The organism is Paenibacillus sp. GSMTC-2017 (genome assembly GCF_016019935.1).
Taxonomy (GTDB): Bacteria; Bacillota; Bacilli; order Paenibacillales; family Paenibacillaceae; genus Pristimantibacillus.
On record NZ_JAECMT010000002.1, the window covers coordinates 634137 to 749479 of the forward strand.

The following is a 115343-nucleotide window of genomic DNA, read 5'->3' on the forward strand; positions in this document are numbered from 1 at the left end:
CACTGGAAGATGCGGCAGCTAATTTCCGATTGTGCTGCATCCCCTTTATTAAACTGCCGAACTTCCGCTCGGACTCAGCAAATTGAGGAAAAGTCGCTTTTAAGCTCAGCTTCTTCAAGTCTCCTGCATAAATGCCTGCAAGTAGAGGTTCAGCAATTCTCCTCATAACTTCTGTGCCAACTCTGCGTTCAAGAAAACCACCTAATGATTCATCGTCCTGGGTGGATTTAGATGGCAGTACTAGATCAAGCAACGCTCGTAGCTTCCCACCCCAAGTAAGTAAGCCTGTCATTGCGAAAGGACCAATTTCTGTAGGAATACCAAGGACAAGCCCCGGAGGCATCGCAAATAACTTTCTTTTATGCATAATATATGTTTTTTTGGCTGCTGGATTTGTTGCTGTAAGTTCAGCCTCTAGACCAAGTTCCTTGGCGAGTTCGATTATAGCTAGCTTTCGAGCTAAGAATGAATCTGGACCTTTCTCAATAACAAAGCCATCACGCTTAAGTGTATTGATCTTTCCACCTAGTGTTGGTGCGCCATCTACAATTGTAAGATGCACCTTCCGGCCTAGTCGCTCCGCTTCTCGTTGCAAATAAAAAGCGGAGCTCAGTCCGCTGATCCCCCCGCCAATAATGACAATTCGATCAATCGTTTCTGTACTCCGCATCGTATTCATTCCTCTCCAGTCACGATCAACGCATCTATGATCGATTCAGCCAATGTTTCCATATATAGTGGATCTTTGTTAAGCATAGCAATACGCTCAAGTGTCATACCTAGCTTCTGCGCTTCTGCCTTCGCTTCGATATCAAGATCATAAAGGACTTCCAAATGATCAGATACAAAACCTACAGGTGCTACCAATACAGCTTTTACACCTTCTTGCTGAAGTACTGCTAACGTTTCCAAAATATCTGGACCTAGCCAAGGTTCTTTCGTCCGCCCAGCACTTTGCCAAGTAAATTGCCAATCCGTTACGCCAGCTGCTTTCGCTATCGCTGCAGATGTTTCCATCAATTGTTTTTCGTAAGGATCTCCAATTTCTCTAATACGTTCCGGTAAACTATGAGCACTGAACAGAACTTTTACTTGTTGTTCTCCTTCAGTTGCTTCCGCAAGTACCTTTATCCCATTCTGCACTCGCTCAGTCAATGCTTTAAGCAACTTTGGATGTAGATGATAACTTTCTACAAACGACATTTCAATGCCAAGCTCACTTGCCTTTTCCTTAGCTCTCTTGATGTAACTGCCAACACTCATCGACGAGTAATGTGGTGCAAGTACGATGCCAACTGCACGGATAATGCCATCTTGCGCCATCGTTTCTACGCCTTCTTCGATATAAGGTTTAGCATGTTTGAGCCCTTGATAACACACGTATTGTCCAGGTGCCAATTGTTCTAGCTTGTCTTGTAAACCTGCTACTTGCCCGTTTGTATTTTCCCTTAGAGGAAATACACCTCCAACAATAGCGTCATAACGATCCGTTAGTTCTGTAAGTTGCTCTGTAGTTGGCGGATGACCACGTCTAATATGTGTATAGTAAGTTTCAACATCGGACATGGATTCAGGTGTGCCATATGACATCACCAACACGCCAATTTTACTTGTACGATCAGACATTACTAGTCGCTCCCTTACTTTGTGCTTTAATTGCTTTCTCCGAGTACGTATGGACAAAGGCTGTTAGTTCTGCCAACTTCTCTAATGAAGCTTCTGGGAATAGACCATGCCCTAAATTAAAGATAAAACCTGGCTCTGTTATGCCTTGATCAATAATCTCAGCAGCATAAGATTCAATAACGCTCATAGGTGCTGTTAAAATAGTAGGATCAAGATTACCTTGAACCGCAAATTTGTGATTTAATCTTCTGCGACCTTCTGGAATCGATACACGCCAATCTAAGCCAATAACATCTGCTTTCAGAGAATGAAGCTCAGGCAACAATTCGCCAGAACTTACCCCAGGGAAATAAATTTTCGGCTGTTGTAAGTCAGACAGTTCATCGAATATTCTTTCGATCGTTGGAAGTACAAATTGTTTGAAGTCAGCAGGTGCGAGCGCGCCAACCCAACTATCGAACAATTGGAAAGCCTTCCCTCCATTCGCTACATGTGCACGCAAATAAGTGATAACCATATCACCAAGCTTGCGCATAAGCTCATGCCATACTTTCGGCTCACTATACATAAGTGCTTTTGTGCGCAAATAATTTTTGGAAGGTCTTCCTTCAATCAAATAACTAGCGATTGTAAATGGTGCACCAGCAAACGTTATAAGCGGTACTTCAAGCTCGCGGTCCAATATACGAATCGTTTCCAAAACATGTCCCAAATCGCCTTCAACATCGATTGGCTTCAATCTCTCAACATCTGCCGCTGTTCGAATTGGATTATGAATAACAGGTCCTACGTTAGCTACAATATCAAAGTCGATACCAATTGAAGCTACCGGGTTCATTATATCGGAATATAGAATTGCAGCATCTACGCCAAGCTTACGCACAGGCATTAACGTTACTTCTGCTGCTAATTCTGGTTGCTTGCAAATTTCAAGTAAAGAATATTTTTCTTTTATTTTACGATAATCAGGATCATAACGTCCTGCTTGCCGCATATACCATACTGGCACACGATCTACCTGTTCCTTTTGGCTTGCGCGTATGAAACGATCGTTATAAGACATTCCATTTCCCCATCTCTATGTAATATCATCTGCTACCATTATGCCCCTTTTCTTGCACCCTAACAACTGCTCTAAACCTGTCTCCTATGACAATAGTATGACAATACCAATCACGTTGCATGAAGATCAAATTAAATAGACAGGAACAATGTCCTGTCTGCTCGTTAATGTTAATTACTCTACTTTTCATCCTTAGATTTAAACAATTGTTCATATTGAGCAAAAACATATGTACGCACCTCGATATCAACTACGTATATAGGCTTATTTGCATTAATGTTTTCTTCCTTTAACAGGTCAGGATATTCAGATTCGACTTGCTCTTTTGTCTTATGAACAACTACCCATTTTAAATTTTGATACAGTCTATTAAATTCATGTAATTCATGGACATAAGATAATACTTCATCTCGGTTCCCAACAATTTTTACATTAAATACGGGTTCTAACATTTTTTCCGCTGGTGGCGATGCGTTAGCATCAGCTTGAGGCTCTACTGTATTTCCAGTGGCCTCGATTCCAATTTGACTTACATAACCGATGTAAACCTTCGATATTTCAGCAATTTCAAAAAAATCGAGTAGTATGTCCGAATCTTTTCGTTCGAAAGGAACTCTAGCTTGTAATTTCCCAATATCGAGATCTGACAATGTTTCCAAAGTACGAGTTTCCTTTAATTTGTTGAGCTCCTCAGTATTGGTTGTAAACAATAATTGATTTTCTGCAAGAGCACGTTTCTGCGGTAAAGTAATGATGAGCAACATAGCTACATTAAAAATAATGAATAAAGCAACAAGGACGATCAATATCGTTTGCTTCGTACTTAACTCTGCTCCAGCTAGAAGGTTTTTTCGTTCAAACTTTATCACGATTGTTTACCTCCAGCTGGCTCTAAACTAATGACGAGCTTTAATTTATGAATCTCTTTTTTCGTATTTGGTTTGCCTGCTGATTCTCCATTTACGCTCGTATAAGCTGTTTCAAGCTTGATATTTTTAAGTCTATTGTCATCTTCCAATTTTTTCATATAAAGAACTAAACTGGTATACTCCTGAAAATCAAGCTCTATCGTTATTTCCCTTCCTTCATCAGCGGTTATTTGTTTAATCAAATCATTTGATCCGAGTGGCCCAACAACAGCAGATATGTAAGGTAACCAATTCGTCCGATTATTTTCAATCCGTTCTACAAATGCATTTGCTTCATTGTAAGCATTAATTTTCGCTAATAAAGTGCCGTTCACTTTTAAATCAATAATTTGTTTATCCATTTCTTTTAGGGATCGGCTTAAAACTGCTGACTCGCCTCTCCAATTCGAACCTAGAACCCATTGTGCAACTATTAAAACAACTGTAAGTAGTAGTACAAGAATCAATATAAATCCTTTAGATTCACGAACTACTTTTCTCTTAGGTGGCAATAAATTAATGCTTTGAATAGTTCCCATCACTTAACACCCCTTAATGCTAGGCCAAGCGCTACCGTGTATGCTGAGATGTCCCATCGACTTTTATCCCCATCGACCGGAAGATCGTCCCATTGTACTTTATTTACTTGAGGGGTTAATCCATCTTGCATCATATTTGCTAGGTGATCCATACTTACTTTTGGAAGATCACCACATAACATGATGTTCTGAAATGTTTGTTCGCTCTTACCAAGTGAATAATAATAAAAGTTCATTAGTCTATCGATCTCTTCAATTAAATCTTGAGCAGCATTAGTAAATAGTTGCTTTGGCTCTATGTAATTATCTAGCCAATCATTACCTTGTTTAACTTCGTTGCTTAACATTAATTGAAAAGGTACCTCAACTGTTCTTGCTAATCGTATACCGCCATTATCAACAATCGTTACTTCACTACTTAACTGACTTACATAAACGATAAGGAAACAATTAGGTAACTGCTCCCCATAACTTTGGGTTAATAATCGTAATAACGAAAACGGTTTAATTTCAAAGCTGATAGGTTTAAGCTTTATATTCTCGAACATATCCGCATATTCACGCAAAATAGTAGTGGATGCTGCTACTACGAGTACTTCAGATAGATTTTCATTTTCATTTTCTTTGTTGGGTTCCTCTACTGCCTTCGAGATTGTACCAGGAAGCTTAACGAAGTCATAATAAGGATCTTCAAATGCTAATCGAAGATTGTTTTTCATTTCGAAATGTACGAGCTTCTTCAGCTCCACATGGGATAGATCAGGGAGCTTTAACGTACGAACCATTACATTGGGACTTGGTATAGAGAAATGAATGTGATTCGTCAGAAATTTATTTTCTTTCAATAACTTATCTATTGTGCTCCCAAGCTCTTGTGAATCGACTAATCGTCCATCCGAAATTGTTCCTTCTTTAATCGGACAACTAGCGTATCGGACCACATTATTGCTGCCTTTTCCATCAGTAAGCAACTCACAAGCTTTAACTTCTTTTTCTGTCAATTCAATCCCGATACTGAGTTGTTTACCTGCTAAACTACGCAACAATGATTTTAACAATGAGATCCCCCTTACGAAATTGTTGATCCGTGTATATTACTAAGCACCACTTTTACCGGTAATACACACTTGCTTTTCATTTGTATAATTTTTAAATGTTGTTATTCCACCAACCATAAATCTCAACATCGTATTATTTGTGTTTGCATTTCTAAGTTCGGCGATTGTGGCATTGTTAAATACCATAAAATTTCCATTCATCGTGAACTTTTCCATACCAGCTACTCTGATTTCAAAATTTTTGTAAGCTACTATATCGTTGCCAACTGAGAAGTTAATTGGAGTGTTTTCAAAAAGAATATCAGCTCCAGCAATTAAAGAACCACCTACCTGTAAGTTCTTAACAACGTTTTGGAAGGTCATATTACTTTTAGTAATAAAGTCCTGCCCAATAGATAGCGTACCGATCGAGTTAACTACTTTCATTTCTCCTTTAATTAATAATGATTTGTTTATAATCATTTTTTCAATTGTACTTGCCTGTGTAGCATTCATGTTTCCTCCGATTATAAGATCACCTTCAACTTGAAGTTCAAATGCTGTAGATGGCATATCTAGATTTCCACCTATAACAAGATCGCCTTTAACGACGAGGATGTTGACTGGCCCTACTTTTCCAATGTTAGCACTCCCTCTTACATGTACATTACCTTCAAATATTAATTTTTCATTTTGCGTATATGTTGGGATAGCAGCATCGCTTTGAACGTTTTGAACTGTTAAATTTCCACCTATATTTGTATTCCCTTTAACGGTTGTAATCTTTGAAATATTTTCAGCAAATAATAGATTTCCAGCTGCTTCTATCCCACCAGTTAATGTTACATTTGAGCTTGTTCCTTTAATCGTTATATCTCCTGCATAAGCCCCAACAGGGCCTGAGCCATTAATTACTTTTTCAGTTGTTGCTGTTTTTTGGTTGTTAATTTTGGAAGCTGTTGCAAGTTTTTCGGATGTTTTTAATTCAAAAATCGTTGTTAAATAATGATCAGCATAACTCCCGAAACTAGTTTTGAACTTCGTAGGATTATAGCTGTGATCCACCTGTATATTACCCGGGTGCGGACATGTTTCGTAATATTTGTCATATGCGACATTGTTCTGAATAACAGGTCTGAAGCCTGTTAATGGAGGAGCTGTTGGCACTGGTGTTGGCGATGGAGTCGGCGTTACTACTACTGATGATGAAGTTGGTGTTGGTGTCGGTGTCGGAACATCAGGTATAACCGGCAATTCATCTAGTGGAAATTTCAACACACTTACACGCTTTTGATTGTCAACTCCACTTTCTGATTTAAAAATAACTGTTAAACCTCTGTTTGCCTTTTCTTCTAAGCTGACAACTACATTATCGAATTCTTGCATATTATCAATAGCTTTTATGATCTCTTGTATATCTTTTTTTGAATATTTTTCAGAGTAAGTTTTCGTTTCATCCTGTAAATTTTCATATAGTCGGCCAAAAACAGTATAAGCGGAGTGGGCTTGTGTGAATGCTTGCTCAGAGTTTCCCCCCGTTCTAGCTTGAAGTAATCCGTTATTCGCTTGCAAAGCAAGCGGAGCAATTATAAATGCAAGAATTACTATAAAACCGAACACGAGCATTAGGGTGCCACCCTTTTCAGATCGCAAATATTTACGCATTGCCATCCCTCCCAAGTTCCTATATTCTATTAGTAAACCTATAGGTTTACTATAAATTTATTGGAGGTTCATGATGAACAACCAAAAAGGATTATCGTTAATTGAGGTGCTAGGTTCTATCGTTTTATTAGGAGTAGCTATTCTTTCTATTACGTTTGTTTTACAGCAATCCACTGTACATACGAAAGACAATCAAAAACAAGATCAATCCGTTCAAATAACTAGAACAGTTATGGAAGAAATCAAGCACAACTTACGTACTTCTTATACTGCTTCAATCTATGAACAAGTAGTAAACTTCAAATTAGCTACGAATAAGATTCAATATCCTAAAGTTAATCCGGAATATAACATTACGATTGATTTATCTGTCCCTACACTGAATACAGTAACTATTCCAAAAAAGAGTGGCGATCTTAAATACGATTTAAAAAACATTTTTAAGCATGTAAAAGTAACGTGCACTAACTCGATAACTGGCAAACAATTTGTATTAGAAGCTTTTGTAGAATATAAATACATATAACTGAGGGGTGTCCTTATGTGGTCGATTCGTAATGAAAAAGGATTAACCCTTGTTGAAGTAACCGGTGTACTTGTACTGACACTTATTATTATTAGCTCACTTATTTATTTGCTTAACCAAACGCACGCAGGAGTTAGCGATGTAAAGTCAAAAGAACAAATAATGGGACAATCACGCACCATTACGAACCATATCGTGTCCACAGTTCGCAAAGGGTTCGTAATGGCTGATGGCGACTATATAGACCTTCTGCCTCTCACTGGGACAGGTGGACAATTTGTTAAATACCACTTTGATAACATCAACAATACTATCGAAGTCGAACATCGTATTGCTAACGAAGCCGATATTGTTCCAACTACCTCAACGAAATATATTTTATCGAATCAAGTAGACTCTATACGCTTTAAAGCGCTTAATGGTGAGATGGAGATATCGCTAACGATGTTAATGCCAAACAATTCAACTTATACAACTTCTACGACTGTCAAATCGATTATACGGAAATAAAGATTTTGCTAGCTTAATAGCCCTATGTACCACTCCACCAAGCCATCTCCCCACCAATAGGCACATAAAGCACCGATTGCGATGTAAGGACCAAACGGAATCGTTGTACCACTTGTGCGTTTGCCTGCGACGATCAGTGCTATTCCGCCAACCAAACCAATTACACTGGATAGAAACAAACTTAGCAAAGTCAGCTTCGTCCCGAGTATGAGTCCGATAAACAAATATAACTTAATATCTCCCCCACCCATTGCTTCCTTCTTCACTAACCAACCAGCGAGTAGTCCAATTGCTAATAAAGCTCCACTCCCCGCAAATGCAGCAATCAAATAATCCCATATCGGCAAGGGATGAATGAAGAGCCGTATGATGACGGCTCCCCCAATCCCCCAAGCAACTACTACATTTGGAATAATCATATCTGTCAAATCTGTTTGTACGATGATGACTAAAATTGATATCAAGAACAATGAAGCAATTAATTCTGGCTGCATACCAACATGGTAGGCAGAGTAAGCGAACAATAGAGCAGTGATTGGTTCTGCGATTGCGTAACGCCACCAAGTGCGGTTGCCGCAGGTGGAACATCTATTTTTCTTACTTAAAATCGCTAGCATCGGAATTATCGATCCGCGATGTCGATGCGAGCCAGCGCTTTGTACACAATAGGAAGGGGGGTAATAGGTTAGTAATCTAGTATCCCATCTACTCGCCACAGCGTTTAGTACACCTCCAAGCAATAATCCAGTCATAAAAAACGCGAGGAGATATAAAATCGTCATGTTTTCACTTCCTCATGATAAAGATGAATAAATAATTATTAAGCAATTAGTTGTATAGACCATGCACCACCACTTAAAGTAGCCTTAAATTGTGTTTTTTTATTCGCAACAGTATTCCATGTTGGGGTAATATTAAGATAACCTTTGTTTACAAGTTCTGTAGTAATGGACAAAGCAGCTGTATCTGCAATTATATCCTCATCTACCAAATACCGAAGTGCTGCTTCTTTGATTAGTGCTTCAGTTGCAATATCAGCCTTCGCTTTCGATTTAGTAATCGTTCCCCCAATCGCCGGAATCGCGATTGCCGCAATAATTCCTACAATAACTAAAACCGCCAAAAGCTCAATCAATGTCAAACCTTTTTCATTTCTTTTTAGTGCTGTCAACATATACATTTCTCCTCTCAATTTGAAAAGCTTATCTATTTGGTAATGCAGTGAAACCGTTATAGGTAACCTTCCATCATCTTAAATGTTGGCATCATAACTGCCATGACAATTACACCAACAACACCAGTTAGTAGCAATATCATCAGCGGTTCTATTAACACTTTTAATCGATCTGCCATCTGGTCGACGTCAGCTTCGTAGAAGTCAGCGACCTTCTCAAGCATCTCTTCGATAGCTCCTGATCGTTCGCCAATCGCCATCATCTGAACGACCATCGGCGGGAACAATTTAGACTCTTTGAACGTTTCCGCCATTGAGTTACCGCTCATAACCTGATCTTTTACATCATTGATGACTTTACTTATCGCTGCATTATTAACGACGTTCGCTACGATAGACAAACCTTGCATTAGCGGAATAGCTGCAACAAGCAAAGAACTGAACGTACGCGAAAATCTCGCAACAGCTTGTTTATGCCAAAGCGTTCCGAACACAGGAAGCTTAAGCAGGAAGTAATCGGTACGTTGTCGCCCCTCTTCAGTACGTCTAATCAACTTCCAAATCAAAGTTGGAACGAACATCGACAAAATAACGATGTACCAATAACTTTGCGTAAATTCACTCACCGCCATTACGATCCTTGTTGGCAGTGGAAGTTCCATTCCCATCCCTTCAAAACTTGTTGCATATTGCGGGATAACGAACAGCATCATGAAGATGACGACAAACACCATCATAATGAGCATGATGGCAGGATAGATCATTGCAGACTTGACCTTCTCCCTCGTATTTCTTTCCTTTTCGAAAAAAATAGCTAATCGCTCCAACATAATATCGAGATTACCCGCAACCTCACCAGCATGTACCATCGATACAAATACTGGGCTAAATACAGTTGGGTAAGACGCAACTGCATCTGAGAGTTGCTGACCGCCTCGCATCTTCTCTGCGATCTCATCCAGCAACTTAGCGAGCGTCTTGCTTGCCGTTTGATCTCTAAGAATTTGTATGGCTTCGACGATACTGACACCTGCACGATACATCGTTGCGAGCTGCCTGCAAAATATGGTGAACTGGTCCGTCTTTACTTTCGGTCCACCAAGAGAAATTTCTTTATACAACGTTGTTTCACTGGCGTCGATAATATCTGTAACCCATAAGCCCTTTTCGCTTATAACTTCTCTAGCTTTTTGAATGGAGACTGCTTCAAGCATGCCAACTGACTTTTTCCCTGCCGATGTGACAGCCTTATACCGATACTTTGGCATCCTTACTCCACCTCCATGTTTCTGTGTTCAATTGCTATACTCATCACTCGCCCAATCCAGGTAACGTTTCACGCGCGGCTTCAAGTGAGATTAGTCGTTTCTGAATAAGATCTCGAAGTGAATTTTCCATCGTCAACATCCCAATCGACCGATTGGTCTGCATAACTGAACGTACTTGATACACCTTTTCGGAACGAATCAAGTTCGATACAGCAGGACTATTAATTAATATCTCAAATGCAGCTACACGACCTCTGCGATCTACCCGTGGAACGAGTCTTTGAGACATAATACCTAACAATACAGAAGCGAGCTGTATTCTTATTTGTGCCTGCATATTTGATGGGAATACATCAATAATGCGATCAATCGTTTGTGGAGCATCCGTTGTATGTAATGTCCCTAATACAAGATGTCCTGTTTCAGCTGCAGTGATGGCCGTACTAATCGTATCAAGATCACGTAGTTCCCCAACCAATATGACGTCTGGATCTTGTCTAAGTGCAGCTCGGAGGCCTGATGAAAAGGATGCCGTGTCTAAACCTACCTCACGTTGATTGACCATTGATTTCTTATGGTCGTGAATAAACTCGATCGGATCTTCAAGTGTAATGACGTGAGCATTATCCGTCCGATTGAGATGATCAATCATCGAAGCAAGTGTTGTTGACTTCCCACTTCCAGTAGGACCCGTTACAAGTACTAATCCTTGTGGTTTACTGATCCAATCTCTTGCAATAAGCGGCAATTGTAATTGCTCCATAGTAGGTATTACACTCGGCACTATTCGAATAGCTAGTCCAACACTTCCACGCTGTTTATAAGCATTAACCCTAAATCGCGATAACTTCGGAATTCCATAAGAGAAATCAACTTCACCCTGTTCCATCAAACTGTCATACTGCAAATCTGTCATTAGTTCCTTAGCCAAATTATGAGTATGCTGAGGATTGAGCAAAGCTGAATTCAACGGAATCAAGCTACCATGTATTCGAAGTAAAACGGGAGAGTTTACTGTAATATGAATGTCTGATGCTCCCATGTCATATGCAATTTGAAGGATTTCAGCTACACTCATCGTCCTATTTTCAATCTCTTTTCCTATCAATGTTGGTCATCCCCTTGCCCAAGAACACGGAATACTTCGGAGAGTGTCGTAAAACCCGAAATGGCTTTATTTATTGCATCGTGCATGATAGGAATCATTCCTTGTTTCATAGCATGTGCATCGTATTCATGATCAGATGCTTTCGCCATTACTAAAGATCTCAGTTTTGAATCAAGGTTCAATACTTCATGAACAGCAATTCTTCCTTTGTAGCCTGTCCGACCACAATTTGCACAGCCGGTTCCACGGTGCAGTCGTTCTGCTCCAAATCCATTAGATTTTAGAATAGTGACCTCTTCATCATTAGGCTCATACGAGCTGGAACATTCTGTACATATTCGTCTTAAGAGACGCTGTGCGATAATGCAATTTACCGACGAAGAAATAAGAAATGGCTCTACTCCCATATCAATAAGTCGGCTAATAGAGCTTACTGCACTGTTCGTATGTAATGTACTTAGAACTAGATGGCCTGTCATTGCTGCTCTGACTGCAATTTCTGCGGTCTCAGAGTCTCGAATTTCCCCTAGCATAATAATGTTCGGATCTTGTCTCAAAATAGAGCGAAGCCCTCTAGCAAATGTTAATCCTGAATTCACATTCACTTGAACTTGATTAACACCTTCCAATTGAAACTCGACGGGATCTTCTACTGTTATAATGTTGACGTCATCACGATTCAAATGTGCTAGAGCAGAATAAAGAGTAGTTGACTTCCCGCTTCCCGTTGGACCTGTAATTAGAACAACACCATGAGCACTCTCAATACAGCTTCGGAATACTCGTTCATTTCGTTCAGAGAAAGCTAACTTCTTAATATCCGCAAGTGAATGTCCCAAATCCAATATACGAATAACGACCTTCTCACCATGAATTGTAGGCAGTGTCGCCACCCGAATATCAATTTTCCGTCGATCAACTTCAAGCTCAACCCTGCCATCTTGCGGTAGCCTTCGCTCAGCCACATTCATATTCGCCATAATCTTAATGCGAGCAGCCATAATAGCGTGCATGCCAGGAGGGAGCGTTCGCTCTGTACGTATAACGCCATCCACCCGATATCGAACACGGAAACCACTGTCTTGTGGGTCGAGATGAATATCACTTGCTCCAAGTTGTACAGCCTGTGTAATAATACCGTTTACCGTCTTGACGACCGGAGAGTCTTCATCCTTGATCGCTGTATCTTCGTCTAAATCTCGTAGCTGTAGATTTTGAGTAATTTGTTCAATTGTGTCTTGTAGGCCGTAGTAACGATTAATAGCATTCACAAGCTCATTTTTGGATGCAATGACGGGTTCAATCCGCAATCCAGTCGCGATACGAATCTCATCAATTGCGAAATAGTCAAGTGGGTCCGCCATCGCGAGCACTAGCTTATTACCTTCGATCCGAAGTGGAATAACACAATGCTGGTCAGCTAGTTTCTGAGAAATAAGTGCTACTATCTTAGGGTCAATCTTATATCGATATAATTGCACATGTGGTATGCCAAGTTGAAATTCCAGCGCCTCAATAAATTGTTGCTGTGTAATAAACTCCATCGTAATGAGCGTATCACCGAGCCTCATCTTCGTATTGCGTTGCTTCTCCAGAGCTAACTTCAATTGCTCTTCCGTTATAACGCCGGACTCTAGCAACAAATCTCCGATTCTCTTGCGGGCAGCCGACATCTTCATCACCAACCAATAGGTATTTTAACCTAACAATAAGCCAAAATAGAATAAGTTTACTACTAATTTTAAACAATATCAGCGCTCGGTGTCAATGACTATAGTCCTAAAAGTAGGTGGAACGGTCTATTATTCTAAATTATTTCGATAAACCTGCTCGGATATATAAAAGAATAGAAAAAAAGGCTTGAGAATAACTCCTCAAGCCTTCTTTTACCAAATATTTCACATGCCTCACTTCATTATTTTAGTTAAGGATGTTTTGAAGATTTTTTATATCAACTACGATATGGATCCTAATATAGAAGATTGCATCTTCTGCAAGCTCAAAGATTTCTTCTGCATCTTTAGGAACTTGAAGTGCGTGTTCCATAAATGTTCATACCGGTACAAAAATCCAAATATTACGCTCCTAGCTATTAACTGAAGCAATAAGCTCGGCTTCCACTTTCGTCCGCATCATTCAATTAATTTTACCAAGTGACAACTAGACATACAGTCAAAAACACGGCAATGTACTTGTTTAACTTCCCTTTGTACATCATTCATAACCTCCATTCAAATTTTCCTCTCCGCCCGCTCCTAACCAGACTCCTGTCGAACTAGACCTATTTGAACCGATATTAATCGGCCAAAAGTCACTTTTCAATCGACATTAATCATTTAGATTAGACATATTTCATCTTGTGACCAACATACCACTACTCTTTGAACAAACACTTAACATAAATGACTAGGATTTAGGACCTACAAATTGGGCGAGATTTTGCATAAATAAAAATGGAAATATGGTATACTAACGCTATGGAACAGTGGAAAAAAAATCTAATCGTTTTGTGGTTTGGGCAGTTTCTTGTGATGGCTGGAATGACAATGATCATTCCTTTTCTGACGCTTTATTTACAATTTGAACTCGGGCTTTCTGATCCCCATGAGATTGGAGTATGGGCAGGCGTTATTTTTGCTGGGAACTTCGTTACCGCTTTTATATTTCAACCGATATGGGGTAAGTTATCTGATCGATATGGTCGTAAAATGATGCTTCTCCGTTCCGGATTCGGCATGGCGATCGTAATGGTGCTGATGGGGTTTGCTACTAGTCCGTGGCATCTCCTTTTTCTACGAATGTTGAACGGAACGATCTCGGGCTTCAATCCAGCTTCGATTGCACTCATTTCTGCAACGACGCCAAAGGAACGAATGGGGTTTGCGATGGGCTCTATACAATCAGGGGCTATGGCAGGCACAATATTGGGGCCTTTTATGGGAGGTTTGCTTGCAGATGCGGTCGGTTTTAGGCCGATTTTCTATATTACAGGGGCACTATTATTTATCGCCTCATTGCTTGCTTTGTTTGTTGTGAAGGAATCGTTTGATCTTGCCAAAGCTGCGTCTCGCGTACAAACGTCCGTTATTGCAGGCTTTAAACGGATTAGTCGCATTCCACAGTTGATGGCTCTATTTGGCGTAACTTTTCTTATTCAATTCGCGAGTATGAGTCCGATGACTTTATTGCCACTTTATGTACAAGAGCTCCATGGAAGTGTACTTAATATCGCTTTCCTTGCTGGTTTTGTCGGCTCGGCAGCTGGCTTATCGAATATGATTGCTTCACCATTGCTCGGCAAGCTAAGTGATCGAATCGGAGCTGAGCGAGTGCTTGCCGTATCATTGGTTGGCGCCGCATTAGCTTTTATTCCACAAGCATTAGCTGAATCTGTATGGCAACTTTTTTGGGCTCGTTTCGGACTAGGGTTATTTTTAGGTGGACTCATCCCAGCTGTTAATGCGTTGATTCGTACTTACACGCCTGATGGTATGGAAAGCCGAGCATATAGCTTTAATACAAGCACATTAAGTTTAGGTAATATGATTGGACCTATTACGGGGGGAGCATTATCTGGCTACATCGGCATCCAAGGTTTATTTCTCGTTTCGGGTGCCTTGATGCTGCTGAACGGACTTTGGGTATGGCAAACACTGCTGAGGCACAAGTGAAACCTTCCGTTTGAGCCTTGTTTCTTCCTGGGTCGCTCGGTTTCGCTCTGCAAAGGTGGTTTTGACCCTTACAGTTGCAAAAGTCACATAAAATCGAGCTTTACTAAAGAACACTTATCTACAATTGAAAGAAGGACCTCCGAACGCAGTCAAAATGACCTGCTCGTAGGGTCCTTCTTTCTTTCTTCTTTCTTCTTTCTTCTTTCTTCTTTCTTCTTTCTTCTTTCTTCTTTCTTCTTTCTTCTTTCTTCTTTTTTTCTTTCTTCTTTCTTCTATCCCTTCACCCTTGCAATAGCTAGTCCATCGTAACCTGGCAAAATCGTACTTTCCAAACGTTCATCTGTCGCTATCTTTTCATTAAATGAACGAACTGCTTTTACTGCTGGGCCTTGTTTCGCCTCATCTGTTGTTCTTCCACGCAATAATATATTATCACCTACGATAATAGCTCCCGGTTCAGCAAGCTCTATCGCATATTCTAGATATACAGGATATCCTTCCTTATCTGCATCAATAAAGAAGAAATCAAATTTACGTCCTTCCTCTTTCAGTTTTGCCAAACTTTCTTTAGCATCACCTATTAAGTAGTCTACTTTATCGCCGAGACCCGCCTCTACCATATGTTTTTTCGCCACTTCTGCATACGCTGGCAATAACTCCAGTGAAACAAGCGAGCCACCTTCATTCAAACCGCGCGCAAGACATATGCCGCTATAACCTCCAAGTGCTCCTATCTCAAGAAGCTTATTCGCTTTTGCTAACCGAACAAGCATCGTAAGTAATCTTCCATAACCGTCAGCAACAGAGATGCTTGGCATTCCGTTGCTTGCAATTCCTTCTTTTACACGTTCAAGTTCGCTGTCTGCTTCATATAAAGAATCTACGTATTGTTCTTCAACTGACATTTTCTTCGTTCTCTCCTCAGTACCTATTTGTAAATGTGTATCTATTTCGCCTATACTTAATTGTATGTTTTTATTAGGTACGTTACAAGAAACACCATAGGCTTCTTTTATTACTAATGGAAATGAGTGTGCAAGATGAAACAACTGCAATTGATTGCTACTTCCCCAATGGGGCTTGAGGCTGTAGTAGCACGTGAGCTAAAGGAGCTTGGCTATCACGATTTGCGAGTGGAGAACGGACGAGTTAACTTCACTGGCGGACCCGCTGATATTTGCCGCACCAACCTTTGGATGCGTACAGCAGGCCGTATATTAATTAATATGGGTCAATTTAAAGCTACAACCTTTGAAGAATTATTCGAAGGGACAAAAGCGCTCGATTGGCCGGAATGGATTCCAGAGGACGGAGAGTTCCCAGTAAACGGACGTTCCCACAAATCCCAGCTCTCCAGCGTTCCAGCATGTCAAAAGATCGTCAAAAAAGCTGTTGTTGAAAAAATGAAAGACCGTTACGGTACAGAATGGTTCCAAGAGGACGGCGGTAAGTACGTTATCGAAGTATCTATCTTAAACGATGAAGCTCTTCTTACATTAGATACATCTGGTGCCGGCTTGCATAAGCGCGGATATCGCCTTGCGTCTACTGAAGCTCCAATCCGTGAATCGATGGCGGCAGCTCTTATCCAATTAAGCCGCTGGCGTCCCGAACGTCCTTTCTACGATCCGTTCTGCGGCTCAGGAACGTTCCTTGTTGAAGCTGCAATGATCGGTTGGAACATCGCTCCGGGAATTCGTAGAAATTTCAACAGCGAAGGCTGGGGCAACGTTCCTGAAGCACTGTGGAACGAAGCGCGCGAAGAAGCTTACGATTCCGTTAAAGACGATATTCCACTTCAAATCGCGGGATCTGATATTGATCCACACTCCATAGATATTGCAGAAGCTGCAATTAGACGTGCTGGATTCGCTAAAGACATTAAACTTAGTGTCCTGCCCGTTTCCAAAGTTAAACCTCAAGGAGATTACGGTGTAATCATTACGAATCCACCATATGGTGAACGACTAGGTGATGAGATTGAAGCTGAAGCGGCGATTAGACAATTTGGTCTTACAACGCTTCATTACCCAACATGGTCTGTATTTGCTATTACACCTTCATTAAAGGTTGAACATTATATGGGACGTCCAGCGGATAAAAAGCGGAAGCTGTTTAATGGTCGTATTCAATGTGAGTACTACCAATTTTTCGGCCCGCTTCCTCCGAGAGAGAAACGGAATGACTAAACAGTACCAATCCGCTAGTGGTAACGTGCGGGAAAAGCAAGGAAGACTACGCAGTGGGACGAGCCATATTCTTATGTGGCTCGACCGTCTAGTCGTTGTCGACCTCTTGCTGTTTGCAGCAGCAATGGTTTGGAAGCTTTATTTTTTCTCAAAACTATTGTCAGTGCTTTATATGGATATGAACAAAACGGATGCCATCGTCGAGACGGGAGCCGTTTTTTTAGTATCGTTCTGGACGTTGCTGCTCCCGACTCGTGGACGGATTTTGTCGTTAATCGGCTTAAATATGGGGCTCTCCACCCTGCTCTTTGCTGATGTCATCTACTATCGTTACTTTCAGGATCTAATTTCAGTGCCTGTTTTACTTCAATTAAACCAATTGGAATCGCTTGGTGGTAGCATTTCCAGTTTACTGAAGCTGAGCGACTTTTGGCTGTTTGTTGATGCTGTCGTACTCCTCCCTTTTGCCATCTATATCCTTTGGAGGGGTCGTTCAGATCTTAAAAATAAGCCGGCATCAACCTCAAGTAATCACATCACACGAAAACTGATCATCCGTATAGGAACAAGTGCGACCATTCTGTCGCTAGGAGCTTCAATGTTCTTTGTCAATGTTAATCACGCCACTGACACGTGGGCGAAAGGTCTTTTTGAGAGAAATTGGTGGAATTTAGCTATCTATAACGTCTCTGGAGGTCTTGGTTATCACGGATATGATGTGTATCGGTATGCAAAGGTGAATTGGTTTGGAGCTCAAACTGTTACAGCCAATCAGATTACTGAAACAGAACTGTGGATGAGTGAACGAGGCCAGACGAGAGGAGCACTCGAAAACGATCCCCTGTTTGGGGCCTATGCTGGTAGCAACGTTTTAATGGTGCAAGTAGAATCGCTGCAAAACTTTATGATCGGCAAGTCAATTGGAGGGCAAGAAATTACTCCCGTACTGAACGAGTTTATGAAGGAAAGTGCTTATTTCTCACGTTTTTATCATCAAACCGCCCAAGGCCGCACATCCGATGCTGATTTCGCTGCGAACTGCTCTCTTCAACCGATGAAGAGTGGCTCCGTGTTTATTCAATACCCCACCCATGACTTTCAGTGCATGCCCGAGAAATTGAAAGAGGCTGGTTATTCGACAACTGTTTTTCATCCTTATCAGGGTGGCTTCTGGAATCGAAACGTCATGTATAGCAATATGGACTATGACCACTTTTATAGTATAAATCATTTCAAATTGGAGGAACGAGTTGGCTGGACAGTTGGTGACAAATCGTTTTATCAACAGTCGATGGATGTCATCACAAAACAAACAAAACCTTTTTATTCGTTTTTGATTACGTTGGCAAGCCATCACCCGTACAAAATGCCTGTTGCCGAGCAGAAATTAGATGTTGAAGAATTAGAAGGTACGATGATGGGTAATTATTTGCAGAGCATTCATTATGCAGATGCTGCTATTGGTGTACTGATCCAGCGTATGAAAGCGGAGGGATTGTGGGATAACACCATACTTGTTGTATATGGAGATCATGACAGCGCAATACAAGAGTGGGAGCATTACGATCGCTATATGGAGAACACCTCAAGTGAGCTGGAGAGAGAGCAGATTACTAAGCAGGTTCCACTATTCATTCATCTACCAGATGGCGCAAAAGCAGGCAATTATGCGTCTGTGAGCGGACAGCTAGACATTATGCCAACTCTAATGCATTTATTAGGTTTGTCTGCGACAGATCCAAACTGGCTAGGTTCACCCCTGCTAACAGAGAAAGTCGAAGAAACTAGACTTGTCATTCAGCGTAATGGCTCTTGGACTGATGGGAAGCATTACTTTATTCCTTCTGCGGATGGGTTACCCGCAAATGGTAAGTGTTTTGCTGTCAATACAGGCGAGCATCTTGATACGGATGTATGTCTCCCGATGACAGAATTGGCCGATATGGAGCTTATGATGTCTGATCGAGTTGTGATGGGTGACCTACTTCGCTCCTTTAAGAACAATGGAGCTATTGAAGCGAGCGAAGGGCTGTTTCAAAAATGAAACAGCCCTTTTCTATATTGGAATGCTGCTACGAGAACGAATAAGCACATTTATACGCTAAGAACATTTTAAAATCTCGCCTTTACGAGAGAATAAGTACATTTATACGCTAAATATCTGAGAATATTGCTCGACACGGTAACACTAAATGTATATTTGCGCTTAAATACAGATGGAATCGTTTCTATTTATTTTCTAATATTGATTACTATCATCGACTTCACTTAACCTGCTTCTTCTTCGCTATTTCTGCTCTAAATTGCTTAAATAACTCCTTACTCAACCCAGTAATACGATCTTCATCTTCCTGTAGATCCAAACTTTCAACGCTAAAAAACATCTGATCACCCTTATCGTTCTCATCAGTACCGAACGCATCTGTATTATATTTAAGCGTGGCTATTTGTTCATCGTTCAATTCAATATGATTAGGCACAACGGGTGATACGTAAAAATCAATTTCCTCATTATATCCGAGTATTAACATATATCTTTTACTGAAATCAGGTTTCACATAATGAGGGAATTTTACGTTTGATACCAACGAGTGAAGCTATCCCTATCTTATTTTTATTGCTGAGCTTAATCATTGGTTTTAAGTCAGCCTCCCTTATTCATCCTCACCCATTCCAACACATCATCAATCGTTTCAACCGCTACAACATTAAGACCTGGTGCTGCTTCAACTGCCGCTTCTGCTCCTTCGACAGGGACAAAAAACACATCTGCTTCTGTCCGACTCACAGCGTAAGCTTTCTGTGGGATTCCACCTACCATGCCAATTGTGCCATCCGATTCAATAGTCCCTGTTCCTGCAATATGTAGTCCCCCCGTAATGCCGCCTGGTGTCAATTGATCGATAAAAGCTAACGTTAGCATAGCACCATGGGATGGGCCGCCTAGGTGAGCAATATAATCGTTAAATACAACTTCACGTGGAGTATCTAGCTTCACTTCCGTCTGAACAGATACACCAAAAGCAGCACGTTTGGCATCTTGCTCGGATAGCTTCGTCTCTATATCGACGCTGACTACCTCACTACCTCGCCTTACTTCCACTGTTACATGTTGTCCAGGTTTAACCGCTTCCTCCATGTATGCAATCATTTCTCCAACTTCGTTTACTGGTTTGCCGTTCAATTCATCAATAATATCGCCAGCATGCAGCTTGCCTTCTGCAGGACTATCCTTCATTATTGCAACGACCAGTACCCCATCTGCAACTGCACCTTTCCCGATGCCAACTTTCTCCAGAGCGATAGCTGTTGCTACACGGTTAGCGTCCGTCTTCAACGCGATGACTTGCGCATACGTTTCTGAAATTGATGGTTCATCCTCTTGCATACGTTCAAACTGATAGAGCGGAAACAGTTGCCCAAATAATCGATCCGCCAGCACCGCAGGCCGATCAAATACAAGAACACCGTTTATCGTCCCGCCCGAAGCACCTCCGGTTACATGTGCATAACGATTTAAGTTGAGCGTCATACCCGGGTAGGTCACATTGTAACCCGTTGGAAAGAGGAGCAAGGCAAGTAAAACAACCATTCCAACGATCATTCTACCGCTCTTCCAAGGAAAACCTGAACGCTCCTTTGCTTCAGAACTAAGTAAGTCTACAAAGATCAACAGAACTGTTGCCACAGTAAAAATGAGCAACAGTATCATCGATTTCGGTGCGAACCATATCACTTTAATAATGAGACAACTACATACTGCAATACCAGCTCTCACAGCCTTAATGACTAGCGACGATTTTTCATTGACCAATAATATCGACGCTCCTATTGCCCAGCAGAGCGGAAACAGCGCTAACCCGTAATAAAGCCAATCGATTATCTCAATCCACTGTATACCCCCGCTTGTCGTTAATGGAGCGGGTAACCATATCACTTCAGCCCCGATAAGACTGCAAATTGCACCCAACAATCCTATATAATATAAAGTCTTACTACGATTTTTGCGTTTGTTCAAACGAAAGCCTCCTAAACTAAATCATCAATCACGAACAGACCAGCATGCAAAAAAGACAAGAGCCGTGCACGATAACGCCTCACGTTCTCTTGTCTATAGATTTCAGTACTACTTCTCTAAATCAATTAAACTCGTGCGAGCAAAACCTTAATATTTACTTTGCAAATAATGCCGTTGCTCTTCTCCAATGCCGCGGTCTCTTGCTTCGCCTTGCTCGATTTCTATTATGCGTTGCAACCACTGGGAAGGCGACTGCCCCAAATGATGGGCGCGATCAATCAATTCTGCATAATGGCCACTTTGTTCGTAGCCGCCTAATCTTCGAATGACAGTAATATAGTCTACAACAAGCTCTCTAGCAGCGCTTGGTGTATAGCCATATTGTCCAGTCAGCGCTTCAGCTATTCCGCGCTCATACAGACTTAGTCTCACTTGCGTCTGAGGCGTCCCCATATATCCACCTTCCTCCCGCATAAATATGATATCCAACTAATGCAAGATGCGATTCCCAACGTTCCGAAGCAAACACAACTTGATTACCAAGCTTAAGAGCATCTAACTTTCTGCCCTTTTGCGATCGTACAATCTGATCATAAAACCATTCGTCATTTTTGTTTAATTGTAACCCTTTATGCACGATTTTTCCAGTGTCATTGTCAGCCATTGGGCCAATAATTATATCTGGATGAGAGTCACACGGGTCAATTCCCTTTGTTGATGCTTTGCGATGGTTGTATACAAAGGAAGCCCAAGCTGGCGAATCCGACAAAAATAATAGTGGCTCCACATTAGGAGGAAGACTTGTAAGTTCTACGACAAGCACACATGGCTTGCCTCCGTCCCACGCTTCCTTTGCTGTCTTATGCGCCCATCTTCTCGCTTGTGCAATCGATATCGTCGTATAGAAACCTTCACCGAAGTCTTTGCCTGGTCTCCAATAGTTGGAGTGGAGCAGTTGCCTGCTAAAAGAGTCTATATTGTTACTCGTTGTTCCATGATACAGTAATTGCGGTGTCGTAATATCCATCCGTTGCCCCTTCCCATTCAATCGAAATATAAAATTGAAACAGTCAAAAAAGACAAAAAACCCAACACACTATTTCGTTGTTGGGTTTCATCGCAGGCTTACTATTCACTTCTATTAGTATAAGTATTATTTCTTTAAATAAACCATAGCCTTCTCAATTGCCTCATCTTCAGTAGCGCCTTTTATATAACGCCCGTTAATAAAAACAAAGGCATAGCGGGCACAAGGCCCGCAATAGGATTTGCAGCCTACTTTGATGTCGGCGTCAGGTGCTAGCTTCGTTATCTTTGCAACTGTCGTCTTCATCTGCATATGCTTGCACTTTTCGCAAACACGTATATCATTGATAGCCATCTGTTATCGTCCCATCCCGCTTCGCCTAAGCGCGATGCTTAATGATCTCCGTGATTGCCCTTGGATGGATTCGTAATTGCAAATCCTTCTTCTGGGACGTAGAAATAGTCAACACGGATTCCATCTAGAAACGCATTGTCTTTCTCCAATATCACATCGATTTCTTTGTCAGTCGTTACAATTACATCGTTATCCGTAGGCTCGTCGATTCCCATACCATAATGAGCGTGATCGCCATGTGAATGAGTTACAAACACTCTAAGCAATTTACCTTCGTTTTCGGGTTTATCTAGCTCGAGCTTTATCATCTTCGCCGCATTGCGGGAAATTTTACAATTCATTTCTTTCCAACTCCTTCACATTCTACACAGTAATAAACATCATTATTTTATATTATACTTCTTCGCCATCCTCTGGGCAAACCATTCTGAAATAATCATCGTTACAGCAATATCATCAACCGGTATAAACGGAAGGAAATCCGGCATAATCCAATAGAGCAACACTGGTATAGCGAACAACAGCTTGTCCCGCAGAAGAACATCACGAGATTTTAATACCCGAAATATAAGAGCAAAAGTATTTTTCCAGTGCCGTAATGACAGCAGCTTTCCCATGTCGTTAACCACCTTTGCTATAGCTTTCTTTATTCCCCAGTATAACACAATCGCTAATTCCTCTTATACTGGCCTGTGGTCTGGTCGAGTATCCTAAAAAATCGCTTCGGCCTATAGCCGAAGCGATTCCAGTAGCAATGAACGTACTTCTACATAAATTTCTTCAAAGTTGCTCATTGGCAACGGATTTTCACCATACCCTGCTTCAACGGTAAACCCTGGACGACCAAAGCGGTAAATAAACCAATCCTTATATCCTGCATCACTTCCACTTAACTTAACCGGCTTATATCCGCTTGCTGCACCTAACCGTTTTGCTAGCATCTCTGCATTTGCTGGTTCACGGTCGCGATAATTCCAATAAATTTCTCGACCTTGTGTATGTAGCGCGATAACAGAATGAAACGATATCTTTTCTGTCAATTCCGCTAATGAAGCCGCTTCTGGCTCACTTAAAGGATAAGGCCCTGGGTAATCGCGTGGAGCTGGTCCAATAACACCTCTACGCTTGCACTCTTCTTCCCAGTATGCAGGAAACTGATCATTCAAATCGACACCACGAATATTAGCTTTCCAGCCGCTAAAATCCGTTAACCCACCATTCCATTCCAGTAGCCTCTCATACAGTGGATGCGAAGGATGGACTCCTCTTTGAGCAAGTTCTACACCATCCGGATTCACCATAGGAACTGCCCATAATGTCGTCTCATTGCAAAGTTCCTGAACGATCTGTCCACCTAATCGATTGCCATGTGCATAAGCTCCAGATAAATCGGTTATAAATCGCATAAGCAATGCGGAAGTTAACCATTCATTAGCATGAAATGATGCATTCACATGCACTAATCGTGGACCACAACCACAACGAAGTGCGATAATCGGTTTCCCCATCACACTATGACCAATTTGATAAGATCTAATTGACGGATTATTGGCCGTTAATCGCTCGCACTGTTCCATCATTATGTCATAACTGTACTGTTCGCTCAATGTCAATTGTCTCCCCCATTACGATCGAATGCGCTCTTATCATCATATGCGGGTTACATTTTGTCCTATAAGTAATTGTAAACAGTAAAAAAACCGCCTCTAATTAGAGACGGCATTGTCAATCAACCCTAACTTATATTAGGAACCTGCCAGACGACAGGAGTTAAATCAATTTGTTCACCTAACCATTGCTGAGCAATCATCTTGAACATTAACGGATCACCACTGCAGAAAAATTGATGCACAGGCACTTGATCATTTCTTGCAAGCTTACGTTTGTCTTGCAAAATTGTACTAATCTCACGTGCTGTCTCATCTGCTGAACTGATTAGATTGACCTCGCTGCCCATTACCTCGGATATCGTCTCTGCTAGAAACGGATAATGCGTACAACCTAAAATCAAACAATCAATGGGATAACTCCGCATATGTGAGATTGAATCTCGAACGACATCGTACGTTTCTATAGAACGGAAATTGCCCCTTTCTACTAAAGGAACAAACTGAGGGCAAGATTCGCTAACGACCTGAACATGCGGTGACAATTCCCGCAGCGCTTGCTCGTACGCACCACTTTTTATCGTACCTACTGTACCGATTACTCCGACACAGCCTGTCACCGTCTTGCCAATAGCTGCACGCGCGCCAGGATTAATAACCCCTACAACGGGAACTGCTACTCTAGAGCGTATGTCGTTCAGCGCCACCGCAGTAGCGGTATTGCAAGCAATTACAATCATTTTAGGTTGAAATTGAATTAAGTAATCAACGATTTCTCTAGTAAATTGAACAACTTCTTGAGATGTTCTCGGACCATACGGGGTACGCGCCGTATCTCCGAAATAAATAATTTTTTCACGCGGCAGTTGACGCATTACTTCTTTCACTACCGTAAGGCCGCCTACGCCGGAATCAAATATTGCAATCGGTTGCTGCACAGACACACCGCTTTCTTCAACAAGATGAAATGATTCCTAGTCAGAGACACAATAGCATATGATTTATGCTTAGAAAACGTACCTACATCTTATCGCATATTTGGACAAGGATCAAGAATAGACCCATCGACACAACAAAGAGCCGAGCGCTGCAATCTTAGCGCTGGCTCTCTCGTCGTTCGTTTTGCATATCTTTATACCTGATCCTTCTCTTCAATTTCCGTTTCCACTTCGTCAGTCGATTCGATTGTATTTAAAGCGAGTTCATCATCCGTTGTTGCGACTACGTCCACGTTAGTTTCAGATTCATCCACCGTGCTCAATTCCGTTGCTATTTCCGATTCCGATGCTGTGTCCAATACCACTTCTGTGCCTAACTCAGCCGCAGCCTCTGCCGCCACTCCCGTGGCTGAACCAGAAATTATCGCGAAGTTCCCAATCGATTCGTCGTTTGTGACTGTTTTTTTGGTGCCTTTGACACTGTTAACCACATTACCTGCAGCTTGCTTCGTTAAATCAACAAGATGGATCGCTTGGTCACCAATCCCTTTGGCGATGCGTCCTGTTTGCTCACCAACGCGGCCTGCTGCTTTAACCGTACTATCTCCAACTTTCCTAGCTCCCGTTGAAATATCTTGACGCAGTTCCTTACCCGGCTTTGGAGCCAACAATAGCGCTGTTAAAGATCCGATTACCCCTCCAGCTAACGCACCCAGCAAAAATCCTTTTGTCCCTTTACGTGTTGACATATTAGTATCGCTCCTTTTGTTCTTAAAGTACCTTTCGTCTTAGCTCTTTGATTCAGAGTTCGCCGAGAACACCCTTTTAATACGAGTCAGAATTATCCTTACGGCGAGCTTGCCATAGCTGCCATGCAGTTAAGCCCAGTTCCGCCCATTGTACAGCTTCAGCAATATGACGCTTTTCTGCGATACCTTCCACATGTTTTACTGCCGAAGCTGACAATGTTGAAGTAACACGTTCTACAGCTGATGTCGTATGCTGAATAGTACCACCAACCTGACGTACAGCCTGAACAAGCCCTTCTGTACTCTCCAGTCCTCGCTGTAACGCTCGAACAGCTTCATGAGTCGTTTGCAGTACTGATTCTATTTCCGTCGATAAAAGATGCATATCGGCTTGAATCGCTTCTGCAGATGACTGCACACGAGATAAGCGGATTAATAAGGATCGAATTGCAAAGAGTACTCCCGCAACTAATAAAATAAACGCTCCTGCTGCTGCTACTGCGCTCCACTCTGCCACTACAGCAACCTCCTCTCTTCCTCGAGCATCTATGGCGACTCTTGCGCCCCAGACTAGACGAATGCCCATTAACGTAATGACAGTATAGTCAGCATGGGCTTGACTTGACACAATACTTGGAGACAAAAAAAAGAAGCCCGCTTCTATTCGCGGACTTCACGATCATTTTGTATAGGTCATTCCATTTCTCAAGCTTTATTCCCTATGAAGTAACTACATCTGCTCCCACCCTTGGCGAGACATTCCGTACGCTCCACTGAAACCTCTAATAAAGAGCGGAATAATGCAAGCTCGCAACTGCAAGCCTGCCCATACTTTCCTGCAACACTAGTGATGGGACAATTGTATTCGTGTAATATATATTCATTTTCGTCTTGCTTTTCCACTTGAGCCATATATCCACCCGCATTTTGAATCGAGGCTAATTCATGTACACGCTGCTCTAAACTTTTACCTACCATTCGTGGTGCATAACGTTCATGCAGCTTCCGCTTTCGCCCCTCGAACATCACATCAATAAGCGGTGCGTATTCAGGATCTTCCTCTAATTCAGCAAGCAAATCTATCGTGAGCGTATGATAATTTTTCGGGAAAAGATCGTCTGCTGCTGCTGTAAGCTCAAACATATGTAGCGGCCTGCCCATTGGTTGACGAAGGGAGGCGATATGTACACTACCTTCACGCTCAAGCTCATACATATGCCGCCTAATCGCCATCTCGGTTAGTTCAAGATGAGACGACAATTCATTAGCGCTCATACGCCCATTCGTCTTTAGAAGCAGCAGTATTCGTTCGCGCGTTGAGCCGCCAGCCATTTGTTGTTGCTCGCTCGCTATATCTCCTTCGCTTCGTTTCATGCTGCTACCTCCGCGTACAGGTCGAATGATCCCTGCACTTTTATAGTGTAACTATTTCAGTTCTTGTTCCAAATAGCGCTCTATTGAAAGCTTAAAAGTTGGAAGCAGTTCCACAAGCTCACCCGTTAATGGGTGCAGCTCGTTTCTCTGCCACGTGTAATAGTCCTGTACAATTGGCTTACGAAGCTTAACAAGCTGAATAAGTGTTTCCTGAATCGCTACTGGGAAAGCTCCCTCAGCACCCGTTATTTCAATAATATCCTCATAACTGCTCGCATCTCTCATCAAAAAACCATCAATCAAATAACTTCCTACATCTGTTACGATTTCAATAGCTAAATGAAGTGCCCTCTCCTGCGCAAGTCCTTGAAGTGTATTCCCTTGCCAATCAGAGGCAAGTTCCTTAAGTACGTCCGAAAGCTCTGGAATCGTATTTAAGCGGACTGCTATTTGTTCCTGATTCACATAATACATTGTTCATTCCCTGCTTTCAGCTTTACTTCTTGCGCTTTGCTCTACGTTTCAACCATACGACCATTACGATGCTGCTAATAATGACCACTAGCAAATAAGTCAACATCTCGTATACATCTCGCATTTCAGACATAACTGCTTAACCTACCTCTCAGCTCTCGAAATCTACGCTGACGGAAGCTTCACGCGCTTGCAGCATATGCTCAATAACTATTTTGTGCTCAGGATGAACTTGGTAGGCATCAAGAGCTTCTTTAGATTCGAATTTCGTAATAAGGACAATATCATAAGATCTTTCGGAACGAAGGAAATCAACACCTACTTCAATATGCTTCAGCTCGTCAATTTTGCCTTCCATGTTTCTAAGTACCGCAACAGTGCGCGCAATACTTTCCTCACTATTGTCTTTAAGCTTGAAGCTAACGATATGGGTAATCATAAATGATGCCTCCTGTAGTACGTATATTTCGCCAATGGCGCTAACAGCATGAGTTTTGTCCTTTTGTCACATAATAACCTATGGCATCGCATTACGGCAATCTTTAGTTAAAGGAGTTCACCGCATATGCGCTACAGATTCACAGTCATTGCAACCCTTATCGGAGTTGCCATCTGCGCGTTCAATTATACGGGCTACGATCCGCATAATATGGTTTTTTTCATGCTCAGCATCCCCGTATGGATTGCTACCTTTTTTGTAGATATCCATGAAGTGAGTGTACTCCTTATGTATGCGCTAACTATTCTCTCCTGGGGACTGCTTGGTTTCATTGCAGATCTGCTCATTGCCCGCGACCAGAGACGGAGAGGTAGCACGGCCTAGCTCCACTTCCCTGTTACCCAGCTTATATTAAAAAAGGAGCCTTTCGGCTCCTTTTCCATTCCTATCTGGATTATGCAGCTTCGATGACTAGTTTTGCTTTCATCGTTTTGTGCCCTACTCCACATGCAATCGAACAATATATTTCATATTCGCCCGGCTCAGTGAATTCTACTTGTGTCTCTGGTGTGTCGTTATCAAGTGAAACATTTAATGCATCAATCTTGATACCATGTACGCCGCTTTTGTTTTGCAGCTTCATGATAACTTTGTCGCCTACTTTTGCTGTAAATACTTCTTGATTAAAAGTAAAATCATTTGATGCCACGATCTTCATAAGCGAAACGCCTGGTGGAAGTAGAGCTGACTCGTCTACCGGCTTATCCGGCATTTTGAATGTGAGCAAAAATAAGCCCAGCAACGACGCCGCTGTAAAGACTATGAACATGATCCATTTGTGCATTGCTACGTGCTCCCCTTTACGATCTTAATGTCTACTTCTTATATTACATAAGATCGTCCGAAGTTCTCAACCTTAAACTACGGAAAAAGGAAAATATTTTTTTCTTTTTTGACAAAATAATGAACAATTTTGGTCTTATCGAGACAAATATTGTTTTAGCACCCGCTCCGACTCTGCTTTGACGAATCCCCACAGCATAAAAAATTGGTGATGGTAGCCTCGGCAAACATATTTCGTATGCATACCATCCGCTTCTTGCTTCTCTTCATACACCTTAATTCCCAGCATTCGGAACTGCCTGCGCGTGTCAGCCGAATCAAGCAGAACACGATCCTGAATGCTGCGCAGCAGCGACTCATAGAAACGCGGAAGTTTAATTCCCGAAGTACCGATCACTCGGATATCATGATCCAATATGCGCATAACAATACCTAACAACACATATCGTTTGACTAGTTCAAGCTCTTCTTCTCTTTGAATTGGCGGAGATGAAGTTGTACGAACCTCACCATGCCCCTCTACCTTGTTAGCGGCCATTGCCACCCCTCCATGCATATACAACTGGTTTCATGTGCAGAGACAGACATTATCCCCCTCCGCCACAAAACAGAACATCTGTTCTTATTATATGCAAATTCCGCTCCGTCATGCAAGTTAAAAAAACCGCAGCAGCTGCGGCGGTAAAGAGGGGCGAATTATTATTTGTCCTTCAGCACCTCGATTATTTTGCGGATACGGTCAGGCAGCGGTAGCCCCAACCTCCCATAATTTTCGGTAATAGAAATTAATTCATTAGCAATGTAAAAAAAGATTGCCGCCCCCATCGTCATACCATTGGTATCCATCAAAACATCGATACGATGCGCTAACAAAATGACGAGCAACATCAATCCTTTGCGAGCAAGGCCCCATGAGCCGAATGCACTGCTCAGACCTTTTCCTTCCTTAAGGGATGCAGACACGCCCGACACATAGTCTACCCCCATTGCAACCAATAAAAAGGTAAGCGACTCCGTCCAGCTACCGAATGCAAACGTGATGACTGAGCCTAATATACCGCATAGAGAACATATCCATACCATCCACATTACTCGCCACCTCTTCTCTTTCAACCACTTGACCTATTATATGCAGCGAGATAGTAGAATGACTGTTGACTTGTCCCCTACATGTTCATTTCTATATAAAAAGGGTAACTGCCTCTTTAGAAGACGAAAAAGCTGACCGTCGGATACGACAGTCAGCTTCTCTATCACACGATTAAACACGCTTTGAAACGGATGTAATCGACCTATTACTTCGATTCACCATGAAGATAGTTAAAGAAAGGTACATCCACCCAGAACTGGTACGGAGTAATTTTTGCTTCTGGATCAATTGATTTAAAGCCCTTTACTACTTTTTCGGACTCAGCATTTAATGAGAACGCATGAACAACGTATGGACTGTTAGCATCTGTAATGAGGTTATTTGTAATAATTTCGTAATCTTTAATTTCTGTAGCGGAGAAATAAAGCGGCTGCCACCACGAGCCAGCGATTAGACCAGATTGATTTTCTTCATTCTTTTTCGCATATGCGAAAATAACGTTTTGGAAAGCTACTTTATCCGCAGCGGTTAAAAATTCAAATTCCAAATCATATTCTTTTGCAAAAGCGATGAAGTTGCCGTTCGTAATTTGAACGACGTTCGGACCTGGATCGCCCCACTCTTTTAAATGAACGTATGCGGATGTTTTCGGCTCGAATTGTACTTTCGCATCAAGTCCTTCGCTACGCAACAGACCAATTAGCTGAATTGCATGCGTCAAGTCGGAATGTCCATACGTTAGTGACAAAGAGTCTACGAAATTAGACTCAAATCTAGCATCCTTAATGTTGTAACCCGTAATAAGCTTCTGCTCTAGTGCTGTATTTACTAGCTTTTGAAGCTTTGGAGCATCAATAATATCAGAAGTCGCATACGCTTGGTTCAGCTTTGAGATGATATCTCCGTCCGAAACAAAACCAATATAATTTTTGTAAAGACCTTTAGTCTCCAAAATTTTGCCGATCAGCACATTCGCCAAATCTTCGCTTACAGCAGCTTTTGGCTGCAGACCATTGCTGTAATAAGATGCTGGGAGTACTCCCGTATCCACTGCTGCTGCAATTTCCTGTGCTACATGTTTGCCTAGTCCAGCGCTTTTAAGTTTCAAATCACTGAATACATCTTCTACTTTATCAGCTGGATATGTATAAGCCAGTTCCTCTAGATTTGCTGCTCTGACTGCAATAGAGATTGCTGCTGCATTTGTCAGAACCTGATCTCCGCCAATTGCAGGACCTTTCAAAATACCTTGCTCATATAGAGCAGCCGCTGCATCGTACAACGGATCTTCAGCCTTTATATCAGAAAATACAACCTTCTTTTCTTTAGCCTCGTAATCTAGTACGGAAGCTACTGCCTCTATGAAATCGCCCTTCGTAACTTTCCCAGTCAAATTAAGGTCAAACTTGTCTTCCAAAAAAAGCTTGTACTCCGCCGCGCCAATTACTCCCTCTTGAGTTGCGAGTGGTGCTGCACTCATGTTCGATGCTGTGAACAAAATCGTAAATGTGGTAAGAAGCGCCACTACCCACTTGCTGCCCTTTGATTTAACTGATGTCATTTTCATGACCTCCCTGAGAGTTAATATAATTCCACTTTATCCAATCGGAATTAATGGTATTGGTGAATTATAGCAATCTCTCAAGAAAACTGTCAACAATAATTTACTAGTTTTAAGTGATCATACATTTCTAAACTGTTGCTGTTTAATTGAACTATAGTGTCCGCTTGCTTAATGTCTCTTCTTCAGTTCCTTCATCGTCTCTTTCATCATCCGCCACCACTTCTACTCAATCTTCAATTAATGAATCATCAGAATTATTATCGCTGTTCTTTAGCTTGTCGATCTCCAATAATAGCACTACTTGACCGTCTGAGGTTAAGGGATTGTTGATTTGAGATCATCCGAGGCACCACCTGAAATAAATACTTTTATTATACGAGAAAACAGGATATCCTTCCTCATAATTGAGGTTAAAGTATCCTGTTCATAGAGTTTGGACTTTTTCAGTGGCCTCGTTTATCACAAGGAACCCTCTCATTACCATAACTTATTTGTTTAATCGTAAGTTGTTATAAATGTAGGATGTTCGGCACTACGTGTAATAACATAAAACTCTGCTCGATTATTATCACCGTCAACAAATCTTCCTATATCTTCCCATATCTCACAACCCGATATCCACTTGCTAGAAACAACTTCATCTCTATTAGTTCCAGGATCATATTCCATTAAAGTAAAATTCCCATATCTTGTAGAACAAACCTTAAGATCTCCTCCAGTGGAATAAACTACTTCATTTCTAAAATATCCTCCTGAACGATACAAGAGACTACGGCCTATTTGTTGCCAACCAGGTGGGGAAAGAACGACTTCAGCTTCAACTAGTTCCGCAGATTCAGCAGATTCAGCAGATGCGATTGTAACCGGAGGAATCATAAACATTAGGGCAATGAAAAAAAGACAGAATTGTTTCCATTTCATTTTGTTTGAACCTCGCATATCAACTAACCTCCTATGATTAATAGTCACATTCCTATAGATGGATGTGTTAGATCAATCGTATTACCGACTTTTTTGATTGTCAATAAAAAGAAATTATGTAATCAACTGTAGATAGGGACTTGGAACAATCCATTCCTAACCAACCTTTTGGATTAGTTTGCAGGAAGTCTTATTCAAATTGCGATTGCTCCCATTATGTGACCTCGATGCGTTCACGACTTTTTATTATTTTTATCATATCTTTGATTTCAAGCTACTTTACTACAGATATTTCAGTGACAGCGGTTCACTGATCCTCATGAATCTTCAAATAGGGGGACTTACAAAAAATAAGAGATCTGGTGTCCTGCCATAGGATGGAGCTAAAAACCACATTCTTGATTGATGGTCAAACATTTCAATCAAACACCACTTTCTTTATACGATTAGAGTTACTAGTCTAGCCATATATATTAAAGTTAGTTAATCCTCCTCAGGAAACGTCTCTTCCAACTCCCGATAGTTTTCCTCATCTGCAATACTTTGAATGTCATCAGAAGCAATGGAGATATAGCGATAACCATCAGCTTGCGACTTCCGCATCGCCTTCTCTTTCATAAATCTCGGACTACCCGCTCCCCCATCCTCATCATAGACAAGAATAATGCCATCCGTTTTGCGAAGCATAAGCTCATCCCTCGCCGTAAACTGCCAAACACCTTCATATTCGCCCTTCGTCACAGAGGCATAATAATCGACACCGTTCAGGAGCTGCTGGAAATACGTCTTCTTATCCTCCTTCCAGCTCTCTTCAGGATTGCTGTAAGCTGTCAGTATAGACAACTTCAAATGAGGATATTGGCTTTTGAGTGCAATAACGGCTTCACAAGCCCATAAGTCTACACCATATTGCCCCGGCGTTATGACCCATTCAAGCCCTTCCTCTATAAGAGGAATCAACTTGTTTGTAATCGCTTTTTGAATATAAATAATCCCTTTATGTTTCTGGCTGAATATGTTCAGCTCATGCGCTCGATAACCTGTAATTAACACATTTTTCATCTGTAACATCGCCTTTGCGGTTAAGTCGTCCCAATTACTCCTATTTTATGTCATCCATACAAAAAAGACCATGCAGTACGATCGCATGGTCTTCTCTCGCTAGTTTTCCGGCTAAGTAACAACCTTCTAGCGATTGTCTATTTTCTCTGGATACATATCGTGGTTCATTAATCTGTGCTCTGCCATTGTTTCGTACTTAGTACCTGGACGACCCCAATTGCAATAAGGATCGATCGAGATGCCCCCGCGCGGTGTGAACTTGCCCCATACTTCAATATAACGAGGGTCCATAAGAGCAATTAAATCGTTCATAATGATGTTCATGCAGTCCTCATGGAAATCGCCATGGTTACGGAAGCTGAACAAGTATAGTTTAAGCGCCTTGCTCTCCACCATACGTACATCTGGAATGTACGAAATGTAAATTGTTGCGAAGTCTGGTTGTCCTGTAATCGGACAAAGACTAGTAAATTCCGGACAGTTAAATTTAACGAAATAGTCACGACCGGGATGTTTGTTGTCAAATGATTCGAGCACCTCAGGTGCATAGTTGAACGGATATTGTGTTCCTTGATTGCCAAGCAGCGTAATACCGCTAAGCTCTTCTTTGTTTCTTCCTTCCATCGTAAAGCACACGCCTTTCTCTATTCAAAATAATGGTGTTATATCGTCAATCGTTATACGCCTTTTTTGTTGCCCCATACCCATGTATGAAGCTGAGGCAGCACATGTACACGCCGAAGTTCTTCATCTGCCATCGTTTTTTCGATTAACCACTCATACCGCTCGAGCAGATATGGCAACATGAGACGAGGCTCCATCTCCGTCAAATTGGCATTACCTGCCTGTAGGTAAAAAGGAATACCAGGATACCTTGCATGCGTGATGCGGGCATAGTCTAGATCGCGTTCATCAAACACAACCGTCTTTATGCAAAAGCTCCGTCCACCTTCGCGAAGCTTGGCAACAACATCATCAAGCACATCCCAGTCCGTTGTCATACCTGAACTTGGCGGCTTAGGGGATAACGTCAAATCGTCAATGTCGGTAAACCAAGGCTGCCATCGGCTTCCTTGCGTCTCTAACGCAACTGCTATGCCACGCTCGTGCAGCAAAGAAATAAACTCCCCGAGCTGTGGTAGAAGCGCCGGATTGCCGCCAGAAATCGTGACATGATCGAAGAACTTGCCACCAACACGTTCAAGCTCTTCAACAACTTCAAGTGCCGATAACAAGCGAATATCGCCTTTCCCACTGCCATCCCAAGTGAATGCAGAATCACACCATACACATTGATAATCACAGCCAGCAGTTCGAACGAACATCGTCTTACGTCCGATAACCATTCCTTCACCTTGAACGGTCGGCCCGAATACTTCCATCACAGGAATTTTTCTTGCGCTAGCCATTTGAAGCCGCCTTCCGCGTCGGACGGTAAATACAGTAGCTTGTCGGCGTTTCGCGCAGAAACACTTGCAGACATTGTGGACGATTAACCATTCCATCCAAATGCTGCTGAACAAGCTCGTAAATCGTTCTAGCAACTACCTCAGTAGTAGGAAAACGCTCCGGCAATATGTCATCGAAGTTTTCTTTATCATCATTTAACAACGAATGGTCAAACCGATCGTGGATAAGACGTTTAATAATCGCGAAGTTAATAAGAAAACCTGCTTCATCAAGTTTGTCTCCAGCTACCGTCACATTCGCATAATACGTATGTCCATGCACCAGTTGGCATTTGCCCGCTTCGCTTGAAGGAATATAATGCGCCGCCGCAAAATGAAAATCTTTATTTAGTTCGTACTCATACTCATGCTGCACCGACGGATAAATCTGTTGAAGCATTACAGTCCCGCTCCTCTCAAGCTGCGAGCCGCAACATACTGTTCAAGCCCTTTGCTCCGCAGCTTACATGCGGGACAATCACCGCAGCCGTCAGATTTCACACCGTTATAACAAGTTAACGTACGTTCCCTGACGAAGTCGAAAGCGCCCAGATCATCGGCAAGTGCCCATGTTTCTGCCTTGTTCAGCCACATGAGCGGCGTATCGATAACAAATGGATAATCCATCGATAAATTGAGTGTTACATTAAGCGACTTAACAAACACATCGCGGCAATCAGGGTAACCACTGAAGTCCGTCTCGCAAACACCAGTTACTATATGTTTAGCTCCGATCCCTTTGGCTAACACCGCTGCGAAAGTTAAGAAAAGCAAATTCCGTCCGTCAACGAAAGTTGTAGGAAGTTCGCCTTCTTTCTCCTCTATCGCAATATCATCACGTGTTAATGCATTAGGAGCTAATTGATTTAATAAAGACATATCTAGTACATGATGTTTAATATTTAGATCGCTTGCAATTTCCGCTGCACAATCCAGTTCTTGCTTATGGCGCTGTCCATAGTTGAACGTAATCGCCTCAACCTCTGCGAATCGTTCCATCGCCCAGAATAGACATGTTGTACTGTCTTGTCCACCGCTGAATACGACCACTGCTTTTTCTTGCTTTACCATGATGTATCCTCCTCTCAAGTCTGAGAAGACGGAGCTCCACTCAAGCTGTCTGATCCATATAAAACAGGAAACGGCACGCGTAGCTCAAAGAGAGCCTTCGCGTGCCGAACACAAAAACGACGATGCCTATATGAATACAGGCTACCGTTTCGTTTTAGTTTTTTATAGAGGGAGTTCGCGAACCTCTCCCGGCAACATTCATCTCTAAGACATAACAAAGCCGGATTTCTTTTCAATTATTCTATCGTACTATAGCACAGCTAAGACATGATGGAAATAGAGAGTTCATGCAAACACCGTTATTCCTTATATCTCATGTAGTGCGGCTAACGTCTCCAGCATATGCTGGATCAGTTCTGGGATATCTTCCATCTGCTCTTCATTAATTTTCCGATCAAATGGAAGTTCAATGATGTTGTTAAAGTAAGAATCCCCGCTTCCGAAAATGCGGCTAAGTGTCTGAACTGGCTTACGCTCCTGTTGCCAAATGGTCAACATGCTCCGTTCAATCGCTGCACACTGTACTTCCACATCTGTTACTTTCATATAGAAACGAAGTGTAAGCCCACAAGCGGGTGACTCACCCTGATGCTCCAATATTTCTGCAGCGATATCCTTTAAAGATGCGCTGAGCACAACATCTGCAGTTACACCTTCTTCTCCAGCTAGACGGAAGGATAAAATAAATTGTCGTGACATAACCGCCATATCAAGCAAATCTTTACGCCCGATAATATCGATCGTACGATCTAGTGTATCCAAATCATACAACTGATTCTCAAAGGCTACTTTTAAATTATCAAATACGATAGGATCAAACATGAACACACCTCATTCTAAAAAGCTAGATGGCTAAACAAGATAAGCCTTAAGCCGGATATGCTTTATTCTAAACCAACATTTACCTATCCATCAAATCCAATTTGTCATTCACAAAGGTTGCTACAGTTTGCGTTAGCCGTAGATTTCCGTATACTTATACATATAGTAGATTACTAGAACTTCTTATCTAATCGAGGTGAACCAGTGGACGAATTAAAACAAGCCTATAAAACAATGGGACTTGAGGAATTTGCAACAAAGGACGAAGTAGAGAAACGCTACATGACGCTTTTAAGACGAGAACGAACAAAAACGAAACATTTAGAAGCTAACAACCTCACTTCAAGCGAGCAAAGTGAAGACCAATTCAAACACATTACAGCAGCCTATCGATTCATATTGGCACATGAAGATCAGAAAGTTATGCAAGAGTTCAATGAAAAAGAATACGGGAAATACAAAAACATGGCTGGAAAAGCTCAGAAGCTAGATCACTTCTGGCGCTATTACAAGCTACATACTCTAGGTGTTGTTGCACTTATAGGAATTATTATTTATGCCATCGTCGGCTATATCGACCATCGCGAAGAACAGAAATATTTGGCGAGCCTGCCTCCTGTTGATGTTAGTACTATTTTCTACGGCATGTTTATGCAGCCAGAAGGGGAAACCGATCTTAAAGCAGTATCTGCCTCAATGCTGAAGTCGTTCCCTGAATGGAAACGTATAGAATCATCCATTATATACGTCCCCGGGGAAGATTTAAACGCGTATGCCTATTTGCAGAAAGCAATGGTAACATTGATGTCGGAAGTCCATGATGTCATCTTGATGGACAAAAAAATGTTCGATTGGATCGGTGGGCAAAGCGCACTTCTCGATCTGGAAGGACAGTCGGAACTAGCTCCATGGCTTGCAGGAGAACAAGCACGTAAGCTTACTGTTGAGGGCGACACTCAGGAACGTATTTACGGCTTTGATCTTAGTGGTACACAACTCAGCAAAGACCTGCGTCTTCTTAAGTCAGATCTTATTGTAGGTGTACATGCCAATGCCAATAACCCGGAAAAAGCGATTCAGTTCATTAAAAAGTATTTAGAAACATTACCGTCGCAATAATAAAAGGCAAGCTCTCTGCAGACCGAGACGTGGACACAATGTCCGTGTGACGTAATGCGAGTAAGCTTGCCTCTTTTTCATTCGAATCGTTCTCAAAAAGTAGGAACTATTAACATCTTAGCGTAACTTCTATATCTTGATTGTAGTTACCAAAGCCTTTGCCAAAGAGAGTGACGCCACCACAGTTTTTCGCTGTCGTGCTACAACTTATTCGGAACATAATCTCTTTATCATAAGCTAGCTCTATTTCATCAATTGTAACTCCCGACACTTTGATCCCATCAATAAATGAGCCATCACGAGTAATTCGGATCGATTTCATTAGTCCGTACGTAACATTTTTGTACCACCATTCCGGCGTATACAAGCCGCGACTACCTCCAAAATCTCCCGGATACGTCCATGTCCCTACTTCCCTTCCATTAATCGAAAATACGATATCAGAAGGAAGATGACTAACCGTACATGGCGTCTCCGAACATAACTCAAGTGCAATTTCAAGCGATTCCGGCCGCTCATTATTGACCATATAATTCGGAATGCGATACTCCACATATCCGGAACTAAACCAGATTACTTTTGCATGGACATGCTCAGGATCTGCAAAATATCTAGGATCGTCGCACATCCCGATCATCCCGGTAGATGATGCAAGGCCGCAAGTAGGCTTCACCTCATAGTGTGAATAAGCCCCCACCGGAACGGAAACATCATAGCGATTATGCTTCTCCTTGGAAGGATTGCCCCTAAAAAGGAGCGTAGCATGAGAGAGATGGAGGAAGCACATTTTTTGCATACCTCGTTTGCCTGGCATCGTTTCTGAGCGGACAATTCCAGCTTCCTCAAGCATATGTACATGTCTCGTTACGATGGGAGACTTTATGTCTAGTGCTTCAGACAAACTTTTAATATTCATAGGTTTATCATCCAACAATTCTATAATCCTCACGCGCGTATGTGACGAAAAACATTCCAAAAACTTCATATTACGCGTGTTTACTTCAATATCCATACGTGCTCCCCTTCTATTCGAAAACTCACATATCGCATATTATATAACCTAGAAGTTAATGTTTCAATACAGAGGTGTAAACTTGACATAGTGGGTCATTTTCACTAAAATTAATCGCGCATGCATAACTAAAATGATATTAAATTATCTTTTTAGTTAACTAAATGCAAGGAGGTAAATGATGAATAACTTTCAATTTCATAATCCAACCCGAATCGTTTTTGGCGAAGGTACAATTAGTCGTATTGGTGAGCTAACTGCCCACTATGGAAAGTCCATTCTTCTTGTTTACGGAGGTGGCAGCATTAAATCGACGGGATTATACGATCTCGTTCGCAAACAATTATCTGCATCTAATGTAACTGTACATGAGCTGGCTGGCATTGAGCCGAATCCGAGGCTCACGACTGTCAATAAAGGAATCGATATTTGCCGTACACAAGGCATCGAGTTTATTCTTGCTGTCGGCGGAGGCAGTGTAATCGACGCAGCCAAAGCGATTGCAGCAGGCGCATTGTATGATGGCGATGTTTGGGACTTCTTTACGGGCAAAGCTTCTATTAAACAAGCACTGCCGATCGGTACCGTTCTTACACTAGCAGCTACTGGTTCAGAAATGAACGGAAATACAGTTATCTCCCATTGGGAAGAGAAATTAAAAAGAGGAGCTGGCAGTTCTCATCTGTTCCCTACATTTTCGATTCTTGATCCAGAACTAACTTATACGGTACCCCGCAATCATACGGTATATGGCTCCGTAGACATTATGTCGCATGTGTTTGAGCAATATTTCAGCTTAACGGAAAACACGCCTCTTCAAGAACGCTTCTGTGAATCCATATTACAGACGGTCATTGAAAATATTGAGCCTGCGCTCGTTAATCCAAACGATAAAGCAGCCCGTGCTAACCTCATGTGGTGTGGGACGATGGCGCTTAACGGCGGTCAAATTAGTCTTGGCATGGTTAATGACTGGGCATCTCACGGTATTGAGCATGAAGTCAGTGCAATTTATGATATTCCACATGGAGCGGGACTAGCAGTCATCTTCCCGAACTGGATGAAATATGTATATAAAGAGCGTGTAGATCGATTCGCTCAATATGCCACTCGTGTATGGGGAATTGATGCTGCAGGAAAGACAGAAGATGAACTTGCTTTGGCAGGCATTGAAGCTACCCGAGATTTCTTCACAAGAATCGGAGCTGAATCGACACTTGCAGACTTCGGCATTGGTGAAGAGCAATTGGATCGTATGGCGGAAGAAGCCGTTCGTTACAGTGCGATAGGTTCCTTCAAAACACTTGAGAAAAACGATGTTCTTGAAATATTGCGTATGTCTCTATAATCGCTGCCCATTCGAGAGGAGAATTTGTTATGACAGTCGCATTAACAGAAAGCACAGTACTTAGTAACGGTGTAAAGATGCCATGGTTCGGTCTAGGCGTTTGGAAAGTAAAAGACGACGGCGAAGCGGAAAATACAGTTAAAGCAGCTATTGATTTAGGTTACAGAAGTATTGATACTGCTGCAGCTTATCAAAACGAGAGTGGCGTTGGTGCTGGCATACAGAGTAGCGGCGTAGCTCGGGAAGATCTTTTCGTAACGACGAAAATATGGAATGCAAACCAAGGTTACGAGTCGACGCTCGCAGCATTCGAGGAAAGCCTATCCAAGCTTCAGATGGACTACGTCGATCTTTTACTCATCCACTGGCCTGTAAAGGATAAATATAAAGATACATGGCGTGCAATGGAGCAAATTTACCGTGATGGTAAAGCACGCGCAATCGGTGTGAGCAACTTCCAAATTCACCATCTGCAAGATTTAATCGCTTCGAGCGAAATTGTACCGATGGTCAATCAAGTGGAATATCACCCACTACTTACGCAACAGGAACTACATGCTTTTAGCAAAGCCAATAATATTCAATTAATGGCTTGGAGCCCACTTATGCAAGGTAATCTCGATGAAAGTGTTCTTGCTGAGATTGGTGCTAAATACGGCAAATCACCAGCTCAGATCGTTCTTCGTTGGGATTTACAAAATGAAGTTGTTACTATTCCGAAAACGACTAACGTTGCACGTTTGAAGGAAAATGGAGATATCTTTGACTTCGAGCTAACACAGGATGAAGTCTCACGTATCCATTCTCTCAATCAAAATAAGCGCTTCGGCCCAGATCCTGACAATTTCAACTTCTAACAGCATCTGTCGCGCTTAACTTTAATGGGTCATTTTACCATTATTTTAAAATCCGCGCAGGATTCGAGCTCCCTCTTGTCGAAAAGTATTTATACCATTACGTTCGAAAGGGGGAGTGAACTTGAATATGAAAATGAGAGCCCGAATTGCGGGTCTAGTTGATTCAGTGGAATGGACAAAAGGGATGGACGAGTACCGAACAATACTAGAACGTTTATCGAAGCTTCCCTTGCCGGATAAAATGATTCTTCTATATGTTAAGGAGCTGGACGAAAAAGATAAGCTAACGATGGCGTTAGCTCTTGAATTCCCATTTGCAAAACGCGAATTACGTAAGTGGCCAGAGATGCTGTTCGTAAAGATGTTCCGAACAAGTGTTATTCAGGCTCACAAAGATATGGCTGCCAAGCGCAGGCTTCTACTCGCCATCCTTCATACGATCCCAAACTTATCCCAAGATGAGGAAGAATCATTTACCACACTATTAGAAGAACAGGAACAGCGTATCGCAAAACATGGCTTTTGGACGTTTTATTGGACTATTTATTTCCATGTTGAAAAAGACGATAACGACGAGCGTTGGACTGAAGAAACAAAGCGGCTTTCAGAACGGAAAAATGCTCCTCTAAACGAAGATACACTACTCGTAGAATCCGCAATCACAGCTGATCCCCCTAAAGATGCGGAACAAAACAAACAAAAGAAAAAAATAACACGTCTTGAAGGTTTGTACGCTAAAGAGACGGCTCATCGGCAACTGTTAGAACAAGATCTTGTGCTACGAAACAAGCAGTTGCGCATGAAAACGGAAGAGCTCGATCGACTAAACTTAGCTTTAGAGCGGCGCGCAAAAGAAATCGCACTTGCCGAAGCAAAAAACGTGAAATTAACAGATCTTCAGCAAGAACGTGATCGTCGTTGGAAGCAGGAGCAAGATGCTTGGCTGACAGAACGACAGATGTTCCTGAGCACGATTCGCTCACTTAACAACAAACAAAATCAACTTGAGAGCACGATCGAATCTCACACGAAGGAATTATTTTATCACAATAAGGACAAAGCTTTTTTAAAGCAATCCATTGCAAACATTAAAGAAAAGATGAATGATCAGAATGAGCTAGTTACTAATTTAAAGCTTTGTCTCTATCAAGAAATTGAAAAGATCGCCTCCACACAAATCAATGCGACAGATAGCCGCTTCGGATTAGCACGCGCGCGCATTCGGAAAGCATTGGATCTAGCTGATGCACTTGAAGACTATCAGGCTCTAGATATCCTAGCTGAGCAACCACCAGAGCACGACACCACACAACATAAGAGCAAGGAACCGCTTGCTGACAACCAAAGCTCTGATGCAGGATTGGGTACGAGTGCAAAGGCTACAACTGCCCAAAAAAGTAATAAGGGAGTTTCACCACCACCCCAGCGACCTGAAGAGATAGCCACCCCTTTAAATGGAACATTCTATCGGCGGGACCATGGTGGTTTCATTAAACTAGAAAATGATATTACGTTCAACATTACAGAATCGCTCGTTTATCAACATGAATTACAACATGAAGCGGAAGTTCTGTGTACACCTATCAAACATAATGGAACATCCTTTTATTATGAAGTGCAATTGCTCTTCCAAGGTGATGACTCGTACTCTCCTGTCCAACAGTTTGACGGATATATTTCGCTAGAGAAGGATGGTAACTGGTATTGCGTCGATATGAATGATGCGAACAACCGCTTCCATATTCATTACAAAGATATCGAAATTCAAAAGCCCGCTCACGGTGACCCTTGTACGTTCAACGTTTTTGATGGAGGGCATATTGCTCGCTTAACGAAACTTTATCGACTTAATACAAATACTAGTTCAACCGTTCAGGATAAGAGTGCACATCCCGCTGAACTTGAACCATCTCGATACAGACAAAATAGAGACAAAAGAAACGAAGCTACTCAGAAAACTAAGATTGAACCTTTCCTTCGTGGCAGCAGCGTTACTATTGTAGGCGGACTTCGCAAATGGTTTGAAGAGGTTGTGTTAGAATGCGGTGCAGAACTCGTTCATGAAAACGGTGAACATCCTGAGCGCATTCACTCCGATTTGAAACGGTCTCAAGCGCTTTTCCTTCTTATTTCTTCTACCTCTCATCGTGCCACATGGGAAAGTATTGAAATTGCTAAAGCACACGGAATCCCTCATTTTGTTATTCAAGGGTCGAAATCAAATCTCCGTATGTTGCTATGGGACAATCGAGAGTTAATCAAAAGCGCAAACCGTCATTAATTTATTAATATTTTTTCATTAATTTCTCATAAATGCTCATTTGCTGTGATTACGTCTGCATTATTGCTCTCATATACGGAAATAGGCTGTTTTTGCATGTGATATAGTGGGTACACATAAAACGAAAACGAAAAGGATAACCTTACACCATGAAAAACATAAGCCTATTAAAACAAATCGTAAAAGTGAGTACTTGCAGTGCTATTGTCTGGTCAGCCATTACATTCGGAGCAGCTAATGACAACGTTCAAGCAGCTACACCTGCATCAATTGATCTTATTGAATCAAGCAAAGAATACATAGGAACACCTTATCTATATGGCGCTCAGCCAGGAAGCACAAGTGCATTCGACTGCTCCTCATTTACACAATATATGTTTAAGCGTTTTAACATTTGGCTTCCCCGTACGTCTGCAGCTCAAGCAAGTATGGGGAAAAAAGTCGAGAAAAACGCACTCAGTACAGGCGATCTCGTTTTCTACAAAACGAATGGAAAATCGATTAGCCACGTAGCTATCTACGCAGGAAACAATCAGATTATACATAGCGCAAGCAGTAAAGGTGTTTCTATCGCCAACATGAATTCAACCTATTGGAAAAACAAATATGTAACTGCACGTCGAGTTATAAAATAGTTTCGGAATTTCCATCATCGGTAAATAACGGATGAGCTAGCGAATAATTCCGATCCACTTGCAGCATAATAGCCTCAAGAAGGAGGCTAACATAGATGGCAAATAGAACAAATCAACTTCTTGTACCACAAGCGCGAGCAGCACTTGAGCAGCTGAAATATGAAATTGCTAGTGAATTAGGCATCCAACTCCCGCAAGACGGCTATTACGGTAATATGACGACTCGGGAAATAGGTACTATTGGCGGAAATATTACACGCAGGCTCGTCCAGATTGCCGAGCAACAGCTTACTGGCAATCGTTAAATGATTTGGGCTAAAAGAGAGCGCTTCCGCGTTCTCTTTTTTCATTTTTCCTTTCATTTGTTCGCAAATATCGGTAAAATGGGATAGAGTTATTTAAGATACATAGATCCTTGTCACTTTATTAGAGAAAGGAATATCCCAAATATGAATATTCAACCTAAAACTCGCGGCTTTATTTGTACAACTGCACACCCAGAAGGCTGCGCAAGTCAAGTACAGCGTCAAATTGATTATGTAACTAGTAAGCCTGCCATTCAAGGACCACGCAACGTACTCGTTGTTGGTGCTTCAACAGGCTACGGTCTTGCATCACGTATAGTCTCCTCATTCGGTGCTGGAGCAAACACAGTTGGCGTTTATTTTGACAAAGCTGCTGAAGGTGTACGTACTGCATCCGCAGGCTGGTACAACTCTGCTGCATTTGAAAAAGCTGCTGCAGAAGCTGGCCGTAAATCGTATAGCATCGTTGGCGATGCGTTCTCCGATGAAATCAAAACAAAAACGATTGATCTTATACGTACAGAGCTTGGTCAAATCGATTTGGTGATTTACAGCGTTGCTTCTCCACGCCGCGTACATCCAAAGACGGGTGAAGTATTCTCCTCCGTTATCAAGCCACTTGGTGGAACGTATTCAAACAAAACAGTTAACTTCCATAGTGGTGAAGTATCAACTGCAACGATCGAACCAGCAACTGAAGATGAACTACGTCAAACGATTGCTGTTATGGGCGGAGAAGACTGGCAAATGTGGATCGACGAACTTCAAAGCGCAGGTGTGCTGGCTGAAGGAGCAACAACGGTTGCTTATTCCTATATCGGTCCTGAAATAACACATGCTGTTTACCGCGAAGGAACGATCGGCGCAGCCAAAAACGATCTAGAAGCTACAGCGAAACGCCTGAATGCTGGACTAGCTACAAATGGCGGACGTGCATTTGTATCCGTGAATAAAGCACTTGTTACACAATCAAGCTCAGCTATTCCAGTAGTACCTCTTTATATTTCTGCTCTTTATAAAGTAATGAAAGAGCAAGGTATTCACGAGGGCTGTATCGAGCAAATGTACCGCTTATTTGCTGAAAGACTTTACGGCGAAGGTGAAACGCTTGTTGATGAAAAAGGACTTATCCGTGTCGACGATTGGGAAATGCGTCCTGAAATTCAAGCAGAAGTTGCTAAGCTATGGGCTGAATTGACTACTGAAAACGTATATGAGCTATCTGATCTAGTAGGCTATCGCCGTGAATTTTTCCAACTGTTCGGCTTCGAAACAGACGGAATCGATTATGAAGCAGATACTAATCCTGACGTAGCTATTTCAAATTTACGATAAGATACAAGTGCAAGAAATGGAGGGCATTATGCCAACAAAGATTAAGGTTTTTTCTGGTTCATCCAATGAGCCATTAGCTACAAATGTATGTAAGCAACTCAATCTGCCATTGGGCAAAATCGCCATTTCTCGTCTTCAAAGCGGTGAAATTCATGTATCCTATGAAGAGTCACTTCGAAATTGTGATATTTTTTTAGTGCAATCGTTGTCTAGCCCTGTGAATGAACATTTAGTAGAATTGCTCGTCATGATTGATGCGGCAAAACGTGCTTCTGCTAAATCGATCAATATTGTAATGCCTTATTACGGCTATGCTCGTCAAGAGCGTAAATCTGCACCAAGGGAACCTATTTCCGCTAAGATGGTAGCAGATATATTGACGACAGTTGGTGCAAGCCGCATCATTTCTGTTGATTTGCATGCTGATCCAATCCAAGGATTCTTCAATATTACGGTTGATCATTTAACTGCTTTGGATTTGATCATTGATTATCTCAGAAAAAAGGACATCAAAAATCCAGTTGTCGTATCGCCTGATGCTGGACGAGCTACGACAGCAGAGAAACTGGCTGGCTTACTCGATTGTCCTTTTGCGATTATGATCAAAAACCGCCCTGCCCATAACCAATCCAAGATTACACATATTATTGGTGAAGTTGAAGGTATGACGCCAATTATTATCGAGGACTTGATCGATACAGGCAGTACGATCGTTAACGTGGTAGAAGGCCTTAAGAAACGTGGAGCAGAAGATGCTTTCATCTGCGCAACTCACGGATTATTTTCCGAGAATGCCGTTGAGAAGCTTAACCACAAAAACATTCAAGAGGTTGTTATTACGGACACGATCGCTCTTAGACAAGATAGCCCCGATAAGTTCGTCGTTCTACCGATGGCACCATTGCTAGGCGCTGCTATCAAAATCATTACCGAAGGCGGCTCTATCGCAACATTGTTTAAATCAGAATAAACGAAAAACACAAAAAGGATCAGCCGATAGTCATCTAATTTGACTATCGGCTGACCCTCTTTTTATAATCCAATGTCCTGAGCGTCCTATTAAATTTGTTCGGTTCTATAGGTAATAAATTGTTTAATGCTTTTTCCTTAGACGAACAACCAATGCTGAACAAACTAAAAACTAAAAAAACAATGAGTAACAAATTTCTTCTACAGATGCTCTCCCGCACCCCTTTTTTAGTAATTACTGTATATATTTATTATCATAGACTACTCCCCTGATACTAACTATTAAAAAGATACCGTCTCATATAATCAATTTCTAGCTGAAGCCCCTCTTCCAAGCTAACACGTGGTTGATACCCGAGTAGAGACTCTGCCTTAGCAATATTAGCCCATGTATGAAGAGGTTCTCCCTTCAATCCACCTATCCGTGAAATATTAGCTTCTTTACCTGCCAACTTCTCAAGTGTAACTATTACATCTATAATCGTAGAGCGTTCTTTCCCTCCGATGTTAATCGTCTCTCCAATCACGTCCTGTGCTTCAGTGACGGCGGCTGTTGCTGTCACACAATCTTTAACATATGTGAAGTCCCGTGACTGGAGTCCGTCCCCATATAACGTAATTGGTTGATCCAATAATAGTTGACGAATGAATCGATGGAATGCCATATCAGATCGTTGCCTTGGACCATATACGGTAAAATAACGTAAAATAACGATGGGGACCCCTTCGTTCCGCCAATAGACGCGGCAAAGTTGCTCTCCTGTTAGCTTAGTCACACCATAAGGCGACAATGGGGATGGCAACGCATTTTCTGAAACCATCCCAACTGTGTCTCCATAAACCGACGAAGTAGATATAAAAACAAACTTTTTAATATTTTTCCCTACACAAGCTTCAAGCAATTGTTGTGTTATATCGATATTGTTGTGCACATAGTTTGCAAAATCTGCTCCCCAACTATTACGTACTCCTGGGATGCCGGCTAAGTGATAAACAATGTCGACATCCGCAAGTAGCTCCTCCCACTTCACATTAGCCAAATTATCCTGTATGAATGTAAAGCGACTATTAGTAAAACTTTTTTCCAAATGACGAGTTCTGATTTGTTCTATCTCTTCACGTATGAGTCCATCTATCCCGATAACTTCATAGTTAGGATTATTTAGCAACGTTTCACAAAGATGAGAACCGATAAATCCCGCTGCTCCTGTCACTACAATTTTCATGGGCGACCCACCCCAACATAACGTAGACCTTCTTGCTCGATCGCAATTCGATCAAGTACATTCCGTCCGTCCATAACGACATTCCCTCTCATAACTCCTTTTACTTCTTTCCAATCTCCTTGAAGGAACTCTTGCCAGCCTGTCGCGACAATAAGCGCATCCACATCTTGTACTGCTCTCATCGCTGTATCACTCCAGCTCACACCAACAATCTGTGGAGCAACGAGCGGGTCGTAAGCAGTTATTTGGCATCCCCTCGCGGCAAGCCTCTCCATAAATGCAATCGCTTGAGAGTAACGGATATCATCCGTATTTTCCTTAAAGGTAGCTCCCCACACAGCAATATGAGAATTCTCATTTAAAGAACCAATAACTCTCTCCAGCTTTTCAACATATACATCAAGCTGTGAGTCATTAATCTCAGCTACCGTATGAAGTAAATTAAGCGGTAATGCTTTAGTAGCTGCTGCTCCGATAAGTGCATTGACATCTTTAGGCAAACACGACCCTCCATAACCAATCCCCGCCTGAAAAAACTTACCTCCGATTCTACTGTCCATACCAATACCAACCGATACTTTTGTTATATCGGCGTCATAAACATCACATATTCTAGCGAGTTCATTAATGAATGACAGCTTCGTTGCAAGAAACGCATTCGAGCCGTATTTAATCATTTCCGCTTCTGTTCTTCCAGTAATTAGTGTCTCCGTCTGAATGCCCGCATAAAGCTCACGGACTCTCTCTATAGCGATTTCGTTGGTCGCCCCGATAACCATTCGATCAGGGTGCAGCGAATCAAATATTGCAGTCCCTTCTCTTAAAAACTCAGGATTAGAAACAATATCAAATACATCCGAAGAAAGTCCCTTATCTAGTAGAAAACGAACAGCCCAATTCCCTGTCCCAGGCGGAACTGTACTTTTTAGAATGATCGTTTTATACGTTCGAATAACTTCACTTATTGTAAGCAGTACACTTTTTACATAGACGAGATCCGCAGTTCCGTCTGAAGCGGATGGTGTGCCTACCGCAATCATAATGACTTCATTTTTCTCCAAATGTTCTTCAACCTCTGAACTAAAAAGTAGTCGATTCTCATTCCTATTATTTTCGATTAACTCATTCAAGCCAGGTTCAAATATCGGGATAATACCGCTGTTCAACAACGAAATTTTCCCCTTGTCGCGATCTACACAAACAACACTATGCCCAAGCTGAGATAATACAGCAGCAGTAGTTAAGCCCACATATCCTGCGCCTACAATACAAATATTCATAAAGTTGCATCCCTCTTTTCATTACCTCTATTCGCTACACTATCTTGTGCGGCGACGGGCAAAAGGGAAACGGCTATTCGCATAGTAACCTTTACAAAACTTTTTTATTTGTAGTAGTACAACTGCCCCTTTTGCGAGCTGACAGGCTTCATTTGCGAAATGAGCAATATAATATATCTATAGGAATCCTATTATGTGAGGTGATAATAATGATTCATAGAGCCATCATTCCAGCCGCAGGGTATGGCATCCGTAATTTACCAGTCACCAAATCGATTCCAAAGGAAATGTTCCCTATTGCTGGGCGACCAACCATAGAATATATTGTGGAAGAAGCTATACTGGCAGGAATCGAGGAAATATTAATCGTTCTTTCTCGCAATAAAAATGAGATTATGAATTATTTCGATCGTTCTATCGAATTGGAATGTATCCTATCCGCTAGAGGTAAAGATTATCTTATACCAAAGATAACTCCGCCCAAAGTCCGTATTCATTATATCCGCCAACATGAAGCGCTCGGGCTAGGACATGCCGTGTTGCTTGGTCAATCATTTGCTGGAAACGAGCCGTTTGCTGTGCTACTCCCAGATCAAGTGAGTCTTCAGCGAACGTCGATGCTTATCCCACTAATAAAAACGTTCGATAACTTCTCAACTAATGTAATAGGATTGCAACATGTCAAAACAGAACTGTTAAAGAACTACGGTGTTGTTTCGGCAAAAAGAATTAAACAACGGGTTTTCGATATAGAATCTATTGTTGAGAAACCAGAAATCAATCCGCCTTCGAACCTTGCCCTAATGGGAAGATACATCCTTAAATCTGAAATATTCGAATTACTGAAAGAGACAAGACCTGGGCAAGGTGGAGAAATACAATTGACCGATGCATTGAGTAAGATTTGTTCCACTAGTGGAATGATCGGGTATGCGTATAAGGAGCGCTGGTACGACACAAGTATCGATCTGGATTATTTAAAGATTCAGCAACAAGCGATCCATATGAATTTGTAAATAGGAAATGAAAATGGAATGGTATGACTACTTCGAGCTACGCCAAAAAGCAGGAATTCGATTTCTACAAAAACTTATTCCTGCTCATAGGTTCCTATAATAACGTAATAAAACCTATCGTTTGACCGTATAGCTCCCACCAATTACAATAAGGTATACGTTAATACGATGGAGGAAATATAAATGCGCAAGAAAGTCCCCCTCATAATCGTTGTTTTTTTATGTTTGTTTGTGCTTACTAATTGTAGTAGTGACAATATACAAACATCCACCTCAGAAAAATCTACTCCCACTAACACAACTTACACAATTAACAACACTCATTCCGAACCACCTTCCAAAGTGAACCTTGACGAAAATGTTACTCCAACTACTTCTTACACAAACCACATACAAGCGATACTTGATGGCATGAGTGTAGAAGAAAAGATTGGCCAACTCGTCATTGTTGGGTTAAACGGAAAATCGATGCAACCCATTACTCGAGATTTGATCGAAAACTATAAGGTCGGCGGTTTTATTTTGTTCAAAGATAATATAGCAAATCCAGATCAAACGTTAGCACTCCTTAATGAGCTTAAGGAAGCGAACGAAATTAATGCTGTACCATTATGGTTAAGTGTTGATCAAGAAGGGGGAAGAGTTCGCCGATTGCCGAACGAATTCATTAAAACTCCGTCTGCTGGTAAGATCGGCGCCACTGATGATGCTGCTTACACGTATAAAGTTGGACAAGCACTTGGCAATAAACTTCATGCTCTCGGGTTTAATATGAATTTTGCACCTGTACTTGATATAAATAGTAATCCAAAAAACCCGGTCATTGGTGATCGTTCATTTGGTTCAGATGCTGAAACGGTTATCACACATGGGTTAGCGATGATGCAAGGAATAACGTCGCAAGAAGTTGCCGCAGTCGTCAAACATTTCCCAGGACATGGCGACACAGGAGTAGATTCTCACTATGACTTGCCGCTAGTTAACAAATCACTTACAGAACTCGAACAATTTGAACTACTTCCATTTGTTAAAGCGATTGAAGCAGATACCGATGCAATTATGATCGCCCATCTCTTAATGATTCAGTTAGATGACCAAAATCCTGCTTCTATTTCTAAACCGGTTATTACTGATTTGTTAAGAGAGAAACTCGGGTTTAACGGTGTAGTCGTCACTGATGATATGACAATGGGTGGATTAATAAATACAAATAATATCGGAGAAGCAGCCGTCAAAACAATTTTGGCGGGAAGTGATCTTATTATTGTCGGTCATATGGATACACTTCAACGCGAGGTGTTGGATGCACTACATAAAAGTGTCCAGAGCGGAGAAATTTCAGAAGAGCGTCTCGATGAGAGTGTATATCGACTACTTGCTCTCAAAGAAAAATATAAAGTCAATAATAGACCGATTGAGGAAATAAATGTTCAGGAAGTAAACAACTTCATAGAATATGCCCTCGGCAAATAACAAACATCCACTACTCGTCTGAGTGTGGATGTTTGTTTGCGTTTCTAACCAATAAGTACTTTTTCCTCCGGGTAGCCGATCTTACTATCACGTTGCTTGTTCGCAAGGGCAAAAGCAAGTGTAAGCGGACCAAGACGTCCTGCAAACATCGTGAATATAATAATAGCTTTCCCAACAGGAGACAATTCTGGTGTGATGCCTAGCGACATACCCACTGTAGCAAATGCAGATGTCGCTTCGAACAGTAGATCGATAAATTGTTGTCCGGGTTCCGTAATCGTCAAAATAAATGAAACGACTAATACAAGACTAAGTGAAATCATAATGACCGATAATGCGCTTAACACAAGTTCATTGCTAATTTTACGTTTAAAAATATGAACCTGACTGCGCCCTCTAATATTACTGTACATAGCAACTAAGAGGACCATAAACGTATTCGTTTTAATACCGCCGCCCGTTGATCCCGAAGAAGCACCGATAAACATAAGAAACACCATAAGAAACTGTGACGCTGTTAACATTCCTGCAAGATCAATAGAGTTGAATCCTGCTGTCCGTGTCGTCGTACTTTGGAAATACGCGGCCCACAACTGTTCACTAAGCGTTAAATGTCCAAACACTGCTGGATTAAACAGTTCAAGAATAAAGATGATAATAAACCCACCGACAGATAGTAGCGTGGATATTAAAAGAACAATCTTCGTATGTAGAGCAAATTTGCTCCATCTACGTTTCCTGTATATGTCTACAATAACCATAAACCCGATACCGCCGGCAATATACAACATTGAAATAACAATATTAACAATCGGGTCACCTACATATCGGACTAAGCTGTCTGACCATAATCCGAACCCAGCATTATTAAATGATGAAACCGAATGAAATACAGCATAATAAGCAGCTTGACCAAGGCCTAAATCAGGTATCCATCTTAACCATAAAATCAGGGCACCTACTGCCTCAAATGTTAGTGTAATAAAAAAGATACTTAGTACTAGTTTAACTAGTCCTTGTATCGAAGACGACTTTGTTGATTCCTGAAGAAAAACACGTTGCTTGAGTCCAATTCGTTTACCAAGAATCAAAGCTATTATGACACCGTACGTCATAAACCCCATCCCACCTATTTGGATCAACAGCATAATAATAAGTTGACCAAACAGAGTAAAGTCTTGTCCCGTATCAAGCACGACTAGTCCCGTAACACATACGGCAGATGTTGACGTAAATAAGGCATCGAGAATACCGATAGATGCTCCACTCGTCGAGGAAATAGGAAGAGCAAGCAATAAACCACCGATTAAAATAATAATAGCAAAACCAATAGCGGTTAATTGATGAGGATTAAGCTTCGTTTTCTTAATGGTCGCAAACGGCATTCCCAATCCTCCTAATCTTCGAATGTTCGCTCGAAGCGTGCAATGTCGGTATTTTTCCCTATGATTACAAGCATGTCACCTTCGAAAATAATCTCATCTGCATGAGGAGATACAACAAGTTCATTGTTCGTTCTACGAATAGCCATCACACTGCAGCCAAACTTCGCCCGAAAATCTAACGTCTTTAGCGTCTTCCGTCCAAATGTTTCTGGGGCAATAATTTCTACTAAGCTGTACTCAGGAGATAGCTCTAAATATTCAATCATATTTTTTGATGTGACTTGATGAGCTACCCGTACACCTGTATCCCGCTCAGGATGGACGATGTGATCCGCACCTACTCCTTCAAGAACTCGTTGGTGATAGTCGCTAGTCGCTTTTGCTGTAACGAACTTCACACCCATGTCTTTTAAAATAAGTGTAGTCAGTATACTCGACTGAAGATCTTCGCCTATCGCGACAATCGCATGATCCATATTTCTTATTCCAAGCTCTCGCATGACTTGGTCATCTGTTGAGTCGCCTTGATATACATGCGTTAGAATTGAAGCGTACTCTTGGACTCTACGCTCGTCTTTGTCAATTCCCATAACTTCGTAGCCTAGTGATATAAGCGTCTTCGTCACGCTGCCTCCGAACCTACCTAATCCTATAACTACAAATTGCTTTTTCATCCTTGTACAGCCTCTTTTCTTCTAGTAAATACAGATAAATGCACAGCAAAAAACCACAGAGAAAAGGATCTCTGTGGTCGAATTGAACACGAGTGGTCACACTTCATCTCTCGAATAACGCTTACGGAGTTAGCTGTCGGATTCGGGAATCGAGATTTCCCTACCATACTAATTATGGATTCACCCCTGCGACGACTGTTCGTCGCGATGGTTCCCCCGCTCATCTTACGGATGACTCAGCGTTTCGTTTATTCAGTTATAGACATATGCTACTCCTTTATAAATCAAATGTAAAAGTTCATTACCGTCAACTTAAGGCTGAATTCGTTTAAAATGCGAATAATAAAACGCTTACATTCATCGTTCTATCACTCAATCGTTGATTCTCCATGTTTCTTGTCGATTATCGTCATTTATTTGCAAAAAAATTAATTCGAGTCTGATACAATACGTTCATACAAGAAATCTACGATATGTTGTGCTTCCATTTTGAAAGGCGGCTTATGTTGTTCTATTCCAAGCTTCATTTGCAGTAGGCAGCCCGGATTACTTGTCAACATAAAGGTAGCTTTTGTATTCGTTGCATGTTCCATCTTATGCTCCAGTAATTGCCCTGCCATCTCGGGCTGAAGTACATTGTATGTACCCGCAGAGCCGCAGCAACGATCCGATTCCTTCATTTCTATAAATGTCGTCCCCCCAACACTTCGCATTAATTGTCTTGGCTGAGCAGAACTCTTCATTACGTTCCGTAAATGACAAGAATCTTGATACGTAATTGACACATTCCCACCTGTATCCTTATTCTCTGCAAATGCAGGAATACGTCCCTTATCTACAATTAACTTGCTTACATCGATGACCCGCTCCGCAAACCAGCGAGCATCGTCACGAGTTTGTATACTTTCATCCTCATGCAATAAATGGTCATATTCAACGAGTAATGCTCCACATCCACCTGCATTTGAGGCTATATAATCAATACCTGCTCTTTTAAATACATCGATGTTTGTCTTTGCTAGCGACCTCGCTTGATCCATCTCACCGCTATGTGCATGGAGTGCTCCACAGCATACTTGCGCTTTTGGAATAACGACTTCAAAGCCTGCTTCTGACAACAGCTTCACCGTATTCACATTTGTTCCGGCAAACATAACGTCCATAATACAGCCTCTGAACAATGCCACTCGCGCAATGGCCTCTCCTTTAGCTGGGTAAAAAGTGCCTAACTGCTCCACAACACCTTTCGATGTCGATTCGGGTAAAATACTTTCCATTTCCCTTAAGTGCTGAGGAAACAAGCGCATAACACCTGTACCTCTTGCTAATTTCTGCAAGCCAGATTGTTGATAAAAGGCGAGCGAGCCGCCAAGCATCTTCATGTTACTACGTTTTGGAAAAATACCACTAAAGATAAGCTTCCGAAGTCCCTTAACCGGAACACTATGCACGGCATGATCTTCTATCGCATCTCTTGCTTGCTCGATCAATTGCCCGTACTTCACATCGGCTGGGCAAACGGGTTCGCATGCTCGGCAGCCTAGACAATGGTTCATCTGGTCTTGAAATGCTTGATCAGGGTCCATCAGTCCGTCGGCAACTGCTTTCATAAGTGCGATGCGTCCACGCGGCGATTCTGGTTCAAGGCCAGTCTCACGGAAAGTTGGGCAAGCAGGCAAGCAGAAGCCGCAACGCATACAATTTGTGAGTTGATCGTAATCCAGCTTTTTTAACAACGACTGGGCTAAAGGATTCGAATGCTGGATATTCGGTTTAGTCATCACATTTGAATTAGCCATGCTGCAGAACCACCCTTTTTTTCGTTTCTTTGGCGAAGATTTTGCCGGGGTTAAGCAAGTTGTACGGATCAAATGCAGCTTTAATACCGCGCATAACTTCCATTCCTGGCTCCCCCACTTTCCATTCCAAATAAGGTGCTTTTACAATGCCTACACCATGCTCTCCTGTAATTGTTCCACCAAGCTCAATTGATGCTTCGAATATTTCAGCAAAAGCTAACTCAACGCGGTGAATCTCTTCCGCATCTCTAGCATCGGTTGTCGCAGTAGGATGAAGATTGCCGTCGCCTGCATGGCCAAATGTTGCAATCGTAACATTGTACTTTTTAGCAATTTCGTTAATACGGAGAACCATATCAGCGATCCGTGATCGAGGCACAGTCGCATCTTCCAATATTGTTGTAGGACGAAGTCGGGCAAGTGCAGTAAAGGCGCTTCTTCGAGCGGTAAGAAGTTTCTCCGCTTCCTCTCTACTCTCTGCAACGTCAATTCGATCTGCCGATTCTAAAGCACATATTTCACGGATTCGCTCAATGTCTCGTTCTACCGTCTCAGGTTCACCGTCTTGCTCAATGAGGAGAATAGCTTCCATATCAAGCGGTAGACCTAACTTCGCAAAGTCATCCACAACACGAATGGTTGGATTATCCATAAACTCAAGCGTAGCTGGTATGATGCGCGCTTCAATAATACGCGATACCGTTCTTGCAGCACCATACAAATCACGATACATCGCAACCATCGTTTTTTTCGCTCTTGGTGGAGGAATGAGCTTAAGGGTAGCCTCCGTAATGATTGCTAGAGTTCCCTCTGACCCAACTAACAGCTTCGTTAAATCGTAACCTGCCACATCCTTCATCAGTTTACCACCTGTACGGATAATGCTGCCGTTTGCAAGCACTGCCTCTAGTCCGATGACATAATCTTTTGTTGTACCATATTTAAGGCCACGAAGACCGCCGGAGCATTCCGCAATATTCCCGCCAATTGTACTAATTTTCATGCTGCTTGGATCTGGTGGATAGAACAGTCCCAGTTCTTCTATATGAGCGATCATTTCTGCAGTAATGAGACCTGGCTGTACAGTTGCAGTCAAATTTTCCATATCTACTTCTAGTATGTTATTCATGCGATGCATAACCATAACGACTCCGCCATAAGCAGGAACGGTTCCACCGCATAGATTAGATCCTGATCCCCTGCTTACAAGTGGAATTTTGTAATCATGAAGCACTTTCATAATATCGGAAACTTCTTGAGTTGAAGAAGGATAAATAACACCATCTGGCAATGACTGCAACATAGGTGTCCCATCATACGAATGCGCAACTAATGCTTCTTTATCGTCTCGGTAGCGCTTGTTGCCAACAATTGCTCGCAGCTTTGCTGTAACTTCAGTATTAAGCATAATTACCTCCAGCAAGTAGAATTAAGATGAATGTGCAATAATGATAAATTTTTAAATAGTGATCAGGTCATCAGATGACTTTTCATTTATTATAGCTTATGCTTATACTAAAATACAGAGTCTTCTTATTAAGAAAGCAGGAGAATTTAATCGATGCAAAATATGCGGATTGAAACGGAAAAAGGCCATGAAATTGTTAGCCGCCTTATCCTTGAACGAATAGAAAATGGTCATTGGGAGCCAGGATGCAAGCTACCTTCCGTCGTAGATTTATCATTGTCGTTCGGCGTTGGACGCTCAACTGTACGAGAAGCGCTAAGTGCATTAAAAGCAATGGGCTGGCTCGACATTCGGCACGGTGGCGGAACATTTGTGAAGAAGATTCTGCCTTCGGCTAGCTCAACGAGTAGTTCGAGTTCGTTTTTCCAAGAAGCAAGCTCCATTCTGGAATTATTAGAAGTAAGGAAAGTTATTGAGGCTGGCACTTCAGCCCTTGCAGCAGAAAGGCGCAGCGAAGAGGACTTGGAGAAATTACGTGCCATATTGGACAAAATGGAGCAATCTTTACTCACCAATGATACCGCCCAGGGTGAACGAGCTGACGTTGCTTTTCATGCTGCTATTGCTGCCGCATCCAAAAATTCGCTGCTCATCGGACTCATGGATTCACTTTCCCAGCGCTTTAGTGATAGCATCGGTAAAACACGCGAACTATGGTTTTATCAAGAAAAAGCAAATGCCCTTCGGTTGCTCGAAGAACATCGCTCTATTTTCAATGCTATTGAACAAATGAATGTAGCACAATCTACTGAGCTCATAAGCCTTCATTTAACTAAGGTAGAATCCGAACTTAAAGCGATAATTAAGAAGGATCAATAATAAAAATGAGCCTTCGCTGAGAGATCATCGCTGATCCTTCAACAAAGGCTCTATTTATGTAGCTTATTCAGCTACAGCACTTGGTTCCATATACAAAACTTCCCACAAATGTCCATCTAAGTCTTGAAAGCTTGCAGAGTACATAAAGCCATGATCTACCGGCTCTTTAGGAGCAGATCCACCAGCGCTAAGTGCACGACTTACAATCCCGTCTACTTCTTCTCTGCTGCCAACTCCGAGGGCATATATCGATTCTGCCGATGTTGCCGTGTTCACAATTTCTTTGTTAGTAAACGTTTTGAACAACTCTTCCTGCACCAGCATTGCAAATATGTTCTCACCAATAACAAGACAAGCCGCATTATCATCGGTAAATTGTTTATTGAACTCAAAACCAACTGCTTCAAAAAATGCTATCGAAGCTTTCACATTTCGAACAGATGCATTTACAAATATGTTTTTTGCTACTGTAGCCATTTCTAATCACCTCGTCGTTTAATGGGGAATATGAAGCCTTTAATGCAAGTATAGCAAAGAGTTGAACGACACATTTCTTTTAAATTGCTATATTTGCAATCAAGCTCTCTCTACCCTATCTTACATTAGTAGAAACAATAATCAATCTTAATCTTATTGTTCCACATTACAATAATGAAGATACATTCTTATCGAGCTCTTTCCAGCAATAATGTAAGCATTGACATCGTTTCTTCCATAGCTTTGCTTGTATCTTCTAACTGAGCCATCCATAGTGCAGATTCATTCAGAGCGCCAGAAACAAAGTGTGCCAATGAATCAACTGATACATCTCCTAAAACTCCTTGCTCCTTCATAATTTGCAGCTGTTCCTTCAAGTGACGCAACGAATTTTGTTCATCAAGCTCACGCCAAACATCCCACCCTAACACTGCTGGACCTTCAACGAGCAAAATACGTTTGTTCTTAGGCTCAACAGCTGCAAGGAGAAAGGCTCGACTGCCTTGCAGCAGTTGCTCCATCAAGTCATCCCTTCGAGAAGCTTCTTCCTCTACCCGCTCACCAACTTCTTGTTGAACCGCAGCAAGCACCGCATGAAACAAATTCTTTTTATTGCGAAAATGGTGGTACAACGCCCCACGTGTAACATCAGCATCTATTGCAATCTGCTCTAATCCAGCTTTTTCATAGCCATGATCTGCAAAGTGTCTCCTTGCAACATCAATTAACTTCCGAATCGTTTCGTTCGCTTCGTCCTTTGTCCTTCTCATTAAGCTAGCTCCTGTCTACCATACCTTCTCACTGTAAAGTTCACTTTGTTCTTCTGATGGTGGAATAATTGTAATTATATCTATAAGAATACCATTAGGATCACAAGTTATAAAATGTCTCTGTCCAAAATCTTCATCACGAATTTCACGCAATAATGGTAGCTTGCCCTTCACAATCATTTTTTCATATGCATCGTCGACATTGTCAATTTCGAAGTTAAATAACAAACCTCTTGTAGGTTCACCATATCCAGCAGGAATCGTTTCATGAGATGGATCAAGCAACGCAAGTTCGTAAGTCATGTCGCCTTGCACTAGCTTCAAACTAATATACCAGTCCGATTCAAATACAGTAACAAACCCGAAATGGATTTGATAAAATGCTGCACTTTCTACTAACTTCTCAGTCATTATAACAGGGTAAAAGCTGTTTGTTTTCATTAACTAGCACTCTCCTCAAATGTGGAATGGTGTCTCTCAATAGATTTAATTTAACATACATACAGAATGTATGTAAATAACTTAAAAGCATTTAATTTTATTTTTTCCCGGCTCAATCTCCACACTAATGCTTGACATGACGGAGCTTTACTGATGTGCACAATACGATTCATATTAGCTGAATAGCATACTAGATATTAGTGGTAGCGCCCCTTACCGAACTTACCGCTAACGAACCAAGTAACCTTTATTTGATCAAATTGTACCGTTTAAAACGACTAACGAACTCCAGTATGCTTATACCGAGCAAAGTGGCTTTATTTCAGCCAAAAAAAACTCGATAACGACACTGGAGTTCGTTAGACTAACTTACAAGTTATTTTCTTCAATATAAGTACAATATGATTCGTTAGCGAATCAGCATACTAGTCGTTAGTGGTAGAGCCCCCTATTGCAACAACGGCTTCAGAAATTGACCTGTATAGGATGCTTCCACTTGGGCAACCGTTTCAGGAGTACCTTCGGCTACGATGTAGCCTCCATTTCCCCCTCCTTCGGGACCAATATCGATGACCCAATCAGAGTTTGCAATCATATTAATATTATGCTCCACAATAATGACTGTATTGCCCGCATCAACAAGCTTGTTTAATAAAATCTCAAGCTTTCGTACATCGCCAGGATGGAGACCTGTGGATGGTTCATCAAGTAAATAGAGCGTATGTTGCGTCGTCTTTTTACTTAATTGCTTAGCGAGCTTAATCCTTTGTCCTTCGCCACCAGACAATGTATTTAGCGATTGTCCCCATTTCAAATAACCAAGACCAACCTCTGATAATAATTTTAGCGTATCATTTATTTTTTTCTGCCCCTCAAGTAAAGACATGCTTTCCTGGATAGACATATCAAGTAGATCAGTAATGCTATAACCTTCGTAGGTTACGGCAAGCACTTCTTCTTTAAATCGTCTGCCTCGACAAGCTGGGCAACGTACTTCAATATCTTGCAAAAAGTGCATATGCACAGATACAACACCCAAGCCTTGGCATTCCTCGCATCTTCCTCCCTGTGTATTGAAGGAGAAATGTTTAGCCGTTAATCCAGCAGCCTTCGCTTCTGGGAAGCCTGCATACCAATTTCTTAAATGCGTATATACATCTGTATACGTTGCTATGTTGGAACGTTGCATACGAGAGAGCGGCGATTGATCTACCATGATGACAGGCCCTGCATCCTCCCAACCCGTAATGCGTTCGCAACCTGATGGACGATCATTACCCGGTCCCGAGTCAGCCAGTAGATCAAATAATAGTGTGGACTTACCCGATCCAGATACACCTGTAACCGATACGAGACACCCAAGTGGAAATGCTGCTGTTACTCCTTTTAAATTACGAAGATGCGCATCGTGAACAGTTAACTGATTGCCATTTCCTTTTCTGCGTGAAGAAGACTTCAAACTGACCTGCTTATCTCTAAATATGTTACCTGTTACGGAACTCGGTTGATTAATAAGCTCTTCAAGACTACCTTGTCCAACCACTTCTCCGCCAAAGATACCTGCACCGGGGCCAATATCAATGATGTGATCTGCTGCACGCATAACCTCTTCATCATGTTCGATAACAAGAACCGTATTACCTAGATCACGAAGCTGCTTGAGCACTTGAATAAGCCCGCTCGTATCACGGGGATGAAGACCAGCTGTCGGTTCATCCAAGATATATAAAACACCTGTCAATCCCGAGCCTAAGATGGATGCTAACCTCAACCTTTGTGCTTCTCCACCAGACAATGTTATGATCGGACGCTCAAGTGACATATAAGACAACCCTGCATGGATAATTCGTTTTAATCGAACAATCATATCGTAAACAATCGGCCCAACTAGCATCTCTTCGTCTTCTGTAAATTGAGCTTTCAACTGTTCAAGTGATTCCAGCGTAACGCCTAAAGGACGTGAAGAAGCATCTTGAATAGCAAGTCCGTTAACTTTAACTAGAAGACTTTCCTTGCGTAGCTTAGCACCATTACAACTGTTACAAATGCTCTGTTTGAACAATGAACCTTCAGACGAGTCGCCGCCTTTTTCGTTATATCTTCTCCAAATCCCCGTTATAACACCTTCGAACTTCCCTTGTGTAACTGCTTTTGGCGGCTTCTTATTTGGGAAATGTGCAACGAACACTTCGCTTTCTGCACCGTAATAAAGCAAGTCCAGCATGGCCGTATCGTAGCTCTTCAGTGGCGCTTCTTCATCAAACGTTAGTCCATAATACTGGGAAGCTGCTTTTAAAATTGTAATATTATATTCGGTGTACATACCTTGCCAAGATCTAACGCCACCATCACGTACATTTTTCTCTTTATCAAATATCGATTCAATATCCAAGCTCGCAACATGCCCAAGTCCACTACATTCTTGGCAAGCTCCCTCCGGTTTATTAAATGAAAAGTGAGACATCGTTAATTTTTCGAGCGAGTGTCCACACGATTCACAATGAACCTTTTGATTGAAACCAGTACCATCTTCCTCATCTGAAACTAGCTTTGCGCTAGGTTGTCCACCAATGACTGGCTTCACGATTTCACCACATGCTGGACATGGGCGTTCTCCAAGCTTGGCATATAGAATACGCATCAACGTATAAATATCCGAAGCTGTTCCAATTGTGGAGCGCGGATTTCGATTAGTTACATGTTGACCAACACTTATTGATGGAGACAAACCTTCAATCGAATCAACTTTAGGTTTGCTGACTTCCTCCGATACCATACCCATTGATTCCATGTACTGACGTTGACATTCCCTTTGGAGTGTATCCAAAGCTAAAGTAGACTTTCCTGATCCAGATGGACCTGTCACAACGACGAGCTTATGTTTCGGAATTTCGAGTGAAATATTTTTTAAATTATTTTCTCTTGCCCCTCGAATCTTTATCGTTCCATACATTACAATTCCTCCTTAAAAACGTTCTTTTTTTAATGATCGATTCTATTTTACAACATTGATGCAAATGCAATGGTTCACTGAAATTATTTCAATAAAAATCTACTACTTTTTTTAAAAGTTTGTCATGGTGCTTTAATGTTTAAAATTAATGTTGAATTGGAATTTCAATGTGTAACTCGTACTATTAATCAGCTACAACATTTCGAAGTAAAAAAATAGGACTAAGCTGTTATCATGCAACAACTAGTCCCATCTTACTTATAAACTATTTACATATCTCTTTAATGTGCAACGTAATTGTAGCAACGGTCAGCAGCTTCCTAATGCATTCAGTTCGATCTCGAAGCCCATATCTTCAATTAATTGATGATCGTCCTGAATCTCTTGCCCCGCAGTTGTTAAATAATCTCCTGCGAATAGCGAATTGGCGGCATATAACGACATCGGTTGAAGCCCTCTCAAGTTTACTTCTCGCCCTCCTGCCACACGAATTTCTTTAGTAGGACATATGAAACGAAATAATGCCAACACCTTAAGCGATTTAATAGGAGCAGTTGTACCAGCATTCTCCATCGGTGTACCAGGAATCGCATTCAAAAAGTTGATTGGAATAGAGTCAGCATCGAGCTCACGGAGCGCATAAGCCATTTCTACGATCTCTTGATCACTTTCCCCCATCCCAATAATGACGCCAGAACATGGTGACATCCCGCTATATTTTGCCTTCTTTACTGTTTCGACACGCTGGTCATACGTATGTGTTGTCGTAATTGACGGATAATTTTCTCTACTTGTGTTCAAATTATGGTTATATCGATGAACACCCGCTTCTGCCAATTGTACAGCTTGATGATCTTTTAAAATTCCAAGACACGCACAAATTTTTAGCGGCATTGTAGCTCTTATTTCTTTTACAGCATCGATAACTTGGTTAAGTTCTCTATCCGTCGGACCTTTACCAGCCGCTACAATACAATAGGTTCCTGCTTTACGTGCAAGTGCTTCCTTAGCTCCTGCAAGCAAAGTCTCTTTATCAAGAAGCGAATACTTCTTCACAGGTGCGGTGGAAACAATCGATTGTGAACAATAACCGCAGTCTTCCGGGCAAAGCCCACTTTTTGCATTGATAATCATATTTAGTTTTACTTTTTTACCAAAGTAATGTCTTCTCACTTGGAAGGCAGCTTGCATGAGTGGTAATAACTCGTCATGCGGAGCTTCTAATACAGCCATACCTTCATCCATCGTTAAACATTCGCCAAGGAGTGCCTTCTCCGCTAAAGACTGCCAATTTATTGTAGATACTAGACTATTCATTAATAATATCCTCCTCGTGAATAGGTAAAAATAATTATTGTTAACTATTTATATGATTGTATTAGTTAACAATATAACTAAGTAATTCTACCAAATCAGTAGAGGGCTGTAAAGAGATTGAAAAGGCAAATTTTTGACATTGACAAACCACTTTGACCTATATAGAATGAGCAAAGTGAAGTTGATAATCATTATCACCAAGATAAAGGGGAGTTCCATAATGAAGAAAGTATTATTGCCAATTGTTCTAATTTTGATGTTGCTAGTCAGCGCTTGCGGTGGCGGTAATAGCAATGAAGGTGCAAAAAACACAACACAACCTTCTCCATCAGCTACCACTGGGACTGAAGATAACAAAACAGGTACGATCACTTATAAATCCGAAAGTGGCGACGTTGTAGTTCCAGCTAATCCACAGCGCGTCGTTGTTCTTTCTTCATTAGCAGGTAACGTAATGGCACTAGGTGTTAATATCGTTGGTGTAGATGTGTGGTCGAAGAAAAACACTAACTATGATAAATATATTAAAGATGCTGCAGAAGTTTCTGAAGAAAACCTTGAAAAAATTATTGAGCTAAACCCAGATCTAATCTTGGGCTTATCAACAGTTAAAAACATCGAGAAATTGAAAGAAATTGCTCCAACCGTTACTTTCACATACGGAAAACTTAACTATTTAGAACAACATGTAGAGATCGGTAAAGTTCTAAATAAAGAAAAAGAAGCACAAGCTTGGGTAGATGATTTCCAGAAGCGTGCGCAAGAAGCTGGCGTAAAAATTAAAGAAAAAATCGGTGCAGATACAACGATTTCCGTCGTTGAAAGTATGCAGAAACAGCTTTATGTATTTGGCGACAACTGGGGACGCGGAACAGAAATTCTTTATCAAGAAATGAAGTTAGCTATGCCAGCGAAAGTAAAAGAAATGGCATTAAAAGATGGTTACTATGCGATTTCTCCAGAAGTTCTTCCAGAATATATGGGTGATTACGTTATTATGAGCAAGTATGCGGAAAGCGACATGTCTTTCCAAGAAACAGAATCATACAAAAATATTCCAGCAGTTAAAAACAAACAAGTATTTGATGTAAATGGAAACCAGTACTTCTTCAACGATCCACTAACACTAGACATCCAACTTGCTTTCTTTATCGAAAAACTGTTGGGTCAATAACATCATGGGACAGTTACCTATGACAAATAAACGTGCTTTACCTTATGTATACAAACTTATTGCCGGCATAGTTTTTCTTGCCGGCATGTTTGTTATATCAATTATGTTAGGAGCCGCAGATATTTCCTTGCAGGATGTATGGGCTGCAATTACTTTTTCCAGTGTTAACAAAGATATTCTTATCATTCAAGAGATTCGGCTGCCGAGAGAAATTGGTGCAGCATTAGTAGGAGCAGCTTTCGGAGTTTCTGGAGCTGTTATGCAAGGCGTAACACGGAATCCACTTGCTGACCCCGGACTTCTAGGCTTAACCTCAGGTGCAACTGCAGCGCTTGCTATTACATTAGCTTTCGCTCCTAACCTGAGTTATATGGGCATTACGATCGCATGTTTTATTGGTTCTGCCGTTGGTGCAATCTTGGTCATTATTTTGAGTTCTGCTGGGAGAAGGAAGATGTCGCCTTTCCGTATCGTTCTAGCAGGTGCTGCGATTTCCACTTTTTTAATCGCAGTTAGTGAAGGTATTGGACTTTATTTTAAAATATCGAAATTTGTGTCTATGTGGACGGCAGGTGGTCTTATTGGTACTACATGGGCACAGATCACATTAATCGCACCAATTGTAATTATAGGAATTATCATTTCTATTATATTCTCGAAACAGCTTACGATATTAAGTCTTAATGAAGAAGTAGCGATAGGTCTTGGTCAAAGTCTCACTCGGGTAAGGGTAATTTTGTTTATAATCGTCATCCTACTTACTGGTGCATCTGTTGCTTTGGTTGGCAATTTAGCATTTATCGGTCTCATGATCCCTCATATTGTTAGATCATTTACTGGAACTGACTACCGATATATTGTTCCAATGTCCGCAGTTCTGGGTGCCGCCTTTATGTTAATCGCAGATACGATGGGACGTTTAATAAATGTACCGTATGAGACTCCTGTTGTAGCAGTTGTTTCCATGTTGGGCTTGCCGTTTTTCCTATTCGTCGTACATAAAGGAGGCAAATCCTTATCATGATGCAAAAGGCGAATGTCCGAAAGCAACGAATACTTGTCATATCCTTCTTAACTTTAATAGTTGCAACTATCGTCGTTAGTTTGGGACTTGGTTATTCTACCGTCTCCTATGATCGGATACTACCGACTTTGTTAGGTGCAGGCAACTTTAAAGAGGAATTTATACTGTTTTCAATCCGACTGCCACGTATCATAGTAACGTTGCTCGCTGGAATGGCCTTAGCTCTATCCGGCTCAATTTTACAATCGATTACTCGTAATGACTTGGCTGATCCCGGAATTATCGGTATTAACTCGGGAGCTGGTGTCGCAGTTGCAATATTTTTCCTCTTTATACCGATAGAAGCAGGAAAATTTGTTTATTTACTTCCTGTTGCAGCTTTTGTTGGAGCGTTGTTAACAGCATGCTTAATTTACCTGTTTTCTTTTAAGCGATCGGAAGGTTTGAACCCTATCCGGCTTGTGCTCATCGGAGTGGGATTCTCCACTACACTTTCGGGCGTTATGATCGTTATAATTTCTTCCGCTGAAAGATCGAAAGTAGATTTTATTGCTAAGTGGATTGCAGGAAATGTATGGGGCGCAGATTGGCCATTCATTTGGGCTATCTTGCCTTGGCTTGCATTTTTAATTCCTTTTTCCCTCTATAAGGCGAATCAACTAAATCTGCTTGGTCTTAGTGAACCTGTTTCAATCGGTGTAGGTCTGCCAGTAGAGAGAGAACGTATCAAACTTTTACTAGCTGCCGTTGCGCTTGCTGCTTCTGCCGTTTCAGTCACTGGAGCCATTGCATTCGTCGGACTAATGGCACCTCATATTGCTAAGGCGCTAGTAGGCCCACGTAATCAACTATTTATTCCTGTTGCCGTACTTCTGGGTGGTTGGATGCTTCTTATCGCAGATACAATAGGCCGGAATCTACTTGATCCTGATGGTATCCCAGCAGGAATCGTCGTATCTATCATTGGCGTTCCTTACTTTGCTTATTTGATCTTGAAGAAATAATAGAACTTACATGACTAAAGCACATAGATAATCTATTCAACAACAAAACAGTCCTCACCAGAAAGCTGGAGAGGACTGTTTTATTTTGTGCGGCTACTCAACTACAAAGTTATTTACTTTACTCTATGGACACCAACGACTTGTCCAACACTCCCACTGATGACAACTTCCACACGAATAACTTTGATAACACCATTGTTGTAATAAGCAGAAAAAGTGAAGGTAATAGGACCATCCTCAAGCTTTTCGAATGTTTCATCCCATAGCTCCCCACTCCATGATGTTGTATTGTCTCCAACTAGCATGAGGTGTGTAGTTTTCTTACCAATTGTTACTTCAACCCGATTTGCACGTGTCGACGTTGTTGTTTCAGTTGTATTCGCATATAAAAGAAATTTCTCTCCAGCCCAAAACACATTATAGCTACGTGGTGATTCTATTTCACCACTTGTCTTCAGATTATATTGCTGACGATGTTTATTCCATAAATCAGTATGTCTCACCGTACCTGTAACATTTAGGGGAAGCACTGAAATTAATTTAGTAACTTCCACTGGAGCAGCTTTTCCATCGCTAACGATTAACTTCATCGTCCATGTACCCGTTTCTACAAACGGTTGTACTGGTCCAGTATTAGGGTATGGATCATTAAAGGAATAATTCGTATTCGTTTTGACTCCTGTGGGACTCTTCAGCTCATAGCGGATAGATAATGCATCCTTATCGGGATCATTGACCAAAGAACGGAACGTTACCGTATCTCCTTCATAGATCGGTTGTGGTGACCAACTAAAATCAGCCCTTGGTGTTACGTTCGTTTCTATATAGAAATAACGAACGGTACTCCATTCACCCCACTCGATCCCATCAAACACTCTTACTTTTACGTACATGTTTGTTTTTTCGGGTAGATCAACCTCAGGTATCCAAGTATTATCCGCACCAGATATTGATTCTGAATCAGTTACTAGATATCCTCCGTAGCGAATAATTTGAACCTGATATCGCTTCTGAACATCATTGTCTGCATCTCCGTATGTCCACTTAAACTCGGGACGCAGTACCGTAAGCTTCGATGGATTGTCCTGGTTGGTGCTAGTTGGTGCAGTTATTGTAGCTGTTGGTTTACGATTAATAACTTTAACCTCTTGTTCGATCTGAGCAGTAGCACCATGTGAATCCTCAACTACTTGGCGGAACGAGTATGTTCCAAGTGCGTTAAAGCTTGTTGTCCAACTTGTTCGTGAACTGCTAAATACTGTTTCCACACCATTTGTTGTTTTATTGCGAACATAATATGTGTGCTTCAGCTTTGTTCGGTCACCATCTTCTTTATCAGTCGCTAAAGAATTAATGGTTACTGTAGTTCCTCTATGAGCAGTTGTATGAGATTTCGTAAATCCAGGCGATGGAGGAGTATTTAATACAGCTGTAATATTAACATCTAGTGTCTTTACAGCCCAATTGCTCCATGCGCCATATTCGTCTCGTACTGCTAATCCTATTTTGTAAAGACCCGTTTCTTGTGGTGTAATAAGCTTTTCTAGTACATAATCGCCGCTTGGAGATAGGTAGTAGAATTTCTTTTCTAAAACACCTTTTGTTTGTTTGTAGTCGATCCCCGTAGCTTCTTTTGAATAATTTGATAAAGTCAAATAACGATCTGGATCGTAAGAATAATCCGTCCAAAGAACATGTCCATCGGAAGGCCGCTGCGCGACATCAAATGTCGCAATTGGCTTGCGATGGATGAGCAACTGTTCAGTATACAAATTGGATTGCTTACGGTAATTATCGAATAGCATATTCGGATATAAATACGATAGATGCGGATCATCTTGTGTTTGATAGGATAGATGATAGATCCCTACTTTATCTGGTTGTTTTGGAGTACCAATCGAGATATCATGTAGGGCTGATAGACCCGACTTCCCGTCACCTGCGTCCAAAAACTTCGTTGGATTCGTATGTCTGTAACTCCACTTACTTTTCACTCCAATGACTGGATCATTTTCAGGGTCAGTCACGCTTGTTGTGAATGTAATCGGATCATCAATGACCGCAATATTATATTGCTTATTTTTATTTGAGAGCATTTCCGTTAGTTTCATATTTTTCATCTCGACTAACGCCGTGTTCGCAAATATTCCAAACTCACCCTCTGACTCGAAGGTCGTATCTAACACGTCGATAATAGGAACACCATTTACATACACTTTTATCGAATCATTAATAGCTTGTACCATCACGTTATAGTACTTATGCTGCTCCATCATATATGCTTTTTCATTCAGAATCGTACGTTTTCCATTTTCAATCTTAATAAGACGAGTAGATTCTGATGACGACTCTACTCTGTATGTGTTTTGAAATGAATGATCTTTCGATCTGAAAGATACACCAGCTCTCTCTTCACTTAGAGAGTCAAAGTTAAACTTAAGCTGATATGCATACATAAAGTTCTCAAGACTAGGGACTGAGTCAGAATACAACGTCCCATATAGGTCGTAGTTTTCGCTACGTTCTGGTGTAGGACCAGAAAGAAGGATGTACTTTTCGCCTGAAGATACTTTTAGAGAACCATCTGTCAAAACCGTTAAAGACATACTAGGATTACCTGACTGGTAAGTAAATGAACTCAAATTTAATGAACTCGCATGCCCGTTAGCCAAATCGATGTTATACAAATTAGAATCACGAGTTTTTGCGTAATAGAAATACCCATTGGTTGTAATGATATAACTATTAATATTTCTTATATCTACCGACCATACTATGTTGGCCGGATTATTAAAGTCTCGTGCTCTTAGATAATTATGATCCTTTGTAATGATGGTATTTTTATGGCGTGATAGGATCGTCTCGCTTATCTCTATTTGATGCAAAAGAGCCCCAGTGTTTGTATCCCGTACAATTAGCCGATCAATATAGCTACTAAAACTTCTCCTCATGTAGCGATATGCAATTTTTGAACCATCTTCATTGCCAACTACTCGCGAGCCAATAGCATAACCATCTTTCGTTGACGAATGACTCCAATTGGTTTGACCTCCATCATGATAAAGGGCAGATTGTTCACCTGTAGATCCATCTAATTTAGCTAGGAAAACGTTATGAAAAACGTAACCACTACTCGGTGATCCATCATGATAATCAAATGCCTCATAATAAAGATTTCCTTTGGAATCATAACCTAACGGATTGTTGATAGTACTCTCAACGGATATGCCTACCTCTTGAAGATCTGAATGTAATTCTGTTTTTTTAGAAAGTAGAAATGGATTATTAAACGAGTACAGGTTGGCGTAATCCTTTCCCTTATTCCACTTATTGTAGGTCATTGTCGTATAGATTTGTTTTAGATCATGATTAAATTTTAAACTTTCTGTATCTAGTAGTTTATGACCACCCTGATTAAAGCACGTATCATAAACACAACCCCAACTAGCTCTTGCGTATACTTCAGTTAGAGGCGTATTTAGTGCAAGGCCTTTAAAACTATAAACTTGATCCTTTTCAATCGCACCATTTCTAATATAGATAAGTCCTAAATCATAATCAATGTGAGAAATTCTCGACTTTGTTAGTCGTCTAATTTCACTCCCACTTTTATAGACAATGAGATCGGAATCATCTCTAGGTGTTGTATCTTCTAAAAGTGTGTAATCCAAATATAGCTTTATCCGATCAGGCCCTGTAAAACTTTTTACATTAGAAATAGTTGCCTCATTGAGTGATATTCCTTGCCAGTTTTTCACATCACCAGGTTCTGTTGAAATAAATAGATTCACGGTCGATAGAGAATTTTCAACCGTATCTACAGACCAAGACTTTCCGCCAGTCGTTGATTTCCATGTGTTAGACATAATATCGGATGGATTAATAGCATAGCTTTTACCTGCTGCTGGTGGTGTTACATTCTCGCTTACAGCGGTAAAAGAAACCCATGGACTGTCATTGATTACGTCGAGTACGTAAACTGCACTCGCCATTTTCCCCCAATTCTCTGTAACGGTAAGAGTAAACTGATACTTGCCTACTTTATTAGGTGTAAGCCAATACATACCATCACTCTCTGGTTTGAGTGGAACAGCGGTCTCCGAATATTGGCCATCATTGTTTGCGTCGTGTATATATGACAATACTGTACTAACAATTTGATCTCCGTCTGGTGAAAATGATTCATTGATCATGGCTACAGCTCTGTTTCGCAAGCTAAGATCAGTAACATTCAATAATGCAACTGGTGGCAAATCAGGTTTTACAGCGATATGGCATTCAGCTGGTTCTAATGATTTCAAACCTGCTGAATCATAGACATTTAGCTGTACTCTCTCAAATTGAACTTTTTCTGTATTGTTTATATAGGTTGACAATCGATTCGTCCATTCATCTTTAGCATGATCAATCTTACGCCCTATTGGACTGTAGCTTTTAGAACTATCAAAAGAAGAATATATAGGTCGCATCGTCTTCACTTCTGCAGGGCATCTCGCAATTGCGACAGGGTTTTTGGGAACAACTTTAATTACCGTTGTTGCAGTAGACGTTAATCCATATTGATCGCGCATTTGAGCTTTAACATAATGATAGCCGAGAGTGTCCATTTTCACATTGTGATAGCCTTCAGTAACCCGTTCGTACTTCTCGGGGAGTGAACGAATGAATTCCGAACCATATTCGGTATCAAAGCCCATAAATTCAATGGAGTCCCCATCAGGATCTATAGGGGTCGGTACTGATGGATCATCGATATAGATGAGGTCTAAGATAGTTCCCTCTATTACTTCTGTCAGAGGCAATGTCCGAACGCTAGGATAAACAAAGCCAATTTCAAATTCTGGCGGATTGTTTCCCGCGATATCATTGACTGTGAGTGGCTTGTCAGCTATCCAACCCGATTCTCCGCAGCTGGTCTTAATATTGATACTTACCATATGTACACCAACACCAATATTCCATGGGTAATTGCTATAAGTGTAGGTAGTTTTATTGGTCTGTCCTATAAAAGGCCGCGTGATCACGGTTCCATCGCGCTCAATTTTATATCTGTGCGATTGGTAGGAGCATCCGTTCATAGCAAAATCTTTTGGTATGAAGCTAAAAGATTCTCGAAAATTAATTGTAGATGGAATAATATCAAAGTCTCCTGAGAATTGTAAGGGATCTTTTTCATAAAAAAATGAAACATAAGCGATTTTCTGTGTGTTGTTCAAAGTAGTCGTTACTAAATTACCAGGTTGAAAGGAATTATTAAAGTTGATATAAGAAACATTACCACCGAGTACCTTACCATAGATTGAATCTGCATTTAACGAGCGACTATGCGGTAACTTCTCAACTAAAGGAGTAGTTGACTCCGCTGACTTCACAAAACTCCCTGTAGGACCTGTTCGCACCATATGACGTACTTTAATTTCTGTCATCGTGTTTTTCTCAGATTCCCATTCGACGACCAACCTTTTATCCTTATAGCGGTAAGTTGTTGCTTCTAATCTGAACTTAAGAGCAGAATAATACCACATCTGACGTGCGCCAGGATTCGCCCAATCATTGTAATAACCTGCATCCCATGAGTCCCTTTTAAAGTTTTGTTTAAAGTATGCACGAACGCTAGTTTTAGAAAGAACCTCGTGACGGATATATGTTGTTGAAAGATCAGCCTTTCCCCATCGCTTTACTGGATCATTATCATTTTTATATATCTCATTATCAACTCGCTTGTCTCTATCAAGTTTTACATCATAAACATTTATCGTTTTTACATCTACTACCTTGTCCTTAACAAAAGGTAGACCTTCATTACCATCAAAGTGATATGGACCATTTTTTGTCAATATTAAATAAAGAAGTTCGTCGCTACAGTTTGGAAAAGCTCTATACCCATGCTCATCTTCTTCTGAGGTATAAGGGCAAGTTGAACTAGTTGGATATCTAACATTTTTAGGATCTTGAACGTTTGCTCTCCAAACGTTACTGCCTCCAGAGCGATCCCAATAATAAATACCACCATAGGTGTGACTTCGTGCTGTTTTTACCACCACTTCTGTTCCATTAATAGTATCTTTTCCAGTATAACTTGGTTTCCCCACCCACGTTCCACTTGCTTCACGCAAAAAAGTCCCATCTGGTTTTTCCCAACGTATACTTTTAATGATAAAGCCCTTTTTAGACTGAATATTGTATGTCACATCTGAGCTAGCCTGATCTGTATAAAGATAAGGATCTATTATTTCTTCATTAACATGTGTCTCGTAAGTTGGAGTTATCACAGAAGTTTCAGCTCTAACATCATCGTTCCTAAATAAAATGGCCATAAATAAAATAAACATTGTTAGCATGAATTTTTTCATTTAATCACCACTTCCAGTCTATTTTCCATAGTGTGTTGTTGTACCAAAGAAAATAGAATTACTTATATTCGCATTTTCTCCATAGGAAGGATTTACATAAAAGCTTAGCGACAATAATCTATCTAGTTTCTTTCGGTTTTCCCCAGTATTCTCATATAAGCTATAGCCAGAGTTAGGAATTGCCCATACAACTACTCCTTCTCCTGTTTTAGACTTCTGATCAGAGGGAACATATGCATTGATATGTTCAAATCCCTTTTCTTTTGTCATAATTTCACTTGGATCTACTAATTTGTCAATTGGATAGGGATTCGGTTCTTTATAACTTTGTGTTGTAACATCTACAACACCAGGATATTGGTCAGGATTTTTGTTATAGTGTGTTTCGTACTCGATATACATCGCATAAGCGTCACTTGGTAATTTCCCTATATTCTTCACATACCTAAACCCTAATTTTTTCGTCTCAGGTAGCAACTTACGATAAGGATCTTTTGGATCGTCCAGATCAATTAGTATAATTCGCTTAACTTCAGAATGTATTATTGAGTTTTGGAAAACTAAATTTTCTAGCTTATAATTCTTTAACATGCTGGAACCCTTTGGATCATTAAAAATGTGTGGAGCAACAGAAAAAGCATTCGTCTTCAGCCATAACAATTCTGCTTCAGAAGTTGCATATTTGTCTGAAGGAAGCTTTTTCCCTTGTTTGAGACTCAATATTCGCTCGATTACCGTAACTGACTGTGCCCTGGTAGTCGTTCGCTCAATCCCGACTTCCTTCCCACCGAAACCGTTTAAAACACCACGTTTGAATGCAGTATGTACCAGGAAATCTTCATAATAATCTCTCATAAATGCATCAGTACGAGTAACCTCGTTATTAGTAGTAGTTAGTGGCCATCTATTAGTTTGAACAGTCTTCGTTATACCTGCTGATTCCACAGTAACCAACGAATCATCCGCACCCCTCACCGCCAACCAAGCCATATGTTCCCGACTTATCTTCGCATTCACATTCCACTCAGCAAAATCCACTTCCCCTTGGTAAATGCCTGCCGCTTTCGCTGCTTTCACATAAGTCGTATACCAAACGCTACCTTCTGCTTCATGCTCCAAGCCAAGCGCCTTCACAATCATCTTAATGAACTGTGCTCTTGTCACTTCCGCATCTGGCTTGAACGTTCCGTCTGGGAAGCCATTGACATAACCTTTCTGAACTGCAAGCTCAATTTGTGTCTTAGCCCAGTGCTTTGACGTGTCTTTAAAAACAATTCCCTTCGCTTCCGCAGCATTTATACTTTTTACAGGTTGAAGTGATAATGATCCAAACATCACAATGATAGCTAAAATATACCCATTCCATTTCTTCAACATATCAAAACCCCCATATCTTATTTTCAACTCATCATTATTAGCTCCAAAATAATACAACTCGCTATTGTTGTATCACGATTTACACAACTTGCCAATTATAATTTAGACAAAAAATGCAAAAAAGCACGCTCCCCCCACATTAATAGGGTGAAAGCGTGCTTCGCTTTTTGTTAATATATGATAAAAAATACTACACAACTAGATCGGTGTCAACATAATCTACTTACTCTCATATAAAATGTCCTATTTACGAGTCAACATTTCCGTAATCAAATTCAACTGTCCTTGGATCGAAATAGGGTCGGAGAAATAAAATTGTTGATGATCTAGCTCAAACATACGGTTGTTTTTGACAGCATCAAGGTTTTTCCAAACACCACTTTGCAGCAAATCATCCTTTGCAGGATCATTTTCAATAAAGCTAGATAAGAAGACGTAATCTCCACCTGCAACCTCAGGCAATATCTCTAGAGAAACCGTTTCTACCGTCCCATCACCATCAATAAGTTTTTGCACTTTCTCAGGTGCCTTCATCCCAAGTATTCTGTATAAAACTTGACCACCACGCCCGAAACGATCACCTAAGAAGCCAGCCGTTCCATCCATTACCGCAACTATTGTTGCGGACTTATTTTCACCGATAACCGACTTAACTTTATCGCGTGATTTAACGACATTTTCATCAAATTGTGCAAGCCAATCTTTGCCTTCCTGCTCCTTGCCTAAAAGCTCAGCAATAACCGTAATTTGCTCTTCCACACTCTTAAGACTTTCATATGGAATGAGAACGGTAGGGGCAATTTTACTAAAAGGCTCAACATCGTCTGCGTAGCTGAGAACAATTAGATCCGGCTTCAAAGAAATAATCGTTTCCATATCATGCGGATCACCAATATCGGTAATTCCATCTACTTTTCCTTCCAAAAAGGGACTATCCGCTTCCCATTCCTTCACCGCTCCAACTGGTTTTACGCCAAGCGCAATCATACTTCCAAGATGACCACCCGCTACGATTCTTTTAGGAATTTTAGGAATCTCTACATCACCATGTGAGGATTTGTACACACGAGTCTCTGAAATGTCAGCAGTTTCTGCTACTACAGCCGTTTCAGTAGCTTCGCCCGTTCCACCCTTATTGTTTGTCCCTTGCCCATTACCGCAAGCGGATACGAAAATGACTACAAATACTAAAGCAATTAACAGCAATGTTCTTTTTTGCAACATGTCTAATTCCTCCATAAGATGAAATTGAAAATCATTATCAAGACATGTGCAATTATATCAGCCGCAATTAACTCAAGTCCATATCGTAATCCGTTATCTTTTGGTGGACAAATCCGCAGTCAACTTCTTTACAATTTCACTTAATTGAATGTCCGACGCCACCGGGTCAAAATGATGATGTTCGAAAGAAAACTCGAACGTAGCTTTAGCTTGATTAATTACAGCTCTCCACGCCAGATGCTGATTAGCATAGTTAGTATTCGGATGCGTTTTGTACGTATACGCTGGATCTCGAATGACTACTATATAGTCCGCAGCGTATTTTTGTATCTCATCAAGTGGCACATCCAGCCACCCTTCACGTCGTAACACTTCCTTCTCTATCAATTGTGGGGCCGAAAAACCTAACGTCTGATAAATAATATGAGCACCTCGACCAAATGGAACTCCTAACAGCTTCACATAGCCAAGGGCCAGATCAGCATGCTCTAAGGAAAATACAGCGAATGTGGCTCCACGTTCAATTCTATTATGTATGAGCTCTCTACCTTCAGACGCCCTCTCTTCAAACCGACTAAGCCACGTTTCTGCTTCATGATACTTCCCGACCAAATCCCCAATATGTCGGAATTGGTCTCTCCAATCGGTTTTTCTCCAATCAATTTTAATATACGGGGACGCTCGACCAGATAACTCTAATAGATCCGAGTCCTCGTAACCGATTCTAAGATCGGACCGTACCGTTGCTAAATGTCTTTTACTTTCTACATCTTGTTCATTAAATGTATGTATACCATTTCTAGCTAAGTCCATCTGAAAATAACGCTTCATCCAAGGATCACTTCCAGCCATTAACGGCTGCGAACCGAGTGTAAGCAACATAGATGTACACACTGGCTCTAGTGATACAATCGTTTTATTTTTTTTAATATAAGCTGTTGGTGAATATCCTGTCACTTGTTTAAACTTCCTGCTCAAATAATGCGAATCTTTAAATCCGACTGCCAGAGCAGCTTCTCCAACACTCATCTCCTTACCTAGCAGAAGCTCTTGAGCTTTCCGAATACGTAGCTTAGACATAAAGTCAGAGTAGGGACTGCCTGTTTCCTCTTTAATCCGACGAGATAAATAATCTGGACTAACTTTTACAATACTCGCAAGCTTTGATAGGCTTACACTCCGCTGATAATTTTCCCGAATATAGGCAACCGCTTGTCCATACCAATCAGCTGACTCAAGTTGAATGCTTCTTTTTAGTCCCTCACGACAAAGCAGAAGCATTTCATAAAATAATGCCTGAATGTTTAAGCTATCGCTCTCATCACAACCATTACTTTCTTCCCGCAATTGAAATAGTCGTTTTCCAACATTCACTATTTGTTTCTCCGACTTAAGCTTAGCTCCCTTTCCGCCAATCCATTCGGGGATCGTTGAAAGGTATGTGTAACTCCCGCTCCTGCCACCACTACTAGATTCAACTAAACAATTGAATTGAATATGGAGCAATCGAACGCCTTGCTGCAATTCTATTACATGTTGACTAGCAGAAGTAGATGACAACAATAATACATCCCCAGTATTTAATGACTGGTGCCGTCCTCCCAAATGTAATGATCCTGCTCCAGTAACGATAAGCATATGAATAGAGCTATCTTTTCCAGTATCAATTGGATAGATAGCCCTATCTGCTTGCTCGATATATTCATGCATCTCTTTTATTCGATAAATAGTGTTCATGCCCCTCGAGCTCATCCGTTTCCCCTCTTAGCCACTTCTTTGAATTAGTCTCATTTTAACATAATACGTGGCTAATTAGAGCGTATTTCTACACCATTATGGATAGCTAAGACCGAATCCTCGTGGGTATTCTTCACTAAGTGTAATAGGTAATTTCCCTTTAGGTTTGGTGCCAAATACAACTTGAATCGCTGCTTCCCAAGATACAGGAATAGGCGTAATCCAATACCAATTATCCAGCGCATAAGTTGCTATATTCGCCCTTGCCCCAGGGTAACTCAATATGTCGCTTGGATTTCCAAGTGAGACGGTTACGACTGGTTTTCCTGTTGCAATCAGCTCAGTAACTAGTTTAACCTGCCCCGCGGATAGTTCTCGATCTGAGAAAGTAGCTACAATAATTCGGTCTGCGTGAGTTGCTTCTTTAAGGGCAGTTGCAATTGCTGAATCTGATGCATCCAATTTCTCCCCTTGTGCCGGGGCTACTTGGTAAGAGATGACCTTCCCTTTACTTACTCCATTAACCGATTCAGCTATTTCACCCGCATATGCCGCACTTACAACCAAAGTTGTTTCTTCTGATGCTGCGTCAAACGGTAGAATGCCTTCATTTTTGATAAGTGTGATTGAATCTATAGCGATTTGTTTCGCAAGATCCATATGCGTTGAACTACCAACAACTTCTGTTGCGTTAGCTTCATCTACTAATCGATTTTCAAATAGTTTCAGCTTGAACTTGTGAGTAAGTATTCGTTCGACCGATGCATCTACCCTAGTCCGATCTAACTTTCCTTCTTTTAATGCTTTTTCTAACGCTTTTAACGTATTCGATTGATCACGCTGAGATCCGTTAGCCATCACGATGTCCGCACCTGCATTGATGGCCATAACAGCCGCTTCGCCAGCATCCCAGTTTTTAGATATCGCATCCATGACCATCGCGTCAGTAACGATAATACCTTGGAATCCTAGTTCCTCTCGTAATAGTCCTGTTAACACTTTTTTGGATAATGTTGCAGGTAAATCAGGATCGATCGCTTCCAAAATGATATGTGCGGTCATTATCGATTCTATGCCTTGATCAATAACTGCCTTAAACGGAACTAAGTGCACATTTCGGAGCACTTCTTCGCTGTATGAAACGGTGGATAACGTAGAATGTGAATCAAAACCAGTATCTCCGTGTCCAGGAAAGTGTTTGGCACTAGAGAGGATACCTTTATTTTGATAACCTTTCACTTGTGCTACAGCCATCTCGCTAACCATCTTCGGATCTTCGCCGAATGAACGAACCCCAATTACCGGGTTTGATTTATTGGAATTAACATCTGATACAGGAGAAAAACTCCAATTAAAGCCCATCGCTTTCGCTTCATCGGCAGTTATTTCAGCAGCTTGTTGTGCATAAGACGTATTTTGCGTAGCTCCTATCGCCATCTGTCTTGGAAGTACAGTTGCTTCTCCGGGAACACGTTGTGCAGCACCATACTCCATATCACCAGAAATAAGAAGTGGGATGCCTAGCCTAGAGTCGGTCGCCCACTCCTGTAATTGATTGATAAATTGAGTTGTTTCGAGAGCGTCCTTTGTGCGACGGTTAAGCAACACACTACCAACACCATACTCCTTCACCATTCCACTTGAGAAGGCGCTTGCTTGATAATCAGGAGTATACATAACGAGTTGACCAATTTTCTCTTTATCGTTCATCTTTGCAATAAGGTCTTTCACTTTGTCCTCTATCGATGTGTGTGAAGCGACATCACTTTGGGTGGGAGTTGCACTTGGCACGGTTGTATTTGCACTGCCCGTAGGCTCTTTTAATTCTCTAGTATTAAATGCGATGACCAGAATCACTGCTGCAATTACAGTGAATGTTGCAACCCAAAACATGACCTTTTTTTTCATAGTTACCTCCCTTTATTATTCGGGGACACTACAAGCCCACTCATTTACCATTTTATAGTTATATAGTATAAAAAGAAATGTCACTCAAACATGAAAAGTTACACTTTTAAATTATCTGAATAATTAGATAAATATTTTCTTTATTTTGCTTAATGAAATCAAGCTTTTGACTTATTTCTTCAAAATCCTTTCATATTATTTGCACTCCCGCAATACAATGAATCCAGACGAAAGGAGGAATCATACTCGACTTACGAGTTAATCACTTGGAGGCTCACCTTTCATGAGAACGCTTTATTCCATGACAAGTCAGTACTCCCCCACTATGAGGAGGTTAATGAATGACAAGTAAAGCTATTCGTTTATCACGTTTGACAGTGAAACAAATTTTTATGTACGTAGGAATTATGCTTGTAGCAGCCATATCCGTTACTTTATTTGCTCAGCAAATATCCGCTCATGGTTATGTAGAAGGGCCAGCCAGCCGTGCTGCACTTTGCAAATCTGGACAAAATACAAATTGCGGAGCAATCGTATATGAACCCCAAAGTTTGGAAGCGCCAAAGGGATTCCCAAGTGCAGGACCCGCTGATGGACAAATCGCAAGTGCTGCTGGGGCTTTCCCTGAGCTAGATCAACAATCAGCTACTCGCTGGTCGAAAGTAAACCTTTCCTCTGGACAAAATACATTTACTTGGAAACTTACAGCGGCTCACGCAACTGCAAGCTGGAAATATTACATTACGAATACCAATTGGAATCCAAACGCCGCACTTACTCGCAGCTCCTTCGATCTAACTCCATTCTGCTCCGTTAATTACGGGGGCGTGCAACCTCCATTCTCTTATTCAAATAGTTGTAACGTACCTGCTCGTACGGGTTATCATATCATCTTGGCAGTTTGGGAAGTTGCAGATACTCCGAATGCTTTCTACAACGTAATCGATGTTAATTTCGGCGGATCTAATCCAACGGACACACAAGCACCAACTGCTCCTTCTGCTTTAACTTCACCTTCAAAAACGGCAACAAGTATAGCCTTATCATGGGGTGCCTCTACAGATAATGTTGGTGTCACTGGCTACCGCATTTATAGAGGGTCTGTATTAACAGCAACTGTCACTGGTACGACGCTCAGTTACAACCAAACAGGGCTAACATCAAATACAGCCTATACGTATTCCGTTAAAGCTATTGATTCAGCAGGAAATGAATCCACTGCCAGCAATTCCATTACTGTAACAACAAGTCCCATTACAGGAACCGATACTCAAGCTCCAACAGCTCCAGGGGCGTTACATGTTATGGGAACGCCAACATCTACCAGCTTACAACTTATGTGGAACGCCTCCACTGACAATGTAGGAGTAACAGGTTACCGTATTTATCGTGGCACAACATTAGTAACGACTGTTGCTAGTACTGCAACTTCTTATACTGTAACAGGACTTACGGCAAGCACAAGCTACACATTCACTGTTCGTGCCATTGATGCTGCGGGCAATCAATCAGCGGCGAGCACTGTAAGCGCTACAACTGCAGGAACAACTACAGCTAGCCCTTGGGCAGCGAATACGGCTTATACGCCTGGAACACTCGTTTCCTACAACGGATTAGTTTATGAATGCCGTCAGTCTCACACTTCGGCTGTTGGATGGGAACCACCAAATGTTGGTTCTCTATGGCTATTAAAGTAAAGATGTAAGTGCTTATTAAGCTTACTAGCTTTCTATAATAAAGAAGCCACAACGAATTGAACTCGTTGTGGCTCTCTTACTATGCATTGACTATAAATGATCTGCCCAAATCCACTAAAATATAACCTTATACATTGCGCGCGACACAAACATGCCATTTATGTTTCCTGTTAATACCAAAGGGTTCTATGAAACGATTTATGCATTTTCTATATGTTCAAAGCAAGATCAACGCAAGGTCAAACTCTTTTTCCATATCACTTCGTTTTGCTGTTCATCTCGAAACACAATACTGAATTCACCTTTTTCTTCTTTCATGGAATCTTCATATATAAAACCAGAAAACTGTCCGTTTCCACTTATATAAAAGCCGTAGTCATCATTCCCTAAACCTGCTCCGTTATTAATGGCATCTTCCCAAGTATCTACGATATCGCTTGTTTTTGATTTCCAGCGCAGTTCCTTCAGATAATACTTAGGGGGAAGATTTTCTACAAAAAAATAAAACATATTTCCTGAGGACCCTTCTTGAGGTTCTTGGTCTACACCTATTACAATTTCTTTATTTCCCTCCTTTTGTTGTGGTTTCACGGATTCGCTGACAGCTTCCGGCGTTTCTTCCGGATGGATCGATTCACGGACGTCCTCAGTAGGAGGGTTTTCGGCTGGCTCTCCTTTATTACCTTCTAGTTTGCTGCAAGCACCCGTCAACATTAAAGCGGAAACCAATAAAAAAGTTATCGCTCGTAACTGTTTTCCATTCATCCTCTTATCACCTTCCAATTCCAATATCTGTTTTATTATTAAAATATACGTAATCGAAGCTATTATTGTTGCTGGCTCCGGGCTTTCGTTCTAACTCCAGCTAAAATAAAAAAACCGCGAAATACGCGGTAATAAATCGGCTTATATTCATGTCATTCGACATGTGGCTTTATTTTCATTCAATAACATATGTAATTAATCATTACACGTTTTCTCCATCTTCTCCATCATAGGCTTGCTGCAATTTAGCCAGATCTATTTTGTCCATTTGAAGCATAGCTTTCATAACTCTCTCTGCCTTTTCAGCATCTTTATCTTGCATTAATTTCCCAAGCAGTGTAGGAATGATCTGCCAAGAGATTCCATACTTATCTTCAAGCCAGCCACACCGACTTTTCTTGCCTCCCTCGGACAATTTCTCCCACAGATCATCGACCTCTTCCTGCGTCTCGCAACTGACGAATAGTGAAATTGCTGGCGTGAATGAATAATGAGGTCCACCGTTTAAAGCCATAAATGGTTGGCCTTCGAGCTGAAAAGTACCAGATATAACAGGTCCTTGTTGCCCCGATTCACTACCTCCTACTCGAGAAATATGATGGATCTCAGCATTTTTAAAAATAGAAATATAAAATGTCATTGCCTCTTCTGCTTGATGATCAAACCACAGAAATGGAGTAATCTTGCCCATACAACGTTCACCCTTTCTTCTATTAAATGGCAATTATAATATACCATAACTGAACCCCCCATCATTCTAGTCCGTTTCAAACCTGATTCATCCCATCTTCATTATGCCGCTTTAAGCAACATATAGTAGTAAGAAAAGGTGCTGGAGGTACATTTATTATGAACCCATTGCTGCGCGATATAGATATTGAAATCAATCGGCTAACAACCAAGTTGTTGCAACAACAGCAGCAAGATGGTTCGTGGCATTTTTGCTTCGAAAATAATACGACTATCGATTCGTACGTCATTATTCTCTTCCGTACGTTAGACGTTCAAAATAACGATATAATTCGCAAACTTCACGACCGTATCCTTGCCGCACAGCAAGAGGATGGCGGATGGCGTTTGTATCGCGATGAAATAGAGGGAAATCCTTCTGCTTCAATCGATGCCTATTACGCTTTGCTCTTTTCTGGATATAGTCAATCAACGGATGAAGCTATCCTTCGAGCCGAACGTTATATCCGATCTAAAGGTGGCATTGCGTCAACAACTAGCATTTTATCTAAAGCAATTCTAGCTGCTACCGGTCAGCGGAAATGGCCGCTCTCGATCTCCTCTATCCCACTTGAGGTACTGCTTTTCCCTTCCTCCTTTCCTATTAACATCTTTGATTTTTCCGGTTACGCAAGAGTACATTTAGTTCCCATGTTAATTATGGCAAGTAAAAACTTTTCTATTCGAACAGACAACACACCTGATTTAAGTGCTATTATTTTAAATCGGGCATCAGATAGTGATATTGACGAAAGCTCTGAACATCTAACCGTCGAACATCAGGAAATGATGGGCAATATGCGATCTGGGCTAAACAGACTGCTTGGAGCTTCTGGTTATATCCATGAGGTTGCGACTAAAAAGGCTGAGCAGTTTATGCTCGATCGAATTGAATCAGATGGAACTTTATATAGCTATGCTAGCAGTACAATAGTAATGGTCTTCGCTCTACTTTCGCTTGGCTATAATAACGATCATCCACTTATTGCTCAAGCTGTAGAAGGATTAACGAATATGCAGTGGCGAACAAATGACTATACAACTATTCAAAACTCTCCCTCAACGATCTGGGATACGGCATTGATAACTTACGCCTTACAACAATCGGGTACTCCCCATGAACAAGTATCCATTCAGAATGCGACATCTTATTTAATAAATAAACAGCATACTAAACGGGGGGATTGGAGCAAGCATAACCCGAATACAGCACCTGGAGGCTGGGGATTTTCTGCAACGAATACAATTAATCCTGACGTCGACGATACTACTGCTGCACTGCGTGCAATTAAGGGCTTCCGCCAAGTAGATCCATCTTCCAAAGAATCATGGAATCGTGGTCTAAACTGGGTTCTCTCTATGCAAAATAAAGACGGCGGCTGGCCTGCTTTTGAAAAAAACACGACCAATCGCATGCTCACATGGCTCTCAATCGATGGTGCTAAATCTGCCGCAATTGATCCTTCCGAAGCTGATCTAACAGGGAGAACATTAGAATACCTTGGCAACTTCGCCGGGCTCGACATCCAGCATAGCTATATCAAACGCGGTGCTGATTGGCTCTTTCATAATCAGGAGAAGGACGGTTCTTGGTATGGCAGATGGGGAATTTGTTACATTTATGGAACATGGGCTGCAATAACAGGGTTAAAATCTGTCGGAATTCACTCAAACCATACTTCGATTCAAAAGGCAACTAAGTGGCTGCTTAGCATACAAAATGCTGACGGCGGCTTTGGAGAGTCCTGCAGAAGTGATCGACAGCAACATTATGTAGCCTTAGGTGAAAGTACTCCGTCACAAACCGCTTGGGCTTTGGATGCACTAATTTCCATTTACCCACGTCCAACCGTAAATATAAATAGAGGTATAGAACGGCTAATCGCTTCGTTACACAGAGAAAATTGGACGACAACATATCCAACCGGAGCTGGACTTCCAGGCAACTTTTATGTCCATTACCACAGTTATCGATATATCTGGCCGTTGCTTACTTTGGGCAATTATCGGAGGAAATATGGTTCTAGTGGCGGTTAGGATGTTAATAAAACAATAGATGCTCACATCAATTGTGAGCATCTACTACGCAATCTTTCCTTACTACAAGAAGAGCACATTACATTGAAAAAGAAATATTTTATCGATCAGCGCTATACAGACTACCCAAGATCTCATTCAAAACTGTAATTCTGTTAATTGTATCAGGTGGAGACGATTCTCCTGAAAGTATGGATAACGTGCTCTCTAGCAACTCCAATTTGTGGCAACATAATTGGAACATTCGAATCTAACATGATTATTCCCCTCCAGCTTTCAAAGTCACCAAATTATGATTCTTGTAAAATACGGAAAAATATATTCATTTGAAAGAAACAAAGAATCTAATTTCAATAAAATGATAGAAGTTTACTATTTATCTAAAGTTACTTTATTTTATTTACAAACATATTCTTTGACTGGATAACGAAAGACAGACGTAGTGCCGTAAGAATTAAGTGGTAATTATGTGTTTGAAAAAAGATACTGAAGCAGCTCAGATACGTGGAAAAATACATCGAGGTTTGTTTGCGTACAACGAAAGGAATTGATGAAAACAACAAATAGACGCCCACATGTTAAGTGAGCGTCCATTTATTAAGAGATTATGCCAATCTAAATGTTTCTACATTAGCACTAACACTAAAGTTAGAACCGGCATCACCTTGAACTTGGAATTGAATAACACCTGGAACTGCTGTCGTACTAAAAATGAAACTTTTTGTTAAACTTCGTGTATTAAGTGCTTCCACACCGGCAGTGAAAAGTGAATTTGGTACTTGTACTCCGTTCAATAAAGCAAATACAGTAAGGTTTTGTTGCGTGGCATTTGGATTGTTTATTGCTAATTCATACGTTACCCAGTACGATCCATTAGGCGCATACGTCAAATCTGTCGGATTAGGAAGCGTAATATCAGTATTACTTGATGCAAATCCATTAAAAGCTAGAAATGTTGCCACAGCTGTTACCGTTTGCGGTGGGCTTAATGCTGCTTCTGCAAAGCTCGCTGTTGGGTTTGGACCCGTTACCCCTGTTGCTCCAGTGGCACCTGTAGCACTCGTAGCTCCAGTTGCTCCAGTTGCTCCAGTTGCACCAGTTGCGCCAGTTGCGCCGTCAGCTCCGGTTGCACCAGTTCCGCCAGTTGCACCCGTAGCTCCAGTTGCTCCAGTTGCACCGTCAGCTCCGGTTGCACCAGTTCCGCCAGTTGCACCCGTAGCTCCAGTTGCTCCAGTTGCACCGTCAGCTCCGGTTGCACCAGTACCACCAGTTGCACCAGTAGCTCCAGTTGCGCCAGTTGCACCCGTTGCTCCAGTTGCACCCGTAGCTCCTGTTTCGCCAGTAGCTCCAGTACCACCAGTTGCACCAGTAGCTCCAGTTGCGCCAGATGCGCCGTCAGCTCCGGTTGCACCAGTACCACCAGTTGCACCCGTAGCTCCAGTTGCGCCAGTTGCGCCAGTTGCGCCGTCAGCTCCGGTTGCACCAGTACCACCAGTTGCACCCGTAGCTCCAGTTGCGCCAGATGCGCCGTCAGCTCCGGTTGCACCAGTACCACCAGTTGCACCCGTAGCTCCAGTTGCGCCAGTTGCGCCAGTTGCACCGTCAGCTCCGGTTGCACCAGTTCCGCCAGTTCCTCCAGTAGCTCCAGTTGCGCCAGTTACACCGTCAGCTCCGGTTGCACCAGTTCCGCCAGTTGCACCCGTAGCTCCAGTTCCTCCAGTTGCACCGTCAGCTCCGGTTGCACCAGTTCCGCCAGTTGCACCCGTAGCTCCAGTTCCTCCAGTAGCTCCAGTACCACCAGTAGCACCAGTACCGCCAGTTGCACCAGTACCACCAGTACCACCCGTCGCTCCAGTACCGCCAGTCGCTCCAGTTGGTCCTATTGGTATATTAGGAAGTTCAATATCTACAATTGCTGATCCCGGAGTAACTGTGATGTCTAGTGTACTTGATTGAAAAATCAAACTATCTCCTGGAAATACAGGAGCGGTCACACCGGATGGTCCGATTACATTGAACAACAATGTATCATCAATTGTACCTGTAGGGCCAGTCGGGCCAGTAGCTCCGGTTGCTCCTGTTGGTCCAGTAACACCCACTACAGGACCAGTTGGCCCAGTGGGACCAGTTGGTCCAACCGAAATTGGTGTGTTCAAAATACTGTTAAGCTTGCTGTCTAACAAAAACTCTTTTTTCGTTACAGCATTAATTGTGTCTCTAACACTCTCATTAATCGTTAGAATGTCAGTGATCGTTGCTGGGGGAGACGTTACTCCTGGTAATGTACCAAGAACAAATTGAAGTTTTTCTCCTTCAGCATTCAAAATGTGACTAAGTCCAAGCTCTTCTAGCGCGATAGAAGATAGTAGTAAATTAATGGCATCATCTCTAGTAAGTGTAATCAGCGGTGTAATATTAGGAATATTTGATTGTGACATGATCAATCCCCTCTCTCAGCCAATTGATGTCAATATTCAAAGCTAGCATATTCTATGAAGAAATCTATCAAATGGAACTAGGTTTCAGTGGGAAAATATAAAACAATTATCAATCGTAATAGAAGCAAAAAATCACTTGGCAGAGTAGCCAAATGATTTTTATTGCTAACTATACCTTAATTTATGCATCAGTTACGTTAATTTCTATCTCTTACTAGACAGAAGGACCATTTGCGAATTTAAATACTCGAATATTTGCAGATGCACTAGTAACAGCCATACCAGGTGTTTGAACGATCGTTCTAGCACCAACTGAAACGTTTATAAGCTGAATAGTAAATGGTGTTGAAGTAATATTGATGAGAGCACCACCAGATAAGTTCCCACCATTAACGGAATCATCAGCAATTGCGGAAAATGGACTCACACCATTTTGATTCAAAGCAAATACACTTGCAGGACCACCAGCTTCGAGGTTAACGTACCAATCTACATAATATAGACCCACTTCACTTGCTGTAATTGTATCTATACCATTAAAAGTAAGGGCAGTCCCTGCAACATCCACAGTATTGCCTGCAACTGCGCCATTAACTGGAATGACTTGTGCGGCATTGAGTGCTACTTCAATAAAACTTGATAACCCTAAGCCTGTTGCTCCTGTTGCACCCGTTGCTCCTGTTGCCCCAGTTGCTCCTGTTGCTCCTGTTGCTCCTGTCGCACCTGTTGCACCTGTTGCACCCGTTGCTCCAGTTGCTCCAGTTGCTCCAGTTGCTCCTGTTGCTCCTGTTGCTCCTGTTGCTCCTGTTGCACCTGTGCCTACCCCAGGAGGACCTGTTGGCCCTGTCGGACCTGTTGGACCAACTCCGGCAGGCGAACTAAGAATGGTGTTAAGCTTATTGTTTAATAAAAATTCTTTTTTCGTGACTGCTTGAATCGTGTCTCTAACGCTTTCATTAACAGTCAAAATGTCGCTAATCGTTGCTGGGGGAGACGTTACTCCTGGTAATGTACCGAGCACAAATTGAAGTTTTTCTCCTTCGGCATTCAAAATGTGGCTGAGTCCAAGCTCTTCAAGAGCGATGGAAGAAAGCAATAAATTAATAGCATCATCTCTAGTAAGACTAATCTGAGGTGTAATATTAGGAATATTTGATTGTGACATAATCAATCTCCTTTCGAGCCTACAAATTTTATTAATTCATGGCTTGAATATAGTACGTAAGTGACAAATAGTTTGAACCGTACAATAGTGGAGTATGGTTGTCCTAGTTTATCTGTATTACTAATTACATTTAAAAAAGGACTGGTTTGCACTCATTCCCAACCCACAAAATTTAATATCCAATGCCTCAATATTCTCTGAAATGAAATAATCAATTGAACTGGACAAGGGTGACTTGAAATAAATAGGCACTCGCAAAATGCTGCGAGTGCCTATTAGTAGATATAATAATTCTATGCAACGAGCATTCAGTTAAGCCGAACATACTTATAGATGGATAGTTTTCCTCTCCCTATTCTGGTAGAAGGGATAGAACACTCTGTAACTTGCTGTCCAACAGAAACTCCTTCTTAGTTAACACCCGAATTGTTTCCCGAACACTTGCGTTTACTGCCAAAATATCGCTTAGTGTAGGTGTAGGTGAAGTTACGCCAGGAAGAGTTCCGAGTACAAATTGTATTTTTTCACCTTCAGCATTCAAAATATGACTAAGACCTAGCTCTTCTAGAGCAATCGAAGCCAGCAATAAATTAATTGCATCATCTCTCGTAATCGTAATCTCAGGTGTAATATTCGGAATATTTGCTTGTGACATTTTTAATCCCCTCTCGATTGATTGAATATTAAATTTATGACTTTCATTTACTTATGAAACGAAGTTTTGGTACCTACTAGGCACTAATCAAAAGTGAAAGTTGTTCATGCACTCTACTACGGTAGGAGTGAAATAACGCTTTGAAGCTTGCTATCCAACAGAAACTCCTTCTTCGTTAACACACTTATTGTTTCCCGAACACTTGCGTTTACTGTCAAAATATCGCTTAGTGTAGGTGTAGGTGAAGTTACGCCAGGAAGAGTTCCGAGTACAAATTGTATTTTTTCACCTTCAGCATTCAGAATATGACTAAGACCTAGCTCTTCCAGAGCAATCGAAGCCAGCAATAAATTAATTGCATCATCTCTCGTAATTGTAATTTCAGGTGTAATATTCGGAATATTTGCTTGTGACATTTTTTATTTTCTCCTTTCGAGCCTCTGAAGTTGTTTTTCATGGCTTACATAACCTATGACGTTTACCCTGGCTTTGAACTAGACATTAGTGGAAAAATCAAAATAATAACTCCAGACAGAGCAAAAAAGCACAATCCGAGTTGGAATGTGCTTTTCCATAACAAGTTCCTATTTTAAACTAAGCTATCGCAGTAAATTCGATAACCCCAAAGGAAAGACCATCTATATCTTCACAATAGGCGAATACGCCAACCTCAGGAATATCCATCTTTTCACTTGTTACTTTGCCACCTGCTTGTTCCACTTTACCTAAGTACTCGTCAAGATTTTCAACTTTTATCGTATTAATAGTCCGTACCGCGTCTTCTGAAGCCGCTTTCATTATGCCGCCATCGATTCCTTCATCCTCAGCAGGACCAGTGATAACGGACCAGTACCCCTCCATCATTTCTTGGAATTCCCACCCAAATACATCCTTATAAAAAGCCATTTTCTTCTCTGGATCTTTAGCTTCAATTTCAAAATGAACGACACGTGACATGCAAACCACTCCTCTTCATCCAGTAGTCTGGTAAGACCCTATGCACATAGTAACTAAATCATGTTCATAAAACTTCTTCTACTTTGCTCTATTTAAACGACTACTCTATTCCATCAATAAAATTTTGAATCAGTAGAGGGAATGAAATGAGAATTGGCGGGTCATAAAATCTAGGTGGACGGAGCGTGACATCGCTAACACCCTTTGTAATCCCATTTGCAATTGTAAGTTTACCAATCGCTTTTCCACGTAGAGCATGTTGAGGATGCAAGTACTCATCATGTGGGGCATCCCAAGAAAATGCAATCGCCATAACATAATAAACACCATCGGGAACATTTGGTATTGCATATTTGCCTGGGCCAAATAACATCGTGCATCCTATAGGCTTCCCCATCGGAATCGGCTTTGGAAACAAACCTACACATATGATTCCATCTAGTGAGCTCGGAGCTTTAACATATCCCTCAACATTAGAAGGGGAATTATATCTGAGCGCAATCCTCATTCGCTGTATCTCTTCTAGTCCCAACATCTTTTTTTCTATAAAAGCTCTGAACTGCTGGGGCGACAATCCAATAAAGCGAGCAAAGTTTGTTGAAAATGTCCCAAAGCTGCTATAACCTACCGTTTGACCAACTTCAGTTGCTGTAGAGCTGGATTTTAATAAAAGCCTTTTACTCCATTGAAATCGAAGGGCTGACAGAAATAAACGTGGAGGAATACCTGTGACTGAGCGGAAAATGCGGTCAAAATGAAACGGACTATAAGAGGCTGCATTCGCTAGCTCCTCTGATGAAAGCGTCGAATCATCTAATCGATGAATCATTTGCCTGATAGCTTCTCTAACTGAATGTTCATGATCTTCTTCAATGGATTGAGATAACGAGACTGTTTCATCTATAGTCTGGTCAAGTTGACTAAACAAATTGTTCACATCATTCACCCGCTTCCTCTCAATCTCAAGCGTTACACGAATTGCATATCGTATACAAATTATATCATATAAGGAAACATATATTTCTAAAATAATACCAAAAAATGACTCCCGCTAAATTTCGGCAGGAGTCACAATAATTAATAATGTTACGAATTAATGGATTACTTAATTATTTCGAGTTTTCTTCAAGCACATTCAATAAGACAGTTACTGCCTCTGCTCTAGTAGCTTGCGCACTTGGTTTAAACAGATTGCCATCTTTACCTTGCATAATACCCGCCACCTTCACTGCGGAAATGGCAGCTTTAGCCCATGCCGGAATGGATGCGTCATCTGCGAAGTCTGTTTTTGCGCCAGACACAACTTTTAATTCTAAAGCTTTAGCAATCATCGATGCCATTTCGGAACGAGTAATGGTTGCATCAGGACGGAAAGTTCCATCAGCATATCCTGTAATAATGCCCAGTTTCACTGCTTGCGCTACAGAATCTTTTGCCCAAGCTTCAATTTTAGCACTATCAGTAAAGGTTAATGCCTCTCCCTTTTGCTCTGATTTTAGAACCATCATCAACATAACGGCAAATTGTTCTCTCGTAACAGAATCATTTGGTTTGAACGTACCATTTGAATAACCATTTACAAAACCAGCAGCTACTGCTTGCTTGATATTTGCTTCTGCCCAGTGTCCGGCAATGTCGCTAAATGAAACAGTTGGTTCTATTGTTTTGTCAATCGCAAAAACAGCGAATTTCGTAAAGTGATCAACTTCTACTGTAATTTGATTTCCGCTTACAGTTCCGCCAGCGACCTCAACCCATACCTTTTTCACTTCATCATAATAGAAAATAACTGGTTTTTGGTTAGCACCAACTTTAGTAGGATCGAAAGTAAGTTTCAGCGTTACTTTTTTACTGAAGTTTTCGGTAATGTTTTTCAATATTTCATAAATAGGACTTGCAAGAGTTGTTTTGTCCGTTACAAATGGAGTTTGATCAAGTACTTTTTCAATCGTTATTTTCAACTCTTTGTCCGATGCTCCAACTGGTATGGAAACATTTACATCTGTGCCTAAGCCAACTTCACCTGCTTGTCCAGCAGGAATAGTAACTTTACCATTTGTTGAAGTAACAGGACCGGTCGGTACGACATATCCACCACCGCCGCTGTAGCTTCTAGTAGACGTAACAGTTACTGTAAATGAAGTACTTGCTATATTACCTTTACCATTATCTGCTTTAACCGTAATGATAGACGTTCCAGCTGATATCGGATCAATTGTTAGAGATTGATTATTAATTGTTGCACTTGCAACGCCATAGGTACTAGATGTAACTGTATAAGTCAACGAGTCTTCTGGAATTGGGTTAATGAACACGTCTGCAAAAGATAAACTCAAATCTGATGCATTATCTGTAACAGTTTGATTTGAAATTGATTTCGCAACATGAAGCACACTATTCCGAGATACGATATCGGAGTCTCCTGCATCTTCTCCACCTGTAATTGCAAGTTTAAATTGATAATCGCTCGACTTCGTTAAACCAGTGACAGTTGCTTCTGTACTGTTCGGCTGCAGTTGCGCGGTTGTTACAGCATTTGCCCATGTTTTACCGTTATCAATGGATTGCAATAGTGAAATAGCAGTAGCATTTTTTGCTGTAGGCCACTTTAAGGTTGCTGTTGTATCTGTAGTAGATACGATATCAAGAAATTGTTCAAACTCAATTGTGAATCCATCTTTAGCATAATCGATGATTTGATATTCAGAATAACTCTTGAAAGCATGGAACTGAAATTTAAGAGCAAGGTTTTCTATGTCATCCCGATCTGTATGATGTTCTGCTACTCCCGTAAACGTAAGTTTAATTTCTTTTGGACCTACATAAGTGGCTTTCGCTGTTAAGCCTTTAGGAATAGGCGAAACAACAAGTTGTCCATTTGCTATGAAATCTCCACCAAAATCAGGAAGCACTAAAAAATCATCATCCGTAAAAGTAATATATTTGATCGTAATTTCACCTTGAATTTCACCATTATTGGCAGCTGTTTCGACAAAGGGAACTGATTCGTAACTTAATGAGTCAAGACTATTAGAAACATGGACAGTCCATTTAATCTTCGTATCTACTAATTCATCGTTAGATTTAATCCAGTATTCTCCGAGGTTGTCGCTAAAATCTTGATCTCCTACTCCTTCTACTATAGTTGCACCATCGGAAACCTCGATTTCAGGTTTAAACTGAGATAAGTCCGTTCCTACCGGAACACTTATGAATATAGATCTTGAATTTTTATCGAAATGAACATCACTAGTTTCTGGTACTTCAACAGACTCAATATTATAGTTATAGCCATAAGGTAAGCCTACTTCTGCCCACGCATCTTTAACTGCTTGAATGATGCCAACATTCCCAGTATTGTTATCTACATACGCTTCAGCAGCCGAAACAAATGCATCTCTAGAGTCTTCGAAATCAGAAACAGGTGTTAAGCGATTTACTACTACATCATAGCTAAGTTGACCCAAAATATCTTTTCCGTCAATGCCTAAACTATCAATTTTAGTTGCTATTAAATAAGCAGCTTTGTTCTGTATTCCGCTATTAATATGAACACCGCCATTGTCACCTTCAAATGGGCTACGGGGAAGATACCAATAGTCATTCATTGTTGCCGGTGAACCACCTAATTCTGGCATGGATGGGATAATTAACACTGAACCAGGATCTTTCATGTCTCGTATGACTTCTCCAGAATCTTCTCCTAGCTTCCACTCTTCATTACCCTCAAGCTCCATCTCTATCAAATTACCAAATATATCGGAAAACGACTCATTTAATGCACCCGATTGATGCCTATATTCGAGATCAGAAGAACGATCCGTCACTCCATGTGCGATTTCATGGCCAATGACGTCAAGTGAACAAGAGTAACAAACTCCATTGCCATAATACATCGCTTCACCCGTCCAAAATGCATTACTAAACGGCTCACCCTCCACTAGGAAGAAATTCACAACCGAAGTCATAGACATTCCTTTATTATCTATACTATTTCGGTTGTGCTTATTTAAAAAATAATCGTAGACAATACCTGTATAAAAATGAGCATTAACTGCATTATGATCAACGTTTTGAATAAATGGAGCTTTTACTTCTATTAGACTAGTATCATCGAGCTGTGGACCAACATAATTATAAGTACGAATAACACCTTTTGAAGTATCCTCGTTATACATAAGTTTTGATCTATCTTCCAAAATGTATACATTATCTGTCACCGTTTCAGTCCCGAGATCATCAATCGTAATATTTAGAGTTCGATCAATATCAATCTCAGTACCTTTATCGTCCCTGCCTTTCCCCTTACCAACTACCTCGGCAGGAGATTTAGCATGATGAAGACTATTATATTTATCTATGACTCTACCATTTAGAGCATCAACAAAGGCTACCCATCTCCCAGGAGCTGGAGTGATATAGTTAAGCTCTACTTCATAGGCTAAATAAGCTCTTCCTTCAAATGGATAAATAATTAAAGACGCCTTATTTTCTGGAGTCAAGGAAACTCCAGCGATGGAATGGTCTTCGGAAATCGTTTGACCAAGTTCTCCTTCTATCTCTACTTTGAGCTTTTCAATCGCTTCTGCTTTCGTCAACTTAGGTGTAGTAGATTGTGGTAATGAAGGAAGTTTCGTAGTAGATATTTCATTTCGAATTTCGTTTATTCGTTTTGATTTATCCAAATGAACTCTCATGTACTCGCCATAAACAGGAATGTCATTATGCTTAAGCTGATAGAGATAATGCGAGCCTCCGAGGTCATCACTAGTTTTAGATTGTAACAATAATTGATCACTTGTAGAAACAAGTCCTAATTTCTTCTGATTTGTTGCTAAATAATTTTCAATATCCTCATCTGAAAATAATGGTGCAGACAGTTTCCCTTTTTGACTTAAGATTGGCACACTGTTAACATTTGACGTTTCATCGTTTTGCCTTTCGTTTGCTGATGCAAATGCACCTAGTATAGTAGAACCCACTAGTGTCATAACAAGAAAACTACTGATTACTTTTTTATTTAACCCTTTGAACATAACACTCTTCACCCTCTCCAAATGTAAAATTATCCAATTATATCCTATCTGTGTGTGTATCAATTTGACCATACACATTCTTTTAAGTCAACTAAATTATGGAAATTAGTCCATTGGATTCATATTCACATATTCCCTTTTATAACCATAGTGACTTGACTAGTTGTCTTATAACCTATATAAATAAAACCATTATGTAGCATAAAAAATAGCTCTCGCTGAATGCCAGCGAGAGCTATTTTTAAATTTAGAATCTCAACTACATATTATTCCTTATTACTCCGCATCTTCTGGTAGAACTTTCAGTAATACCGTTACAGCCTCTGCTCTAGTAGCTTGCGCACTTGGTTTAAACAGATTGCCTGCTTTACCTTGCATAATACCCGCTTCCTTCACTGCCGAAATAGCAGCTTTAGCCCATGCAGGAATGGATGCGTCATCTGCGAAGTCTGTTTTTGCTCCGGCCACAACTTTTAGCTCTAACGCTTTAGCAATCATCGATGCCATCTCGGAACGAGTAATTGTTGCGTCAGGACGGAAAGATCCATCAGAGTAACCTGTAATAATGCCCAGCTTCACAGCTTGAGCAACCGAATCTTTTGCCCATGCTTCAACTTTAGCACTATCCGTAAAGATTAAAGTTTCTCCCTTTTGCTCGGATTTCAGAACCTTCATTAACATTACTGCAAATTCTTCTCTCATAACGGCTCCATTTGGTTTGAACGTACCATTTGAATAACCATTTACAAAACCAGCAGCTACTGCTTGCTTGATATTTGCTTCTGCCCAGTGTCCGGCAATGTCGCTAAATGAAACGGTTGGTTCAACTTTAGTATCGACTGCAAGAACTGCAAACTTCGTAAAGTGATCAACTTCTACTGTAATTTGATTTCCGCTTACAGTTCCGCCAGCAACCTCAACCCATACCTTTTTCACTTCATCATAATAGAAAATAACTGGTTTTTGGTTAGCACCAACTTTAGTAGGATCGAAAGTAAGTTTCAGCGTTACTTTTTTACTGAAGTTTTCGGTAATGTTTTTCAATATTTCGAAGATCGGACTTGCAAGAGTTATTTTGTCCGTTACCAACGAAGACTGATCAAGTACTTTTTCAATTGTGATTTTCAGCTCTTTATTAGAAGCTCCTGCTGGGATGACTACATTTACATCTGTGCCTAATCCAACTTCACCAGCTTGTCCAGCAGGAATAGTAACTTTACCATTTGTTGAAGTAACAGGACCGGTCGGTACGACATATCCACCACCACCGCTGTAGCTCCTAGTAGACGTAACAGTTACTGTAAATGAAGTACTTGCTATATTACCTTTACTATTATCTGCTTTAACCGTAATGATAGACGTTCCAGCTGATATCGGATCAATTGTTAGAGATTGATTATTAATTGTTGCACTTGCAACGCCATAGGTACTAGATGTAACTGTGTAAGTCAATGAATCTGCTGCAATAGGATTAACAAAGACATTTGCAAAAGATACGCTCAAATCTGCTGCGTTATCAGCTAAAGATTGATTCGCAATAGTGTTTGCAACATAAAGTACTTCATTCCTTGCAACTATAATGGAGTCACCCGCATCTTCTCCGCCTGTAATAACAAGTTTGAACTGATATTGTCCTGCTGGTGTTAAACCAGTTACTGTTGTTTCTGTACTAGTCGGTAAAATAGCATTTGCCGTTGATGCTTGATTCCAAGTTATACCTTGATCCATAGATTGAAAAAGCTCTATTTTACTAGCATTGCTTACAGCAGGCCATTTCAAAGTTACTGTCTTATCTGTTGAGGCTACAATAGTAAGTTCATGTTTAATAACAGGTGTAACCGTTACTGTAAATGAAGTACTTGCCGTACTTCCTTGTCCGTTATCTGCTTGAACGGTAATAATTGTTGTTCCAGCTGATATTGGATCAATCGTCAACGACTCATTCGCAAGATTTACCGTTGCCGTTGCTATACCAGGTGTACTTGATGTAGCTAAATAGGTAAGTGGCTGTGTCTCATTTGGGTTAACGAAAACATTAGCAAAAGATACATTCAATTCCGCTCCATCTTCTACTACAGATTGAATCGCAATTGTATCTTTAACATGTGGTACGTCGTTTCTGGATACGATAATTGTGTCACCGTCATCTTCACCGCCTGTAATTACAAGCTTGAATTGATATTGCCCAGATGTTGTTAAACCAGTTACTGTTGCTTCAGTACTACTTGGTACAATCGTTTCGGCTGTTATTGCATCTATCCAAGTTACCCCTTCATCAGAGGATTGTAAAAGTTTAATAGCACTAGCATTACTTGCAGCTTCCCACTCCAATGTAGTCGTTGTATCCGTGTTTGTTACAATTTCCAGATCACTTTTGAAATCGATTGTGAAACCATCTTTATGGTAATCTTTTATTTGATATTCATATGCATTTGTGAAAGCATAGTCCATAAATCTAATTGAAAGGTTGTCAATGTCTTCACGATTGGTATGCTCTTCTGCATTTCCAGTAATAATGAGTTGAATCTCATTTGTCCCCGTCACGGTAGCTAATGCAGTCAAACCTTTAGGAATCGGGGAGACTACAACCTTATTGGTAACAATAAAATCTTCACCAATATCCGTAAAGTTAAACTTATCACCAGGGGCATTGTATTTAATCGTTATTACTCCATGTAATTCGCCACTGTTGTTGTTTTTTTCAACAAAAGGAGTTGATTCATAACTCACAACAGGGACACCATAGGCGACTATTACGTTCCATTTAACTTTAGTCCCTTGAGCACTAACTTCATATTTCCCTAATGAATCACTAAAATCGGTATCGATTGCTGTAAGTGTAGCGCCTGGAGCAACCGTTATTACTGGGTTAATCTGAGATACTGGTGTCCCTTGTGGTACATTAATGAACACATGAAAGGAGTTATTCTCAATCCATGCTTCTCCTGCACCCGGAACTGCGAGCGAAACCGAAGTAATGTCATAGTTTTGTTCATAAGGCAAACCGACTTCAGCCCAAGCTTCTTTTACTGCTTCAATTATACCTGCATCCTCATTATTGTTAGCTACATATGCTTCAGCTGCTGAAACAAATGCATCTCTTGAATCTTCAAAGCCAGAAATAGGTGTTAAGCGATTTACAAGAACATCGTAACTAAGCTGACCCAAGATAGCTTTTCCATCCAGATCTAAACTATCAATTTTTGTTGCTATCAAATAAGCGGCTTTATTTTGAATACCACTATTGAAATGAACTCCTCCTTGATCATAAGAACGAGGAAAATATAAATATTGATTTATCGTAGCAGGATCACCATAAATGTTAGGATCGCTCATACTTCTAAGTAATAATCCTGAGTCTTCACCTATTGTCCAGTTTTCATTTCCTTCAACTTCCATTTCAATTAAATTACCGAATATATCAGAAAATGATTCATTTAACGCACCTGATTGGTTACGGTACTCTAAATCGGATGAAAAATCCGTTACACCATGCGTAACCTCATGGGCAATAACGTCTAACGCGCAAGAAAAACATGTTCCGTTTCCATAATACATCGTGTAATTGTACCAAAATGCATTATCAAAAGGTTCGCCATCAGGTGAGTAATTTACGACAGATGCCATATTCATACCTTTATCATCAATGCTATTGCGATTATGAGTATTTTTGAAGTACTCATAGACAAGACCTGTATAATAGTGTGCATTAACAGCGTTATGGTCGACTTTATTAATAAATGGAGCCGTTACTTTAATGAGACTAAAGTCAGTCTCCGTCGGACCAATATAATTATAGGTATTTATGAAACCTTTATTGGCATTGCTGTCATACATTTCTCTCGATACATCAGATAGTATATATACGTTATCCGTAACATCCTCATTATCAAAGTCTTCAATAACAAGATTTAATGGACGATCTAAATCGATCTCATTACCTGCGTCATCTCTACCTTTACCTTTGCCAATAACCTCGGCAGGAGATTCAGCCTGATGAATACTATTATATTTGTCTATCACTTTACCATTAAGAGCATCTACGTAGGCTATCCATTTCCCAGGTGCAGGAGTTAGAAAGTTGAGCTCTACTTCATAAGCTAAGTACGTATTTCCTTCAAATGGATAAATGATTAATGATGCCGTATTCGATGCGGCTGGTAGTTCACCGAAGGACTGATCGTCTGGTATTGCTTCTCCAAGTTCACTTTCTACCGCAGCTTTAAGTTGCTCTATTGCTTCAGCTTTAGTCAACTTCGGTGTAGTCGATTGCGGTAATGATGGGAGAAGGTTTGAAGCTACCTCATTACGAATTTCATTAATTCGTTTTGTTTTGTCTAGATGAACCCTAATATACTTCCCGTAGACGGGTATATTGTTATGTTGAAGTTGGTAAAGATAATGTGAACCTCCAAAACTATCACTCGTTTTAGCTTGCAATTGTAACTCTTCTTTTGGACCAGAGAAACCTAACTTAGTTTTGTTTGCTGTCAAATAATTAACAACATCTTGGTCTGAGGATAACGGTGTTGACAATATTCCTTTTTGACTTTCGAGTGGTAAACTATTAACTGCTTTTGTTTCATAGTTTTCCCCTTCATTTGCTGAAGCGAATGCACTTAGAACAGTAGATCCAACTACTGTCATGATGAGAAAACTACTTATTACTTTTTTTCTTAAACCTTTAAACATAAACTTGATTCCCCTCTCCAAATGTAAAATTATCCAAATTTACCCTATGGACATATAGCAATTTCAACATACAGATTATGAGAAGTCAACTAAATTACACCAGTGTTATTACTAGATTTGGAGTTTTATTTTTTACTATAAAAACTATTCGATAATAGTCGATAAGAGCCTTAGAATATTGACATTAGCCGCGATTATTCAACAAAGGAGCAAAAGAGTACGCCATGCTAGACGCACAAAAAATGACCCTCGCTGAATGCCAGCGAGAGCCACTTTTATTCAAGAATCTCAACTACCTTTAGCTTAATTACTCTATCCCTACAAATGATCAATAATAATGCCAGCCGTTTCTTCAATCGCCTTATTCGTCACATTAATGACTGTACAACCGAGTTGCTTCATTAATGATTGACCGTACTCTAATTCATCAATAATCCGTTGGAACGTCGCATATTGAGATCCCTCCGGTAGACCTAGCACTTTCAAACGTTCCGTACGAATGTTTAGAATATGCTCTGCATCCATCGTTAGACCGAATATGCGTCCGCTCTTTATTTTGAACAGCTCACTAGGCAACTTGACCTCAGGTATGATTGGTAGGTTTGCCGTCTTGATTCCCTTGTGTGCGAGATAAATGCTAAGAGGCGTTTTGGATGTTCGGGATACCCCAATCAGCACAACTTGAGCTTGCAGCATGCCACGTGGATCTCGTCCATCGTCAAATTTTACGGCAAACTCGATTGCTTCAATTCTACGGAAATAGTCTTCATTCATTTCATGGAGCAAACCTGGCTGCCGCTTAGGTGCATATCCATACGTATCCACGAAAGCTTGCATCATCGGTCCCATAATATCTACTGCCCGAATGCCCATTCGCATTGATTCATTCTTCATCGCTTCTCTGAGTTCAGGTTGAACTAAAGTGTATGCGACCAAACCACCCAAAGCTGCCGTTTCCTTCACGATAGATTGAACTTCCTCTTCCGTACGAATGTTGCTATAACGCTTCACGATTACATCACGGGAATTAAATTGACGGATAGTCGCTTGCGCAACAGCTTCTGCCGTCTCTCCAATCGAATCTGAACAAATGACTAAATATTGTTGCTTTGTTAGCATTAGCGTCCTCCAAGTTTTACTTTCGCTTGCGCGGCAGCAATTCTTGCTAGAGGTACTCTGTAAGGGGAGCAGCTAACATAATCCAATCCTGTTTTGTGACAGAAGAAGATTGACTCCTTATCACCGCCGTGCTCGCCACAAATACCTGTTTTTAAAGCTGGCTTCGTAGCTCTGCCTTTCTCTACAGCCCATTCAACCAATAGTCCAACACCTTCAGTATCAAGCACCTGGAACGGATTGTTCGGCAACAGCTCATGGTCCACGTAGTGACTAAGGAATTTCCCCTCAGCATCATCACGGCTATAACCAAATGTCATTTGAGTTAAATCATTTGTGCCAAACGAGAAGAAATCTGCGTGCTCTGCTATTTTATTTGCGGTTAGTGCCGCTCTTGGCACTTCAATCATCGTTCCGATTTTATAAGGGTAGTCATCCTTACTTGCTCCAAACACTGTATCAGCAGCACGTTCAACAAGCTCACGCATCACTTTTAGCTCATTGGCATGTCCAACAAGCGGTATCATAACTTCTGGAATAACAACTACTCCATTGTTCTTACAGTTCACGACGGCACGGAAAATAGCAAGCGCTTGCATTTCATAAATCTCTGGGAAAAGAATACCGAGGCGACAGCCCCGTTGCCCGAGCATCGGGTTCATCTCATGAAGATTACGCACCTTACGAATGAGGGTATCTAATTCTTGTCTCTCTTTTGCATTCACCCCAGTATTTCCAGCATGGATCATCGTTTGTTGCTTCACAATCAGTTCTTCCAAATGTGGCAAAAACTCATGTAACGGCGGGTCTAGTAGTCTGATCGTAACCGGGAATCCATCCATTGCTGTGAAAATACCTTCAAAGTCGCTTTGCTGCATTGGCAACAATTGATCAAGCGCTTGTTCACGCTCATCCTTCGTATCTGCTAATATCATCGCTTGTACGACAGGCAGTCGATCCGCTGACATAAACATATGCTCCGTCCGACACAAGCCGATTCCCTCTGCACCAAATGCTCTAGCTTTCGAAGCATCTTCCGGTGTATCCGCATTCGTTCGAACAGCCAAATCTCTAATGTCATCCGCCCATTCAAGCAGTTCTTCTAGTTCAACGGTAATTTGTGGTTCTTTCAGTGTTACTCCACCCAAAATGACACGACCAGTTGATCCATCAAGTGTGATCCAATCACCTTCGTTTACAGTAACTGATCCAGCTATGAACAGTGCCGATTCCTTATCAATGCGTACTTCTTCACAGCCGCAGACACAAGGTTTGCCCATGCCACGTGCGACGACAGCCGCATGGCTTGTCATTCCTCCACGACTCGTTAATACACCTTCTGCAGCAATAACGCCATGTATATCTTCTGGACTCGTTTCCATGCTGACAAGGACAACCTTTTTACCTTCACGAGCCCATTCTTCCGCTTTATCCGCATCGAAAACAACTTGTCCCGTTGCTGCACCAGGCGACGCTGGCAATCCAACTGCAAGAACATCTAGTTCAGCATCCTCGTCAATTGCCCGATGCAGAAGTTTATCCAAATGTTCAACTTCGATCCGTGAAAGTGCCTCCTCTCTTGTCAAAATACCTTCTTTTGCAAAATTAACGGCAAGTGTAACTGCCGCTTGCGCTGTTCGCTTACCATTTCGCGTTTGCAAAATGAACAACGTTCCCTTTTCAACAGTAAACTCGATATCTTGCATATCTCTGTAATGAGCTTCAAGTCTTGCCGCCGTTTCAGCTAGTTGCACATATATTTCTGGCATTTCCTGCTTTAACTGAGCAATTGGCAATGGTGTACGAACGCCTGCAACGACGTCCTCACCTTGTGCATTTATTAAGTACTCTCCGTATAAGACCTTCTCACCTGTCGATGGATTACGTGTGAATAAAACACCCGTACCACAGTCATCGCCCATATTGCCAAATACCATCGATTGAATGTTAACCGCCGTTCCTTGATGGTCAGGAATATTGTATGCTTTGCGATAAACAACTGCTCGATGGTTATTCCACGAACGAAACACAGCTTCTACTGCTAGTTCAAGTTGTTTATTTACATCCTGAGGAAAAGGCTGTTTTGCTTTCCGTTCAATTAGCTCTTTATATTCTACAATCAACTCTTTCCATGCTTGAACGGGCAAGTCCTTATCTTCTTCAATTAATAAGTTCCTCTTCGTTGCATGGAGCAGCTTTTCGAAATATAACCCTTCTATATCAAAGACAACGTTCCCAAACATTTGGATCAATCTTCTATAACAATCATAAGCAAAACGCGGATTTCCTGTTTGCGATGCAAGCGCCTCGACTGTAACATCATTAAGTCCAAGATTGAGAATCGTATCCATCATTCCAGGCATCGAATTAACAGAACCCGAGCGAACCGATACCAGCAGAGGGTTAACACTACCACCAAATGTTTGACCTTTTGTTTCTTCTACTTGAGTTAATGCAGTTCGGACTTCTGTTAACAGTCCATTAGGCAACACTTTCCCACTAGCATAATATTCTCTACAAGCTTCCGTCGTAATTGTAAAACCAGGCGGAACCGGAAGCCCAGCATTCGTCATTTCAGCAAGATTAGCACCTTTTCCACCAAGCAATTGCTTCATTTCGGAATTTCCATCTTTAAAGTGCATAACTCTACTCTGTGTCATCTTCTGGTTCCCCCTGATTATTCGCAATGTCCTTGCAATGTTCATGACCGCAATTCAAGTAGTAGTGCATCACCTTCTCTGTATCCAAGGTGTCAATAACCGTGCCGCAATTTTTGCATAAAATAACGCCTAAATTTACCTTGCTGCTATTTCGCATTCTCTCACACCCCCGGAAGTTATAGACTTGCCCACCAATTGTGCCAAATCCATTACTCTACAAGAATAGCCCCACTCATTGTCATACCAAGCGAGCACTTTCAATTGATCTCCACTTACCATAAGAGAAGGAGCATCTATAATTGCTGAATGCGAATTTCCAATATAATCAGATGAAACAAGAGGAGCATCGACTACATCCATATATGATTTCATGTACGTGGAAGATGCGTTAGTAAAAGCTTGTTTTACTTCTTCAGTTGTAGTTCGATTTTTTAAATGAACCGTCAAATCTACTAACGATACATCCGGCGTAGGTACTCTGAGCGATATGCCTTGAACTAACGGTGCAAGATGCGGAAGAACGTCGGTGAGTGCTTTTCCAACCCCGGTTGAAGTTGGGATGATCGACTGCGCACATCCGCGTGCCCGCCTTAGATCTTTGTGTGGATTGTCCATATGATTCTGATCGCTAGTGTACGCATGCACTGTTGTCATCCAACCTTGTTTAACACCAAAGTTACGATCAAGTACATCTAGCACAGGAGCTACACAATTTGTTGTACATGATGCTGCTGATAAAATGCGATGACGAGCTGGATCATAATTTTGATCGTTTACACCCATCACAACTGTTAAATCCACTTGTTTACCTGGTGCTGTAAGAATGACATGTTCTGCCCCAGCTGCAATATGTTTGGAAGCGCCTTCACGATCATTAAACTTACCCGTCGCATCAATTGCTATCGTTACGCCATGTTCCTTCCAAGGAAGGCGAGCTGGATCTCTTTCCATCACATAGTGAATTTTATTGCCGTTTATGATTAAATTTCCATCTTGTACGGCCACTTCCGCATCCCAGATTCCATGTATCGTGTCATATTTCAATAAATGTGCAATTGTTTCAACAGGATAGGTGGAGTTCACCACTTTAATTTGAATGTTATCTACATTTTTGGAAAAAGCTCTCCGAATAACTAGTCTTCCGATTCTTCCTGTGCCGCTAATCCCTACTCCAACCATAATCACCATGACCCCCTGTTGTTATTCAGATTGATATAGTACATCTCATATATTATTTATGACATACTATATAAATATATGCAACATATAAATTATGTAATGTGACTAAAATGTTTTATTATACGTCATATATGTGAATTGAAATGAAATGGTCAGCATATTTAAAAGACAACTCGTCTATTTACGTGTCTTGATTATACACGCTTTTGATAATATTGACACCATGTCATAATTATTATATAGTTAATTACACAATAGTAGACTTTTCATTAAGAAGAGGTGACATAATTGAAAGCGATTACGGAAGATTACACGTTAGACTATGCCAAACAGTTAGATCAGATGGATGAATTGGCACACTTGCGCGAAGAGTTCATTTTACCCGAAGGTATGACTTATTTAGATGGAAATTCACTTGGACTAATGTCCAAACGTGCAGAACGTACGATGCTCGAAATCATTGAATCGTGGAAAACACAAACAATAGAAGGCTGGACACAAGGCGAACGACCATGGTTTTTCTTGCCAGAAGCACTCTCCGAGAAGATGAGAGTACTCGTCGGAGCAGAACCTGGCGAAGTAAGTATTACTGGCTCCACATCAACTAATATTCATCAACTCGTCGCGACCTTCTATCAACCAGAAGGCAAACGCACCAAAATTATGGCTACCGAACTAGATTTTCCTACCGATATTTACGCACTTCAAAGTCAATTACGACTGAAAGGTTTCGATCCAGAAACAAACCTTGTCCGTGTAACTAGCCGTAATGGCCGTTTAATTGAAGAAGATGATATTATTGCCGCAATGTCAGATGAGATTGCATTAATTCTTCTACCTACTGTGCTCTATCGCAGTGGTCAGCTACTCGATATTAAACGTTTAACGGCTGAAGCTCATGACCGTGGCATTCTTATTGGGTTTGACGGTTGTCATTCGGTAGGTTCAATTCCTCATTATTTCAGCGAATGGGATGTAGACTTTGCACTATGGTGTAATTACAAATATTTAAATGGTGGACCAGGAAGTGTCGCTTCCTTATATGTAAACAAAAAGCACTTCGGGCGCACACCCGGATTAACTGGCTGGTACAGCTCGAACAAAAGCAAACAGTTTGACATGGATCACACATTAACTGTTGAATATACTGCTGGTGCTTACCAAATTGGAACACCACATATTTTCAGCATAGCGCCATTGATCGGAGCATTAGAAATTTTTGAACTGACTTCTATTGAAGCTATTCGCAAAAAGTCGTTACAGATTACGAAATACATGATCCAGTTGATCGATCATGAATTGCAAGGTCTTGGATTCTCTGTTGCTAATCCACTCGAGGATGAGCGTCGATGTGGCCATGTCAGCCTAGAGCATGATGAGGCCATTCGGATATGTAAAGCACTTAAACAAAATCATATTATACCTGATTACCGCGCACCAAATGTCGTTCGTTTAGCACCGGTTGCACTTTACACAACATATGAGGATGTTTGGAAGACTGTACAGATTCTTAAGAACATCATTGTGGAAAAACAATATGAAGCTTTTGATACACAACGCGGGGTAGTGGCGTAATCACCTTAACTTAAATACAGCAGCTATTAAACAAGTATAGATATGTAAATACAGAAAAACAGCGGCAGCTATGGACGAGTAAATAAAGTCCTGACTGTCGCTGTTTTATTAATCTAAGGTGGATCCTAATTGGGGTACTCAGGGTGATTGTGACGTTTACATCCGAATAAGTAACAACTTGAACTCATTGAAGTACTAAACTTCATTAATGGGATATAGCCAAATGAAATGTGCTCATACATATTCTCATATTCACTTTTTTCATCAAGTAATTGCTGAATGTACTCTGCTTTTTCTCTTTCAGTCCAATCATCGTCGCATATCTCTGCTCTAGCTTCGCTAATTTGCTCAACTTTTTGTTGAATTACTTCATTAATAATATGACGAGCACAATTTGGGTCATTTATTTTTAATAAAGCATACACGTAACGACTTACCCAATCAGGTGTCTTCCAATATTGTTTCCACCCTTTTTCAAACCATTGAACCGATTGCTCAAAGCAACCTAATTCCACATATAATTCTGCTATTTCAACAGTACCGACAAACTCGTCTTCTTCTTCAGAGAAAGTGCTTAGTTTATTTTTAGCTTCCTCATTTCTTCCAAGTTCGATCAAACATTTAACATGGCTGTACAAGGAATGATCAGATTTATTCGAACAAAGAAGATAATAGTGTGAAGCCTCTTCTAAATGTCCTAAATGATAGTTCGCTACGGCTAGGTTATGATAAGCTTCATTTGATGGATGAATGAGTATCGATTGGTGTAGAACATCAAAAGCAAGTTGCCACATTTCCATTTCAATATAAATCTCACCTAATAAGTTATAAGGGAAATGAGATATTGGATTTAATTCGATTGCCTCTTTTATTAATTTCAAGGCTGCTTCCTTGTCGGACTCCTCATGGTAATAAATCCAGGCAAGGTTATTTAGCGATTGTATCGTTCGAGACTGCTCTACAGCTTTTTGAAAAAGTTTTAACGCTTCATCATATTCATTGTTTTCAAGAAACTGAATTGCTTTTTGATTTATACTCAACTATCGTATCTCCTTAATCCGGCTGATATGTACTGCCATATCGCCTCTATTGATCCGTTTATTAGGGGCAAGTTTGAATTCACTTACTCCATCTTCACAAAAAAATTGCACACTATTCCATCGGCTTTCCATATCTCACTAAAACATGCCAGAGTAATTTTAATTGTTGCAGAACCTCGTTGTAGGTTCCTCTATCGCTCCATATACTTGGGCCGTTCGCTATTGGTTGAGCCATTTATTTGGTACGCTCCGCCAAACATTTTATTTTCCCAAACGTCACGTTCACCACCTGAAAATGCTGATCTTCAAATATCTTCAGCTCGATGCTGGACATTTGAAGGATTTCCCTAATTGTTTGCTCCGCCTCATTTTTGTGGCTTCTTGCGTAATTTTTTATATACTCTTGGGCTAATTGCTGAGACCTCGATAATACCATAGGCAGATGAGTCCCTTCCCTTTTTATAGAATCATAATACATGAAGGAAGATATGTTTAACTACACTTAATTATGTTGTCCAATGAACATAGCATATTTTTCAAAAAAAGTGCTGATACAGAAGGTAACGACCTTCTATGTCAGCACTTTTGGTTTTAATACTTTAAGTTCATTGTATTAACGACATCATCCACTATTTACAGCTAAAAGAAACATTCCCTAGTCCAGTAAATTGTGCTGCAATCGTATCTCCTGGACCGAATGCGAATGCTTCTGTAATCGCACCGCTTAGGATAACATCACCTTTACGTAGTCCGAGTCCGCGCTCGCCAAGCTTATTAACTGCCCAAGCGACCGAAACAGCTGGATCACCAAGAACAGCAGCACCTGCGCCAGTTGCTACAACTTCGTTGTTTTTCGTAAATACGATGCCAACTTCAGGTAAGTTTACATCACGAACGGGTACCATTTTGCTGCCAATCATAAATTTAGCCGACGAGCAGTTGTCCGCAACTACGTCTGGTAGTGTAAATTTGAAATCTAAATAGCGGCTATCAATTATTTCAATCGCAGCAGCTACATATTGCGTAGCACGCAAAACGTCTTCACCTGTAATGTTTGTACCTTTCAAATCCTCACCCATAAAAAAAGCAATTTCCGGCTCAGCCTTCGGATGGATCAACTTGTTAAAGTCTAGTTGCTCCCACTCTAGAGCAAGCATATCGCTCGTCAGTTCTCCATAGATAGCTTCAAAAACACCCATCATTTGCTGTTTAGCTTTGCTCGTAAGACCAAGCTTATAACCGATAGAACGTGTGCCTGTCGCAATTTTGCGCCTCAGTAACTCCTCTTGCAAATCATATGCCTTTTCTATCGTCAACCCCGGATATTTATCCGAAACTTTAACAACTTCTCTACGATCACGTTCTGCTTCGAACAAATAAGTAACGATCTCGTTTTCTATTTCACGTGTCATTTCCATCGTTTACTGCACCCCGCTTTTTCTTCTGTCTGCTAGTTCTGCCGCTACGTCAATGATCATATCTTCTTGTCCACCGATAATACCTCTGCGCCCAAGCTCGATCAAAATATCGCGAGAGTCGATTCCGAATTTTTTGCCTGCGCGCGATGCATGAAGAAGGAAACTTGAATACACTCCAGCATAACCCATAACGAGGCTTCCTGTTACAATTTCTTGTGGACGTTGAAGGAGAGGGCCAACAACATGCTCCGCCAAATCCATCATTTTATATAAATCGATTCCGATTTTAAGACCTAAACGATCAAGTACAGCGACAAGAACCTCCGTTTGTGTATTGCCTGCTCCTGCACCCAAACAACGAACGCTGCCGTCAATGCGTGTTGCGCCTTCTTCGATCGCAACTAACGTATTTGCAACAGCGAGTGACAGATTGTTATGCGCATGGAAACCAATTTCAATCGAAAGCGATTCTCTTAATGCTTCAATCCGTTCACGAACTTGATGAGGCAACATGGCACCTGCAGAATCCGTTACGTACACAGCTTCAGCACCATAACTCTCCATTAATTTAGCTTGCTCAACAAGCTTTTCTACAGAAGCAGTATGAGACATCATTAAAAAACCTAAAGCTTCCATTCCAAGCTCTCTAGCCATATAAAGATGTTGTGCAGATACATCTGCCTCCGTCACGTGAGTTGCAACACGAACTAGACTTGCACCTAGTGAACGAGCTTGCTTTAGTTCATGCACAGTTCCGATACCTGGCAAAAGCAAAACAGCGATTTTTGATCGCTTACTCTCATCAACAGCCGCTTCAATAAGTTTCATCTCATCGACGAGTGAACGTCCATATTGCAGTGTTGATCCACCGAGTCCGTCTCCATGACTCACTTCAATATTGTGCACACCAGCATTATCAAGCGCACGAACAACGTCACGAACCTGAGCTTCTGTGAATTGATGCGCAACCGCATGACTGCCGTCCCGCAAAGAAACTTCCGTAATTTGCACTGGCTTATTACTTTTCCGAATCATCCGATTACACCTCGCTCTTAGTAACGTTGTCATTAACCGATAGACGGTTTTTAGCATAGTCTTCCGCAACACGAACAGCTGCCGCAGTCATAATATCCAAGTTTCCAGCGTAAGGAGCGAAGTAATCACCTGCACCTTCCACTTCTAGAAATACCGTTACACGGTTCTCGTCAAAAATAGGTTCTTGCTTCAGTCGATAACCCGGCACATATTCTTTCACTCTATCAACCATCTCGTAGATCGCTTTGCTAATAGCAGATTGATCCATATTTCTTACTTCGCAATAAACAGTATCGCGCATCATAAAAGGTGGCTCTGCTGGATTAAGGACGATTAGTGCTTTACCACGATCTGCTCCACCAACCTCTTCAATGCCACGGCGAGTCGTAATTGTAAACTCATCGATGTTGGCGCGTGTGCCAGGTCCAGCGCTTTTGCTAGAAATCGTCGCAACAATTTCCGCATATTCCACATCAGCAGCTTCATTAATAGCATGTATGATAGGAATCGTTGCTTGTCCGCCGCACGTAATCATGTTCACATTTGTTGCATCAAGATGTTTACCCAAATTAACAACAGGCGATAGGAATGGTCCAACTGCCGCAGGCGTCAAATCGATGACGAGCTTACCAAGCCCTTGCAACACTTCATTATGTTTCACATGCGCTTTTGCAGAAGTTGCATCAAATACGATATCCGCTATATCAGGATTGTCTGCAAACGCTTGAATCCCATTCGAAAAGGTTGCATAACCACGTTGCTTCGCCCGCTCCAAACCTTCAGAGTTCGGATCAATACCCACAAGCGCAGTCATCTCTAGCCAGTCACTTCTTTCAAGCTTATACATTAGATCAGTTCCGATGTTGCCAGAACCAATTATGGCTGCTTTTATTTTCCCCATCGTCATTACCCTCCTACTGAAATGAAACGGATACCGATCCGATTGAGCCGAATCGTGCTTCGATGTGATCGCCCGCTTGTACAGCTACTGCCCCTGACAATGCACCTGGCAAAATAATTTCTCCAGCTTTAAGCGAAATTCCGAATTCACTAAGTTTATTCGCAAGCCATGCAATTGCATAAGCTGGATGTCCTAATGCTGCTGCACCCGCACCCGTTGCAAGCTGCTCGCCATTTTTGGAAAGGATCATACTAAGATCACGAAGATCAATGTTGTCAATCGGCGTTTTCTGACCACTTACAACGACTTTAGCCGAAGAACCATTATCAGCTACCGTATCGATCAGCTTAATTTTCCAATCTGCAATTCTACTATCTATAATTTCTAATGTAGGAACGATATATTTGGTAGCCATAAGTACATCTAGGAAAGTAACATCTGGGCCGCTCAGATCACGATCAAGAATAAATCCGATTTCCGCTTCAATACGTGGTGCAACCATCTCACTTACCTTTACTACACCACCATCAGCAACTTCCATATCATCAAGCAAATGTCCGTAATCTGGTTCATTGACATTTAGCATCGTTTGCATCGCTTTACTAGTTAAACCAACTTTTTTGCCGATTATTGTTTTGCCTGCCGCCTTCTTCACTTTGACGACTTGCAATTGTACATTATAAGCATCTGTAACAGTCATCTCTGAATATCGTTCTGTAAAAGGTGCGATAGCGACTTTGGTCGTTTCCGCTTCCATTAATTCATTCGCTAGCGTCTCGATGTTTGGCTTCATAGTATCGACCTCTCTTTTCTCCTAAAAGTAAAGCGGATGGTGACGAATTCGTCACCATCTTCATTTATAACTTCATCGTAATCGATTTTGCTTCTGTGTAGAAATCAAAGCTGTGTCGACCGCCTTCACGGCCAATCCCACTTGCCTTAGAACCACCGAAAGGTGTCCTCAAATCACGGAAATACCAGCAATTAATCCAAAATAGTCCTGAATTAACCGCAGCAGCTACTCGGTGTGCACGGCGAAGATCATTTGTCCAAACGACGCCTGCTAATCCGTAAATCGAATCGTTAGCGATACGTATCGCTTCTTCCTCTGTTTTGAACGGAATAACGACTAGTACAGGCCCAAAGATCTCTTCTTGTGCAACACGCATCCCATTGTCTACATCGTAAAGGACAGTTGGTTTGTAGAAGTTGCCTTCTCCAAGGTCAAGAACTCTTGAACCGCCGCAACCGAGCTTAGCACCTTCGGCAAGTCCGATCTCCACATATTCATGAACGGATTCTAGATGTGATTTCGACACAAGAGCACCCATATCTGTGCTTTCTTCCATCGGCATACCAACTTTGATCTCATTCACCGCTGCAATAAACTTCTCAAGGAACTTATCGTATACGCTTTCATGAAGCAACATGCGCGATCCAGCTAAACAAATTTGTCCTTGATTGCGATAAATTGCATCGATCGAACCTTTAACGACTTCATCCAAATCAGCATCTTCAAACACGATGTTAGCTGACTTGCCGCCAAGCTCAAGTGAAACTGGAATGAGTGATTCTGCTGCATTACGCATAACTGTTTTTCCAGTACCCGATTCACCTACGAAGGAAATACGTCGAACATTCGGATGAGTAGCCATAATTGTACCTACTGTACTGCCAGCTCCAGCAATAATGTTAAGCACACCTGGTGGTAATCCGGCATCATTGGCAATTTCACCTAATACAAATGCGCTTAGCGGTGTATACGAAGCTGGTTTAACTACAACGGTATTTCCCGCCGCAAGAGCTGCTGACACCTTCCACGTCATTTGCATAAATGGCAAATTCCAAGGAATAATGATGCTTGTCACACCTGCTGGCGCATATTTTGTATAAGACATCATGCCTTGTTTCTCATAACTTTCAGCATGATGATAAAGGGCCATCTCAGCGAAGAAACGCATATTTGACGCTGCTCTTGGAATATCGAAACCAAGGCTTTCTTTGATTGGCTTTCCTACATCAAGCGTTTCGAGTATAGCAATTTCCTCACGACGCTCCATAATCATATCAGACATGCGGCACAAAATTTCGGCTCTTTTTTCAACCGTCATCGTACTCCACACGCCGCTTTCAAACGTACGCTGTGCAACCTCAATCGCTCTTACGGTATCCGCTTCATTCGCCAATGCTACTGTTGCCAGCTTCTTGTTCGTTGCAGGATTAATCGTATCGAAAGTGTTCCCCGAGATGGAATCGACGAACTCTCCGCCGATAAATAACTTCGCGTCCTTTACAGCAGGATTCGCTATAGTTCCATGATTCACGTACAGCACCTCCTACTCTTCAATTTCGAGAGTCATTTCAATTTCAATCGCAGTGCCATTCGGCAACTGAGCCATACCAACCGCTGAACGTCCATGTTTACCCTTTTCTCCAAACACTTCCACTAGCAAATCAGAAGCTCCGTTCATTACTTTAGGTTGCTGTATAAAGTCTTCCGTGCTGTTCACGAAACCTAGAATCTTCACCACACGCTTCACCTTGCTAAGTTCACCAAGCTCCTGCTTAACTACTTTTAATAAATTGATCATCGACTGCCTTGAAGCTAAGTACCCTTCTTCAACTGTCAGGTCACGACCTAACTTACCATGGTATTCATCTACACCTTGCCCAGCAGTGAAGAGCAAATTGCCAACCCTCACACACGTTACGTAGTTACCTACTAAAGGACGTGCAGGTCCAAGCGTTATGCCTAGTCTTTCTAAATTTTGTTCCGGTGTTGTCGTCACTTGATTTTCCATGCTGCTCACCTTCTTATTCTGGTTTCCATTCATTAACTTCTTCAGACATCTGGTGTCCGCAAGATTTGCATGTACGAATTTCTGGATTGGAATTGAAGCTATGGATGGCTGCTTTTACTTGGGTTTCTATATCAACTAGCTGAACACTTACTCGGTGCATCTCACTGTTACAGCTCTCGCAGAACCATACGAAATCTTCTAACTCGCCAAGATCGCGTTTTCGCTCGATAACGATGCCGAATGTATCTGCTACACGGTGAGGTGAATGCGGTACCATTGCTGGCAACATAAATACTTCGCCTTCATTAACCGTTACCACTTTGCGTTCGCCTGTTTCCGTAATACATTCTACATAACAAGAACCTTTAACTTGATAGAAGAACTCATCAGAAGGATCGATGTGAAAGTCTCTGCGTCTGTTCGGACCGCCAAGTACCATTGCGATAAATTCGGAATCTTCCCATATCACTTTGTTGTTAACCGGAGGCTTAAGTTGCTCCTTGTTTTCCTCGATCCAGCCCAAAAGATTAAACGCGGTTAATGATTTCGCAGTTGCCATAATAAACCCTCACCCTCACCTATTTTTTGGTTTGCTACACGCTTTCATAAATTCACTATATGATAATATTGACATGATGTCAATATTAATATTGACGAGGAGTCGGAATTATTGAAGGTTAGCTATAAAGAGAAAAAACTCAATAACAATGGTTGCTCTATGTCACCTGGATAGATTACTTTGCTTAGTCGGTCAAATGCGTCATAGCTAAACGTACACGCCTTACCCAAAATAGTCTACTGATTCAGCCTATTCCACATATCATAGCGATAATCGATTGTTTAAGTTATTTGAACAGAAGAAAGAAATAAATTATAGAAGAAAGGAAAGAGAAGTTTGATGCTATCGATTCGAGGCATTAAATTTAATAGGGGACAGGAATGATCTGTGGATGAAAATAAAAAACATGTTAATTATGGTGTATCTGATCATAATTAACATGTTCAATGCAACTGAATATCGCTATTTCGGTTATAAAAATAAGGTCCTTGATGTGCGAAAAACAAAAAAACGAAATCTAAATACAAGTATTATATGAGTTAGATGTTATTAATTGAATGAAAAATTGGTTTATTCAGCACTGGTAACCCCTAAGGTGAAAGCATATCACCACTTCCCTTCATCAAAGTCTTCATTGTCAATCTCTTTAATGAACACCGAAATCCATAATACGGTGTGCTCGACAGGGTCAGTCTCAATATAAATCCCTTTTGGACTAACATATACTTCTTCAAAATCCTCGTATTCAAAGCTTGGTTCTATTTCCAAAACCTCTTCTATAGGCATGCCAATATGAATTTTATCAAATAACTTTCCATTATAATTCTTCAGTGCAGTAATTTTATACAATTTACCATTGAATAAATTAAACCACAAGTCAACTTCATCTTTAATTTCATATCTCACTCGAGCTTTTCCAAATAGAGCGTCAGCCTCATTAAGATTAATAATAATGTCATAATATTCGCTGATATGGCTATAAAGGCTTATTCCCCCCATTCCCTTCCACGGGACAATGGGGGCATTTAATAACACCATAGTTA

General features: G+C 41.1%; 103 protein-coding genes, 1 pseudogene and 2 riboswitches (2 of these 106 cut by a window edge). Of the genes and pseudogenes, 23 read left to right on the top strand and 81 right to left on the bottom strand.

Features of this window, described 5'->3' with window-relative positions:
- The 7 genes from hemG to I6N90_RS10445 all read right to left on the bottom strand — a co-directional run.
- Positions 1–670 carry the 5' portion of a protoporphyrinogen oxidase gene (gene hemG / locus I6N90_RS10415; RefSeq protein ID WP_197935442.1) on the bottom strand. The gene continues 743 nt to the left of window position 1, outside the view, so the window shows 670 of its 1413 coding nt (coding positions 1–670); the start codon lies at positions 668–670; its stop codon lies off the left edge, out of view.
- A gap of 5 nt (positions 671–675) precedes the next feature.
- The gene (hemH, locus tag I6N90_RS10420) at positions 676–1626 is read right to left on the bottom strand and encodes a ferrochelatase (RefSeq protein ID WP_197935443.1); all 951 of its coding nucleotides are present in this window, start codon (positions 1624–1626) and stop codon (positions 676–678) included.
- Positions 1619–2689, bottom strand: a complete 1071-nt coding sequence (gene hemE, locus I6N90_RS10425; protein WP_197935444.1) for a uroporphyrinogen decarboxylase — start codon at positions 2687–2689, stop codon at positions 1619–1621. The genes hemH and hemE overlap by 8 nt, the downstream gene beginning before the upstream one ends.
- 179 nt (positions 2690–2868) lie before the next feature.
- The gene (locus tag I6N90_RS10430; protein WP_197935445.1) at positions 2869–3558 is read right to left on the bottom strand and encodes a hypothetical protein; all 690 of its coding nucleotides are present in this window, start codon (positions 3556–3558) and stop codon (positions 2869–2871) included.
- Entirely contained in the window at positions 3555–4136 is a 582-nt protein-coding gene (locus tag I6N90_RS10435; protein WP_197935446.1) for a hypothetical protein, read from the bottom strand. The genes I6N90_RS10430 and I6N90_RS10435 overlap by 4 nt, the downstream gene beginning before the upstream one ends.
- Positions 4136–5194, bottom strand: a complete 1059-nt coding sequence (gene pilM, locus I6N90_RS10440) for a type IV pilus biogenesis protein PilM (protein WP_197935447.1) — start codon at positions 5192–5194, stop codon at positions 4136–4138. The genes I6N90_RS10435 and pilM overlap by 1 nt, the downstream gene beginning before the upstream one ends.
- 39 nt (positions 5195–5233) lie before the next feature.
- Complete coding sequence (locus I6N90_RS10445; protein ID WP_197935448.1) at positions 5234–6838, bottom strand: hypothetical protein; 1605 nt, start codon at positions 6836–6838, stop codon at positions 5234–5236.
- Positions 6839–6908: 70 nt separating this feature from the next.
- Between I6N90_RS10445 and I6N90_RS10450 the strand changes: the two genes are divergently transcribed.
- Together I6N90_RS10450 and I6N90_RS10455 are read left to right on the top strand one after the other, a co-directional pair.
- Complete coding sequence (locus I6N90_RS10450) at positions 6909–7364, top strand: type IV pilus modification PilV family protein (RefSeq protein ID WP_232242846.1); 456 nt, start codon at positions 6909–6911, stop codon at positions 7362–7364.
- Between the two features lie 15 nt (positions 7365–7379).
- Entirely contained in the window at positions 7380–7874 is a 495-nt protein-coding gene (locus tag I6N90_RS10455; RefSeq protein ID WP_197935450.1) for a hypothetical protein, read from the top strand.
- A gap of 8 nt (positions 7875–7882) precedes the next feature.
- Here I6N90_RS10455 and I6N90_RS10460 read toward each other — a convergent pair whose 3' ends face one another.
- The 6 genes from I6N90_RS10460 to I6N90_RS25065 form a co-directional block, all read right to left on the bottom strand.
- Complete coding sequence (locus tag I6N90_RS10460; protein WP_197935451.1) at positions 7883–8656, bottom strand: prepilin peptidase; 774 nt, start codon at positions 8654–8656, stop codon at positions 7883–7885.
- A gap of 38 nt (positions 8657–8694) precedes the next feature.
- Positions 8695–9048 (bottom strand): prepilin-type N-terminal cleavage/methylation domain-containing protein, encoded by a 354-nt coding sequence (locus tag I6N90_RS10465; RefSeq protein ID WP_197935452.1) that lies wholly within the window; start codon positions 9046–9048, stop codon positions 8695–8697.
- Between the two features lie 56 nt (positions 9049–9104).
- Positions 9105–10316 carry a type II secretion system F family protein gene (locus I6N90_RS10470; RefSeq protein WP_197935453.1) on the bottom strand — a complete coding sequence of 404 codons (1212 nt, stop codon included), beginning with the start codon at positions 10314–10316 and terminating at the stop codon, positions 9105–9107.
- Positions 10317–10359: 43 nt separating this feature from the next.
- Positions 10360–11394, bottom strand: a complete 1035-nt coding sequence (locus tag I6N90_RS10475; RefSeq protein WP_197935863.1) for a type IV pilus twitching motility protein PilT — start codon at positions 11392–11394, stop codon at positions 10360–10362.
- 26 nt (positions 11395–11420) lie between these two features.
- Positions 11421–13097 (bottom strand): ATPase, T2SS/T4P/T4SS family, encoded by a 1677-nt coding sequence (locus I6N90_RS10480; RefSeq protein WP_197935864.1) that lies wholly within the window; start codon positions 13095–13097, stop codon positions 11421–11423.
- Positions 13098–13344: 247 nt separating this feature from the next.
- Complete coding sequence (locus I6N90_RS25065) at positions 13345–13470, bottom strand: hypothetical protein (protein WP_269669481.1); 126 nt, start codon at positions 13468–13470, stop codon at positions 13345–13347.
- Between the two features lie 431 nt (positions 13471–13901).
- Here I6N90_RS25065 and I6N90_RS10485 point away from each other — a divergent pair, with 431 nt between their 5' ends.
- Positions 13902–15095 carry an MFS transporter gene (locus I6N90_RS10485; RefSeq protein ID WP_197935865.1) on the top strand — a complete coding sequence of 398 codons (1194 nt, stop codon included), beginning with the start codon at positions 13902–13904 and terminating at the stop codon, positions 15093–15095.
- Positions 15096–15367: 272 nt separating this feature from the next.
- Here I6N90_RS10485 and I6N90_RS10490 read toward each other — a convergent pair whose 3' ends face one another.
- Positions 15368–16000 carry an O-methyltransferase gene (locus tag I6N90_RS10490; RefSeq protein ID WP_197935454.1) on the bottom strand — a complete coding sequence of 211 codons (633 nt, stop codon included), beginning with the start codon at positions 15998–16000 and terminating at the stop codon, positions 15368–15370.
- A 135-nt stretch (positions 16001–16135) separates the two neighbouring features.
- Between I6N90_RS10490 and I6N90_RS10495 the strand changes: the two genes are divergently transcribed.
- Positions 16136–17284, top strand: coding sequence for a THUMP domain-containing class I SAM-dependent RNA methyltransferase (locus I6N90_RS10495; protein WP_197935455.1), 1149 nt, complete (start codon positions 16136–16138; stop codon positions 17282–17284).
- Positions 17277–19328 (top strand): LTA synthase family protein, encoded by a 2052-nt coding sequence (locus I6N90_RS10500; protein ID WP_197935456.1) that lies wholly within the window; start codon positions 17277–17279, stop codon positions 19326–19328. Before I6N90_RS10495 ends, I6N90_RS10500 begins: the two co-directional genes overlap by 8 nt.
- Before the next feature lie 220 nt (positions 19329–19548).
- Here I6N90_RS10500 and I6N90_RS10505 read toward each other — a convergent pair whose 3' ends face one another.
- The 14 genes from I6N90_RS10505 to I6N90_RS10570 form a co-directional block, all read right to left on the bottom strand.
- Entirely contained in the window at positions 19549–19842 is a 294-nt protein-coding gene (locus I6N90_RS10505; RefSeq protein ID WP_232242847.1) for a hypothetical protein, read from the bottom strand.
- Positions 19843–19928: 86 nt separating this feature from the next.
- Complete coding sequence (locus tag I6N90_RS10510) at positions 19929–21302, bottom strand: PDZ domain-containing protein (protein ID WP_197935458.1); 1374 nt, start codon at positions 21300–21302, stop codon at positions 19929–19931.
- A 147-nt stretch (positions 21303–21449) separates the two neighbouring features.
- Positions 21450–21755 carry a hypothetical protein gene (locus I6N90_RS10515; protein WP_197935459.1) on the bottom strand — a complete coding sequence of 102 codons (306 nt, stop codon included), beginning with the start codon at positions 21753–21755 and terminating at the stop codon, positions 21450–21452.
- Positions 21715–22329 (bottom strand): DUF3990 domain-containing protein, encoded by a 615-nt coding sequence (locus I6N90_RS10520; protein ID WP_197935460.1) that lies wholly within the window; start codon positions 22327–22329, stop codon positions 21715–21717. The genes I6N90_RS10515 and I6N90_RS10520 overlap by 41 nt, the downstream gene beginning before the upstream one ends.
- Positions 22330–22455: 126 nt before the next feature.
- The gene (locus I6N90_RS10525; RefSeq protein WP_197935461.1) at positions 22456–22683 is read right to left on the bottom strand and encodes a DUF1450 domain-containing protein; all 228 of its coding nucleotides are present in this window, start codon (positions 22681–22683) and stop codon (positions 22456–22458) included.
- Positions 22684–22721: 38 nt separating this feature from the next.
- Positions 22722–23024 (bottom strand): iron-sulfur cluster assembly accessory protein, encoded by a 303-nt coding sequence (locus tag I6N90_RS10530; protein WP_197935462.1) that lies wholly within the window; start codon positions 23022–23024, stop codon positions 22722–22724.
- A gap of 42 nt (positions 23025–23066) precedes the next feature.
- Positions 23067–23300, bottom strand: coding sequence for a hypothetical protein (locus I6N90_RS10535; protein ID WP_197935463.1), 234 nt, complete (start codon positions 23298–23300; stop codon positions 23067–23069).
- Between the two features lie 111 nt (positions 23301–23411).
- Entirely contained in the window at positions 23412–24290 is an 879-nt protein-coding gene (locus I6N90_RS10540) for a M14 family metallopeptidase (RefSeq protein WP_232242848.1), read from the bottom strand.
- Between the two features lie 128 nt (positions 24291–24418).
- Positions 24419–25234 (bottom strand): glutamate racemase, encoded by an 816-nt coding sequence (gene racE / locus I6N90_RS10545; protein ID WP_197935464.1) that lies wholly within the window; start codon positions 25232–25234, stop codon positions 24419–24421.
- A gap of 188 nt (positions 25235–25422) precedes the next feature.
- Positions 25423–25977, bottom strand: a complete 555-nt coding sequence (locus I6N90_RS10550; protein ID WP_197935465.1) for a YtxH domain-containing protein — start codon at positions 25975–25977, stop codon at positions 25423–25425.
- 76 nt (positions 25978–26053) lie between these two features.
- A complete protein-coding gene (locus tag I6N90_RS10555; protein WP_197935466.1) occupies positions 26054–26605 on the bottom strand; it encodes a DUF948 domain-containing protein in 552 nt (183 codons plus the stop codon).
- A 77-nt stretch (positions 26606–26682) separates the two neighbouring features.
- A complete protein-coding gene (locus I6N90_RS10560) occupies positions 26683–27351 on the bottom strand; it encodes a helix-turn-helix transcriptional regulator (RefSeq protein ID WP_197935467.1) in 669 nt (222 codons plus the stop codon).
- Positions 27352–27402: 51 nt separating this feature from the next.
- Entirely contained in the window at positions 27403–27825 is a 423-nt protein-coding gene (locus I6N90_RS10565; RefSeq protein ID WP_197935468.1) for a DUF86 domain-containing protein, read from the bottom strand.
- A gap of 151 nt (positions 27826–27976) precedes the next feature.
- The gene (locus tag I6N90_RS10570) at positions 27977–28264 is read right to left on the bottom strand and encodes a Dabb family protein (RefSeq protein WP_197935469.1); all 288 of its coding nucleotides are present in this window, start codon (positions 28262–28264) and stop codon (positions 27977–27979) included.
- 126 nt (positions 28265–28390) lie between these two features.
- Between I6N90_RS10570 and I6N90_RS10575 the strand changes: the two genes are divergently transcribed.
- The gene (locus I6N90_RS10575; protein WP_197935470.1) at positions 28391–28648 is read left to right on the top strand and encodes a hypothetical protein; all 258 of its coding nucleotides are present in this window, start codon (positions 28391–28393) and stop codon (positions 28646–28648) included.
- 70 nt (positions 28649–28718) lie between these two features.
- Here the strand turns inward: I6N90_RS10575 and I6N90_RS10580 are convergent, their stop codons facing one another.
- The 11 genes from I6N90_RS10580 to I6N90_RS10630 form a co-directional block, all read right to left on the bottom strand.
- The gene (locus I6N90_RS10580) at positions 28719–29108 is read right to left on the bottom strand and encodes a cytochrome C oxidase subunit II (protein ID WP_197935471.1); all 390 of its coding nucleotides are present in this window, start codon (positions 29106–29108) and stop codon (positions 28719–28721) included.
- A gap of 135 nt (positions 29109–29243) precedes the next feature.
- The gene (locus tag I6N90_RS10585) at positions 29244–29645 is read right to left on the bottom strand and encodes a hypothetical protein (protein ID WP_232242849.1); all 402 of its coding nucleotides are present in this window, start codon (positions 29643–29645) and stop codon (positions 29244–29246) included.
- Between the two features lie 161 nt (positions 29646–29806).
- Positions 29807–30196, bottom strand: coding sequence for a phage holin family protein (locus tag I6N90_RS10590; protein ID WP_197935472.1), 390 nt, complete (start codon positions 30194–30196; stop codon positions 29807–29809).
- Between the two features lie 206 nt (positions 30197–30402).
- Entirely contained in the window at positions 30403–31758 is a 1356-nt protein-coding gene (locus tag I6N90_RS10595) for an S-layer homology domain-containing protein (RefSeq protein WP_197935473.1), read from the bottom strand.
- Between the two features lie 498 nt (positions 31759–32256).
- Positions 32257–32700 carry a hypothetical protein gene (locus I6N90_RS10600; protein WP_197935895.1) on the bottom strand — a complete coding sequence of 148 codons (444 nt, stop codon included), beginning with the start codon at positions 32698–32700 and terminating at the stop codon, positions 32257–32259.
- A 465-nt stretch (positions 32701–33165) separates the two neighbouring features.
- A complete protein-coding gene (locus I6N90_RS10605) occupies positions 33166–33744 on the bottom strand; it encodes a DUF1273 domain-containing protein (protein WP_197935474.1) in 579 nt (192 codons plus the stop codon).
- A 126-nt stretch (positions 33745–33870) separates the two neighbouring features.
- The gene (queF, locus tag I6N90_RS10610; protein WP_197935475.1) at positions 33871–34368 is read right to left on the bottom strand and encodes a preQ(1) synthase; all 498 of its coding nucleotides are present in this window, start codon (positions 34366–34368) and stop codon (positions 33871–33873) included.
- Between the two features lie 53 nt (positions 34369–34421).
- Positions 34422–35153 carry a 7-carboxy-7-deazaguanine synthase QueE gene (gene queE, locus I6N90_RS10615; protein ID WP_197935476.1) on the bottom strand — a complete coding sequence of 244 codons (732 nt, stop codon included), beginning with the start codon at positions 35151–35153 and terminating at the stop codon, positions 34422–34424.
- Positions 35146–35592, bottom strand: coding sequence for a 6-carboxytetrahydropterin synthase QueD (gene queD, locus I6N90_RS10620; RefSeq protein ID WP_197935477.1), 447 nt, complete (start codon positions 35590–35592; stop codon positions 35146–35148). Before queD ends, queE begins: the two co-directional genes overlap by 8 nt.
- Positions 35592–36263 carry a 7-cyano-7-deazaguanine synthase QueC gene (queC, locus tag I6N90_RS10625; protein ID WP_197935478.1) on the bottom strand — a complete coding sequence of 224 codons (672 nt, stop codon included), beginning with the start codon at positions 36261–36263 and terminating at the stop codon, positions 35592–35594. The genes queD and queC overlap by 1 nt, the downstream gene beginning before the upstream one ends.
- Positions 36264–36411: 148 nt before the next feature.
- Positions 36412–36455: riboswitch (PreQ1 riboswitch) on the bottom strand.
- Positions 36456–36569: 114 nt separating this feature from the next.
- Complete coding sequence (locus tag I6N90_RS10630) at positions 36570–37085, bottom strand: hypothetical protein (protein ID WP_197935479.1); 516 nt, start codon at positions 37083–37085, stop codon at positions 36570–36572.
- A gap of 204 nt (positions 37086–37289) precedes the next feature.
- Here I6N90_RS10630 and I6N90_RS10635 point away from each other — a divergent pair, with 204 nt between their 5' ends.
- Positions 37290–38204 (top strand): J domain-containing protein, encoded by a 915-nt coding sequence (locus I6N90_RS10635; protein WP_197935480.1) that lies wholly within the window; start codon positions 37290–37292, stop codon positions 38202–38204.
- A 109-nt stretch (positions 38205–38313) separates the two neighbouring features.
- Here I6N90_RS10635 and I6N90_RS10640 read toward each other — a convergent pair whose 3' ends face one another.
- Positions 38314–39216, bottom strand: coding sequence for an ArsR/SmtB family transcription factor (locus tag I6N90_RS10640; RefSeq protein ID WP_197935481.1), 903 nt, complete (start codon positions 39214–39216; stop codon positions 38314–38316).
- Positions 39217–39397: 181 nt separating this feature from the next.
- On the opposite strand from I6N90_RS10640, the gene I6N90_RS10645 reads away from it, so the two are divergent.
- The 7 genes from I6N90_RS10645 to I6N90_RS10675 all read left to right on the top strand — a co-directional run bounded on the left by I6N90_RS10645 (position 39398) and on the right by I6N90_RS10675 (position 46947).
- Positions 39398–40564: an iron-containing alcohol dehydrogenase gene (locus I6N90_RS10645; protein WP_197935482.1), complete on the top strand. Its 1167-nt coding sequence runs from the start codon at positions 39398–39400 to the stop codon at positions 40562–40564.
- 29 nt (positions 40565–40593) lie between these two features.
- Positions 40594–41421, top strand: coding sequence for an aldo/keto reductase (locus tag I6N90_RS10650; protein ID WP_197935483.1), 828 nt, complete (start codon positions 40594–40596; stop codon positions 41419–41421).
- Between the two features lie 121 nt (positions 41422–41542).
- A complete protein-coding gene (locus tag I6N90_RS10655; RefSeq protein WP_197935484.1) occupies positions 41543–43702 on the top strand; it encodes a DUF2325 domain-containing protein in 2160 nt (719 codons plus the stop codon).
- A 149-nt stretch (positions 43703–43851) separates the two neighbouring features.
- A complete protein-coding gene (locus I6N90_RS10660; RefSeq protein WP_197935485.1) occupies positions 43852–44337 on the top strand; it encodes a C40 family peptidase in 486 nt (161 codons plus the stop codon).
- A gap of 95 nt (positions 44338–44432) precedes the next feature.
- Positions 44433–44642, top strand: a complete 210-nt coding sequence (locus tag I6N90_RS10665; RefSeq protein ID WP_197935486.1) for an alpha/beta-type small acid-soluble spore protein — start codon at positions 44433–44435, stop codon at positions 44640–44642.
- A gap of 144 nt (positions 44643–44786) precedes the next feature.
- Complete coding sequence (fabV, locus tag I6N90_RS10670) at positions 44787–45977, top strand: enoyl-ACP reductase FabV (RefSeq protein WP_197935487.1); 1191 nt, start codon at positions 44787–44789, stop codon at positions 45975–45977.
- A 28-nt stretch (positions 45978–46005) separates the two neighbouring features.
- Positions 46006–46947, top strand: a complete 942-nt coding sequence (locus I6N90_RS10675; RefSeq protein WP_197935488.1) for a ribose-phosphate diphosphokinase — start codon at positions 46006–46008, stop codon at positions 46945–46947.
- Positions 46948–47221: 274 nt separating this feature from the next.
- Here I6N90_RS10675 and I6N90_RS10680 read toward each other — a convergent pair whose 3' ends face one another.
- Together I6N90_RS10680 and I6N90_RS10685 are read right to left on the bottom strand one after the other, a co-directional pair.
- The gene (locus tag I6N90_RS10680; RefSeq protein WP_197935489.1) at positions 47222–48172 is read right to left on the bottom strand and encodes an NAD-dependent epimerase/dehydratase family protein; all 951 of its coding nucleotides are present in this window, start codon (positions 48170–48172) and stop codon (positions 47222–47224) included.
- Complete coding sequence (locus tag I6N90_RS10685) at positions 48169–49452, bottom strand: UDP-glucose dehydrogenase family protein (protein ID WP_197935490.1); 1284 nt, start codon at positions 49450–49452, stop codon at positions 48169–48171. Before I6N90_RS10685 ends, I6N90_RS10680 begins: the two co-directional genes overlap by 4 nt.
- 209 nt (positions 49453–49661) lie before the next feature.
- On the opposite strand from I6N90_RS10685, the gene I6N90_RS10690 reads away from it, so the two are divergent.
- Together I6N90_RS10690 and nagZ are read left to right on the top strand one after the other, a co-directional pair.
- Positions 49662–50468, top strand: a complete 807-nt coding sequence (locus I6N90_RS10690) for a UTP--glucose-1-phosphate uridylyltransferase (RefSeq protein WP_232242851.1) — start codon at positions 49662–49664, stop codon at positions 50466–50468.
- A 183-nt stretch (positions 50469–50651) separates the two neighbouring features.
- Complete coding sequence (gene nagZ, locus I6N90_RS10695) at positions 50652–51941, top strand: beta-N-acetylhexosaminidase (protein ID WP_197935491.1); 1290 nt, start codon at positions 50652–50654, stop codon at positions 51939–51941.
- Between the two features lie 44 nt (positions 51942–51985).
- Here the strand turns inward: nagZ and I6N90_RS10700 are convergent, their stop codons facing one another.
- The 4 genes from I6N90_RS10700 to I6N90_RS10715 form a co-directional block, all read right to left on the bottom strand.
- Positions 51986–53326, bottom strand: a complete 1341-nt coding sequence (locus I6N90_RS10700) for a TrkH family potassium uptake protein (RefSeq protein WP_197935492.1) — start codon at positions 53324–53326, stop codon at positions 51986–51988.
- Positions 53327–53337: 11 nt separating this feature from the next.
- Positions 53338–54000 carry a potassium channel family protein gene (locus I6N90_RS10705; RefSeq protein WP_197935493.1) on the bottom strand — a complete coding sequence of 221 codons (663 nt, stop codon included), beginning with the start codon at positions 53998–54000 and terminating at the stop codon, positions 53338–53340.
- 102 nt (positions 54001–54102) lie between these two features.
- Positions 54103–54252, bottom strand: a riboswitch (cyclic di-AMP (ydaO/yuaA leader).
- A 176-nt stretch (positions 54253–54428) separates the two neighbouring features.
- Positions 54429–55799, bottom strand: coding sequence for a (Fe-S)-binding protein (locus I6N90_RS10710; RefSeq protein WP_197935494.1), 1371 nt, complete (start codon positions 55797–55799; stop codon positions 54429–54431).
- Complete coding sequence (locus I6N90_RS10715) at positions 55792–57207, bottom strand: FAD-binding oxidoreductase (RefSeq protein WP_197935495.1); 1416 nt, start codon at positions 57205–57207, stop codon at positions 55792–55794. The genes I6N90_RS10710 and I6N90_RS10715 overlap by 8 nt, the downstream gene beginning before the upstream one ends.
- Positions 57208–57360: 153 nt before the next feature.
- Here I6N90_RS10715 and I6N90_RS10720 point away from each other — a divergent pair, with 153 nt between their 5' ends.
- Positions 57361–58086 (top strand): FadR/GntR family transcriptional regulator, encoded by a 726-nt coding sequence (locus I6N90_RS10720; protein WP_197935496.1) that lies wholly within the window; start codon positions 57361–57363, stop codon positions 58084–58086.
- Positions 58087–58149: 63 nt separating this feature from the next.
- On the opposite strand, the gene I6N90_RS10725 is transcribed toward I6N90_RS10720, so the two are convergent.
- The 5 genes from I6N90_RS10725 to bioB form a co-directional block, all read right to left on the bottom strand.
- Positions 58150–58563: a VOC family protein gene (locus I6N90_RS10725; protein ID WP_197935497.1), complete on the bottom strand. Its 414-nt coding sequence runs from the start codon at positions 58561–58563 to the stop codon at positions 58150–58152.
- 188 nt (positions 58564–58751) lie between these two features.
- Positions 58752–59333, bottom strand: a complete 582-nt coding sequence (locus I6N90_RS10730; RefSeq protein ID WP_197935498.1) for a TetR/AcrR family transcriptional regulator — start codon at positions 59331–59333, stop codon at positions 58752–58754.
- Positions 59334–59348: 15 nt separating this feature from the next.
- A complete protein-coding gene (locus I6N90_RS10735) occupies positions 59349–59774 on the bottom strand; it encodes a VOC family protein (protein WP_197935499.1) in 426 nt (141 codons plus the stop codon).
- 448 nt (positions 59775–60222) lie between these two features.
- Positions 60223–62727 carry an excinuclease ABC subunit UvrA gene (uvrA, locus tag I6N90_RS10740; RefSeq protein WP_197935500.1) on the bottom strand — a complete coding sequence of 835 codons (2505 nt, stop codon included), beginning with the start codon at positions 62725–62727 and terminating at the stop codon, positions 60223–60225.
- 309 nt (positions 62728–63036) lie between these two features.
- Positions 63037–64044: a biotin synthase BioB gene (bioB, locus tag I6N90_RS10745; protein ID WP_197935501.1), complete on the bottom strand. Its 1008-nt coding sequence runs from the start codon at positions 64042–64044 to the stop codon at positions 63037–63039.
- A gap of 220 nt (positions 64045–64264) precedes the next feature.
- On the opposite strand from bioB, the gene I6N90_RS10750 reads away from it, so the two are divergent.
- From I6N90_RS10750 to I6N90_RS10760, 3 genes are read left to right on the top strand one after another with little or no spacing between them, the layout of a single operon-like run.
- On the top strand, positions 64265–65218 hold the full coding sequence (locus tag I6N90_RS10750) for an iron-hydroxamate ABC transporter substrate-binding protein (RefSeq protein ID WP_197935502.1): 954 nt from the start codon (positions 64265–64267) through the stop codon (positions 65216–65218).
- 19 nt (positions 65219–65237) lie between these two features.
- Complete coding sequence (locus tag I6N90_RS10755; protein WP_197935503.1) at positions 65238–66242, top strand: FecCD family ABC transporter permease; 1005 nt, start codon at positions 65238–65240, stop codon at positions 66240–66242.
- Complete coding sequence (locus I6N90_RS10760) at positions 66239–67246, top strand: FecCD family ABC transporter permease (RefSeq protein ID WP_197935504.1); 1008 nt, start codon at positions 66239–66241, stop codon at positions 67244–67246. The genes I6N90_RS10755 and I6N90_RS10760 overlap by 4 nt, the downstream gene beginning before the upstream one ends.
- Before the next feature lie 113 nt (positions 67247–67359).
- On the opposite strand, the gene I6N90_RS10765 is transcribed toward I6N90_RS10760, so the two are convergent.
- The 5 genes from I6N90_RS10765 to I6N90_RS10785 all read right to left on the bottom strand — a co-directional run bounded on the left by I6N90_RS10765 (position 67360) and on the right by I6N90_RS10785 (position 79845).
- Entirely contained in the window at positions 67360–73599 is a 6240-nt protein-coding gene (locus I6N90_RS10765; RefSeq protein ID WP_197935505.1) for a glycoside hydrolase family 78 protein, read from the bottom strand.
- A gap of 18 nt (positions 73600–73617) precedes the next feature.
- Positions 73618–74976 carry an S-layer homology domain-containing protein gene (locus I6N90_RS10770; protein ID WP_197935506.1) on the bottom strand — a complete coding sequence of 453 codons (1359 nt, stop codon included), beginning with the start codon at positions 74974–74976 and terminating at the stop codon, positions 73618–73620.
- A 243-nt stretch (positions 74977–75219) separates the two neighbouring features.
- Positions 75220–76200 carry an ABC transporter substrate-binding protein gene (locus I6N90_RS10775; protein ID WP_197935507.1) on the bottom strand — a complete coding sequence of 327 codons (981 nt, stop codon included), beginning with the start codon at positions 76198–76200 and terminating at the stop codon, positions 75220–75222.
- 93 nt (positions 76201–76293) lie between these two features.
- Entirely contained in the window at positions 76294–77952 is a 1659-nt protein-coding gene (locus I6N90_RS10780; protein WP_232242852.1) for an AraC family transcriptional regulator, read from the bottom strand.
- 81 nt (positions 77953–78033) lie between these two features.
- On the bottom strand, positions 78034–79845 hold the full coding sequence (locus tag I6N90_RS10785) for a glycoside hydrolase family 3 protein (RefSeq protein ID WP_197935509.1): 1812 nt from the start codon (positions 79843–79845) through the stop codon (positions 78034–78036).
- 341 nt (positions 79846–80186) lie between these two features.
- Between I6N90_RS10785 and I6N90_RS10790 the strand changes: the two genes are divergently transcribed.
- Complete coding sequence (locus tag I6N90_RS10790; RefSeq protein ID WP_197935510.1) at positions 80187–81542, top strand: lytic polysaccharide monooxygenase; 1356 nt, start codon at positions 80187–80189, stop codon at positions 81540–81542.
- 228 nt (positions 81543–81770) lie between these two features.
- Here I6N90_RS10790 and I6N90_RS10795 read toward each other — a convergent pair whose 3' ends face one another.
- Both I6N90_RS10795 and I6N90_RS10800 read right to left on the bottom strand, forming a co-directional pair.
- Entirely contained in the window at positions 81771–82307 is a 537-nt protein-coding gene (locus I6N90_RS10795) for a hypothetical protein (RefSeq protein ID WP_197935511.1), read from the bottom strand.
- 202 nt (positions 82308–82509) lie between these two features.
- Positions 82510–82998, bottom strand: coding sequence for a VOC family protein (locus tag I6N90_RS10800; protein WP_197935512.1), 489 nt, complete (start codon positions 82996–82998; stop codon positions 82510–82512).
- 158 nt (positions 82999–83156) lie between these two features.
- Between I6N90_RS10800 and shc the strand changes: the two genes are divergently transcribed.
- Positions 83157–85073 (top strand): squalene--hopene cyclase, encoded by a 1917-nt coding sequence (gene shc, locus I6N90_RS10805; protein ID WP_197935513.1) that lies wholly within the window; start codon positions 83157–83159, stop codon positions 85071–85073.
- Positions 85074–85678: 605 nt separating this feature from the next.
- On the opposite strand, the gene I6N90_RS10810 is transcribed toward shc, so the two are convergent.
- The 11 genes from I6N90_RS10810 to gap form a co-directional block, all read right to left on the bottom strand.
- Positions 85679–87511, bottom strand: coding sequence for a hypothetical protein (locus tag I6N90_RS10810; protein ID WP_232242853.1), 1833 nt, complete (start codon positions 87509–87511; stop codon positions 85679–85681).
- Positions 87512–87725: 214 nt separating this feature from the next.
- Entirely contained in the window at positions 87726–88676 is a 951-nt protein-coding gene (locus tag I6N90_RS10815; protein WP_197935514.1) for a hypothetical protein, read from the bottom strand.
- Positions 88677–89028: 352 nt separating this feature from the next.
- Positions 89029–89331: a hypothetical protein gene (locus I6N90_RS10820; RefSeq protein WP_197935515.1), complete on the bottom strand. Its 303-nt coding sequence runs from the start codon at positions 89329–89331 to the stop codon at positions 89029–89031.
- 116 nt (positions 89332–89447) lie between these two features.
- A complete protein-coding gene (locus I6N90_RS10825) occupies positions 89448–89747 on the bottom strand; it encodes a hypothetical protein (protein WP_197935516.1) in 300 nt (99 codons plus the stop codon).
- 178 nt (positions 89748–89925) lie between these two features.
- Positions 89926–90288, bottom strand: coding sequence for a VOC family protein (locus I6N90_RS10830; RefSeq protein ID WP_197935517.1), 363 nt, complete (start codon positions 90286–90288; stop codon positions 89926–89928).
- Between the two features lie 100 nt (positions 90289–90388).
- Positions 90389–91234 (bottom strand): helix-turn-helix domain-containing protein, encoded by an 846-nt coding sequence (locus tag I6N90_RS10835; protein ID WP_197935518.1) that lies wholly within the window; start codon positions 91232–91234, stop codon positions 90389–90391.
- A gap of 163 nt (positions 91235–91397) precedes the next feature.
- Positions 91398–95324 carry an S-layer homology domain-containing protein gene (locus tag I6N90_RS10840; protein WP_197935519.1) on the bottom strand — a complete coding sequence of 1309 codons (3927 nt, stop codon included), beginning with the start codon at positions 95322–95324 and terminating at the stop codon, positions 91398–91400.
- A 276-nt stretch (positions 95325–95600) separates the two neighbouring features.
- Positions 95601–100016: an S-layer homology domain-containing protein gene (locus I6N90_RS10845; RefSeq protein ID WP_197935520.1), complete on the bottom strand. Its 4416-nt coding sequence runs from the start codon at positions 100014–100016 to the stop codon at positions 95601–95603.
- 318 nt (positions 100017–100334) lie between these two features.
- Positions 100335–101135, bottom strand: coding sequence for a pyruvate, water dikinase regulatory protein (locus I6N90_RS10850; protein ID WP_197935521.1), 801 nt, complete (start codon positions 101133–101135; stop codon positions 100335–100337).
- Positions 101135–103792, bottom strand: a complete 2658-nt coding sequence (ppdK, locus tag I6N90_RS10855; RefSeq protein ID WP_197935522.1) for a pyruvate, phosphate dikinase — start codon at positions 103790–103792, stop codon at positions 101135–101137. Before ppdK ends, I6N90_RS10850 begins: the two co-directional genes overlap by 1 nt.
- Positions 103793–103927: 135 nt before the next feature.
- Entirely contained in the window at positions 103928–104971 is a 1044-nt protein-coding gene (gap, locus tag I6N90_RS10865; RefSeq protein ID WP_197935524.1) for a type I glyceraldehyde-3-phosphate dehydrogenase, read from the bottom strand.
- Positions 104972–105259: 288 nt separating this feature from the next.
- Between gap and kynU the strand changes: the two genes are divergently transcribed.
- The gene (kynU, locus tag I6N90_RS10870) at positions 105260–106546 is read left to right on the top strand and encodes a kynureninase (protein WP_269669488.1); all 1287 of its coding nucleotides are present in this window, start codon (positions 105260–105262) and stop codon (positions 106544–106546) included.
- 125 nt (positions 106547–106671) lie between these two features.
- Here the strand turns inward: kynU and I6N90_RS10875 are convergent, their stop codons facing one another.
- The 12 genes and pseudogenes from I6N90_RS10875 to I6N90_RS10930 form a co-directional block, all read right to left on the bottom strand.
- Positions 106672–107586, bottom strand: a complete 915-nt coding sequence (locus I6N90_RS10875; protein ID WP_197935525.1) for a tetratricopeptide repeat protein — start codon at positions 107584–107586, stop codon at positions 106672–106674.
- 112 nt (positions 107587–107698) lie between these two features.
- Positions 107699–107797, bottom strand: a pseudogene (locus tag I6N90_RS25440) (DUF3626 domain-containing protein); the annotation flags it as partial.
- The gene (locus tag I6N90_RS25445) at positions 107778–107846 is read right to left on the bottom strand and encodes a hypothetical protein (protein WP_442950959.1); all 69 of its coding nucleotides are present in this window, start codon (positions 107844–107846) and stop codon (positions 107778–107780) included. The gene I6N90_RS25445 and the pseudogene I6N90_RS25440, both read right to left, overlap by 20 nt.
- A 369-nt stretch (positions 107847–108215) precedes the next feature.
- Positions 108216–109004: a 2-keto-4-pentenoate hydratase gene (locus tag I6N90_RS10890; protein ID WP_197935527.1), complete on the bottom strand. Its 789-nt coding sequence runs from the start codon at positions 109002–109004 to the stop codon at positions 108216–108218.
- 3 nt (positions 109005–109007) lie between these two features.
- A complete protein-coding gene (dmpG, locus tag I6N90_RS10895) occupies positions 109008–110039 on the bottom strand; it encodes a 4-hydroxy-2-oxovalerate aldolase (RefSeq protein WP_197935528.1) in 1032 nt (343 codons plus the stop codon).
- Positions 110040–110043: 4 nt separating this feature from the next.
- Complete coding sequence (locus tag I6N90_RS10900; protein ID WP_197935529.1) at positions 110044–110940, bottom strand: acetaldehyde dehydrogenase (acetylating); 897 nt, start codon at positions 110938–110940, stop codon at positions 110044–110046.
- 13 nt (positions 110941–110953) lie between these two features.
- The gene (locus I6N90_RS10905; RefSeq protein WP_197935530.1) at positions 110954–111733 is read right to left on the bottom strand and encodes a 2-keto-4-pentenoate hydratase; all 780 of its coding nucleotides are present in this window, start codon (positions 111731–111733) and stop codon (positions 110954–110956) included.
- A 64-nt stretch (positions 111734–111797) separates the two neighbouring features.
- Complete coding sequence (locus tag I6N90_RS10910) at positions 111798–113264, bottom strand: aldehyde dehydrogenase (RefSeq protein ID WP_197935531.1); 1467 nt, start codon at positions 113262–113264, stop codon at positions 111798–111800.
- 12 nt (positions 113265–113276) lie between these two features.
- The gene (locus I6N90_RS10915; RefSeq protein WP_197935532.1) at positions 113277–113741 is read right to left on the bottom strand and encodes a RidA family protein; all 465 of its coding nucleotides are present in this window, start codon (positions 113739–113741) and stop codon (positions 113277–113279) included.
- A gap of 13 nt (positions 113742–113754) precedes the next feature.
- Positions 113755–114300 carry a 3-hydroxyanthranilate 3,4-dioxygenase gene (gene nbaC, locus I6N90_RS10920; RefSeq protein WP_197935533.1) on the bottom strand — a complete coding sequence of 182 codons (546 nt, stop codon included), beginning with the start codon at positions 114298–114300 and terminating at the stop codon, positions 113755–113757.
- 606 nt (positions 114301–114906) lie between these two features.
- Entirely contained in the window at positions 114907–115338 is a 432-nt protein-coding gene (locus tag I6N90_RS10925) for a hypothetical protein (RefSeq protein ID WP_197935534.1), read from the bottom strand.
- Between the two features lie 2 nt (positions 115339–115340).
- On the bottom strand, positions 115341–115343 hold the 3' portion of the coding sequence (locus tag I6N90_RS10930; protein WP_197935535.1) for a hypothetical protein. It continues 684 nt past the right edge of the window; only the last 3 of its 687 coding nucleotides appear in the window; its start codon lies beyond the right edge, outside the window — the gene reads right to left on this strand; the stop codon is at positions 115341–115343.

What these genes read in the sequence shown, in the direction of transcription:
- hemH (WP_197935443.1), bottom strand. Translation starts at nt 1,626, where the DNA reads ATGTCTGATCGTACAAGTAAAATTGGCGTGTTGGTGATGTCATATGGC.
- hemE (WP_197935444.1), bottom strand. Translation starts at nt 2,689, where the DNA reads ATGTCTTATAACGATCGTTTCATACGCGCAAGCCAAAAGGAACAGGTA.
- I6N90_RS10435 (WP_197935446.1), bottom strand. Translation starts at nt 4,136, where the DNA reads ATGGGAACTATTCAAAGCATTAATTTATTGCCACCTAAGAGAAAAGTA.
- I6N90_RS10445 (WP_197935448.1), bottom strand. Translation starts at nt 6,838, where the DNA reads ATGCGTAAATATTTGCGATCTGAAAAGGGTGGCACCCTAATGCTCGTG.
- I6N90_RS10450 (WP_232242846.1), top strand. Translation starts at nt 6,909, where the DNA reads ATGATGAACAACCAAAAAGGATTATCGTTAATTGAGGTGCTAGGTTCT.
- I6N90_RS10455 (WP_197935450.1), top strand. Translation starts at nt 7,380, where the DNA reads ATGTGGTCGATTCGTAATGAAAAAGGATTAACCCTTGTTGAAGTAACC.
- I6N90_RS10460 (WP_197935451.1), bottom strand. Translation starts at nt 8,656, where the DNA reads ATGACGATTTTATATCTCCTCGCGTTTTTTATGACTGGATTATTGCTT.
- I6N90_RS10465 (WP_197935452.1), bottom strand. Translation starts at nt 9,048, where the DNA reads ATGTTGACAGCACTAAAAAGAAATGAAAAAGGTTTGACATTGATTGAG.
- I6N90_RS10470 (WP_197935453.1), bottom strand. Translation starts at nt 10,316, where the DNA reads ATGCCAAAGTATCGGTATAAGGCTGTCACATCGGCAGGGAAAAAGTCA.
- I6N90_RS10475 (WP_197935863.1), bottom strand. Translation starts at nt 11,394, where the DNA reads ATGAGTGTAGCTGAAATCCTTCAAATTGCATATGACATGGGAGCATCA.
- I6N90_RS10480 (WP_197935864.1), bottom strand. Translation starts at nt 13,097, where the DNA reads ATGTCGGCTGCCCGCAAGAGAATCGGAGATTTGTTGCTAGAGTCCGGC.
- I6N90_RS25065 (WP_269669481.1), bottom strand. Translation starts at nt 13,470, where the DNA reads ATGGAACACGCACTTCAAGTTCCTAAAGATGCAGAAGAAATCTTTGAG.
- I6N90_RS10485 (WP_197935865.1), top strand. Translation starts at nt 13,902, where the DNA reads ATGGAACAGTGGAAAAAAAATCTAATCGTTTTGTGGTTTGGGCAGTTT.
- I6N90_RS10490 (WP_197935454.1), bottom strand. Translation starts at nt 16,000, where the DNA reads ATGTCAGTTGAAGAACAATACGTAGATTCTTTATATGAAGCAGACAGC.
- I6N90_RS10495 (WP_197935455.1), top strand. Translation starts at nt 16,136, where the DNA reads ATGAAACAACTGCAATTGATTGCTACTTCCCCAATGGGGCTTGAGGCT.
- I6N90_RS10500 (WP_197935456.1), top strand. Translation starts at nt 17,277, where the DNA reads ATGACTAAACAGTACCAATCCGCTAGTGGTAACGTGCGGGAAAAGCAA.
- I6N90_RS10515 (WP_197935459.1), bottom strand. Translation starts at nt 21,755, where the DNA reads ATGGGGACGCCTCAGACGCAAGTGAGACTAAGTCTGTATGAGCGCGGA.
- I6N90_RS10520 (WP_197935460.1), bottom strand. Translation starts at nt 22,329, where the DNA reads ATGGATATTACGACACCGCAATTACTGTATCATGGAACAACGAGTAAC.
- I6N90_RS10525 (WP_197935461.1), bottom strand. Translation starts at nt 22,683, where the DNA reads ATGGCTATCAATGATATACGTGTTTGCGAAAAGTGCAAGCATATGCAG.
- I6N90_RS10530 (WP_197935462.1), bottom strand. Translation starts at nt 23,024, where the DNA reads ATGAATTGTAAAATTTCCCGCAATGCGGCGAAGATGATAAAGCTCGAG.
- I6N90_RS10535 (WP_197935463.1), bottom strand. Translation starts at nt 23,300, where the DNA reads ATGGGAAAGCTGCTGTCATTACGGCACTGGAAAAATACTTTTGCTCTT.
- I6N90_RS10550 (WP_197935465.1), bottom strand. Translation starts at nt 25,977, where the DNA reads ATGTCAACACGTAAAGGGACAAAAGGATTTTTGCTGGGTGCGTTAGCT.
- I6N90_RS10560 (WP_197935467.1), bottom strand. Translation starts at nt 27,351, where the DNA reads ATGAAACGAAGCGAAGGAGATATAGCGAGCGAGCAACAACAAATGGCT.
- I6N90_RS10565 (WP_197935468.1), bottom strand. Translation starts at nt 27,825, where the DNA reads ATGTATTATGTGAATCAGGAACAAATAGCAGTCCGCTTAAATACGATT.
- I6N90_RS10570 (WP_197935469.1), bottom strand. Translation starts at nt 28,264, where the DNA reads ATGATTACCCATATCGTTAGCTTCAAGCTTAAAGACAATAGTGAGGAA.
- I6N90_RS10575 (WP_197935470.1), top strand. Translation starts at nt 28,391, where the DNA reads ATGCGCTACAGATTCACAGTCATTGCAACCCTTATCGGAGTTGCCATC.
- I6N90_RS10580 (WP_197935471.1), bottom strand. Translation starts at nt 29,108, where the DNA reads ATGCACAAATGGATCATGTTCATAGTCTTTACAGCGGCGTCGTTGCTG.
- I6N90_RS10585 (WP_232242849.1), bottom strand. Translation starts at nt 29,645, where the DNA reads ATGGCCGCTAACAAGGTAGAGGGGCATGGTGAGGTTCGTACAACTTCA.
- I6N90_RS10590 (WP_197935472.1), bottom strand. Translation starts at nt 30,196, where the DNA reads ATGTGGATGGTATGGATATGTTCTCTATGCGGTATATTAGGCTCAGTC.
- I6N90_RS10595 (WP_197935473.1), bottom strand. Translation starts at nt 31,758, where the DNA reads ATGACATCAGTTAAATCAAAGGGCAGCAAGTGGGTAGTGGCGCTTCTT.
- I6N90_RS10600 (WP_197935895.1), bottom strand. Translation starts at nt 32,700, where the DNA reads ATGCGAGGTTCAAACAAAATGAAATGGAAACAATTCTGTCTTTTTTTC.
- I6N90_RS10605 (WP_197935474.1), bottom strand. Translation starts at nt 33,744, where the DNA reads ATGAAAAATGTGTTAATTACAGGTTATCGAGCGCATGAGCTGAACATA.
- queF (WP_197935475.1), bottom strand. Translation starts at nt 34,368, where the DNA reads ATGGAAGGAAGAAACAAAGAAGAGCTTAGCGGTATTACGCTGCTTGGC.
- queE (WP_197935476.1), bottom strand. Translation starts at nt 35,153, where the DNA reads ATGGCTAGCGCAAGAAAAATTCCTGTGATGGAAGTATTCGGGCCGACC.
- queD (WP_197935477.1), bottom strand. Translation starts at nt 35,592, where the DNA reads ATGCTTCAACAGATTTATCCGTCGGTGCAGCATGAGTATGAGTACGAA.
- queC (WP_197935478.1), bottom strand. Translation starts at nt 36,263, where the DNA reads ATGGTAAAGCAAGAAAAAGCAGTGGTCGTATTCAGCGGTGGACAAGAC.
- I6N90_RS10630 (WP_197935479.1), bottom strand. Translation starts at nt 37,085, where the DNA reads ATGTTTGATCCTATCGTATTTGATAATTTAAAAGTAGCCTTTGAGAAT.
- I6N90_RS10640 (WP_197935481.1), bottom strand. Translation starts at nt 39,216, where the DNA reads ATGGATATTGAAGTAAACACGCGTAATATGAAGTTTTTGGAATGTTTT.
- I6N90_RS10645 (WP_197935482.1), top strand. Translation starts at nt 39,398, where the DNA reads ATGAATAACTTTCAATTTCATAATCCAACCCGAATCGTTTTTGGCGAA.
- I6N90_RS10650 (WP_197935483.1), top strand. Translation starts at nt 40,594, where the DNA reads ATGACAGTCGCATTAACAGAAAGCACAGTACTTAGTAACGGTGTAAAG.
- I6N90_RS10660 (WP_197935485.1), top strand. Translation starts at nt 43,852, where the DNA reads ATGAAAAACATAAGCCTATTAAAACAAATCGTAAAAGTGAGTACTTGC.
- I6N90_RS10665 (WP_197935486.1), top strand. Translation starts at nt 44,433, where the DNA reads ATGGCAAATAGAACAAATCAACTTCTTGTACCACAAGCGCGAGCAGCA.
- fabV (WP_197935487.1), top strand. Translation starts at nt 44,787, where the DNA reads ATGAATATTCAACCTAAAACTCGCGGCTTTATTTGTACAACTGCACAC.
- I6N90_RS10675 (WP_197935488.1), top strand. Translation starts at nt 46,006, where the DNA reads ATGCCAACAAAGATTAAGGTTTTTTCTGGTTCATCCAATGAGCCATTA.
- I6N90_RS10680 (WP_197935489.1), bottom strand. Translation starts at nt 48,172, where the DNA reads ATGAAAATTGTAGTGACAGGAGCAGCGGGATTTATCGGTTCTCATCTT.
- I6N90_RS10685 (WP_197935490.1), bottom strand. Translation starts at nt 49,452, where the DNA reads ATGAATATTTGTATTGTAGGCGCAGGATATGTGGGCTTAACTACTGCT.
- I6N90_RS10690 (WP_232242851.1), top strand. Translation starts at nt 49,662, where the DNA reads ATGATTCATAGAGCCATCATTCCAGCCGCAGGGTATGGCATCCGTAAT.
- nagZ (WP_197935491.1), top strand. Translation starts at nt 50,652, where the DNA reads ATGCGCAAGAAAGTCCCCCTCATAATCGTTGTTTTTTTATGTTTGTTT.
- I6N90_RS10700 (WP_197935492.1), bottom strand. Translation starts at nt 53,326, where the DNA reads ATGCCGTTTGCGACCATTAAGAAAACGAAGCTTAATCCTCATCAATTA.
- I6N90_RS10705 (WP_197935493.1), bottom strand. Translation starts at nt 54,000, where the DNA reads ATGAAAAAGCAATTTGTAGTTATAGGATTAGGTAGGTTCGGAGGCAGC.
- I6N90_RS10710 (WP_197935494.1), bottom strand. Translation starts at nt 55,799, where the DNA reads ATGGCTAATTCAAATGTGATGACTAAACCGAATATCCAGCATTCGAAT.
- I6N90_RS10715 (WP_197935495.1), bottom strand. Translation starts at nt 57,207, where the DNA reads ATGCTTAATACTGAAGTTACAGCAAAGCTGCGAGCAATTGTTGGCAAC.
- I6N90_RS10720 (WP_197935496.1), top strand. Translation starts at nt 57,361, where the DNA reads ATGCAAAATATGCGGATTGAAACGGAAAAAGGCCATGAAATTGTTAGC.
- I6N90_RS10725 (WP_197935497.1), bottom strand. Translation starts at nt 58,563, where the DNA reads ATGGCTACAGTAGCAAAAAACATATTTGTAAATGCATCTGTTCGAAAT.
- I6N90_RS10730 (WP_197935498.1), bottom strand. Translation starts at nt 59,333, where the DNA reads ATGAGAAGGACAAAGGACGAAGCGAACGAAACGATTCGGAAGTTAATT.
- I6N90_RS10735 (WP_197935499.1), bottom strand. Translation starts at nt 59,774, where the DNA reads ATGAAAACAAACAGCTTTTACCCTGTTATAATGACTGAGAAGTTAGTA.
- uvrA (WP_197935500.1), bottom strand. Translation starts at nt 62,727, where the DNA reads ATGTATGGAACGATAAAGATTCGAGGGGCAAGAGAAAATAATTTAAAA.
- bioB (WP_197935501.1), bottom strand. Translation starts at nt 64,044, where the DNA reads ATGAATAGTCTAGTATCTACAATAAATTGGCAGTCTTTAGCGGAGAAG.
- I6N90_RS10750 (WP_197935502.1), top strand. Translation starts at nt 64,265, where the DNA reads ATGAAGAAAGTATTATTGCCAATTGTTCTAATTTTGATGTTGCTAGTC.
- I6N90_RS10755 (WP_197935503.1), top strand. Translation starts at nt 65,238, where the DNA reads ATGACAAATAAACGTGCTTTACCTTATGTATACAAACTTATTGCCGGC.
- I6N90_RS10760 (WP_197935504.1), top strand. Translation starts at nt 66,239, where the DNA reads ATGATGCAAAAGGCGAATGTCCGAAAGCAACGAATACTTGTCATATCC.
- I6N90_RS10765 (WP_197935505.1), bottom strand. Translation starts at nt 73,599, where the DNA reads ATGAAAAAATTCATGCTAACAATGTTTATTTTATTTATGGCCATTTTA.
- I6N90_RS10770 (WP_197935506.1), bottom strand. Translation starts at nt 74,976, where the DNA reads ATGTTGAAGAAATGGAATGGGTATATTTTAGCTATCATTGTGATGTTT.
- I6N90_RS10775 (WP_197935507.1), bottom strand. Translation starts at nt 76,200, where the DNA reads ATGTTGCAAAAAAGAACATTGCTGTTAATTGCTTTAGTATTTGTAGTC.
- I6N90_RS10780 (WP_232242852.1), bottom strand. Translation starts at nt 77,952, where the DNA reads ATGAGCTCGAGGGGCATGAACACTATTTATCGAATAAAAGAGATGCAT.
- I6N90_RS10785 (WP_197935509.1), bottom strand. Translation starts at nt 79,845, where the DNA reads ATGAAAAAAAAGGTCATGTTTTGGGTTGCAACATTCACTGTAATTGCA.
- I6N90_RS10790 (WP_197935510.1), top strand. Translation starts at nt 80,187, where the DNA reads ATGACAAGTAAAGCTATTCGTTTATCACGTTTGACAGTGAAACAAATT.
- I6N90_RS10795 (WP_197935511.1), bottom strand. Translation starts at nt 82,307, where the DNA reads ATGAATGGAAAACAGTTACGAGCGATAACTTTTTTATTGGTTTCCGCT.
- I6N90_RS10800 (WP_197935512.1), bottom strand. Translation starts at nt 82,998, where the DNA reads ATGGGCAAGATTACTCCATTTCTGTGGTTTGATCATCAAGCAGAAGAG.
- shc (WP_197935513.1), top strand. Translation starts at nt 83,157, where the DNA reads ATGAACCCATTGCTGCGCGATATAGATATTGAAATCAATCGGCTAACA.
- I6N90_RS10810 (WP_232242853.1), bottom strand. Translation starts at nt 87,511, where the DNA reads ATGTCACAATCAAATATTCCTAATATTACACCGCTGATTACACTTACT.
- I6N90_RS10815 (WP_197935514.1), bottom strand. Translation starts at nt 88,676, where the DNA reads ATGTCACAATCAAATATTCCTAATATTACACCTCAGATTAGTCTTACT.
- I6N90_RS10820 (WP_197935515.1), bottom strand. Translation starts at nt 89,331, where the DNA reads ATGTCACAAGCAAATATTCCGAATATTACACCTGAGATTACGATTACG.
- I6N90_RS10825 (WP_197935516.1), bottom strand. Translation starts at nt 89,747, where the DNA reads ATGTCACAAGCAAATATTCCGAATATTACACCTGAAATTACAATTACG.
- I6N90_RS10830 (WP_197935517.1), bottom strand. Translation starts at nt 90,288, where the DNA reads ATGTCACGTGTCGTTCATTTTGAAATTGAAGCTAAAGATCCAGAGAAG.
- I6N90_RS10840 (WP_197935519.1), bottom strand. Translation starts at nt 95,324, where the DNA reads ATGTTCAAAGGGTTAAATAAAAAAGTAATCAGTAGTTTTCTTGTTATG.
- I6N90_RS10845 (WP_197935520.1), bottom strand. Translation starts at nt 100,016, where the DNA reads ATGTTTAAAGGTTTAAGAAAAAAAGTAATAAGTAGTTTTCTCATCATG.
- I6N90_RS10850 (WP_197935521.1), bottom strand. Translation starts at nt 101,135, where the DNA reads ATGCTAACAAAGCAACAATATTTAGTCATTTGTTCAGATTCGATTGGA.
- ppdK (WP_197935522.1), bottom strand. Translation starts at nt 103,792, where the DNA reads ATGACACAGAGTAGAGTTATGCACTTTAAAGATGGAAATTCCGAAATG.
- gap (WP_197935524.1), bottom strand. Translation starts at nt 104,971, where the DNA reads ATGGTTGGAGTAGGGATTAGCGGCACAGGAAGAATCGGAAGACTAGTT.
- I6N90_RS10890 (WP_197935527.1), bottom strand. Translation starts at nt 109,004, where the DNA reads ATGGAAATGACACGTGAAATAGAAAACGAGATCGTTACTTATTTGTTC.
- dmpG (WP_197935528.1), bottom strand. Translation starts at nt 110,039, where the DNA reads ATGATTCGGAAAAGTAATAAGCCAGTGCAAATTACGGAAGTTTCTTTG.
- I6N90_RS10900 (WP_197935529.1), bottom strand. Translation starts at nt 110,940, where the DNA reads ATGGGGAAAATAAAAGCAGCCATAATTGGTTCTGGCAACATCGGAACT.
- I6N90_RS10905 (WP_197935530.1), bottom strand. Translation starts at nt 111,733, where the DNA reads ATGAAGCCAAACATCGAGACGCTAGCGAATGAATTAATGGAAGCGGAA.
- I6N90_RS10915 (WP_197935532.1), bottom strand. Translation starts at nt 113,741, where the DNA reads ATGGAAAATCAAGTGACGACAACACCGGAACAAAATTTAGAAAGACTA.
- nbaC (WP_197935533.1), bottom strand. Translation starts at nt 114,300, where the DNA reads ATGGCAACTGCGAAATCATTAACCGCGTTTAATCTTTTGGGCTGGATC.
- I6N90_RS10925 (WP_197935534.1), bottom strand. Translation starts at nt 115,338, where the DNA reads ATGGTGTTATTAAATGCCCCCATTGTCCCGTGGAAGGGAATGGGGGGA.